Source organism: Chryseobacterium salipaludis (genome assembly GCF_022968825.1).
In the GTDB taxonomy this organism is placed as follows: Bacteria; Bacteroidota; Bacteroidia; order Flavobacteriales; family Weeksellaceae; genus Kaistella; species Kaistella salipaludis.
Genome location: NZ_JALHKS010000003.1, coordinates 345,860 through 461,202, shown reverse-complemented (window position 1 = coordinate 461,202; position 115,343 = coordinate 345,860). Strand labels below are relative to the sequence as shown.

Genomic DNA, 115,343 nt, shown 5'->3' with positions numbered 1-115,343 from the left:
ACAGCACATGAGTGAAGTAGGTGCCCTGCTAAAAACAGGAGGCGGACGCTCTGTTTCTTATCAGCTGAATTTGGAGTAATGGTTAATTAGCGGTACTCTCGCTGACCTGTATTAGCTCCGTGGAATGGTTCAGCAGTACAGGGGATAAATTATCCTGATGATGAATTGAATATCTGAAATGTCTGCCACAAATTTGTTTTAATAATATCTAAAACAAATTAAGATGGAAACAATTGCCAAGTCGAATATCGCATGCCTGCAAAACGGGGTCCTGACAGACCAGTTACAACAGGCGGGTCGTAACTGTTCAATCATTGCCGTTTACCGAATACCGGATGCTATACCAAATGGCGAACGCTTGCTTATTATTACCGAAAATCAGGCTGGTGCCGAGGCACTCCGCAGAACGAAATGGGTACGGCGGACCACTACCCGTATGCATATCGGTATTAGCAGTATCCATCGTATCGAAAGATATTTTGAAGTCGGAAATCCCCTTCGTGTATTGTTATTACCGTTCATGCTTTCTAATCTGGCAAAAAGAAGGTTTTACAGGGTGGTACGACAGAGTTGCAAACGCGGCCGTATTTAAAAAGAAGTTCGGTGACTATAAAGAATCGTTTTATCATGACCATGATATACTGCTGTCGGAGGCAAGCCGGTTTCATCGCCTGCATTCCCCGATAAGCACCTATCTCACCTACCTCTCCATTTTTGACCATGATCTGCGCTATCTGGAACAATTATATATGGGTGACTATTTTCCCGACGAGACATTGCATACGAGAATAAATAATTTGATCTCGTACATTCCGGAGATGCGAAGATTCTTTGTGCGGGAGAACGGAACACAGTTCTTTTTAATCAAAAAATTAGAGGCAGCCCTGAAAGCAGCGGAAAGTTGCGACGAAGTTTATATAAATATTGAACTGTATGCGTCTGTTAAAAAAGCAGAGGCGCAGCTGTACCAATGCATAAGCGCACGCTTTAAAGAACTGAAATCTATCATTCAAAGGTACGAGTCTGAATATCCTGCATTCCCCCTGGAAAAGGTTGACACGCCGGCAGATTTTTTCCTCCAACAGATTATTGAGGCCATTGTGCAGACAGCGTCACCGGAAGAAATATTTCTTTTTCATCAGACTCAGGCTGGTGCACCGAAAGCGGACAGCCGCATCACCCTCTATTATTTACTGGTCATAGGACAAGGCATAGGAAATGAGAAGATCCGGAGTATACAACAGGCTGTAGCTGCGCGCTCGAAGGATCAGGCCGGCGTGGTCATTTTGGCTCACCGCCGGATAACGGTGCAACAACGGCTCTATTCATATCAGCAGTTCCTGCAGCAAATCATGGTGCCGGAAAAGAGGGTATATGCCTCGTCCAGCCTTCATTCCGATATTCATTGGGAGCAGCCGTACAGGCCTTCTTACGGCGATTTTTGCATTTACTACCAAGCTGCAAGAAAACAGGTAGCCCAGTACTTTAACCTCCGGAAAAACTTACCTGAACAAAATACCGACGGTGTATTTCAGATCTTTGCGCAGGGATATCTCCGCACCCTCAGGCTTTTGATCTACACTTCCTGTTATTCTTACCTTCCCACCTGGACAGCGGCGTGGGATACCTGGAAATTATGTACCTATGCAAACCCTTCCCTGGAAAATATGGAGTACCTGTTTGCGAAGATCAGTCCAATGTATCACCGGCATATCGATTCGCATCTGAGGTATTCCGACAGGGTAGGTCACCTCAGTGCGGAGGATCTTGCTGCGATGGATGAGATTTTAACGCATCTGACCGAAAAGCTGGAAGTGATAATTCGAAAAGAGGGGTTGGCGTGAAGCTCGACAAAGCAGGCTTTTTGCATCAGCACCGGAATACGATGAGGTGGTGATCGTGGCGGGTACGGCAAGCGGGTTAACTTTGTTTTCGACTGTGTCAGAATTAGATCACACTGTAATTTGGTGTGGGAAAGCCGAACTGATTGGCTGCTGCAATTAGATGATTTAAACTTTGTTATACCGCACAACTCAATTCTAGCATGAGCCCATCACTTTTGTGAATTGCTTTGGCTTCGCCGAACGCCCTGGCTAATGCCATCGCTTGTTTCAAACTTTGGTATCTTTGGGATATCGCACAACTTGTGATTTCACGTCCGCAAGCCCCTTTTCGTTGTGAATTGCTTTGGCTTCGCCGAACGCCCTGCCTCATGCCACCGCTTGTTTCAAACTTTGGTATCTTTGAGATATCGCACAACAGTATGGATGTGGTTTCCTCCATGGCCGGGGTTGTGAATTGCTTTCAAACTTTGGTATCTTTGAGATATCGCACAACACCAGCGACCAACACGCCAACAAAACCATTGTTGTGAATTGCTTTGGCTTCGCCGAACGCCTTGGCTAATGCCACTGCTTGTTTCAAACTTTGGTATCTTTGAGATATCGCACAACCACTACATCGCGCACAAAATTATATTGTTGGTTGTGAATTGCTTTCAAACTTTGGTATCTTTGGGATATCGCACAACTCGTATGATGATCTACCATCCGGACAATTAGTTGTGAATTGCTTTCAAACTTTGGTATCTTTGGGATATCGCACAACCATGTTCCTGTATGATGACAGCGATTATAGGTTGTGAATTGCTTTCAAACTTTGGTATATCGCACAACCTGCTGATCCTCTTTAGCAGCTGCAGGAGCGTTGTGAATTGCTTACAAACTTTGGTATCTTTGGGATATCGCACAACTCTCTCGCTTCAGCAAATTGCGAACAAGCTGTTGTGAATTGCTTTCAAACTTTGGTATCTTTGGGATATCGCACAACAGCTGCTTCAGGTTATTCTTTAACCCAATTGTTGTGAATTGCTTTCAAACTTTGGTATCTTTGGGATATCGCACAACATAATTTACGGCCCTCGGTTTCCAGTTCTGGTTGTGAATTGCTTTCAAACTTTGGTGTCTTTGGGATATCGCACAACTGCAGTCGGTGACAGCAACGAGGGTCTTAGGTTGTGAATTGCTTTCAAACTTTGGTATCTTTGGGATATCGCACAACTTTTGTGTTCCTTCTTGTCCCGATGCATTTGTTGTGAATTGCTTTCAAACTTTGGTATCTTTGGGATATCGCACAACAGCATTCCCAGACGAGTGCAAGCAATATCTGTTGTGAATTGCTTTCAAACTTTGGTATCTTTGGGATATCGCACAACGACGGCTAATATTAACCCTAAAATCTTTACGTTGTGAATTGCTTTCAAACTTTGGTATCTTTGGGATATCGCACAACTTTTCCGGGTCATAGTAACCATCCGGATCGTTGTGAATTGCTTTCAAACTTTGGTATCTTTGGGATATCGCACAACCAGCGCGGCGACGCCCTCGCCCGTGGCGGCGTTGTGAATTGCTTTCAAACTTTGGTATCTTTGGGATATCGCACAACTAAGAATTTAACTACCAAACAGGATAATACGTTGTGAATTGCTTTCAAACTTTGGTATCTTTGGGATATCGCACAACTCGCAGATATGATGCCCGCCAGCCAGCGCGGTTGTGAATTGCTTTCAAACTTTGGTATCTTTGGGATATCGCACAACTGGCTTCGCGGGCATCCACCAGCATGAACAGTTGTGAATTGCTTTCAAACTTTGGTATCTTTGGGATATCGCACAACTACACCGGTACGAGGCCTTTGCCTTCCATGTTGTGAATTGCTTTCAAACTTTGGTATCTTTGGGATATCGCACAACAAAATTAAAAAATTTTAATTGGTTACTTCGGTTGTGAATTGCTTTCAAACTTTGGTATCTTTGGGATATCGCACAACATCTATACCGTGTGGGATGAAGGAGCCGAGGTTGTGAATTGCTTTCAAACTTTGGTATCTTTGGGATATCGCACAACCGGATGTGCTCGTGAACGGGGTGCATGTTCGTTGTGAATTGCTTTCAAACTTTGGTATCTTTGGGATATCGCACAACCTCACCATTCATCTGCAAGCACGTAGCATTGTTGTGAATTGCTTTCAAACTTTGGTATCTTTGGGATATCGCACAACGACACCGATTTAGTAACAGTATAAACAAAGGTTGTGAATTGCTTTCAAACTTTGGTATCTTTGGGATATCGCACAACGAGCGGTGTTGGATATAAATCTGGATTGTCGTTGTGAATTGCTTTCAAACTTTGGTATCTTTGGGATATCGCACAACTTCCTTGCCGGTTTTCACGCCGTTGTTGTAGTTGTGAATTGCTTTCAAACTTTGGTATCTTTGGGATATCGCACAACCTCAAAAAACAACCGTCTGAATTTCAGGCGGTTGTTTTCAATCATAGAATTAAAAAACTAAAACAATTCCAGTTGCTGATAGGTGGGTGGCGGCTCTTCTTTGGTTCTGGCATAAAAAAGCTCAATGTCACCAAACTGTTTATCAGTTACCGTCATAATCGCGACCTTTCCGTGTTTTGGCAACCATGATTTCACGCGCTGGGTATGTACCGCCGCATTTTCACGGCTGGGACAGTGCCGGATATAGATCGAAAACTGAAACAGTGCAAATCCGTCATCCTCCAAGCGCTTCCGGAACAGGCCGGCTGCCTTACGCATTGCCTTTGTCTCCGTCGGCAAATCATATAATACCATTACCCACATAATTCGGTAGGCATTAAACCGCTCGGCATTCATACAAATGAGGATAGGCCATTAGACGCTTTTCGCCGCTGTAACATTTATAAAGGGAAACAGCGGTTGTTTTCACTGCAATCATCAGTGGACGCTTTTTATTTTCTATCAACACATCATTAGTTGCGATTTGCAGCATATACGCTTTAAAATCGCGGCATAACTCCTCGGCCTCCGGATTTTTTTCGAGCCACTTCATTACCAGTAAATCAACAAACGGGCGGTACGGTTCCATCAGGTCATCTGCCAGGCAATACGCATTGTATTTATTTTTATGGAAGATGCCGAGTACCGGCAGCAGGCCGGTTTCTACAATGGCCCTTGCTACAATACTGCGGAGAACAGCGTAGCCGAAATTGAAAAACTGATTGGGTGAATCGCCAAATCGTTCCCGCAGAAAATCAAGGCTGATAAGGTATTTCCAGTAATGCTGCGCCGCGATACCTTCCATATTCGTCACATCGCCGCTGGTTACCTGCGACAAATAGTTTTCCATGGGCTCGTAGTAATTTCCGAGCGTGCGCAGGACGTCGCGCTGATTAGTGATTTTACTTTCAATTGTCTGTTTCCAAAGTTGTTTCTTAAGCGGTTCCGACGCCTGGAGCTGATCTTTCAAGCGGGCAGAATGCTCTGTATGTCCGTGCAGTGGCAGCATAATTCCATGTGGTAAATGATGCGCATCGCAACTGATCATTACCACATTGTGACCCATCATTTTTTGAATCAGCTGGTGCGAGAGTGTGATCTGGAAATGATCCAGCATCAGCAGGCCGAGATCTTCGATGGCAACTTTCCCTTTAATATCTTTCGTTATAGGATCAGTGATATACAGCTGTTCATCTTTCAGGCGAAGATGAGCAGGGTTTCCGATGTAGATGGAACGGGTGATCATGGATTAGATTTAAACTTAATTTTACCGTCAAGTGAAATTCCAAAATCATCTCCTTCAAAGAGAAAATTCCATTTATCCTTACCCATTTTTAAAAGTGGAGTCTCTCCTTCTATTTCAATGGTTGACGGAATTGCTTTATATTTATCCAATTCTTTCTTGACTTCATTTGTTTTTTCCAAACCTATTGTTTCAACAAGGCGTGATAATCTGTAACTATTTCCAATCGTATCAAATCTAAATTTACGATTCAAAAAGTCTTCCCTACGTTTTTTATTATCCTGAATATTGACATCCTCAATAATATCCGGCAAATTATACTCTTTTTCAAATTCTAGTAATTTTTCATCTTTGATGAATGCAATTGATTTTTTAACTTCATCTTTTGATTGTGCATTTAAATGATAATTCAGCCAAATACTTCCTTCGGAAAATTGACTTATTACAAATAATCTCTTTTGCTGGAAATCTATATTTAGTCTTTTTTCAAAATCACCATCTTCATTTAGCACTATTACTTTTTGACCGGTTTTGAGAAGTTGTTTTTTATCCCATTGATCAAACTCAGGATACTTTTCGGAAATAAAATTTTCAATAACAAAATTGCCATACTTCTTAAATTCTTTAGCAATTTCAAAAGATGAGATTGGAATCAATTCTCTTTTGATTGCACCATTATGAATTTTCTGCGCTAAAATAGAATAAGGAACAGAGCCTGCTTCAGAATAAAACTTATTTTTATAATCATACTTTGATCGATAATTTAATCTTTCTTTTACTTCTCTACCAGTGCTGGTTTTTATTCGTACGTGACGAATTATATTTCCTTGGAAGTCTTTTATTTCCGCATTGCTTTTCTGATCTTTAACCAATTGCTGTATGTTAGGATCAATTATGGATTCAATAAGTTTATCGGATTCTTTTACTTTCGAGATATTTTCTCTTTTAACAAAAATAAACTCATCCTTGCCCTGTTTATATTTCCAATCATCATTTTCTCTTTGCGGTTGGTTATCGGCATATCTTTCAACATCCCGTATCTTTCCCAGATAGGTTTGTGCATATAATGTACTTCTTATAGAATCGCCCTTTGCCTTTTTGATGATTTTATCTCCATTTTCATCATACACAAATTCGCCATTCTTATTTTTTACATATTGAATTACTCCTCTTTTTCTTACAACTTTACTGGTTTGCTGAAGAATTTTATCTTTCTGATAATTCACAATCAGCGTTGTAGATTCTATTTCATTTATCAAAGACTGAACATTGAAGTAAGGAGGAATCATTTTCTTTCTTATTTCATCAATTTTACGTTTGTCTTTGTTTTCTACTGCTGCATAATATTCCTTTAGAACTTTTTCCCTATAGCTACTGTTGGTAGGAATCATAGTTAGAACAGCTGCATCTATTGCGTGATGTGTATGCTTATTTCTGCTTTTTATTTCATCCTGCTCTTGAAAGCCAAATATTTTCCTAAAATCTGCCGTTACACTGCCTTTTTGTACAGCCACTTTTTTAAAGTAAAGCTTTAGATATTCTCTGGCGTATTTACTCACCATTTGGGTATCCACCAACTGTCTTCTTGCCCAGCTGTCCTTTATTTCTTCCGCTTCAAAACGACTTAGTTTATCGTTCCAATAGTCAAAATGTATTTTATAGTAATGCTTATCTTGAATTCTTTTATTTTTCGTGTTTTCATCTTCTGCTCCTTTTGCACGTCTTCGGGATTCATACTGAATTTTATAATAATCTCGCAGTTTTCTCCAACTGTCAAGCCTTGGTGAAATGCTCGTTCCGTTCGGAGTATCTTTAGAATAATTTTCACAATAAAAAGGAGTTTTTGCACCTTTAATATCTCGGTTATATTTTGAAAATGCTACTGTTTGGTTTGCCAATGTATTATCTGGTAAAATGCTTCTCGGAATAGTATGCTCAATATCAATTTCGTTTGAAAATAATTGTGAAATCGAAATCATTTTTCCAGTGTACATACACTGACCTTTTTGCTCAGTCCATAGTTCGTAACGTTTTACATCTTCTTTTTCCCGCAGGATATCTAGTCTGTTTTTGTTCAGAATTTTATTATTGCGTTCGTCTTCAGTCTCTTCAAAAATCTGCTCTGTCCACAGTTCAAACAAAGGAATATTATCTTCTATGTTAATTGATCGGTTCTCTTCTTGGTTATATTGTTCTAAAAATTTTCGGATTTTTTCACGATTATCTCTTCTTTCCTTTTGATATCTTTCTATGGCAGCTCGTACGTTATTGTCATTCAGTTCTCTTGCAAGTTCGACAGTTATTTCAGTTTCCTGGTCTATTTCACCTGTTATGATTAATTCATTCAAAAGTTTTCTCACAATACTCATTGACTTATTGAACATTGGATTTTTAATGCTATCAATAAACGGAATCGGTAGAATCTCGGTTTCTGTATTTTTATACTTTTGCAGATATTTCTCTCCAGTTTTGAAGTTTACTTCCAAGTTTTTGTTGTATAAATTTTCTCGGTTGGAATGATGATAAAGTTCTCCAATTAAGTCGATGTTCTTTTCTTTTAACAATAATTTAAAAATATCTGTAAGTGTATCCGTCTTTCTGTAAGCTCTCTTGTGGTCGAAGAAATATTCCTGATATTCTAAACCTACTTTTTGAATAATTTCATCTTTATTTTTAATCTGCTCCCAGTTTTTTTTCCCGAAATGACTAATACAAGCATTTTTAACTTCTTCAAAATCATCCTCATCAAGCGTGTAAGAAAAATCTTTAAATGCAAATACCTGTTCTTCACTACCATCTATCATGGCTCTTGTATGTCCTTTATGCTTGTCAATTAAATTATTTGATATAGAGCTAATTATTGTCTTCTCCTGATAAATCTTATTGCTTTCTTTCAGAATATCTACAATTATTTGTTTAGATGATTGCCAGTCAGTACCCATTAACTCCGGAATTTTCGCCAGTACCACAGCTTCATGGTATAAATATCCCTCTTTTAAAAAGGGAATGATTTTGCAGATAGCCTTCAGACTGACATCAGAATAGCCTTGTAAAAATTTTCTTTTTAATTCGACTAAAGGCGAGATAGAGATATCTTCACCTTTTCTTTTTCTGCTTACGTTTTCAATGCCTAATTTTTCTACAGCAAATTTCCCTAAATGTTGCTCATCAAAATCAAAGACAATATGCCAGATATCATATATTGAATATCCATTTTTCATTTTTGGTGCATTACCAATATGAAACTTTTCAATCTGCAAAAGTGCATTTTGAACGTCATTCCCAAATAAATCAACAAGACTTTTACATACAGGCATTCCAGCGACAGAAGTTTCATATTGATTGTTATTAGGATTAATCGGATAGTTGTATTTGTAAACTGAACCACTATGTTTATCCAAGAATTTTTTTATTTCCTGAAACTTAAAATTTCCATCTTTTTTCAAGAAAAAATCAGTAAATAATTTCGTTCTTAAATCTGAGCGTAAATTTTGTTTTTCATTATTCGCATCAAAATATTTAATTGTATTTATGAATTGCAATGCACGGAAAATTTCAAAAGCAGGATGTGAAACAGGACATCGCAGTTTTGAGGGTTCTAATGTACATTTTCCAATATTTCCTTTTTGGCTTCTTAAGGGTCTTTGCCAGATGATTGCTTTCCAAAGACTCTTCACGAAATCATCCGAGTATTCGCCTTTCTCATTCGTTCCAACAGAAAATCCTTGAGACTTGCAGATAACTTCTAATTCATTTTTATATTCCTCTCTATACGGATACTGATTTCTTGCACGTTCGCCTTTATCTAAAAACTCCGTTACTAATGCTTCTGCAATTGTTCTATTTGCATCTAAAGCATTTTGAAATCCACTTTCACCTCTTCTCTGAATTTGTTTTTCAGTTTCTTGATCGGTTTCTCCAATATCTTTATATCCTCTCCTCTGAACTAAATGATATAAAGCTCTTCCGAACTCGTGTTTACTCAAAGTTTCATCCAAAGCTTTTACCCTCAACTCGTATGGATTTTTATATTTTTCACCACCTTGATAAGTAAAATCGCAAGCAAGCCAATTTAAAAATTGTTCACTTTCAGGGAATTTTCTTCGCCTTCCTTTCTGATAACGACACCACTCACTCAGTTCAACTTCGTTCAAGGGGACATAATCATTCAACAGAGCTTTTAACAATTCCCATTTTCTGTATTTTCGAGCTCTAATCAAATTTCTTTTTGACCGAGCTTCTCTACGGTCTTTGGTAGGAGATGTATATCCACCAGATTGTCCTTTAGACATTCCAGTCTCAAAAGTCACAACTCCCTTTTTATTTTTATTAATAAACCATCCTAATGATGAACTTCCTATATCTAAGCCGATTTTTGCCATAAGTTATTTCTTCTATAAATATTTTTGTACATTTGTATTCGAAAGACAATTCACAACAAGGCTATAAGCCGTAGAAAAGTTTTCTAGGCAACTGCTTCGGTAGTTGCCATTTTTTTGGCATTAGTATACACCTTTGCCCGGATATTTTTTGACAGTGTAAATTTTTTTTCTAAACTAATGAATTTTTGTGAATTAAATAGAATTAATTGTACTCAGCTGATAAATGTTATATGTGCATCAACAAATATTTCTGAAAGCAATTCACAATAAGGATTATTCCGTTGTGAAAACATCTAGCGCCTCGCCTATCTGCGGGGCATTTTTATTTGCGTTTGAAATGATATTAAAATTACAGGCTCTTAAAGCAAAAGTATTATAGTAAAAGAGTGTAGGATCTTACATTGCTTTTCTTGGCATTCTGCATACACCCGCTGACGTTCGCAGTGCATCCTCCTGAGCTCCGAATTCCTAGTGCTGGTCAATTATTTATCGTCATTTACATTAATTTTAAATGTATTTTAGAATTTTCGGCCGTCTGCAATAGTGAAGTCATTTATTTTTAAATCCGTTCCTCGTTCGTCTGACTTCTTGCCTCTGACTTCTTACTTCGCATCCTCTCCCTACCAAAGCCCAGTCCTAAGCATGGATAGTGCATGGATAATGCATGGGTGGGCATAACGGTACATCCGCGCCATTTTCAGCCATTTTTTGCCTTTTCTGCCGGCTTAGCGCTATACTGTAAAAATTTGACAAGATGAGCGTCTATTATCGCCTAGTCGGCTGTTCGTCAGTCTATTATCCCCAGTCTATCTTCTTTTGTCTTTCTTCTTTTCTTTTTTTCTCCCCTCAAAAATTTATAATCTAAAATTATTACCGTCTATTCTCTCAAAGTCTATTGTCTTTCATCTTTTTTCTTTCCTCTTTTCTCTTTCCACTTTCCTCTTTGTTCCACATCTATAATTTATAATCTAAAATTACTGTTGTCTATTATCTTCCAGTCTATCATCTTTTGTCTTTTGTCTTTCCTCTTCTCCCTCCTTCCAATTTTCGCCTGGTTATCAATTTTTTAAAAATATCCTCCATTGATTATAAGAAAAGCAAAAATAAAAAGCGTATCTTTGCACCCAATTAGACGATCTTTTACATGAATTTATTTACGGAGACCAGCTTAAGCCCTGAAATTCTTCAGGCCGTTGGCGAACTGGGGTTCACAAGCCCCACTGAAATCCAAAAACAGACTATTCCTTTTATCTCTTCAGATATTCGCGATCTCATCGCACTTGCGCAAACAGGAACAGGCAAAACAGCAGCATTTTCGCTTCCGATTTTGGATATGATTGACGACGGGAGTCGCAAAATCCAATTATTGGTGCTGTGCCCAACCAGAGAACTGTGTTTGCAGATTACCAAAGACATTAAAAATTACTCGAAATACCTTCCGAACATTAAGACCACTGCCGTCTATGGTGGAAGCAGCATCAGTGACCAGATCCGGTCCCTGCGCGAAAAACCACAGATCATCGTCGGTACGCCCGGACGTGTGATCGACCTGATCAACCGCAAAGCGCTGGACTTTTCGGCCATTCACTGGCTCGTGCTCGACGAGGCGGATGAAATGCTGTCCATGGGTTTTAAAGATGACCTGGAAACCATCATCAGCGAAACACCGGAAACAAAGCAAACGCTGTTGTTCTCGGCGACGATGAACAAGGAAGTGGAGCGTATTTCCAGAAATTACCTTACGAATCCGCACCGTATTTCGGTCGGGTCGATTAACGAGGTGAAGAAAAACATTAAACACGAATACTATGTCGTGGGCTACCGCAATAAAAAAGAAGCGCTGAAGCGGCTGATTGATGCGAACCCGAACCAGTATTCCATTATTTTCTGCCGTACCCGGATGGAAACCCAGGATGTGGCCGATTTCCTGATGCAGAACGGCTATGCCGCTGATGCGCTTCACGGTGACCTTTCCCAGGCACAACGTGATACGGTAATGAAGAAGTTCCGCTTGAAAAACATCGATATCCTGGTGGCTACCGACGTAGCCGCGCGCGGACTCGATGTGAATTCACTGACGCACGTAATGCACTACTCACTGCCGGATGACCCGGAAGTTTTCGTGCACCGCAGCGGACGTACCGGCCGTGCCGGCAAAGACGGGATCTCCATGGCGCTCATCAAGCCGGAAGAAGCCCGCAAGCTGAAACAAATCAAAGCAGCTACCAAAATTGAAATCGTTGAGAAGAAAGTACCGACCGGTAATGAAATCATTAAGGCACAGGTAGGCGGCGTTTTTGATAAATTGCTAACGGAACACGAAGATCTTTTTGAATTTGATGACAGCCTCATCCCGGATCTGTCTGCATTTTCCAAAGAAGAACTGGTGCACCAGCTCCTGCAATTCCAGCTGCGCGATATGGCGATGTACTATAACAACAAACCCGATCTGGCCGATCAGAAACTGGGCGATGACCGCGGCGAAAGCCGTCGTGACCGTCGTGACCGTGAACGCGGCGGGAAGGACAAGCGCAGCCGTGGACGTGAAGACCGCGACTTTGAAGGCAAAGGCCGCAAAGCGCGTCGCAACAATGCCGATATGGTTCGTTTCTTCTTTAACCTCGGAAAACGCGATCATCTGAAAAAGATTGATATGCTGGATATCATCAACAAGTCAACGGGCAAATCCAAAAAACGTCCGGACATCGGAGAGATTGAAATCCTGGAAAAGTTCTCCTTCTTTGAAGTAGAGAAATCCTTTAAGGATGAAGTCCTGCGCGGGATGCAGACCCAGAAGTTTAAGGGCAAAGATATGCGCGCGGAAGTAGCTTCCTAAGCACACCAAAACTTTACATGAAAAACTGGCACTCATTGTGCTGGTTTTTTTTGTTTCCGGACAAAGTGGCTATGTTACGAAAAGTTAACATTAAAACGGGAAACGAACGCCTCTTTTTCGGAGATTTGCAGCAGTAAACATTAAACAGAATAAAATGGGAATCGGAAACATTTTTAAAGCCTTCCAGCCGAAAGACAAAGTATTTTTTGTGTTGTTCGAAAAAGTAGCGGAAACCCTGGTTTCCATGTCAAAGGAATTTCATGAAAGCCTGATGGACTTCGATATTAACGATGATACCATGCTCCAGCACATGAGCGATTACGAGCACAAAATGGACGATTTAACCCATGAAATCTTTGTGCAGCTGGGAGAAAACTTTATTACTCCATTTGACCGCGAAGATATCAGCCACCTGGCGAGCGGCCTGGATGATATTGCGGATTTCATGTATGCGTCTGCGAAATATATCTACCTCTACAAAGCACCATTGGATTCAGCATATACCGAATTTACGCTGCTGATTCACAAATCCTGTGTGGAGATTGAAACCGCGCTGAAAAACATGAAGGATTTCCAGAACCCGAAAGCCGTGAAGGAAAGTTGCATTAAAATTAACTCCTACGAAAACATCGCAGACGATGTCCTGAGTCAGGCAATAGTAAAACTGTTTGAATCTGAGGATGCCATTACCATTATCAAAGTGAAATCGGTGTTGGAATATCTGGAAAATGTAACCGACAAGGCAGAAGATGTCGCCAATACCATCGATGGCATTCTGGTAAAATACGCGTAAAACCTTTAAGAGAAAAAAATAAATGGATTTACCCGTTTTACTCGTCGTCATCATCGTCCTGGCGCTGATTTTCGACTATATCAATGGCTTCCACGATGCTGCCAACTCAATTGCCACCATCGTTTCCACTAAAGTGCTCACGCCATTTCAGGCCGTACTTTGGGCAGCCGTCTGGAACTTTGCCGCCTTCTTCCTCGCCGCCTATGTTATCGGTGAATTTAAGATCGGAAATACGATTGCGAAATCGGTCAATGTGGACTTTATTAACCTGGAAGTTATATTTTCCGGCCTGATTGCGGCGATTGCTTGGAACCTGCTCACCTGGTGGTTTGGCATTCCTTCGTCGTCATCACACACCCTGATTGGTGGATTTCTTGGCGCGGCACTGATGTATGCCCTCGTAAGTGACTATCACAATATTGCACTGGCAGAACCGGCGCTTTCCACTTGGGACAAGTTTTTGTTAGCGTGTAAACAACTCTTCACGCAGAACGTGGTCCGGATGGACAAAGTGTTGCCGATCTTCCTGTTTATTTTCCTGGCACCGGTGATCGGCGGAATTATATCAATTATCATTACACTGATTATTGTGTATCTATCCAAACGCACCAGTCCGCGCAAGGCAGATAATATTTTCAAAAAATTGCAGCTGGTTTCTTCTGCGCTGTTCAGTCTGGGCCACGGAACCAACGATGCCCAGAAGGTAATGGGGATTATCGGTGCAGCAGTCATTTATCACCACGTGGAAACCTTGCAGGACCCGGTATATCTGGCCTTGGACAGTACGCATCAGTTCAATTATTTCGTGGAGCATTATTTCTGGGTTCCGTTCACCTCCTTCCTGATGATTGCTTTGGGAACCATGAGCGGCGGCTGGAAAATTGTGAAGACCATGGGTACCCGGATCACGAAAGTAACGCCTTTGGAAGGGGTAAGTGCCGAGACGGCCGGTGCCATGACGCTCTTTATTTCCGAGCATTTCGGTATCCCGGTTTCCACCACGCATACCATTACCGGTTCTATTATCGGGGTTGGTTTAACCAAGCGTGTTTCGGCCGTACGGTGGGGAATCACCGTCAGCTTGTTGTGGGCCTGGATTCTCACCATTCCGATTTCTGCCTTCGTCGCAGGATGCACGTATCTGCTGGTGGTGTTTTTCCGCTGATTGCATGTAAAATAAACTAGATCCGCCTCGGTTTTTCCGGGGCGGATTTTTTTGTGCTGGTAATCCTGATGTTTTGTGGCATTGATCTCAGCGGAAGGTGTCGTCAGCAGCATACTATTTTTCAGGGCGGACATTTCGCGCTATCCGTTTTTACTCCTCGCTCGGTAGGCTCCGCTGCGCTGCGCCGCCTCGCTGCGGGGTAACCACTTCTATCGCGGCCGCAGGGGGATCCTATAGTCCGAGATCGCATAAGATGAAGGCTGTGGTTTTATGTAAAAAAAACCAAAAATACATCGGTGGTAATCGGCTACATACTCATATCAACCCTTTGGTTTTTTAATAATGCTCTGGTCTTTTTCTATAATAATACCAGCCCTTCGGGCTTTTAATTAAATCTTACCGTAATGAAATAAATCCAACATATTCATTTCATTCCCAAATTCCTAAGGGATGACTTGATTATAGAAAAATTAATTTAACACGATAATAATCCCGTAGGGATGACATGATTATAAAATACAATCACGTGCATGAAAATAATCCCGAAGGGCTGACATGATTATACAGAAAAATTCTGATTCCAAAAACCTTCCGATGCCCTAAAAATCGGCCCATGCTTGATTCACAACCGATTTAAATTGTATTTTTGCCTTATATGAAACAATCAATGCAGTTTTTAGAAGAATATCAGCAAATTATCGCCGAAGCGATCGAAAAATATACCTTCCGGGACAAGCCCGAGGAGCTGTATGAACCGATGAATTACATTATTTCGCATGGCGGCAAACGCCTCCGCCCCATGATGGTGCTGATGGCCTGCGATATGTTCGGCGGCAACCTCCAGAAAGCCCTGAAGCCTGCATTGGCAATTGAATTCTTTCATAACTTCACGCTGATCCACGACGATATTATGGATGAAGCGCCGCTGCGCCGCAACCAGCCCACCATTCATGAGTTGCACGGCGTGAGCGTCGGTATCCTCGCCGGCGATGCTATGATGTTTAAAGCTCTGAAATTCTTTGAAGGTTTGGAGCCAGATCTATACAAAGCATGTATGCGCGTATTTGTGCAAACCGGGCTCCTCCTGTGCGAGGGCCAGCAATACGATATCAACTTTGAAACCCAGGAAGAGGTGTCCTTCAATGAATATATTCGAATGATTACCTATAAGACCGGGGTGCTCACGGCTTCGTCATTTGAAATCGGCGCTTTGATCGCCGGTGCTGAATTTGCCGATGCGCGTGCCATCTTCAACTTCGGCAAACATGTGGGGATTGCTTTCCAGATTATGGATGATTACCTGGACGTGTTCGGAAACCAACAACATGTAGGAAAGAAGCACGCAGGTGATATCTATGAAAATAAAAAATCTGTTTTGTATCTTCTCGCTATGCAGCATGCTACCGACGAAGAGCGTAAAGAACTGAAATGGTGGTATTCCAAGAAAACGGACAATATTGATAAAGTCTACAGCGTAGAGAAAATTTTCCGCCGTTGCCGCGTAGATGAGAAAGCTCTGCAGCTCGTTCAGGAGCACAACGATCAGGCACAGCATTATCTGGATAAAATCAGCCTCAGCGAAGCGCGCAAGCGCCCGTTTGTGGAGCTGGCCAATTACCTGCTGCACCGCGAAAAATAAAGAAAACTGTTCATTTTAAAAGCCCAGACTATATGAAATTCCGCACCGATGTATCCATCCCTTCTTCTGAAACCAAACTGGAAATAACCGACCGTATTTTTTCCCTGGGGTCTTGTTTTGCGACGGAGATTTCAGCACTGTTACAACGCGGGCAACTGCAGACATTCAATAACCCTTTCGGAACCTTATTTAATCCGGTGGCGCTGAATACGGCTGTCAAAAGGATTCACGATGCAGAATTTTATGACGAAAGTGAACTGATTAAGTTTAATGATGAGATTATTTCGCTTGATCATCACACTTCATTCAACACGCGGTTTGCCCATCAGACACTGGACAGAATTAACCGGAATATCGAGGCAGCCAATACCTTCCTGAAGGAAACAAAATGGATTATCATTACCTATGGTACCAGCATGGTGTATGAGTTTTTGCCCAAACAGAAACTGGTTGCCAACTGTCATAAAATTCCGGCGAAGTATTTTAAAAAGAGACAATTAACGCATCTGGAAATTACAGATGCCATTTACGAAACCATTGTTAACCTGCGTGATATTGCTGCTGCAGACATTCAGATTTTGTTCACCGTGTCGCCGGTGCGTCATACCAAAGAGGGCATGGCGGAAAACAGCCTGAGTAAAGCAAAACTGATCACCGCCCTTCATGAAGTGCTTCCTACTTTTGAAAACTGCCACTATCTGCCTGCTTACGAAATTATGATGGATGACCTGCGGGATTATCGTTTTTATAAAGAAGACATGATCCATCCTTCTGCCCAGGCAGTGTTATACATCTGGGAAAAATTTGGCAGTGCCTGGTTCTCCGAAGCGACCATGGATTTTATTGAAGAAAATTTCAGAATTAACCGGTCTCTCATGCATAAGCCGGCAGACGAACAGGACCCAAAACATCAGGATTTTATCCAAAAGCTCGAACAGCGCATTGCCGCGCAGCAGTCCAAAGTGAAGCATAAAATCTTTAGCTAAACATCTATGATTGATACCCACACCCATTTATATTCTGACCAGTTTGACGAAGACCGCACTGAAATGATTCAGCGCGCGCTGGCCGCCGGTGTTACCCGGTTTTACCTGCCGGCGATCGATTCGCAGACCCATGAAAAAATGCTGGCTTTGCAAAAGGAATATCCGGAGCAGATGTTCCCAATGATGGGCCTGCATCCCTGCTCCGTGCAGCCCGGCACCTGGCAGGAAGAATTAGCCATTGTTCTGAATTATCTTGATGATCAGGTATTTTCTGCCATCGGTGAAATCGGAATCGATTTGCATTGGGACGCATCGACTTTGGATATCCAGACCAAAGCTTTTGAAACCCAGATCGACTGGGCAATTGCGCGCAATATGCCGATTGTCATCCACACCCGCGAAAGCTTTGATGAGGTATTTGAAGTTCTTGAAAGAAAGAAATGTCCGCAGTTGCGCGGTATTTTTCATTGTTTCTCCGGAAATCTGCAACAGGCACAGCAAGCGGTTGATCTCGGTTTTATGCTGGGTATTGGCGGCGTGGTTACTTTTAAAAACGGAAAGATCGATCAGTTTTTGGCGGAGATTCCACTGGAAAATATTGTGCTGGAAACCGACAGCCCGTATCTGGCGCCGGTACCGCATCGCGGGAAACGGAATGAAAGCAGCTATGTGCCGCTCATCGCCGGTAGGCTCGTGGATCTATATAAAAAAGACTTCCACGAAATCGATCGCATTACAACAGAAAATGCATTGAGGATGTTTAACCGTTCTTAAAATAAAAAACACAGGATTCGCTCCTGTGTTTTTCGTTTATTTCTTACGGCTGAAATTGCTCTTGTTCTTCGGCTTTTTATAACCGATACTTTCCTTGCTCTGTGGTTTTGGCCGCGGCGTAAACGGTTTGTTGTTACTGTCGCGCTTTTGCGGCACCAGATCGTCGGTATGGAAGGGATGCTCTTTTTCCACCGGAATCTTTTTGCCAATCAGTTTTTCGGTGTTTTTTAAATTAACCAGATCCAGTCCGTCCACGAAAGAAATCGATTTTCCTTCCGCGCCCGCCCGTCCGGTTCGTCCGATTCGGTGCACATACGTTTCCGATACATCAGAAAGCTCGTAATTGACCACGTATTTCAGTTCATCGATGTCGATTCCGCGTGCGGCAATATCGGTCGCTACCAAAACGCGTGTCTTGCCGGATTTAAAGTTATTTAAAGCATTCTGTCTTTGGTTCTGGGATTTATTGCCGTGAATCGCTTCGGCGGAGATTTTTTCTTTCTGCAGTTTTCTGGCGATTTTGTCGGCGCCGTGTTTGGTGCGGGAGAAAACGAGCACCGCATCAGAAATATCTTTTTTCAGGATATGCGTCAGCAGGTCCAGTTTGTTTTCCTTTTCAACGAAATATACTTTCTGCTGAATGGTATCTGCCGTGGCGGAAACCGGTGCCACTTCCACTTTCACCGGATGGGTCAGCATGGACTTTGCCAGATTGCTGATTTCCTCGGGAAACGTGGCGGAAAAGAATAGGGTCTGGCGCTTCGAAGGTAATAGTTTGATGATTCTTTTCACATCATGGACAAAGCCCATATCAAGCATACGGTCGGCTTCATCTAAAACGAAAATATCTAATGTTTTCAGTGAAATGAGTCCCTGCCCGATAAAGTCAAGCAAACGTCCCGGCGTCGCTACTAAAATATCTACCCCTTTTTTCAGTGCCTGTTCCTGCGCACCCTGCTTCACGCCACCGAAAATAACCAGCGTACGCAAAGGCAGATGTCGCCCGTATGCCTTGAAACTTTCCTCAATCTGAATGGCCAGTTCACGCGTGGGCGTCAGGATTAGGGCTTTGATATGTTTGCTCCTGCTGGTCTGTTTCGTGAGATTCTGAAGAATCGGAATGGCAAAAGCAGCTGTTTTTCCGGTTCCGGTTTGCGCGGTGCCCAGCAGATCTTTTCCTTCCAGGATATGCGGAATGGATTTTTGCTGTATAGGCGTAGGCTGTGTATATCCCTCTTCCTGTAATGCTTTGGCAATGGGATCAATAAGATGTAAATCGCTAAAATTCAAATGAAAATATTTTAAGTTAAGAAGCCTTTATTAAACTGTTATTAAAAAAACAAAGTGTTTTTTAATCCCGAAGCAGAAGTATTCTGAACGAAGCTTAAGCAAGGCGGTGCAAAGATAACTTAAAATAAATTAGGTTATCTATGGTGAAACAGCAGTCCAGCTTACTTCATTTCGGAATTGATTGAGCAGCTGGTATAAATTAATTAACTGCGGTGTGCCGCGCTGGCCATAATCTTCCGTTGCTGCTGTTTTTCCGTTTTGCACTGAAAGCCGCAATTTGGAAGTCGGTAAATCAGTAATGCCTTTATCACCATAAAACGATTTCAGGTTCTGCAGATTCAGGTTGGATATGGCAGCTTGCAGCTGTGCCTGCTGCGCTGGATTTAACCGGCCTTTAAATCTGCCGCTGCCTTTTTCTGGTTCCGATCGGGAACTGGTGTACCGGATGGCTTCGTAGATAATCGTGCCGTCAGCATCGATGTCCATTGAAAACATGGGGCAAAATCCGAAACAAGGACCGGCTTCGTAATGAAGAGAGGCTATTTTAGGCTGTTCATTGGCTGAGCTGCAACTAAATATTAACATGGCAAATATTGCGAAAAGTATGTTTTTCATAAAGTTGTTTTCTATGCGAAAGCAAAAATATATCCAAAAAAAATCCCGGATCACCGGGATTATTTTAACGTAATATTTTAACCATGCAGTTTTTTCCAGATGGCATCTTTCAGTTCCTGCAAGCCTTCCTGTGTTACCGCAGAGAAATACAGCGGCTGCCGGTTTTCCGGGAATTCCGCCGAGATTTCAGCCTTCAGTTCCTCATCGAGCAAGTCAGCTTTGGAAACAGAAATAATAAAATCTTTGTCCAGCAACTCGGGATTATATTCCTGCAATTCATTCTCCAAAACTTTAAACTCCTGAAAATGATCATCGGAATCGGCCGGAATTAAAAACAGCAGAATGGAATTTCTTTCAATATGTCTTAAAAACCGATGGCCTAAACCTTTCCCTTCGGCTGCCCCTTCGATAATCCCCGGAATGTCCGCCATTACAAATGATTTGTAATTACGGTAATTCACGATACCGAGATTCGGCGTCAGTGTGGTAAAAGCGTAATTGGCAATTTTTGGTTTTGCAGCAGAAACGGCGGCGAGTAAAGTGGATTTCCCGGCATTGGGAAAGCCCACCAGCCCGACATCTGCCAGTAATTTTAATTCAAAGGTTACGTAACCTTCTTCGCCGGGCAAACCGGGTTGGGCATAGCGCGGCGTTTGGTTCGTGGCCGATTTAAAATGCTCGTTGCCGAGGCCACCTTTACCACCGTGCATCAGGATGATTTCCTGCCCGTCTTCCATAATCTCACCGATGATTTCGCCTTCTTCATTTTTGGCAATGGTGCCCAGCGGCACTTCAATGTACACATCTGCGCCATACGCACCGGTCAGTTGGTTTTTTGCGCCGTTCTCACCGCGTTCCGCTTTAACGTGGCGGGTATAACGGAGCGGGAGCAGGGTCCACTCATGCGCATTCCCTTTCATAATTACATGGCCGCCGCGGCCGCCGTCACCACCATCGGGGCCGCCCTTGGGGATATACTTTTCCCGCCGCAGGTGTGCAGAACCGGCGCCGCCGTGACCGCTTTTGCAGTGGATTTTAACGTAATCTACAAAGTTTGACATTTTTCTGGTGTTTAATTATAAAAGTAAAAAGCCTGCGAAATGAGGCTTACGAAGTTTTCAGCGGGTTGGCTGTTTTGATTCTTTCAATCTCGTGGAAAAGTTTTTCAGCGATTTCCTGGATTTCTCCTACACCGTTTACTTCCACATATTTTCCCTGCTTTTTATAGAGTTCCGCTACTTCTGCAGTTTTCTTATAATATTCCGCAATGCGGTTCGCAATAATTTCCGGGTTGCGGTCATCGCTGCGGCCGCTGGTTTCGCCGCGCTTCAGCAGGCGTTCCACCAGGATGGCATCTTCTACTACTAAAGAAAGGCAAAGGTCAATATTGCTTTTAAGGACATCCGCTACAATTTCTTCCAGCGCCAGGGTCTGATTGGCCGTGCGCGGGAAACCATCGAAGATATACCCGGCCGCATTACACGGTTTGCGAAGTTCATCCACCAGCATATCGATCGTCACCTGATCCGGTACCAGTTCTCCCTTATCGATATACGATTTCGCCAGGATCCCAAGTGCGGTTCCGTTTTTAATGTTGAACCGGAACAGATCCCCGGTAGAGATTTGCTTCAGATTAAATTTCTCAATCAGATTTTGGGCTTGCGTGCCTTTTCCGCTGCCCGGAGGGCCGAAAAGAACGATGTTTATCATGTTGTTCAGCTTTAGTATTAGTGGTTGATCCGCCCTTCGGAAAGTTGGTACAGATCGGGCAGGTTGCGGCCCAGCTCATCGTAGTCCAGTCCGTATCCCAGCACAAACTTGTTTGGGATTTCCTTAGCTACGTAATCAATTTTAAATTCTTTTTTATACACCTCCGGCTTCAGCAGCAGGGTGGCCACACGCAGCGATTTCGGGCGCTGGGTATTTTTGAAATATTCAAATAAGCTTTCAATGGTGTTTCCGGTATCCACAATGTCTTCCATCAGGACGATATGGCGGCCTTCCACATCTTTGGTCAGATCCATTTTCTTGTACACGATTCCGGTACTGGTGGTACCGCTGTAACTGCTCATCTGGATGAAAGCAATTTCGCATTTTCCGGGGTAGTGTTTCAGGAAATCAGAGAAGAACATAATCACGCCGTTCAGCACGCCGATGAAAACCGGTGTTTCATCTTTGTAATCCTCATACACCCGTTCTGCAACTTCTTTGATGATCCGCTGGATCTCCTCATTTTTCAAATAAGGCACGAACTCTTTATCGTGAACTGTAACTGTTTGCATACGTTTTCGTAAACGGCAAATTTACGCAAATAATTCGAAAGAGCTTCCCGAAGCGGCAAAAGCAGGGTGAATATTCCGGCAGTTTTCCCGCGGTTTTTTTGTGCACGTTTATTATTAAAAGTATTTTTGTGGAAATCTAATAAAAAGTAAAATATGGCCACATACGTTGTCGTGGGTCTCCAGTATGGTGACGAAGGTAAAGGAAAGATTACCGATGTGCTCTCCGCAAAATCTGATTATGTTGTTCGCTTTCAGGGCGGCGATAATGCCGGTCACACGGTCTATGCGGGAGAAGAAAAATTTGTGCTTCACCTGCTTCCGTCCGGCGTGCTGCAGTGTCCCGGAAAATGCTTTATTGCCAATGGAGTGGTGGTGAATCCAAAATCCTTCCTGAAGGAAATTGCACAGATCGAAGAAAAAGGAATGCGCACGGATCACGTGTTCATCAGCCGCCGCGCGCATGTCATTATGCCGTACCACCTGCTGCTGGATCAGTACCGCGAGGAAGAAGAGGGCGGCACCCAGATCGGAACTACCAAAAAGGGAATTGGGCCGTGCTATGAAGATAAAATAGCGCGTATCGGCATCCGTATGGTTGACCTTTTAAACCCGGAGGTGCTTGCAGAAAAAATCCGCAAAAATCTTAAAATCAAAAATTCACTCTTCGAAAAATATTTTGATAAACCTGCACTGGACTTTGATGAGATTTATAATGAATTCATTGAAATCGGAAAGAAACTGCAGGATCGTATTGTGGATACTGAAGTTGAACTGAACCATGCGATTCACGACGGTAAAAATATTTTATTCGAGGGCGCTCAGGCTTTGATGCTCGATATCGATTTCGGAACGTATCCGTATGTCACTTCTTCATCGCCCTCTACAGGCGGTGTTTGTGCCGGCGCAGGTGTGCCGCCCACAAGCCTGCAAAATCTGATTGGTGTTGCCAAGGCATATACTACCAGAGTTGGAAACGGCCCTTTCCCCACGGAACTGCTGGATGAATTGGGCGAGCAAATGCGCGCTACAGGCCACGAGTACGGAGCAACTACCGGACGTCCCCGAAGAACCGGCTGGCTCGATTTAGTATCGCTGAAACATGCGACGATGATCAACGGGATCAACAACCTCGTTATTACCAAACTGGACGTGCTTTCCGGCATCCCGACCCTGAAGGTTGCCACCCAATACCGTACGGAAGATAATAAGGTGATTGATTATTTCACTTCTTCTACCACCAAACTATATGATTACGAGCCGATTTATCAAGAACTGCCGGGCTGGGAAGAAGACATCAGCCACGCACGGAGTTATGATGAATTGCCACAGAACGCCAAAAACTATATCGAGTTCATCGAAAAATATCTTGGTATTAATGTATATCTGGTATCTGTAGGCCCGGAACGTACACAGAATATTATCCGCAAAGAATTATTTTAACTAAATCACAGATTATACTGAATGATATTAACAAAGCTCTTCCGCACGGAGGGGCTTTTTTGATTTTAAAGTTGAAAATATTCTTTCTGTATGTAAAGAATGGTATTTATTTGTTTATAAATAAAAATATGGTGTATTAATTGTTTATAATTAAACAAAATAATTTAATTGTTTAATATAAAATAATACAGTATGAAAAATATCTTTAAGAATTCCGATTATCATTTAGATGAAATTGTTTTCGAGAACCGTAACCGTAGCTATGGCGCTTATAATCTGCGGGCCGAAAGCGACCGTGTGCTGACAAAAGCAATGTTCATGGGTATTGGCCTTTTCGCCTGTCTGGCTCTGTCGCCGGTGGTGATTAATGCTTTTAAAACTCCGGATGTTGTAGTACACACTACGCCAGAATTACCGCCTTATAATATTAGACCTATAGATGATTTACCTGATCCACCGGTTCAGCTCGCTAAACCTCAGCCTGCCACGCCGGTACAAACGTACGACTCCACAGTTCCTACGCCGACTGCCAATCCGGTACAGGAAAGAGATCCGGTAACCATTGACCGTAGTACGGCGGCACCGGGTTTTGAGAATGTTGCGGGCGATCCACCGGTGATTTCGGTAATACCACCAGTAATTGACGCTGTTCCCGGACCGGTTAGTACAGCGCCGGTTGCTCCTGCGCCGGTTGATAACACCCCGAAAACCGTTGTAGATGTTGCTGCAGATTTTAACGGAGGAATTAACGCGTTCCGGCAGAAATTTGTTAGTAATTTCGATTCTTCCGCCATGGACGGCAGCGGAGCCACACTGAAAACAGTCCTTACTTTCATTGTGGAGAAAGACGGTACTATTTCCGGCGTAAAAGCCACCGGACCGGATGCTGCCTTTAACCGCGAAGCCGAAAAAACAATCAGGATGATTAAAGGGAAATGGACGCCTGCCAAGCTGAATGGCGCACAGGTCCGCAGTTATTTTAAATTTCCGGTAACCATGCAGTTTGAATAATAATAGTAATAATTGGTTTTATATTTATCCACAAGACTCCTTGTTTTGTGGATAATTTTTTATTTTGATAAAACATTGTTTTTTAAGTCTTTACATCATCTTGATAAAAGCATCTTCTTCCCTGCGTCGTAAAAAATTGTATTTTTGAAACTTAAATGAAAAACTACATGGCTAAAATAATAGGCGTGGCAAACCAGAAGGGCGGCGTAGGCAAAACAACTACTGCCGTGAATCTGGCGGCAGCACTGGGTGTGCTGGAGAAAAAGATCCTGCTGATCGATGCGGATCCGCAGGCCAATGCTACCTCGGGGCTGGGGATTGATGAAGCGGCCTATTCCACGTATAATCTGCTGGAGCACAGCGTGGAAGCAGAAAAATGTATTCGCCGCACGGCATCTCCTAATGTGGATATCATACCTTCTCATATTGACTTAGTAGCTGCTGAGATCGAATTGGTAGACCGCGAAAATCGCGAGCATATGCTGAAGCTGGCGTTGGAGCCGGTTCGACCGCTGTATGATTATATTATTATCGACTGTGCACCGAGTTTGGGTTTAATTACCGTTAATGCTCTAACTGCCTCTGATTCGGTAATCATTCCGATTCAATGCGAGTACTTTGCACTGGAAGGATTGGGTAAGCTTTTGAATACCATTAAAAATGTCCAGAAGATTCACAATCAGGATCTCGATATTGAAGGTTTGCTGCTAACGATGTACGATTCCCGTCTTCGCCTGTCCAATCAGGTAGTGGAGGAGGTGCATCAGCATTTCCCGGAGATGGTCTTCGAAACCATTATCAGCCGCAATGTGCGCCTGAGCGAAGCACCAAGCTTTGGTGAAAGTATCCTGAATTATGATGCAGAGAGCAAAGGTGCCGTGCAGTACCTGCAACTAGCAGAAGAGGTATTGCTTAAAAACGAAAACCTGATCAGTACCTGAAATATAATATCGTAGGCAATCAGCCGTTGTTCAGGCTGAACGCAAAACCAAGGGAACATGAAAGATAAAAAAAGAGCGATGGGGCGTGGCCTCGGTGCGATCCTGAGCGCCGAGTCAAAAGCGTCTGTACATACCGCCAGTGATGAAGGAGCAGACCGGTTTGTGGGCAATATCGTAGAGGTTGCTCTGGAAGATATTGAACCCAACGCCGGGCAACCCCGAACCAATTTTGACGAAAAAGCGCTGGAAGATCTGGCGCAGTCTATCCGGAATCTGGGCATTATCCAGCCTATAACATTGCGGAAGGATGGTGATAAATTGATCATTATCTCCGGTGAGCGTCGTTACCGCGCGAGTAAGCTGGCGGGCCTGAAAAGCGTGCCGGCCTATATTCGCCTCGTGAACGATCAGGAATTACTGGAAATGGCTTTGGTGGAAAATATCCAGCGTGAAGATCTGGATGCCATCGAAGTTGCACTGACGTATCAGCGTCTGCTGGAAGAAATTGGCTTAACCCAGGAAAATCTGAGTTCACGCGTAGGGAAGGAGCGAAGTACCATTACCAACGCGCTTCGCTTACTGCGCTTGTCGCCTGAAATCCAGAACGCGATTCGGTCGGGAGAAATTTCTGCCGGTCACGGCCGTGCGCTGGTGAGCATTGAAGATCCGGCTCTGCAGCAGGAATTATTTCAGAAAATTGTAGCTGGCGGACTCAGTGTACGACAAGCCGAGAAAGAAGCCAACCTTTTGAAGAAACCGGCCAAGGTGGGTAAAAATAAAGCGGCACTTCCGAATGAATATAAAAAAGCCGAGAAAAACCTGGCTGACATCCTGGACCTGAAAGTTGAAATTAAAACTTCTGGCAACGGTAAAAAAGGAAAGCTGGTGCTGGATTTCAAAAACGAAGAACAGTTGCAGCATATTTTATCTTACTTCAACGGATGAAAATTTTAACCGCGGTTCTGTTATTTTTGTCAGCATATCTTGTGGCGCAGATCAGCCCCAAGGATACCATTCGTGTGGAAAATTATCCGACGGATTCGGTATCCACTGTCAAAGAAGCGGGCGACGTGCAGGTTCTGGCCGACATACAGGCCGCCAATGCACCGGCAAAAACCTTACAGTTTAATCCCACTAAAGCTGGTTTGTATTCAGCTGTCCTGCCCGGACTCGGTCAGTATTACAACCGTAAGTACTGGAAGATCCCAATTGTTTGGGGTGCGATCGGAACAGGCGTGGGTGTCACCATTTATAATCAGCGGCAATACGACCGCTACCGAAATGCTTTTCTGGCTGAGCTGAATGGCCAGGAGCATGAATTTTCTTCGGTGCCGGGCATCACAAAGCAGGCACTAGGCCGGGCGCAGGACCGGGTGAAAAGGCAACGGGATTATGCCATTGCGGTCACCGCGCTTATATATGTTTTAAATATTGTGGATGCTGTTGTGGATGCTCATTTATATGAAGGCCGCCAAGATCCGGATTTAGCCTTAAGTCCGGCGGTGATACAAGATGAACTTTCTGGAAAACAGGCGGTGGCAGTCGGCGTTCGGTACCGGTTTTAATTAATTTTAATAAAGAAAAAATGAAGATTGCACTGGTAGGCTATGGCAAGATGGGCAAAATTATAGATGATATTGCAACAGGCAAAGGTCATGAAATTGTAGCTCGCCTGCGCGAAACGCCAACCCCTGAATCCTTGAATGGTGCCGAAGTAGCCATTGAATTTTCACATCCGGAAGCGGCGTTTGAAAATATACAGGTTTGCCTGCAAAATCAGGTTCCTGTGGTCTGTGGTACTACCGGTTGGCTGCAGCATCGGGCGGAAGTCGAAAAGCTGGCAGCTGAATGCGGAACTGCTTTTTTATATGGAAGTAATTTTTCCCTCGGCGTGAATCTCTTTTTTGCGCTGAACGAAAAGCTGGCGGCGATGATGAAGCAGTTTGCACAGTATCAGGTGCAACTGGAAGAAATCCATCATACCGCCAAAAAAGATGCGCCCAGTGGCACGGCCATTACCTTAGCAGAGGGAATTATCAGTCAGGATCCTCGTTTTGAGGCCTGGAAGCTGGAGGAAACCAAAGAAAACGAACTCGGCATTTTTGCGCTGAGAGAAGAAGATGTGCCCGGTACCCATACGGTATCGTACCGCAGCGCGGAGGACGAAATTGAAATTAAACATACCGCCTACAGCCGCCAGGGTTTTGCAGCCGGCGCCGTGCTTGCCGCCGAATGGCTAAAAGGCCGCCGGGGCGTTTTCACTATGAAAGATGTATTGGGTGAGGCGTTTTCATAAGCTTATCTGTAACATCCAACCTTAATCGTAAACTAATAGCAGTAAAGATTGCTCTATGGAATATTTATTAACTTATTTGCTGTACGTCGCTGTTCTCTCGGTTCTGATGGGAATTTCCACCTGGAAGTTTTTTCGGGCGATGGGGTATCATCCGGCGCTGGCATTTGTTCCTTTTTATAATTACAGTATCATTCAGAAAGAGACAGGGCATCCGCGATGGTGGGTGGTTCTGGCCTATCTGCCAATTGTCGGCCCGATTATGATGTCCGTCTTCCACCTTTTCCTGATGCGCCACTTCGGTCGTCGTTCCCTGGCGGATCAGGTGCTTACTGTGGTACTGCCTTTTATCTACATGGCCTATGTCAACTACAGCAGTACGCCTGAAGTAGAAAAACCGGCTGCCTTCGACTTTGAGGATGAAGAAGAAACCGGCAAAAAAGATACATTTCTGGGTTCCGTAACATTCGCCGTGGTTTTCGCTACGGTGATTCACGTATTTTTCACACAGCCGTTTGGGATTCCGACAGGCTCCATGGAGCGAACACTCATGGTGGGTGACTTTCTGTTTGTTAATAAATGGAGTTATGGTTACCGTTTGCCGATGCGTCCGCTGGCCATTCCTTTTCTGCAGGGAACCATCATGGATACCGGTGAAAAAGGAAATCCCAAGGATGATCCAAAATCATACGCAGAGGGTGTAAAACTTCCGTATCAGCGTATATTTCAGTTTAAAAAACCACAGCGCAATGACATTGTGGTATTCAATTATCCACAGGATTCAGTACATATCGCAACGGATCGAAAAGATCCGTATGTAAAAAGATGTGTGGCCGTGGCCGGTGACGAGCTCGAAATGCGAGCCGGGCGTTTATTTGTAAACGGGAAGCCGGAGGTGGAATTGGGCGACCAGCAGAAACAGCATAAATACATCGTGACGACTGGCAGTCAGCTGGATATTCAGTCTTTATATAAAATATATGGATTTCTGCCTGTGCAGGAGATTCCGACTGATAACGGATTTATATATGACTTTCAGGGCTTAACGGATCAAACGGCTAAAGATATCGAACAGCTTCCGCAAGTGATTGAAATGAAGGAGCATATCTGGCCAAAAGATTCTGCCGCCGTGGCTTATAAAATCAACGCCGCACATGATGCATACACAAAAAATATAGACAGCTCGCAATCAATCTTCCCGATTAACAAAAAATGGAACCAGGACTGGTATGGTCCGTTGCGCGTCCCGAAAAAAGGAGATGTGGTTCCTCTAACGCAGGAAACTTTGCCGGAATATCAGTGGATTATTTCGGAGTACGAGCATCATCATCTGGAAAATAAAAACGGACAGATATTCATCGACGGGAAACCGGCAACGCAGTACACCATTGAACAGGATTATTACATGATGATCGGTGACAACCGCGATGCTTCTCTGGATGCACGTTTCTTCGGATTCGTGCCCGAAGAAAATATCGTAGGTTCCCCGATGTTCACCTGGTTAAGTGTGGAAGGGCTTTTCCCGGACCGCAGTTCCTCGTATCAGCCCGACGGTAAGAGGCTGAGATGGGACCGCATGTTCAAAGCAACCAACACCGGCGAAGCAGAGAAAACATCCTACTGGTGGATCGCCGCAATCGTGCTTATTTTATTCTTCGGCTGGGATTTCTTCGCGAAACTGTTCCGTAAAAAAGAAGAAGAGTAAAACTGTATTTTAAATTTAATTACCTCTGATGAGCAAACTTTTGCCTGTATTCTACCTGCCACCGGTTTCCTGGTTTGCCGAATTTCTAGCTGTCGGAGAAGTGGTCCTGGAGCAACATGAAAACTTCCCGAAGCAGACCTACCGTAATCGTGCAAATATTTACGGAGCCAACGGGAAACTGTCTTTGATCATTCCTATCAGCCATGGCGGAAACCGTGCCCTGAAAGATACGAAAGTATGCAACCGCGAAAATTGGCAAAGCCTGCACTGGAAATCTATAAAAACGGCGTATCAGACCTCAGCGTACTTTGAATATTATGAAGATAGACTGGCAGAGATCTATCACATTAAAACAGATCATTTGCTGGAATTTAACCTTCATGCTTTGGAAGTCATCCAACGGGTATTGCAAACAGAACAAACCTACCGGCTGACCACAAGTTATGAAGCTGCGCCGGAAGCTGAAGATTTCCGTGCTGCCTTCTCGCCAAAACAACCAACGGCCTATGATACGCCTGAATACTTTCAGTCCTTTTCTTCAAAGTATGGTTTCCTGCCGGATTTGTCTGTTTTGGATCTGATTTGTAACAAAGGGCCCGAAGCCCGTACTTATATTAAAAGTATTCTCAATCCATAAAATATACACATGAAAAAAATATTGATTGCCGCCTGTTTTATGACAGGTATGACCATCTTCGGACAAACGGAGACAGCTGCGCTTGATCCGATGAAAGATCAGGATCTGATGACCTGGTATCACAAGGACTTCTCCGCGACCAACGTGTACGGAGTGAATACGCAAAACGCGTATAAATATCTTGAGTCAAAAGGGTTAAGCCCAAAGCCGGTCATCGTTGGAGTGCTCGACAGTGGTGTTCAGGTGGATCATCCGGGGCTGGCACCCAATATGTGGCATAATCCAAACGAAGTTCCGGGCAACGGAAAAGATGATGACGGCAATGGCTATGTGGATGATATTTACGGCTGGAACTTCAGCGGTGGCAAAAACGGTGATATCGATGTGGATAACATGGAAGTAACGCGTATTGTTAAAAAATATCAGTCGGTTTTCGAAGGTCCCGATTCAGCAGCCAATAAAGCCAATCAGGCGAAAATGCCAAAGGAATTCGAGATGTACATGACCTCGAAGAAAATATTTACCGAGAAAAGCATCGCAGCCCGCCAGAGTTATGAAACGTATAAGCGTATTTATGACCTGATTCCGGTAATGGTTTCTTTGCTTAAGGACCATAATCTGACGCCGGGAAATGTCGCCCAGATTACACCAACAACTCAGGAAGAAACCATGGCGGTACAAATCCTGAAGCAGGCTGCGCTTGATCCGGGCATGGCCGGTAAAAAGCCTGCCGAAGTCCGCGAAAAGCTTGAAAAGGAATTCAAAGGTGCACTGGACTATTTCGAACCACAGGCTACCAAACAATATAACCTGGACTATGATCCGCGCGCCTCGATCGTGGGTGATAATTATGACGACTACACCGAAAAGTATTACGGAAATAACCATTACGAAGGGCCGGATGCACAGCATGGTACCCACGTGGCAGGAATTATTGCCGGCGTTCCAAACGGCAATGAAGTGCAGTATGGGGTAGGATATAAAACCGCTAAAATCATGACCGTACGTGCCGTGCCCGACGGTGATGAGCGCGACAAAGATGTGGCCAATGCCATTCGCTATGCGGTGGATAATGGTGCGAAAATCCTGAACATGAGCTTTGGTAAGCCAGTATCTCCGGGCAAAGAAGTCGTGTGGGATGCTTTTAAATATGCCGAATCCAAAGGTGTACTGCTGGTTAAAGCTGCCGGAAATGAGAATGAAGATATCTCTGAAAATATTTATTTCCCGACGAATTACAAGAATGTAACGGATGAGAAACCCTTTGTAAACAATATGATTGTAGTCGGTGCTTCAACAAACGATAATGAATTCCTGCGAGCCGGTTTCTCCAATTACAATGGTAAGCTTGTGGACGTGTTCGCTCCGGGAGAACAAATCTATTCAACGGTGCCGCACGATAAGTATGAATATCTTCAGGGGACATCAATGGCCTCACCGGTAGTCGCAGGAGCTGCTTCGATTCTTTTGGCTTATATGCCGAACCTAACGCCGGCGCAGATTATTGAGTCTTTGGTGAAAACCAGTAATAAGTCTACGGTTAATGCCATGCTTAAATCAAACACCAACAACCGTTTTGATCTTATTTCACAGGCCGGCGGTGTCATTGATGTGCGCAATGCAGCTGAATATGCCTATACGCATTTCTATAAACCAACGCCTACGAAAATAGCACCAGCCAAGAAGAAAAGAGCACGTGCTAAGGGCAGATAATTCTTAAATGAAATTAGCTAAAAATCCGGTTCGCCGGATTTTTTTTGGTCATGGCACGGTTTTTTGTACATCAATGCTATACTTAAATAAAATACTATGAAAAAGGTACTATTAACAGGAATATTGGGATCGGCAGTTTTAATGTCGTGTTCTACTGCTAAAACTGCCCAGTCCAACCGGGCAGATTTTCTGAAGATGAAAGGTGACTGGGAGATTACCAGCGTAAATTATGACCGCAATTACAAAGTTAAACCTTTCGACGAGGGAGCAGATGCACAATGTTTTGTTGGGAGTCACTGGAGGCTGATTCCGAACAACTGGTCCGGTTCGTATACGCTGACCGGCGGAGGTGCCTGTCCAAGTGTGGTACAGCCGATCAAGTTTGAGGTGGTAAACGGCAACGAATTCCGTTTCAAGAAAATGCTGGAAGGTTCCAAGGCTAAAGCAGTTACCGAAGGATATTCCCTTAATCTGGTGAGTCAGACCACAGATCAGTTTTCACTGGAGCAGAACGTGCCTGCCAACGGAGAAATGGTACGCATCGTTTATAATTTCGAAAGAACCTCGATGAGATAAGAATTTTTTAAATCAAATAATAAAATTAGAAGACAATGAAATTTTTTAATAAAACAAATATCGCAGCTCTGTTCATCTCCGGATCTCTGGTCATGACGAGTTGTGAATCCGTAAGAAACGCAAACAACCAGCAAAAAGGAACTGTAATCGGAACTGCAGCCGGTGCCGTGATCGGGGGAGTGCTCGGTAACAATATCGGTAAAGGTAAAAATGCTCCTGCGGGTGCCGTGCTTGGTGGAATTGTAGGAGGTGTGGCCGGTAACGTGATTGGCCGCAATATGGACAAGCAGGCGAAAGAAATCAAGGAAACACTGCCTGGTGCTGAAGTAGAGAGAGTAGGTGAAGGGATTAAAGTAACCATGAAAGAAAACATGGTGAATTTTGCCTTTGACTCTTCAGAGCTGAGTGCCGCGGCGAGAGCCAACCTTGATAAATTGGCACAGGTACTTAAAAACAATCCTGATACTAATATTAATATTTATGGGCACACGGACTCGAAAGGGAAGGCGAGCTACAATATGGGACTTTCTGAGAGACGAGCCAATGCGGTGAAATCTTATTTAATCTCCAAAGGTATTTCTTCCTATCGCATGTTTGCCATGGGTATGGGCCAGGATGATCCTATTGCCACCAACAGTACGGACGAGGGACGTGCGCAGAACCGCCGTGTGGAGTTTGCGATTACTGCAAACGAAAATATGATTAATGATGCTAAAACCGCACAGTAAATCATACCTATATCATAAAAAGGAATCCGCTTCGGCGGATTTTTTTGTTTAATATTCAGTATTTTTGCGGCTCACTTTTCTAAATGATAAAAAATTACCTTAAGCTGCTGCGGGTGGAACAATGGGTGAAGAATTTATTTGTCTTCGCGCCGTTATTCTTTTCCGGTAAAATTACGCACGGCGATCTTTTTTTGAAAAGCGTACTTGCTTTTATCGCTTTTTGTCTGGTGGCGAGCAGTATCTATATCATCAATGATTACTCCGATATTGAAGCGGATAAAAAACATCCTGAAAAGAAAAAGCGGCCGCTGGCAAGTGGGGTCATTTCCAAGTCTGCAGCGAAAGGCGTTTTCGGTGGCATCCTGATTATTTTGGTGGGAATGATTTTGGGCATGCAGTCGTATTTAGGAAATAACATCTGGAAATTCGCGGTCATCATCGGATTTTATTTTGTGATGAACCTTTTCTATACTTTCCGGCTGAAGCACGTGGCCATTGTCGACGTAAGCATTATTGCAATTGGATTTGTTTTAAGGGTCCTGGCAGGCGGATATGCAACCGGTGTTATTATTTCGCAGTGGGCCATTCTCCTCACTTTCGTCCTGGCTCTGGTACTTGCCTTAGGAAAAAGAAGAGGAGAACTGATCAATTCCCAGCTGGATGGCCCCACGCGCAAAGCCCTGGATGGGTATAACGTACAGTTCGCTGACATAGCCTTGTCAATCAGCTGTACACTGGCGATTGTCTGCTACGTCATGTTCACCCTGTCGCCGGAAGTGCAGCAGAATTATCATCCACGCGTTTTTTATACCGTGATATTCGTCGTATTTGCTTTTCTAAGGTATCTGCAACAGACGCTCGTTTACAATAAAACCGAGTCTCCTACAAAGGTGGTGTACCGCGACCGTTATATTCAGGTAACGCTGGTGCTTTGGCTCATTGCATTTTTACTCCAAATTTATTTTAAGAATGAAGCGGGATTTCAAGGTTAAGGTAAGCAATTGGGGGAATTACCCAATGGTGGAAAAGGAGGTTATAGCGGAAGACAATCTTATAAAGATTAAAGAATACGTTCGCACACGGCAGCAGATTATTGCAAGAGGGAACGGCCGGTGCTATGGCGATGCTTCTCTGGCAGAACATATTTTCTCTACCAGCCGGCTCAACAAGTTCATCAGTTTTGACCGGTTGAACGGCGTTATTGAGTGTGAATCCGGCGTACTGCTTTCCGATATATTGGCGGTGGTGGTTCCTCAGGGTTATTTTCTGGCCGTCACGCCGGGTACTAAATATATTACCGTGGGTGGCGCGATCGCCTCAGATGTGCATGGCAAGAACCATCATGCTGAGGGCAGTTTTTCTGATTACGTCCTGAGTTTTGAGTTAATCAACAGTGAAGTGGAGGTTCTGACTTGTTCCCGCGAAGAAAATGCCGATTTATTTTGGGCCACTGTCGGCGGAATGGGGCTAACCGGAATTATCCTCTCTGCAAAACTGCAGTTAAAGAATATTGAAACCTCATACATCCGGCAGGAAACTATTAAAGCTAAAAACCTGGACGAAATTTTCCAGCTATTTGATGAAAGCGAAAACTGGACCTACAATGTAGCCTGGATTGATTGCATGCAAAAAGGGGAGAATATCGGCCGCAGTCTCATGATGCGTGGCGAGCATGCCCTGCGTGCAGAATTGTTGCCTAAGCTGCAGAAGAATCCGCTGGCTTTAAAGAAAGATCACATTGCTACCTTGCCTTTTTATTTACCTGAATTTCTGCTCAACTCTTTTTCGATTCGTCTGGTTAACTGGTTCTACTACCGTAAACAGAGTTCTGACTTTAAGGCAAATATTGTTCATTACGAACCCTTCTTTTACCCGCTGGACGTTTTAGGTGAGTGGAATAAAATGTATGGTAAGAAAGGCTTTATACAATACCAAATGGTGCTCCCCAAAAATTCCGGGAAGCAAGGTATGCGTGAAATTCTGGAAACTATTGCCCATAGCGGCAACGGATCTTTTCTGGCCGTGCTGAAACTTTTTGGAAAGCAAAACCAACACGCATATAACTCTTTTCCGATGGAAGGGTACACGCTGGCCCTGGATTTTAAGGTGAATAAAAAACTGCCGGCTTTGGTTCAGGCGCTGGATGCAATCGTAGAGAAATATGGTGGGCGGATTTATCGCACAAAAGATTCCATGAGTAAATCTTCGCTGACTTCCTATTTAAAAAATGTGGAAAACACGCGATTTTCGTCGCTTCAATCTGAAAGAATTCAGCGTGGCCTCTAACAGCTTTTCTGCTTTAATTAATTTTAGAAAATTATGATTATACTCGGAAGCAATTCAGAAGTTGCGCAGGCATTCGTGGAGCGTGTGTTACAGAGCGGATTTCGGCCAAAAAATATTCACCTGTTTACTTCTGATACTGAAACCACTGAAAAATTTGCCCGTCATCTCGAGGTGAAATATATTCAGCAAAGCAGTATTCATCAGCTTGACCTTTTGCGACAAGTGGATTATAATCAACTTGAAACTATTTCAGGCGAATTGCTTTTTTGCGCTACAGGATATCTTGGGCAGGATACCGCTGAAGGACTTTACAATATTAAAAATACGGAACGTATCATCGATATCAACTATGCGAAATTAATTCCTGTTTTAACATTTTTCGCCGGGAAAATGGAAAGACAAAGACACGGAACCATGATCGTGCTTTCTTCAGTTGCCGGTGATCGCGGGCGGCAGAGTAACTTTATTTATGGCAGTGCGAAAGCAGGTCTGACTGCTTATCTGAGCGGCTTGCGTAATTATATGTCGGCCCGAAAGGTGCATGTACTCACCATCAAACCCGGGTTTATGGACACCAAAATGACCGCCGGCGTTCAGCTGCCAAAACCTTTAACCGCAACACCTGCACAGGCTGCTGATCATATATTTAAAGCCTATAAAGCCGGAAAAAACACAGCGTACGTCCTGCCGGTTTGGTTTTTTATTATGACGGCCATCCGAAACATTCCGGAGTTTATTTTTAGAAAAATGAAACTGTAAGATGAAGAAGTTATACTGTTTCGATTTTGATGGGACACTAACTTTTAAGGATACCATGTTCGGCTTCCTGAAGTTTTATGATAAAAAGCGGTTTTACTTTAATTTCCTCAGGCATGTGCCTTTATTTGTGTTACTAAAAGCAGGTTTGCTTCCCGCGTCAAACGTGAAGAGAAGTTTTATCGCCTCGTGTCTGAAAGGAGAGTCAGAAGAAAGCATTGCTCGGCAAGCACAGTTATACTGCGATCTTAATTTTAAAAAGCTGATGCGTCCCAACGCGTTGGAATTTATTCAGCAAATGGATCCACAAACCAGAGGTGTTATTGTTTCTGCCTCCCTTGACCTTTGGGTAGCTCCTTTTGCGAAACGGTTAAATCTGGGTTTGCTGGCAACGCAGGCAGAATATAAAAATGGATGTTTTACCGGGCATTTCGTGGGCGAAAACTGCAACGGTGATGAAAAGGTGAACCGGCTCAAAACCTATATTGATCGGAAAGACTTTGATAAAGTGATTGCTTTCGGTGATACAGCCGGCGACAAAGCAATGATGGAGTGGGCAGATGAGGCACACTTTAAATTTTTTCACTAAATTTAGCCTCCGTTAAATTTTAATCAACAAATCTCAGCAATGGAAAAAATATATTTGGATAATGCAGCAACTACGCCGCTGTCCGAAGAAGTCATCAGTGCTATGGTGGATGTACTGAAGAACAATTATGGCAATCCCTCATCGCTTCACAGCCTGGGGCAGGAAGCCAAAATTCTTATTGAAAATGTACGACGTCAGGTAGCAGATTATCTTCATGTAACGCCCGCTGAGATTATCTTTACTTCCTGCGGAACCGAGTCCAATAACATGATTATCAAATCATGCGTTAACCATTTGAATGTGGAGCGTATCATCACTTCACCAATGGAACATAAGTGCGTGGCCGAAACGGTACTGGATATGAAAAAACGCCGCGGGGTAGAGGTAGTGTATCTTCGTCCTGATAAGAAAGGTGACCTTGATTTAAATAAACTGGAAGAGCTGCTGCAGAATTCAGATAAGAAAACGCTTGTTACACTGATGCATGCGAACAACGAAATCGGTAATATGCTGGATATCAAAAAAACAGCGTTGATCTGCAGGGAGCACGGTGCATTGTTTCATTCGGATACGGTACAGTCTATGGCACATATGGAATTGGATTTCTCCGATATTCCGGTTGATTTTGCTTCTTGTAGCGCGCATAAATTCCATGGACCGAAAGGAAGCGGGTTTGCGTTTATCCGTAAATCATCCGGCCTGAAAGGAATTATTACGGGTGGTCCACAGGAAAGAAGCCTGCGTGCCGGAACTGAAAATGTGACCGGAATCGTAGGTCTTGGGAAAGCCTTGGAACTTTCTCTTGCTAATCTGGATGCATACCGCGATCACATTAAAGAAATTAAGCAATATGCAATCGATCAACTGCGTGCACATGTGGATGGCGTGAAATTCAACGGTCGCAGTGCTGAAATGGATGCCAGTCTCTATACGGTTTTGAATGTGCTGCTACCATTCCATGATCCGATGATCGGTTTAAAATTAGATATGGCAGGAATAGCCGTTTCGCAGGGAAGTGCCTGTTCGTCGGGTGCCGCAAAACCATCAATGGTCTTGATGATGGTAGTAGATGAAGATGAAATGTCGCGATCCACACCTTTGCGTGTTTCCTTCAGCCACATGACCAAAAAGAGCGACATCGACGCACTTGTCCAGGAGTTAGTCAAAATAAGCAAGACTGAAGTTATTGAAAAAACAGATGCTGCTCATTGATAAATGGAGCTGGCAGTTTGGTAAAATATTTGTAATTTAGTCTTCCTCTAAAACGCAAAACATAAAAATTATATAAAATGGCATTAGAAATTACAGATCAGTCGTTTAAGGAAACGGTTCTGAACTCAGATAAACCAGTACTTGTAGATTTTTGGGCAGTATGGTGCGGGCCTTGCCGCATGCTGGGACCGATTATCGAAGAAGTTGCTACAGATTTTGAAGGCAGAGCGGTAGTAGGAAAAGTAGATGTGGACAATAACCAGCAGGTTTCTGTGGACTACGGAATCAGAAACATTCCTACGGTTTTAATCTTTAAGAATGGCGAGGTAGTAGATAAAGTTGTAGGGGTGGCTTCCAAAGAAGTCATCAGCGAAAAACTTTCTGCACACCTGTAGAAAATAATCACCTTGATAATGAGAGCTTTCCTTTTGCGGAAAGCTTTTTTTTGTGAAAACATTTGGAAAGCTGCATAAAATCTGTATTTTTGCACTCACCAAAACACAGGAAGTGTTTGTTGGTAAAGCGCAGAAGCAGAAAAAGTTTATCAATACTTTATAATATAAAATTGATCCGGTAGTTCAGTTGGTTAGAATGCCGCCCTGTCACGGCGGAGGTCGCGGGTTCGAGTCCCGTCCGGATCGCTTAAAGTCCTTCAGATTTTTTCTGAAGGATTTTTTGTTTAAAATGTATTATCTTTAATATCAGAACTATACGCTTACTCTGAAGGTATATGCTATACTGAACTTAACGTCGGAAAACCATAATTATCGATAGGCTGCAACGACATTTAATCGAAAAAAATGCACTACGTCTATCTGCTATATTCTGCTTCGAAAAATGTTTATTATAAAGGCTATTCCACAGATGTCACAAACGGCTGCAATATCATTTGCAATCGAATACTAAATATACTTCCTCTGCTTTGGACTGGAACATTGTTTACAGCAAGTCTTTCACAGAAAAAGAAGCAGCACTGGTTGAAGAACGAAGGCTCAAGAAGCTAAACCGCCGCTCACTTGAAAAATTAATCAGCGAAAACAGAACGATAGAATAAACATCGCTTCAATCTATAAAATAATAAGATGTCGATAGGTGCACAAAGCACGAATGCCATGGTACCTTAATTGCTTGAATCCAGTGATTATTTTAAACCGGGTCGCATGGAACATCATTACTTTTCGGGAATTTTTGACAAAGCTGTAAAACTTCTTTATATAGCTGCTGCTATCATTTTTGCGTTATGGTTTGCGTATGAGGCGGTCGCTGTACTATTTCTTTTTTTTTTCGCTGTTGTACTTACTCTTGTGCTCAACGCACCCGTCATGTGGCTGGTGAAACGGAAGATACCGCGCACAGCGGCAGCGCTGCTAGTTTTTTTCGCGATGCTTCTTTTTCTTGGATTGATCGGGTATCTCGTTGTGCCCAAAGTGCTGGAGCAGGCAAGTGCAGTGGTAAATAATCTCCCGACGTATTACACAGATTTAAAAGGGCAGTTATCCCGCTTGCTTGCAGATTACCCCTCATTACAGGATAAACTCCTCAGCAGTTCAAACCTCCAGGAAAGTCTGCCGTCGATGATGCAGATCCTGCGAAACGTGGGAAAGTATTCTTTTTCCATCGTCGGTGCTATCTTTTTATTGGTGATGTTTTTTAGCATCGTTTTATACATGCTTATAAAACCAAAACCCTTGATAGAAATGTATCTACAGTTTTTTAAAAAAGAAAAACGCGGCAAAGCAGCACACGCCTTGGCCCGCGCTTCCACCATGATGGTAGGCTGGATGTGGTCCAATCTGGTGGTTGGCTCCATGGAAGCGGTGGCAGTATTTATATTTTTAAGCTATATGGGCGTTCCGGGCGTCTGGATCTGGGTAGGTTTGGCTTTATTCGCTGAAATGGTTCCGAAACTGGGCTTGTATATCATGGCAATTCCGCCTGTACTCATCTCCTTATCATTGGATCCGATGACAGCGCTGTGGGTATTGATATTTTATCTTGTTTTAAATGAAATAATGGGCGATTTGGTGATGCCGCGCGTGCGGGCTTCCACGATGGACCTGCATCCGGTGTCGAGCTTATTTGTAATGCTAGCAATGGCGAGTGTCTTCGGCTTATTGGGTGCTTTAATTGCAACGCCGCTTACTGCTTTTATCAAAGCCTATTATGAAGAATTCTTCCTGACGAAAGGTTCTGAAAAAGAATTACAGCAGGAGGTAGATGTTGTTTTAAACCGCAAAACTTAGATACCCTCATCTTAAGATGCAATTCTAATTTAAATTTTCATCTTTAATTTGCAGAAATAGAAAAATGTTCTATATTTGCACCAGCTAAAACGGCAGCACAGACGCTCACGAAGTTTATCAATACTTTATTATAAAAAATTGATCCGGTAGTTCAGCTGGTTAGAATGCCGCCCTGTCACGGCGGAGGTCGCGGGTTCGAGTCCCGTCCGGATCGCTTAATCCTTCAGATTTTTCTGGAGGATTTTTTGTTTTAAGAAAGGCTGGTTAGAATGCCGCCCTGTCATCTCGTCAAGGGTTTGACGAGACGGGTTTCGAGTTTCGACCAGATTGACTCGCTCGGCGTTTTTTATAGAATCTTCGCTGAGCGATCATTATTCTGATTTCTTGTATTTAAAATCCGATGGGTCTGAAATTGGTAATTTTAAAAAAGAAATCTTTTATTATCATGCATCTAAGCTTATAATACATTATCAAAAAAGAATTAACGCTGCCAAACTTTTTGATGAAGTGCTTTAATCTCGTTAAGCATTTCGCCAACGCCCGGACCGCGCACTATAATGTTTTTGATGATTTTCTCCACGGGTAGGAAGTAAACAGGTCCGTCTGGCTGTCCGGCTTCCCGCTGCCATTCCGTTGACTGCTGCGCAGAACTCAGATAAACTATCGTTCCGACCTGCGCCCAGCCATGCGCACCGGCGCACATCGGGCAATGCTCGCCCGTCGTATAAAGTGTAGCGGAAGCGCATTCTTCAGGTGTCAAATTTTCAGCAGCCCATAAAGCTAAATCAAACTCGGGATGTGCCAGCGCCGTTTTTTCATTAATCTTATTTCGCGCCTCTGCCCGTATTTTTCCATCAGCATCCACAAGTACAGAACCAAACGCATGATCACCTGCGTTTACAGCTTCTTCAGCCAGTTCCAGGCATCTTTTCAAGTAAGGAATGTCATGGGATTGAAGTGATTGAGCCATATCTTTTAGTAATACTTATTATTGATGCTTCAGCATATACTGAATGATGGCAAGCCTGCTATCGGAGCGCGGGTCAGCAGTATCAGTAACAACAGGATACGTTTTTACAATGTCCGGATTTTCAGGCGTGAGGAAAGCCATATTGGTTTCGCCACCGGTTAACAGGAAATCCGCCAGGCCGACATGATATACTTTTTTCGGATCGATGGTCGTACCCTTTATTTTCCAGACTTTTTCGGCAGGATTATAAACCACCTTTTCAGAGTACTGTAAAAAGCCGCCCGAGCCAGTGTTAAGACGGCCTTCTTCCAGCGTTCGAATGAGCAGACTGCCCTTCATATCTACTTCTACAATACTGCCGCCGTAAGGAAGCGTGCGAATAATATCATATTCCGTGATGGGCATCTGCAGAACATCGTCGACGCGGATAGAGCCGGAATTCAGCAGAATCACCTCTGCTTTCGGTGTCGCTTGCTCCATCGCTTTCACTACCAGCTTCGTCAGGTTCGTTTGACCGCTGCGGATCATTTCCTCGCGTCCGTCCAGCGGTTCACCCTGCTGCCTGATGATTCGCTTCGCCTGAAAGCCCAGTGAGGCGAAATTTTGCTCACCGATATCCATCCATTTTTTAACGACAACGGCTGTTTCCGGGTCTTCCGGGATTGATTCATCAATCATTCGCAGTTCCGGAACCACGGTTGTTTTTTTATTTTTAACATCAATCGTCAGGTAGTTTACATAGGCTGATCTCGCATTTGCGTGTGCTTTGGTGATGTAAATATCATTCACTTTTTCAAAACGCATATCATGCTCGTGACCGCCCAAAATCATCGCAAATCCCGGTACTTTTTTCGCCAGCGCCATATCTTCTTCAATGGCCAGGTGCGTTAGCGCCACTACTGCGTCACAGGAATCTTTGATTTGGTTATATAACACATCAGCTGCCTTAAATTCATCCGTATATTTCACATACGGAGCTTTATTGAAGGGAATCGTCAAGCCAATAATGCCAATTTTTGCTTTCGTACCGTCGGCGTCCTGCACGTCAATATAGTAGGTTTCGGGAAAGGGTACAGCACCGGACGAAGTGATTTTAACAAAAGGCGCGACACCGCTGTTTGTTTGGTGAAATGTGTTACTGGCAACCCAATCGAAGTTAGATTCATTAATCCGGTCCTGAAGTTCATTTTCTTTAATGTCGAATTCATGATTTCCGAAGACGGCCAGATCCAGCCCTGCTGCATTGAGTGATTCCACCATTTGTTTTCCGCGAATGCGCTGGCCTTCGTATTTCAGGCTGTTATAGACGGACGGACTTAAGAAGTCACCGGCCATCACCAAGAAAGTGTTCGGGTTTTTTGCAAGTTCCTGTTTCTTTAAAGTAGCCACCTGCGCAACACCGCCGACTTTCCCGTTCTGTAAAGGTGCGATTTCGTACACGTCATTAATCTGCACAAAAGTCACCGTTATTTTTCCATCATCCTGAACGGACGCAACCGAAGCTGTTTTACAGGAGGTTGCCAGTAAACCAATGATACAGGCAGAGGAAAGAAAGCGCAATTTCATCATGCTGAATTTTATTACCACAAGATATTAATTATTCACCGGCGGTACAAAAAAGTCACATCATTACGGTGAAAAATACTACTGGCTGAGCCATATTTTAAAAACCACCATAAATGACACATGATTGCGCAGTTAGTTGTAGCAAATACGAAGTAAACAAATGATAAGTTTATTTTTCCGTCATGATAAGGTCCTGTTTATACTAAAGCGACCACAACCTGCGCATAAACTGTAAGGCATTTTCAAAGGATAGATTTTCGGCGAGACGAGCCCCAATACGTGCTGCAAACTCCTCCGTTAGCTCCGGATATCGTGCCGCAGATTCATGTGCGGGAAAATAAAAGGGAATGCGCGACTTATCCGGATGGCTTTTGGTGTAGAAATAATCTGCGCCATAGCATACACTGTGTTCACCTCCTAAGTTTATTCCATGGGCAAGATGATCTGCCAGGGCTTCTTCGTGATCGGGATTGACAAAAGCGCGCACAAAGTTTAAACCGATCAGACCTTTACGGTGAATGATTTCCTGGGCGAGTTCATCCGGCAGGTTACGGGCATGCCCATACACTGAACGGTAATTGGAATGGCTGGCCAACATGGAAATATCCAGGTTTTGCTTCACGATATAATCCAGTATTCCGTAAGCGAGAGCGTCACTAGTGTGGGAAAAATCAACCGCAATGTTACGCCCGTGCAGATAATCCAGCAGAGCCATTCCGTCATTTTTCAGGCCGGCGGAGGAAAAGTTGCCGCCGCCGAAGCGGTTCTCGGCATGATGCGTAAAACCAATGTAGAGCGCAGGCCCAGCTAATTCCAGCAGCCGTTCAAAGTTTTCAAATCCTTGTTTCAAAGGGATATTTTCATCGCAGAAAGCGGAGCCGTTTTCAATGGCTGCAAGCATTCCTACATTAGAATTCTTTCCAAAACTTGCCACATCCTGGGGAGGGAAAGCATACCATTCGTTTTCTTCTTCCGCCAGCCGCCGAAAAATTTCTGCCTGTTGCAGACCGTAGGCGGCACTTTCGGGCTGGGTAGGCGCAAAAATCGCCATCACCTGGAGTTTTACATTTCCCTGCTGAAGATCGGGTAGGGCACAACCGATTTCTGTGGTGTCGTTGAAGGTGGTGTTTTCGCGCGTCAGATAACTGAGTAAATCACAGTGGAGGTCTATAATAGGTAAGCTCATCAGGTTTTTAGTAAGTTGGGTAAAGATAGGGAAAACAAAGGGTGACAGTTTGAGGAAATGTAGCTTTGACAAGCTGAGGCTTACCGTACTGCGCAATGATAGCGAGTTCTTTAACTAAATTAATTTAAGTTGTCATGATTATTAATTTATTTCTGGCGGCTATCTGTATTTTATAATTTACAATGCTGTGGAGTATTAACCCTGGATGTTTGTTATGGTAAGGTAGACCCGACCAAATCTCTCTTTCCTCTCCAGTATAGCCCCGATTGAACGACCTGTTCGAGCTCTGCCGCGCCGGCGGCAGCCGGCGAGGCAAGCGAGTAGTGAAAGCGGGACGGTTCTCCGGCAGGTGCGGAGCCGCCCTGCTCCTGAAAAGATTAATTCCGTAATTTTGAGGCATGAATCAAGATACCATTTGTGCGCTGGCTACTGCTAACGGGGTAGGTGCACTCGGCATTATTCGGCTGTCCGGGCCACAGGCTATAGCGATTGCAGCGCGGGTTTTTCAGGGGCGCGACCTTACGGCGCAGGCGTCGCACACGGTGCATTACGGCTTTCTGAAGGATGGCGACGAAACTGTGGACGAGGTGATGGTATCTGTTTTCAAAGGGCCAAAAACCTTTACGACTGAGGATGTTGCAGAAATTTCCTTTCACGGCTCACCGCATATTGCCCGACGCATTCTGGAAGTGCTGGTGAACCACGGCGCCCGCCTCGCGAAAGCAGGAGAATTCACCATGCGCGCGTTTATGAACGGCCGTATCGACCTGTCGCAGGCGGAATCGATTGCGGACCTGATTGCCTCGGAAAATGAAGCTTCGCGCAAGGTGGCGCTGAACCAGCTGAAGGGCGGGATTACGCAGGAGATTTCGGTGCTGCGGCATGATCTGCTGAATTTTACCTCGCTGATCGAACTGGAGCTTGATTTCGCGGAGGAAGATGTGGAGTTTGCAGACCGTAAGTCTTTGGTGCAACTGATTCACCGTTTGAAAGCCAAAATCCAGAGCCTGACCGAAAGTTTCCGCTATGGCAACGCGATTAAAAATGGCGTAGAAGTAGCCATTGTGGGCAAACCCAACGCGGGCAAGTCCACGCTGCTGAATGCACTGCTGAAGGAGGAACGCGCCATTGTATCTGATATTGCGGGCACAACGCGGGACACGATTGAGGAAGTGCTGCATATTGACGGCACGGCATTTCGGTTCATCGATACAGCGGGCATCCGGGAGACGAGGGACGTGATCGAAGAAATCGGGGTGAAGAAAGCGCGCGAGAAAATTGCCTCCGCCAAAATCGTTCTGTATTTGTTTGATGAAACGGACAGTATGGTGTCCGAAGTTATTGATTTTGTGCAGGAAATTTGGCGCCAGGATATGAAGATTATTTTGCTGCAGAATAAGATGGATCTGGCAACACACCAGGACTCGGCGTTTGCACAGCAGATTCAGTCGGCGCTGATGCCGGAAAAAGTGCAGACGTATCTGGGAATTTCGGCACGAAACCAAACCAATGTGGAACTGATCAAGCACGAACTTTCGGACTATGTGGAACAGCTGAAGGACCAGGAAAGCAATGTAGTGATCACCAACCAACGGCACTATGACGCATTGCGCAAATCATTGCAGTCCGTACAGCAGGTGGAGGACGCGGTAACCGCAGGTATTCACACGGAACTACTGGCGTACGAACTGCGTGCAGCCCTGGAGCATTTGGGTGAAATTTCCGGTGAGTTTACGAATGATGAGGTGCTGGGCAATATTTTTTCGAAGTTCTGTATTGGTAAATAAATGATATCATACCCGGGTCTTTCAATAGAGACGGCTTGTTCTCCACCAGAAAAACGGTGCATGGGCATGAAATGAAATGCAGTGAGAAAAATGTGACGTATCGCGGACCGGAAGCAGGCTCAAATAAGCAGCGGGATTAGCTATATATCGCGGATGAATTTGTCTTGAGATATCCGACGGTGCTACCGACGATATTTTGGATGTTTTCCGAAGTTTGCTGAATTTTGTAAGGGATTAAACGATGGCCGCAGTGGCTGAGGGTATGGATTCAGTATTTCCTAAAACAGCAAGACCAGGAGATTACTTTATGTTTCTGCCTTTAAAGTTACTGTCTTGTCCCTTTTTTTATCCAATATACAATTCTATTTGTATGACGGTCTGCGTGGTCAGTAATATCACAAGCAGTTGCTCCGCGGAGAAGCATCAAAGTGTACGGGTTTCGAGTATCTGATTACAGATGCTGCTGAAAATAGCTTGCCCAATCGCAGCGGCAAGGGCAGCGCGCAAGACAGCAGGCCTCCGCTATATAAAATTCAGTAACTTGGTACGCGACGACAGGCTCACAGACAAGCTGTTACAGTGAAACTTTCTCAGGTTTGCAGGTGTGATGACGGTAATGGTCCATACACTATAGTCGGCATATCCGTGCCTGGGACTGGGCTTTGACCCGCCTTTGGCCTGCATGATCCGGAGAGAAAAAAAGAAAAGATATGGCAAGACAGGAAGGCCCTGTATTTTTAGAAGGTACGCTGGGCGGCATTAATTTTTACATTTCAGCAGGCATGCCGCTGGCGCGCAGTGCAGGTGGCGGCTTTACGCGCAAAGCCATCAAAGAATCGCCGCGAATGGAAACTGTTCGGCAAAGCAACTGTGAATTTGCAGCCTGTTCGCTGGTGAACAAAGCTTTTAAACAGGCGCTGCAACCGTTCCTGCTGCCCAATAAAGACGGAACGCTGCACCGCCGCCTGATGCAGCTATTCCTGCGTATCAAAGATAAAGACCCGGCAGCAGAAAAGGGCAGCCGCACCGTGGCGGGCGGCCTTACTACCGCAGAAGGCCGGCAACTACTGCGTGAATTTAATTTCTTACCTGTATCCTCGCCCGTTGCTTACCAGTGTACGTTCAATCATGAAATGCGCTGTTTTTCTGTTGAGCGGACCAGTCTGCAAGTCCAGGACGCTGATGTTCACGCGGAAGTCCTGGCAGGAATGGTCCGCTTTGATTTCGAAACCTGTGTCTGGAACCGAATATTGGCTGAGCCTGCGCGGATTGCTGAAATGGAAGCAGGTTTCCTGACACCCGCATTGGCTCAGATTCCCGCCGGGGAAGGCCCGCTACTGGCGGTTGTACAGATTACCAGCATGCGCAGCACAGGCGATATCTGCGCGGCTCATCCCGTTTTCCTTGGTATCGCGGAGGTTCAGCGCGATTAATTTTTGCGAACGAAACCACAAAGCCCGCTGTAGCTCAATTCTGGCTAAACTTTTTGTAAGTTAAGCAATTATGATTCTTGCATCCTCCATTTCGCGAACCATATTTGATGTGCAGCAGCGCACGTTGTGTCTATAATACGGCAGGCGCAGCATACGCTTTGTTATCAGATTCCTAAAAAAAGGCGATATCTTTCTCTGCAGGTATTATTAACCACACCCGCATCGAGAGCGCTGGTTTCCGGTGTTGTGTCGCGGAATTTTGAAGCAGGCCCCGGGTGGTAATGGGGAGAAAGTGAGAGGCAAATATTATGAAAGACCATTTATTTTCAGCTTTCCCGATAAAAAACAATTCAAACGTTTGATTGATTTTTTCTGAAAATGTGGTATCTTTGCACCCTGAAAAAATCAAAAATATGATTTCCAAGGAAGAACATCTGATGTTGCATGCCGAAGCGCTGTTTGCTGAGAGGGGTTTCGACGGGACTTCGATTCGTGACATCTCCAATAAAGCCAAGGTCAATGTATCCATGATTTCCTATTATTTCGGATCCAAAGAAAAGCTCTTTGAAAAAATATTTGAAGTACGTATGAATGAAAGTCTTTCTTTCAGCAAAGATATTCTGGCAAACGAGACACTGAATGCGTGGGAAAAACTGCGCATTATAATCAGCCGTTATGTGCAGCGTGTACGTACTCTCAAAACTTTTTATCTGATTTTGCAGCGCGAGCAACTCCGCAATGCGAACACGCGGATCTCCACGATGATTTCCAAATCGAAGCAAGGTTTTCTCCGAATCTATGCGGAACTGCTGGAGTCCGGATACGAGAGTGGAATTTTCACGCGAAAGCCAAGACTGGAATTTCTGCACAGCACCGTATCGGGGACTGTTTTCACCGCTTTAAATCTTTTGCCTATGTATCAAAGTTATCTTGAGGCCGGCCCTGATTATGAAGAACAGTATTTCGCAGATCTCAACACCCATCTTAGTTCCATATTAAAACACCTGTTAGGGCATGAAGAAAATAAATAAAATAATGCTGGCAACCGCGCTGTTGCTTGGCACAGCTAATATGCCGGCACAGCAAACGCAGGCACTTAGTCTGGACGAGGCAGTGCATCTTGGTATTCTGCATTCCAAAAACCTGAAAATCGATGCGGCTCAGGTGCGGGAAGCAACGGCGCATTACCTCGAGGCCAAAAACAGGCAGCTCCCCAGCCTTACAGTATCAGGAAGTGCACTGGCGCTGGCCAATGCAGACGTCAACCTGATGATTGCGCCGCCGGCGCAACCCGGCGCTGCGACACCCAAAGCCAACTCTGCTTTTTTCGGAAATGTATCGGCATCGCTGCCGTTATTTTCCGGCGGCCGGATCAGATACGGAATTCAATCCGCCGAATATTTGGTGGAAGCGGCTCAACTCAGTGCGGAAAACAATCAGACCGCCATTGCGTACACCGTTGCACAAGCGTATAACAATCTGTTCAAGGCTCATCAGGCCATCAAGGTACTTACCGAAAACCTTTCGGCCTCAGAGAACAGAGATGCTTCTTTGGCGAAACTGGAGAACAACGGTATTATTGCGCGAAATGACCGGCTGAAAGCGAACCTGCAGACCTCTGAGATTGAACTGCAGCTGCTGGAAGCACAAAACAACTACCGCATCGCCAATATCAATATGGATCTGCTATTGGGTCTGCCGGAAGAAACGGAAATTTCGGTAGATGAGGGTTATCTTCTTGAGGGCTCTGATACACAAGAGGTTTCCTATTACCTGGCACAGGCGCTGCAGCACCGGAAGGACCTACGGGCGCTGGCGTATCAAATGAAGGCATCGGACCTGGGTATTGCTGCTGCCAAGGCGGAAAATCTGCCCAGCATCGCACTGACCGGCGGATATGTGGCGGCCGCGGTTCCCAAGATCCTGACGGTTGTTAACGCGGCTAACATCGGCGTCGGGCTTGAATATTCTATTGACCATTTGTGGAAAAAGAATGCGTCGCTGGAGCGGGCACAGGCACAGCAGGCACAGCTAAGCGCGCGCGATGAACTGCTGCAGGACCAGATTCGCTTAGAGGTACACCGGGAATACCAGAATGCCAGCTTCGCCAGAAGAAAAATCAGCGTGTATGAAAAGGCAGCTTCACAAGCGAACGAAAACTACCGTGTTACGAAAAGAAAATTTGATAATGGCCTGGCCACCATCACCGAATTGCTGGATGCCGATGCGGCACAGATCGCAGCCAATGTGAATGTGGTAAATGCCCGGGCAGATGCGGCGCTGGCCTACCAAAAGCTCCTGCAGACTTCAGGAACATTCATTTTAAAATAAGAATTTACAGTGAAAACTTCTCCCAAAACTCCACTAACCGAAACAGAAAAAACTATCATGCAAGATACCCCAACCCCTGTACAACCGGAGCAGTCTCCTGTTTATAAAAAGAAAAAGAAAAGCTACGTTTTTCCGATCATTCTCGCCGTCGTGCTGATCGGCGGCGGCCTGTTTGGGTACCGTACGTACGCATTTTCCCAAAGCCATGAGGTAACGGATGACGCACAGCTCGCGGCTGATATGAGCCCCGTCATCTCCAAAATATCCGGCTATGTTTCCGAGGTAAGAGTGCAGGATAATCAGTTCGTCAAAAAAGGCGATACACTGATTGTGCTGGACAACCGTGATCAAAAAATGGCGGTGGCTGCAGCAGAAGCCGCTTTAAGCACGGCCCGGAGCAACATTTCATCCGCCCGTGCTTCCACCAGTGCCACTTCCCAAAACATGAAGTCCAGCAACGCAGCGATCGCTACGGCCAATGCCCAGATTGAAGCGGCAAAAGTGAATGTCTGGAAAACCAGCCAGGATCTCAAGCGCTACAGCAATCTGGTGAAAGATCATACCATCACCGAGCAGCAATACGAAACAGCGCTGGCCGCCAAACAGTCTGCCGACCGTCAGCTGCAGGTACTGACCGATCAGCGCAACCAGGCGGCGCAGCAAACGGGGATTGTATCTTCGCAAACGGCTGCCAGTTCAGAGCAGATCGGCGTAGCATCGGCAATGGCCAAACAAAGAGAAGTCGAAGTAGAGAATGCAAAACTCAATCTGTCCTACACGGTGATCGTAGCACCGGAAGACGGCTACGTTTCCAAAGTTCCCACTCAGCAGGGCCAGTTTGTGCAGGCGGGTGCCCAGCTTTTCAGCCTGGTGCGCAACAATACCCTCTGGGTTATTGCGAATTTTAAGGAAACTCAGCTGTCTAAAATGGTGGAGGGTCAAAAGGTTCATATTGAAATCGATGCCTTTCCGGATCATGAATTCAGCGGTATCGTCAACTCCTTTTCGCCCGCTACCGGTTCCAGTTTTTCCATCCTGCCACCCGACAATGCCAGCGGCAATTTTGTGAAGGTGGTGCAGCGGCTTCCGGTACGGATCAATTTTACCGATATTGACCCGGCGGTTGCCAACCGTCTGCGCGCCGGTATGAACGCCAAAGTAACGGTTGATTTACAATAACGGGTAATTTCCCTCGGCAGGAGTGCGCAAAAAACAGCTTTTTCACCTGCCAGCCAAACTATCGAAGATACATGCAACAGGATTCATTAGTAGAATACGGTTCGCGCCGCATTATCATTACTATCACCGCTATTATGTGTGCCTTGCTGGAGATCGTGGATTCCACGATTGTCAACGTAGCGCTGAATGAAATGAAGGGTAACCTAGGCGCTACCCTGTCTGAAGTCGGGTGGGTTATCACCGCGTATGCCATCGGAAATGTTATCATCGTACCGATGACCAGCTGGCTGTCTCAGCAATTCGGGCGACGTAATTATTTCGCGGCTTCCATTGTCATATTTACTATTTTTTCTTTCCTGTGCGGTAACGCGACCAATATCTGGGAACTTGTCTTTTTCAGGTTGATGCAGGGTATCGGTGGCGGCGCTCTGCTGGTGACGTCGCAGACGATCATTACCGAATCCTATCCGCTGGAAAAACGAAGTATGGCCCAGGCAATCTACGGGTTGGGTGTGATTATCGGCCCAACGCTGGGCCCGCCGCTCGGAGGCTATATCGTAGATAACTACAGCTGGCCTTTTATATTTTATATTAATATACCGCTGGGAATTGCGGCCACGATTATGACACTGCAGTTTGTGCGCAGCCCCCGGTTTTCCGAAAAAAGAAAAGCCAGCGATATCGACTGGTGGGGCATTGTGCTGCTGGCAATTACGGTAGGCTCGCTGCAATATATTCTCGAGCGCGGCCATGAAGAGGACTGGTTTGACAGCCGCGTGATCGTTTTATTCACTTCGATGGCGGTGATTGGCTTTATACTGTTTCTGTGGCGGGAACTTACCTGCAAATACCCGATCGTAGAACTGCGTGTATTGAAAAACGGAAATCTGCGTATCGGGACTATTATGTCATTTGTTTTAGGTTTCGGCCTGTACGGATCCACCTTTATAGTACCGCTGTATACCCAGAGCATCCTGGGCTGGACGGCACTGCAATCGGGAGCCCTGATGATACCAGCCGCGGTAACGACCGCGGTAATGATGCCGCTGATCGGCCGGCTGCTGACCCGCGGCGTGAAACAGCAACTACTGGTTTCTCTCGGATTGCTTATTTTCTTCATTTACAGTTTCTGGGGTTACAAAATACTGGGGCCCAGTACGGGCAAGGACGATTTTTTCTGGATGCTGATCGTGCGGGGAGCCGGTTTGGGCTTATTATTTATCCCGATCACCTCGCTGGCACTGTCGACGCTGCGCGGTCAGGAGATCGGACAGGGAGCTGCTTTTACAGGCATGATGCGTCAGCTCGGGGGCTCGTTTGGCATTGCGGCGATCACGACGTTTATCGCAAATCAAACCGTAAAACACCGCGCGAATCTGGTTGAGCATCTGGATGCTAACAGCTTCGACGTGCAGCAGCGGCTGGCTGCCCTGAAAGCTGGATTGCTGCAGAAAGGCTACTCCGCTGATCAGGCGCTGCAGGGTGCTTATAAAATGCTGGATCTCAGTGTGCTGAAACAGGCATCGGTGCTTTCGTATATGGATGTCTTTTTATACCTGGGCGTGCTGTTCCTGATCTGTATCCCTTTTGTGCTTCTGGTGCGGGAATCGAAAGGCCGGGAGCCCATTGACGTAGGTGACGCGATGCATTAATCCTGATCGCGTTTGCAGCAGGAGATGCGGAATCAGTATCTTTACCAAGCCGCGGCAGCCCCAATTTCTGTAACAGCTGAAAGAATACCGTAAGGCAAAAAAAGCAGCAATATGACTCCAATCGATCTGAAGACGTGGAAACGCAAAGAACATTTCAATTTTTTTTCCGGCATGGCGAGTCCTTTTTTCGGAATCACAGCTGAAGTGGACTGCACAACGGCCCATGAAAAGGCTAAGCGTAACGGCGAATCTTTCTTTGCTCATTATTTACATAAATCGATGCTGGCCGTCAATTCTGTGGAGGAACTCAAATACCGAATCACCGGTGAAGAGGTCGTTGCTTTTGACAAAGTCCACGCCGGAGCTACGATCGGAAGGCCAGACGGCACTTTTGGGTTGATCTTCGTGCATTTTTCCCCGGATTTTGAGACGTTCAAACGGGAATTGGAAAGCGAAATTATGGCCGTCAAAAATTCAAACGGCCTGCGACTTAATAACGAAGATGCCAAGATTGATTTGGTCCGGTACTCCACGATACCCTGGACTTCCTTTACGGCGCTGTTGCATCCGAGCCGGCTGGACAAAAGCGAATCTGTCCCGAAAATCACATTTGGAAAGTTTACGGTGCGCGGTGACCGCAAGTTCCTGCCTGTGTCGGTTGAAGCCCATCACGGGCTGGCAGACGGCTTTCATTTAGCAAAGTACTTAACAACTTTTCAGCAGGAACTGGACCGTTAATGTCTCCTAACAACACGCAGTAAAGCCGGCAGGGCAGCTGTACAGGCAAAACGAATAGGGGCCAGACTTTGCAAACGTTGTTACAGACTGCATTTTTGGATCGTTTTTAGTCTGACAGGTACAAATTACATTTTATAGCCAGAAAAATCCCGTTCTCATCGCCTCTTAACCTTGAGCGTTTATCTGACACGGCATAAAGTCCGGTTGTCCGCCAATTACAAAAGTTGATGTGTGGAAAAATCTTTTTTTAAGATAATGAAAATTAAGAAGAACAGCGCAAATTAAATTATAGTGAGCAGCTCGTTCAGTTAAACGCAGATTTTCCCAAGTGTTACCGGCTGCCTTTTTGTATCTTTTTTTATCCTTCCTTTAAAGTTTGTTATTTTTTTTACCTTAAAAAAGCTGGAAATGAAATTATTTTTTGTTATCATCGTAGCTCTTGTCTTTTGTTCCTGCAGTTCAGCTGTTAAAGATGAAGGCACCGCTAAAGCTATCAATAGCGCTGATCCGGTTGATGCCGTACCAAAGTCCACAGCAGATACTGCTGCCAAGTGGGAACATCAAAATGTAATTTCACAGGAGCACATCCTGTCAGTAGATGTTGAGGATAGAAATATTTCAGTCAAGATCACTAATGTTTTCCCTGAAGAACTGTTTTATGGTGCTAAATTCATTTTTGAACGGTTCCAGAATGGCAAGTGGCAAAAAGTGGATTATGTCAGAAATTATGGAATTCCAAGCATAGAATATATTCTTAAACCTGGTGAAACACGAACGCACGCTTTTTCTTCTAAGGTTTTCAATAAACCACTTTCAGAAGGGAAGTATCGCGTCATAAAAGAATACAATTTCAATGACAAACCAGATAGGAAGGGGATCAGAGAGTTCAGGATTGAAAAGGACAACGCTGCCAGTGCAGAAAATAATCCAGCACCGCAAAACGCTCAGCCGGAAATAACCGGAAAAGACCTTTCCGAGGAAAATCTTCTGTCTGTTAAGGTGGAAAACCAATCAATAACGCTCACGCTTACCAACACACATGACCAGCCTATATATTACGACTCCTATCTCATATTTCAGAAATGGAACGGAAGCCAATGGGAAAAGATTGATTTCACTGATATCTACATTTTTGTAAGTATGGAGTATGTATTGCTTCCCGGAGCAGAAAGAACATATCCGTTTCCCCTGACCTCATTTGCGGATCAACCTGCCTGCGGAAGATACCGGGTGATTAAAGGATATTATTTTGCAGATAAAGTGAGAAGAGAGGCAGTTAAAGAATTCGATATACAGGCGGCCGGCACGCTGTGTTTAGTATTTCCTGCAATTGTTAAACGCGGGGATCTCATGGCGCAGAAACCCCTATTTTATTCAGTGATCAACTACGCGGAAGATCCCTACCTGACCGGAGATCGTTTCTTTTTAGAAAGAAGAAAAAAGGATGGCAAGTGGGAAAAAGTGAAGTTAGAGGGCGGCTTGGTACATGATATCGGTTATAAAATAAACCCGCAGACGGAAAGCAGCCGTATTAAAATGCATACCTATCTTTTGAGAAACCTTCCGAACGGCCATTATAGAATTTCCAAGTCCGCCGCTGAATATCCGGGCAAAAAAGAAATAACGCTACAGGCGGAATTTAAGGTAACTGAGTAAGTTGGCCTGTACGAAATGTTTAAAATTTAGATTTGCTTTAACCGCTGAAAACAATAGTGCTGCTATGCAATCTCTGTAATGCGGCACGATATAAAATCGTTTCGCGACTGTTGATGCGTACTCCGATTCCAAACGGTCTATCAGGAATGTAAAATATTGAGAATATAATCGAAAATGGGGCAACAATGTAAAGGGTCGGGACTGGTACGATTTGGAATGGTATATCAGAAAAGGTATATCATTGAATCTTGATTATTTTCTCGAAAGAGCTAAGGACATTGGCGACTGGCATAAAAACAGCACTTCAGAAGAGGAATTCAAAACATTACTGGCAAATCGGATTTTCAGTCTTAATTTTGATACTGCAAAAAAGATGTAGAAAGGTTTATACCGAACACCAAAGCGGTGGACATTTGGTCAGCAGTGTATTTTAGCGATTTGGTAAAACATTTGAAAATAAGATCTTAATGTATTTCTTTTGTACACCTCAGTGGCTGCAAAAACCTATAAATAAAGTATTTATTAGATTCAGTTCCCAATCATAATGATGAATTCCGGGCATTACTTTATCGGTATATGCCCAACTGGCGGGAATATCAGCGTGAACTCAATGCGCTTCCTGTGGCAGGAAATGAAATGATGGATTAGTAAATATTACACTTGTATCCCAAAAGGGGATTGTAACAACTAATCGCAAAATCTACGAACGCTTTTTCCAGAAAGTAACCAATTTTAAACTTTGCGGAGAAAAATCATTTTATTCTCCGCATATTTTGCGGAGAATAATAAGTATATTTGCCGCATCAATCATAAACAATATGGCGATTTACATTCACCAACTCAAAAACTGGACAGATTTCCAATGGAATGAGCAGGAATTTATTTCGCTGTTAGGTGAAGTCAGAAACCTGCAGGGAAAGCTCATGGGTAAAGTAGAGATGCTTGGTTTTGAATTAAAGGATGAAGCTAATTTAGAAACATTGATTCAGGATGTTGTTCAGTCTTCCGAAATAGAGGGAGAAATTTTGAACCCTGAACAAGTTCGTTCGTCCATCGCAACAAGATTAGGTTTAGAAGATTCAGGCTTGCAGCATTCCGACAGACATATTGACGGAGTTGTAGAAATGATGCTGGATGCTACGCAAAACAACGATAAGGTATTGAGTGATGAACGGTTATTCGGTTGGCACGCCTCATTATTCCCAGCAGGCAGAAGCGGAATGCACAAAATCGAGGTAGCTAAATGGAGTTCAGGCGATATGCAGGTTGTTTCGGGTGGAATGGGCAGAGAAACTGTGCATTATGAAGCACCAAAAGCAGAACTGTTAAAACAGGAAATGGAACAGTTCATAAATTGGTACAATACAGATTCAAATTTAGATCCTATATTAAAAGCTTCAATAGCCCACTTATGGTTTGTAACCATACACCCGTTTGATGACGGAAACGGTCGTATCGCCCGTGCTATTACTGATATGCAGCTTTCTAAAGCTGACGGAGTAAACCAGCGGTTTTACAGTATGTCGGCGCAAATCAAAAATGATAGAAAGTCCTATTACAGAATCTTAGAACATACACAAAAAGGCGATTTAGATATTACGGGATGGATCGTGTGGTTTCTTGAATGTTTGAAGAACGCAATTATTTCATCTGACACGATCATTGATAAGGTGGTGAAGAAACATCAGTTTTGGGTAAAAAATGCAGGTAAGATCAGTAATGAACGCCAGCAAAAAATGCTCAACAGATTCATGGATAACTTTGAGGGCAACTTGACTACTTCTAAGTGGGCAAAAATCACCAAATCATCACAGGATACTGCTTTGAGGGATATTACCGATCTAGTCAATAAAGGGATTTTGATCAAAGCAAAATCTGGAGGAAGAAGCACGCATTACGAATTGAAAACAGCATTGTAAAACAATCTATTTCTGCTTTTGAAAACGTATAAAGAAACGCTGTCTTTTCGCACCACGATTCTAAAAAGGTTTGGTCAAAACAATATTTTAAAGATTTAGTGCATCATCTAAAGTTAAGATAATATTGTACAGCTTTTGTACACCTGAATCTTTGTAATTCGCCGACAGCAAAGGGTTTTTTATTTTTTGTATCGGCAAATAATACCATCATTCTTTCTCGCCTTTCAGATAATTCAACGCATCTGCTCAAAAGTCCACTATCTACTGTTCAAAAAAAATTATACTTGAAAAAGTATAATTACCCTTAATGCTTTATCACTATACGCGAAAGGGTATTATACCATAGTGTTATTTCCTTTTAACGGCTCAATATTATATTCCCCACTGTTTGTGCAATCCCCTACGCAAGTCTAAAAAACGCTCACCCAATCACCGCGTATACAATTTGGCTTGGTTTTTACTGAGTTATCCGGGGAACTGAAATTGTAACCGAAAACAGGTCTCACATTAAAAAATTAACGATATGAAATCAACTGTTTTAACACTCACCTTTGCAGCGGCCCTGTTGGCTGCTTCCTGCTCGGAGAATAACAAACCCGATAGCAGCGGCTCGGCGGATTATGCCGAAACCTATGATGAGCTCATACAGAATAAAAGCGATTCCACCAGCTCGAACAGCACCTCGCCGATGGACGGCCCTTCGCTGGCGACCGATACCGCAAAAGCGGATTCTGCACAGAATAATAGGAAACCGAAGTAGGATTCACAGCCGAATTTGAATCAACTGGAAAAGGTTGCCGCGCCGGCAGCCTTTTGTATGTATATATGAAACCGGAAATATATTCTGGTGTAAAGCCCAAAGTTCCCGCTGCCTCTTTTTGAGGTTGAATTTTTGGGAGCAACCAGATTTTGTCACCGTAGTCAGGGAAGTCCTGTGTTCCGCTGTATCTTTTCAGTCGTCGTGCCTCCTCCTGAAAAGGATGCCGCTGCACCCAGGGCTAAAAGGGCAGGGACGTGGTATCCGGCCGGCCAAGGAGCACGCAGATGATAAGACGGTTCAGCTGAAAAACGACATGGTTGCAGCCGCAAGGTACCATAAACCGTTTTGTTTTCCTTGGTCATGCTCCCATAACCAAACGAAATTACCGCGCAGCTCGGGGCGACTGGACTGTTTATGCAGCATTGTTGACTTGCCTAAACCTGAACCACGGCCTGCGTTCATTATTTTGGTATGATTTTCAGAACTCTCCCTGCTGTGCCGGTACCGCGACAGGAACAAAACTGCCGGCTTATACAATACAATAACTCCCATGACCACTATGAAAATACTGCCCACTTTATTAACCGCTACCGTACTGCTCACGGCCTGCCAGCCCTCCCCGAAAGATCCGATTGAAAATAATTCCCAGCCAACGATTGTTGGCGCTGACCGGGACCGCCATGGCTGTATCGGTACGGCAGGGTATACGTGGAGCGAAGTGAAACAGGACTGCGTACAGCTGTTCAATATTGGTTTCCGGCTGAATACGGTTAACCGTGCGCCTGATGAAGAGGTCATCAGTGCTTTTGTGCTGATGAGTGAGGACATGTCTAAAGCAGAATTATTCCTGCCCGACACCGACGGCCCCTCTCTTATATTAAATAAATCAGTAGACGGCACCTTCCGCAATCACTCCTATGTTTACGATGCAAACACGTCCAACCTCTATTACGAGGGCAGATTATCGCATACGGGGAATGTCGAATAAAGGTTGTTTGCGCCCGGGATTGAGGAAAGTATAACAGCTCCAGCGTCAGCATAATCTGCAGCGAGGGCAGCGACTGTACTTTATGGACCGTTGTTTTATCTGGAACTTCGTTTCATACTCCCTCATCTGCAAAAGAGAAAAAAGTTTGCACCCAGGCTCGCCCTACTGCGCGGTTTCCAGGTTCTCGCCCCCCAAGAACCGCCCGGATGCCCCATGACATGCACTGCAAAATATTCCGCACGACCGTAGCTTGCAATACGAAATGTTTCGCTGATTCCTGGCAACAAGTACGAAAAAACCGTCCCGAAATACTTTCAGAACGGTTTTTAGATCTGTTATGTACAGTTACATCGTTTCAAAAGCAGCCACAGTCTTACCGGCTGCATCTTTCAACTGCAACATGTTCCCCTTTAGCTCATAGCGTTTTGCCTTCCTGAAAAGATTGCTAAATTCCTGCTCATTTACAGTAATATCCGGGCACGCCATCATCGTCATTCCCATATTGTCGTCGAAGGAAATAGAATTTTTCCCTGACAGACTGTAGCTCCCGAAGAAATTATTACAGCCGGCAAAGCCTGTTATCTTTCCGTTGCTTCTCAGCATGAACCCCTGTTCTTTCTCCTGGTTCGCAGCTGGGGTCACAGCAGTACCGTTCATTTCTTTGAGGCTCCAGAACGTATTCAGGACCGGGTTGCTATCCATCTCAACAAAAACAGCCAAAGGCGCTCTTCTGCCGACATTCAACATGAGTTTTCCGTTGTTTATCGTAAAATTATCTGCCGTTTTCAAAACGTCCAGCAGCTGATTCTCCACGTTCATATCGGCCGGCGCACACATCATCCGGGTGCTGGCCAACTGCGAAAATCTGACCTGTGTGTTATTGGTAACCGTAAAAGTACCATTCACGGTATTGCAACCGGTTTGGCCGGTTATCTTATTATTCCCAAAGTTCAGATACACCGGTTCACTGGTATTTACTTCCTGTCCGTCCAGAGAAACGAGTTCCCAGGTTTTCTGAATTGAATCAGAGCCGGTAGTTGGCGCCTGCGGTGCACAAGCTGCGAGGGTAGCTGCTGCAGCCAGGGTAAGAATTGATTTCATAGTATGTGATTTTATTTACAGACAAAATTTTGTCTTTATTAAACTTTTCATCAAAGACAACAGGCACTCTTGCAAAAGCCGGTCCGAAACGAAGCAGTTTTAATTTTTATGGAACATGTGCGGAACTGTGCTGATGCTACTGTGAATTTCCCGCAAGCGTGAAAAGCATGCACGAAGAAAATCTGTCAGGTACATCTCTTTGTTAATTTGGTTTTCTTTTTCGATCATACCAAACGTAGATCCCGAAAATCACCAGACTCAGCACAGAGCCATACAACAGTGTGGTCTTTAAGGTGTCCAGATTTCGGCCGGCAAAGGCAAGCAGCACAATTAACGGTGCGATTCCCAGTGCCGTGGCGCCGATAAATTTCCAGTAATTCATTTTCAGGATGCCGGCTACAAAGCTGATGGCATCATTCGAGAGAAAGGGATTAACGCGCGTAATGGCTACTGCCCAAAAGCCGTACTTTTCCAGGAAAGAGGTGATTTTGCCGGTACTCTTTTTACCCAATAAACGCTGCACGGACGATATGCCCAGGTATTTTCCCACCGCAAAACCCACTGACGACGCCAGCAGTACGGCCACAAAACTGATGAAGCTTCCCCAAACCGGCCCATAGGCAACTGTGGCTACCACCATCAGCAGGAGCGTCGGGATAATGAGCAGAAACATCTGCACGATCATCGCCACGATGAGCACTGCCGGGCCGAGCCAGCCGAAACCTTCCACCCACTGCTGCATGCGCGCTTCGTCTTCACTGGTGAGCACCTCCCAGGCTTCGTTGAAAAATTCCCGGACCGAAGGAAAGACAACATAACCCACCAGCAGCAGCGCCACTATAAGCAACGAAAGATAGAGGGGCCCTCTGCTTTTTTCGCTGGTCTGTTTTGTCTTCATTTATTAAAGCTTTCTGCGTAAATGTGGTTCGTTCGCTCGTACGGCTTCCTGTTGCGGACGTTTGCGAAAAAGCGCTTTTAACTTAATGTGCAGTTCCAATAATCTGTCGTAATCGCGAAACTGACGCGTATCCGCGCGCGCTTTTAAACCCATACTTTTTTACTCCTGCGTAGGTTCTTTCAGATATTTCGAGGCGAGCATCCCGGCCGCCAGTGAAAAGATGATCACACCCAGTGACAGCCATTCCGGAATGTCCACCTGATGAGAGAGAATCATTTTTATGCCGACGAAGGCCAGAATGACAACCAGGCTGTAGTTAATGTATCTGAACTTATCCAGCATCCCGACGACTAAAAAATACATCGAACGCAGTCCCATAATCGCCAGAATATTGGAGCTGAAAACGATGAAAGGATCGGCGGTAATGGCGAGGATGGCCGGAATGCTGTCAATAGCGAAAAAGACATCGGTGAGTTCAATAATAATGAGCGCCACGAAGAGGGGAGTCACATATTTAACCCCGTTTTTCCGGATAAAAAAGCGGTCGCCCTCCACCGTAGTAGTCACGGGATACAACCTGGAAATCCACCGGTAAATTTTAAAGTCTTTCGGGTCTTCCTGCTTATGCTGGCTGAACAGCAGTTTCAGTGCGGTAAGGATCAGGAACGCGCCAAACACATAGATCATCCAGCTGAATCTGGTGATAAGTGCGACCCCAAAAACAATCATGACTGCCCTGAAGACGATGGCACCCAGGACGCCGTAAAAAAGTACTTCATGCTGATACTTTTTCGGGATGGCAAAGGAAGAAAAGATCAGGGCGATGATGAAAATGTTATCAACGCTCAGCGACAGTTCGATTAAATATCCGGTAACGAACTTTAATACCGCATCGGTCGGCGTTAAGTCCGTTGGGTTATCGATCCAGCTGTGTTCAAAAGAGAGATAAATAATGCCTGAAAAGAGCAAAGCGCAGGTTACCCAGACGCTGGTCCAGATGGCAGCTTCTTTTGTTTTTATTTCGTGCGGCGTACGGTTAAAGACGCCCAGGTCTAAAATCAGCGCAAAGATAACAACAGCGATAAAGACGATCCAGACAATCATAGATTAAAATGTAAAGTGCAAACGGTCATTTAAAAATCGAACAAATCGCCTAAGAATCCTTTTTTCTTTTTGTAGTAGCGGTCTTTGTCAGCGTAGTATCTGTCCTGATCGGACGTGTACCTGCGCTCCGAAGAGAAAGGACTGCCAGCTTGCGGTGCAGCCGGTGCGGCCGAACGTTCAATAATCTTATCCAGTTCTCCGCGGTCCAGCCAGATGCCGCGGCACTGCGGACAGTAATCGATTTCAATTCCGTTGCGGTCGGTCATCGTCAGCGCAACCTGACAGGTAGGGCATTTCATAATAGGCAGTATTAAATGGTTTGATTTATTTTTTCTTTTTTAAAGAACAGCTTCAGGAAAACCGGCGCAGTGACCAGCAGGACAAGGCCCAGTAAAATATATTCCAGGTTCGCCTGTACCCAGGGGATATCGCCCAGAACATAACCCAGGGTAGTGATGCTGCTCACCCAAATGACGGCACCGACCACATTATAGTAAGCAAACTTTTTAAAGTCCATTTCCACCGTACCGGCAATGATGGGCGCAAAAGTGCGTACGATCGGCAGGAAACGGGCAATGGCAATCGCGAAACCGCCCTTCTTTTCATAAAAATCGTGTGCCGTGCGGATGTGTTTGCGTTTCAGGAACCAGGTGTCTTCAGTCCTGTTGACAATATGCTTAAATTTAAAACCGAACCAGTAGCCGAAAAAATTTCCGGCAATGGTGGAGACGGTAAAAAGAAACATCCAGAACAGCAGGTTGAAGAGCTGCGTTTCGAAGAGCTGTGTGCTTTCGCCGGCGGCGGCAAGCACCATACCCGAAACAAACAGAAGCGGGTCGCCCGGCAGGAAAAAACCAAAGATGATACCGGTTTCTATAAACAAAATGATCAGCACCAGGTACAGGCCGCCATGGCGCATTATCCAGTCAGGGTCGGTCAGGTATTGCAGGAATTCTAAAATAAAATCCATTACTCGCGCATTTCAGTTGCGTACAAAAGTAGAAAAACTATTTTAATTAATAGTAATACTATCATAAAAAATAATAATTGCTTTCCGTAGTTTTGCAGCAGGCGCTGAGCGTCGGAAGATTGACATGAAATACCAGTTTACCATACAAATGAATGAAGGGCTTTTCCTTCGTAATCCGGAAGACACAGAACTCGGCCGGAAAATACTAAAATACAGTGTGGAGTTGATCTACAGCCTGGGTTTTGAATCCTTTACCTTTAAGAAACTGGCCGAAGTGATCGGTTCCACCGAGGCGGGGATTTACCGTTATTTCGAAAACAAGCATAAATTACTAATTTATATAACAGCGTGGTATTTCGGGTGGATTTCGTACCAGATTCATTTTCAGACCAATAATATCCGGAATCCAAAAGTGAAGCTGCACAAAATCATCCATCTGCTGGCCGCGCCGATAGAGGATGATCAGCAGACGAGTTATATAGATGAAAGCCTGCTTCACCCGGTCATTGTGGCGGAAGGTTCGAAAGCGTACCTGACGAAGCAGGTGGCCGAGAACAACAAATCCGAGTTCTTTCAGCCGTATAAAGATTTATGCACCCTGATCGGCAGCGTGATCCTGGAGTACAATCCGAACTACAGATTCCCCAAATCTCTGGCGTCAACCATTGTGGAGATTGCGCATTTTCAGAACTTCTTTATGCACAATATTTCGTCGCTGACGGATTTCAGCAAGAGAAATCAGGAGTCTGAGATTGTAGAGTTTCTGGAGGATCTGGTGTTTGCGAGTTTGGGCTAGAGTGGTTGGGAAGGCGGGAGGCCTTAAGGAGCGGAGTAATTTTTGGACTGGCTGGTTTGAGGTGAGAACACTTCGCGCAGCTGGGACAATGTTGGTGTTGCAAGAAAGGAAATCTCGTCACCATCGCTGTTTTCGCATAGCGTGATCCGCCACCGGAATATCTTTTTGCTCTTCAACCTTTCTCTGCCAAATAACCTTTTCGGGTAAGGGAAGCTGTATTCTGCAGCAAAGAAAAAGCGCGGAAAACCCCTCTTACAGGCTATCAAACGCTACAAAAAAAAGCAGTCCTTCTGAAAAGCTGCTTTGTAGTTCTGAGTTCTAAAAACGACAACCCCATAGAATGTCAAAAAGCTCCCGTAGCTGTAGTTTACCCTGAGGCTCTCGAAGGGTTCAGCGGGCTTTTATTGTTGGCTTTTCAAGCCCAACGAAAGCTTAGTTATTAGGTGCAGTTTTTTATGAGCATTTGGTTAGGAAATTTACAAAACTCCAAAGTAGAAAAGATTGTAATAATTGCAGAAAAAACAAATAAAATTATCTTCCATTGTCTTGTTTTAGATTTGAATATTCTGTAATTAATTATAATCTGGATTGGCAAAAGGATTAAATTCAAAATTATGAGAACTGGACCACTACTCCAATTTGTATTCTGCTGGTCAATAATATAACTAGCGATAAATTCTGCGAATAGTATTACAGTAAAAAACAAACATACAAATTCAAATGTTTTGTTCATAAATTACTTTATTTTGAAATCATACAATTTGTAAAGGTTATAATTTCCATTGTGTTTTCTAAATACTTTGAATTCGCTTGAATTTTTTTCTTTTGAAATTGAGTCTCCAATTCTCAGAATGTCCCCTTTTGTATTTGTTGTTGTAATACAGTAGTTTTTGTCATAAAAGAATTGCAGAGATTTATTCTCAAAGTTTTTTTTCTTTACAATTTTAGAATTTATTTTATTTTCATAAAAATGATTATTATTCTCAAAAACATATTTGAAGCGATAAAAATAAAGGAAAGCAATTAATCCTAAAATCAGAGGTAAAATTCTGTAATATTTTTGGTTTGTTTCACTCAATTTTTTCTGTCAATTGTTTTAGGACGTTGTTTGGATAAAATTGCACATAACGGAAAGAGGCTTTGCGAGGTGCGGGCTACTGCAACCGGAAGTGGAGCGGAGGACGAAACGCTAGCATCAACCATTTTCATTTTTTTTAAATTTACAAAAAAAATGAAATGGTTTTTTGCGGTTACTGCTTACTAATTTTCTAAGATTTCCTTCAACCCCGCATCTTGCAAAACCCATGTTATACTATTTTTTTTATAATTTTTTAATAACTTTAAAACTATCAGAAGTAATTAATTTATCGTTATTCATTGTTGCAATGAAATAATATATTTCATTTTCAAATCCTGTCAATTCCAAATGCACAATATCTCCAATCTTAAATGTATTTCTTGGCTTGTTCTGAATTTCTTCAATTATGAAATCCATTTTGCAAGGATTTTCTTTATCTCTCACAACTTTCGAAGCAATAAAACTTCCGTCTTCTGCGGTTTCTTTGGTTTTGCTGTCTAATATAACGAAAGAAGTTTTTTTGAAACTAAAAGGTGAAATTGATTGCAATTCTATATTCTTAAATTCTGAGCATTTCTCTCTTAAGTTATTTTCGTCAAGAAACATTTTAACTTTTGGTTTTAAAATTAATTTTTCATCCAAATTAGGAAAATTGTTTTGAATTAATTTTCCGTTATATCCGGAAGTATCTATAAATTTCCAAGATTTTCCTTTGTCGCTTGAAATTCCAATCATTGTATATTCTCCAATTATTCTTCCTTTTGGACTGTTCATTAAAATCACTTGTGTAAATGTAGATTGCAGCTCATTATTTTTTGCAATGGCTTCATTGAAATTTTTAAAATAAATGTTAACAAATTTAAATCCATCATTTTCCATTTTTAGAATACTAGATTTAGTTTTGTCAATCATTTTTTCTTCATTTCCATACATTTGGATAACTTTAGGATATACAAATGTTGAAAATCCTTTGTAACTTTTATTCAGGAATAAAAATTTCATTTTCTCCAAGTCACTTTTCATAATTTCTTGAGAAGATTGTGCAAAAACAAAATTCGAAATGACAAATAAAAAAATATAAAAGCTTGATTTAATTGCTGTTTTCATAAAATGTTGTACAACGGTTGGGTATTTCTGTTAGCGGGAGTATTATACATATTTTTGTAAATATAACAAAATGAACAACTGGCGAAAGCCTTCATGATGTAAACTTCAACCCCACTAATAGAAATGCCGTGTCAGCTGTAGTTACAATGAGTTTAATTTTTCTTTGAACTTTTTTTGGTGCTCATCCGTGAGTAAATAGTAAAATTGAGTTATAAAAATATTTGTATAAAATTTTATCGCTTTTTCACTTTTCAATGAATGAGTAACTTCATTGTAAGAAATTGCATTATCACCAATAATAAACATTTGCTCTATTAAATTTGAAAAAATAAATTCTGGGATATCATCTCTAAATATTTTTTTATTTTGAAATGTTGTAAAAAGCCTCTCGAACTCAACTCTTCTTCGAGAGTGAATTTCTTTATACATGTTATTTATTTTAAGATTTTCTCTTAAAATGTCCGTAAAATTGATAAATAGAAACTTATATTCATAAATTAAACTGGTGGTTTGTTCTATGTAATTATATAATAGTTCTATTGAACTGGAATCTGAAATAGAGGTGGTTTCTAAAAGTTCATTCATCTTCATTGCAAAACTTTCGAAAAGAGCTTCTAAAATTTCATTAGAGTGGGGAAAGTGGTAATGTAAATTTCCAGGACTTATATCAATGTGTTTTGCAATATCTCTTGTCGTAGTACTACTGTACCCTTTTTCATTGTATAAATCTTTAGCTCCAGAAAGTATTTTATCCTTTGTTTTCACTTTTTTAAATTTCTTCAAATATACTAAAAAAATAAAATTAGGGCATTTGTTCTAATTTTGTAAATTTGCATAAAATTATTACAATGACAGGAAATAAGAAATTCGATTACGAAAAAGCAATTGAAAATGAAAAAAATGGTTCTGCTGAAGAATATAAATCGATTCAAGATTATGTAATGAAAGGCCTGCAAATACTTTTGGGGATTTTAATGGCGATTTTGCATGCTTAGAACTTACAAAGGAGTATCTGTTTGGTACATTTTGGGTTTGCTACTTTGGCTTGGAATTTATGTCCTAAGAAAGTATGGAATTATTATTCCGATAATTAATAATCATCTCACAGATTTGTATTCGGTACCAATGTTCTGTTACACAATTAATTTATTAATGGATGCTATTTTCAAGACGAAAAGAGTAACCGCATTGAAAGATATTTTGTTTTCGACATTTTATTTAACTATAATTTTTGAAGTTATATGTCCTAAAATATCAAACATTTATACGGCAGATATCTTGGATGCTTTATGTTACTTAATAGGTGGAATACTATATTACCTGGTCTTAAAAGGTTGGTTTGTCTGTAACTACAGATAACGGTTTGGGGCTTGGCGAAGGAGCGGATTAGAAAGCTTAAACTTTCAATTTAGCACAAACGTAAGCAAAACCATTTTTTCTATTTGCTAATTTACATTTTAAAAGCAAATAAAAATTGGCTTTTGCGGATTGAAAACACAAATGTTCAACTTGGCACTTAACCCGCTCTTTTGCGAAACCGATGTTAGGTGCTGCCCTTATTGCTTTCCCTTTAGATTTTCCGCTGCAAATCGTTCGCAATATTCTTTAATTTGCTGTCTGACTTGTCTGAACTGTTCGTTGATTTCTTCGTCTGTTCCTATTGCTTTTGCTGGGTCTGGAAAGTTGTGATGAAACTTCTTAGCTTTAGTCGGAAAAAACGGACAGCGTTCTTTGGCATTATCGCAAACTGTAATCACAAAATCAAAATCAATGTCGTAATATTCATCAATGTTGTTTGACGTATGATTTGAAATATCAATTCCGTCCTCTTTCATTGTAGCAATGGCTTTTGGGTTTACGCCGTGTGTTTCCACACCTGCACTGTAAATATCTGCATTTCCGTTCGCAAAATGTCGTAAATAACCTTCAGCTATCTGACTTCTGCAACTGTTACCTGTGCAAAGCACTAAAATTTTCTTTGTCATTGTTTATCATATTTTTGTTTTAAAAATAGACTTGCTCTCACCAATAAAATCAACACGGGAACTTCAACCAAAGGTCCGATTACACCCACAAACGCTTGAGGCGAATGAATACCAAATACCGCAATGGCGACGGCAATCGCCAATTCAAAGTTGTTGCCAGTAGCTGTAAATGCAATAGATGCGTTTTTGTCGTAAGGGATTTTTAGAGATTTAGCGATGAAAAAACTCACGAAAAACATCAGTACAAAATAAATGATTAATGGTATCGCTATTTTTATGACATCTAAAGGCAATTCCAATATTTTGTCGCCTTTTAAACTGAACATCAGTACAATGGTAAACAATAAAGCATACAATGTAATGGGCGATATTTTTGGAATAAACTTTCTATTGTACCATTCAATACCTTTCGATTTTACCAAATAATAACGGCTCACGAAACCAGCAAAAAAGGGAATGCCTAAATATATCAAAACGCTTTGTGTAACGTCTTTCATGGAAACGCTTACATTGAAATTGGCAATTCCTAATTTATTGGGCAATATGTTGATGAAAAGCCACACGAAAAAACTATACGTCAATATCTGAAAAATACTGTTTAGGGCGACTAATAATGCCGTGTATTCTCTGTTTGCTTTTGCCAAATCGCTCCACACAATAACCATAGCGATGCACCTTGCCAAACCGATTAAAATTAATCCCGACATATATTCGGGTTCGTTTCGTAAAAGCAGAACGGCTAAACCAAACATCAAAACGGTACCTATAACCCAATTCAATATTAAGGAAATGGCAATTACTTTTTTGTCTTTTAGAGCTTTAGGTAACAAGCTGTAATCGACTTTTGCTAAAGGCGGATACATCATTAATATCAATCCGATGGCTAATGGCACATTGGTTGTGCCAACAGAAAGGGAATTCGTAATGGTTGAGATATTTGGAAAAAAATCACCTAAACCAATGCCAAAAAGCATTGCAAGGAAAATCCAAAGCGTTAAATAACGGTCAAGAAATTTTAATTTTGGTTGCATAGTTTACTTTTAACAACATCCACCTCCTGGTGTGCAAGAAACATTTTGATTTACAGATAATTCGATTAAATTTTTCTTTACTTTTTCGGACGGAATTCCACAGGCATCTTCGGCTAAACAAGCAGTTATTTTGTTTTGCAAGATGAAATTTGTTCCGTCAAATGCCAAGCCGTATTTTCCTATGGTTTGCAAACTCTTTTTCAATTGTCCATTTTGTGATTGCGAATCTTCGATTTCACTTTGATATTCCACTTCAATTTCTGCATCTTCAATGCCTAATTTGTCTTCGGCGAGTTGAATGATGTTTAAAAGTTTAGTAGGTTTTAAACGATGTTCAAAATCATCGGCATTCCATAGCTGAAAATTTACTGTTTTTTCTGTACGAATTACTCCGCCACAATCAATAAAGTTTTTTGTAACCATTCCGACTTCGGTTACGTGAAAATGTTCCGGAACAAAAGTGCCGTTTTCAAGTTTAAAACTAAGGTTTTCTAAGGTGGGTAAAAGTGCTTTTACTTGTGATAATTTCATTTTTGTATGATTTTTATATTAGCAACAATTATTGTTTTTCAGGGTGAGTTTTGCCGAAATATTTGTGAAATATTTTTGCAGTACTTCAATCGTATTTTCGTCAATGCAATAGCAAATCGTATTACCTTCAATAGTTCCTTTAATCAGTTTCGCATTTTTAAGTTCTTTCAAATGCCTTGAAACAGTTGGCTGTGCCAGAGGAAGTACATCAACAATATCTCCGCAGATACACGTATCAACCGATAATAAATATTCTATGATAGCCACTCGGGCAGGATGTCCCAATGCTTTTATGATATGAGCAATGTTGTGTTGGCTCTCTGTAAAATCCGTGGGTTTTGTCGGTTCTATCTTCATTTATTTATTTCTATATTGCAATATTACGATTAAGATTTTAATAGTCAATTGTTTTTGATAATAAATTTTCAACTTTCCATAAAAGTTAAATGAGTTTGATTTTTTAAAGTATTGTCGATTTATGCACAAACGTTCGGAAGGGTTGCACATAACGTTTTGCGGCTTTGCGTTGTGGGGGATTTTTAGCACCAAAGTTCATACGAAGCAGAAATGTTTGTTTTAGCATAAATGCTTCTACGAAGCACGTCAGCCCCCATAACGCAAAACCGCTGTTAGCAGCTGGTGTTTTTTTCGTTGTCATACTTTTCTGTGTCTGCTGTTTTGATAATAGTTTTAGATAGCAATTCAATAAAATTGTCAAAGTCGTTACCGCTTTGAATAATGTCTTGCGGAATGATGCCTCTGTAATCTATCAAGTGTATTGATTGGTCTTGTTGTTTTTCTGCTTCTAAGTTGTCTTCAATTAGCGGTTTTATTGTGACTCCTATGTTCGTTACAAATTTTGTAAGTGGTAAAATTTCATCTGTTGAAAGTTTGTATCTGTCGTTTTCGCCTGTGTAGCGTGTAATGTCCACCGCACACAAAGCGTAACGCCTATTTTCTTCAACTGCTCGTTGTAATTGTAGTTTACTCATAGAAACGGAATTTTGTGAGTTCCACCTTGATTTTACTTCTATGAAATAAACGGGGTTTTCGTCAAGGAAAATAACGATGTCTTGACCGCCTTGTATATTGGTTGTTTCTGTTTCTTTGTCGCCAAATGAAATTCTGTCTTTTAATTCGTCCGATAACTTTTCTCTAATAAGACTTTCAATGTATGTTCCAATTTCTTGTTTATGGTGAAAATCTGCTTCCACTTCTTTTTGCTGTTGAAGCAAGATAGTTGCAGCATTTAGAATTGCTGAAAAGTTATCTTCTTGAACAAGTTGACCAAGTTTCTTTAATTCGGATTCCTTTAATGTTACAATAGAGAAAATTTCGTCTTTCGTGTTTTCATTAGTAACTACATCCAACATCAAATTGGCTTTTTTAAGGTCAAGTCTGGGAAATAGTTCAGCAAATTTTGGGTCTCGCAACGATGATATAATTTTCAAAATTTCATCTTTGAAAGGATGTTCGTTTATGTTGTTAATGTCTGTGCCAAAGAAACTTTCTTCAATTGCTGTAGTAAGATATTTACTTGTTACAAATCTGTCCTCAGCAACAAATTCATTAAATTCTATGTAAACTAACTCTTCTCTAATTTCGTCCTTTGCTACCTTGTTGTAAAGGTCTTTAATTTCAGGAATTATGTCAATATCTCTTTTTAGTTCATTATTGCTTTTTAGTTGATTTAACTGATTAGGATAAATTTTTGAAGTTGAATAAACTTCTTTCAGGCTGTCTTCATTACAGTTTGCGATTTCAAGCAACAATGCAATGTTTGATTTTATCCAATCCTCGTTATGGTGTTGAAGTAAATTGAAGAAAATTTGAACCAAAATTTTTCTTGCTGAACGAATGTCTAAATTTTCTTCTTGGTTTTCAAGGTTAGATAATTGAATCAAATTTTCTTCAAAAGAATAATACTTGCTAATGATTTTTACTAATGACGAAGGCTTGCTTTGTGAATTTACATTGTTGTTTAACTTACAATACTTCAATAGGTTTTCAAAGAAAATATCTTCAAGTTTTTGAGTTTTCTCAAATGATTGAACATTGTAATTTTCTGTATTTATTGTTTCAGGAAAATAAATGCAAGTTGAAGCCTGAGTTTCGTCTAATTTGGTTTTAACGCTGTTTGAAAAATCTTTTCTATTGAATTTTTCAAAATGGAAATTGAAACTAAAATCCTTATGAATTAGTCGTTCAATAGAGTTTGGAATTATAGATTTTCCAATGTCAATTAGATTTTCGGTTAAATTTTGAGGTGTAAGAAGCGATGAAAGTAAACAAAATTTACCGTCTAAATTTGGCAATAAAGTATGCTCCGAAAAGTAATTTATCTTTTCTTCTGCAATTAGATTTTTGTAGTAATTGATTAAGCAATCTTTGTCAAACTTAGATAAATGCTCTTTTGATATTTCCTCTACCAAATCTTGATGCCCAATAAATTCAGTATTCTCATTAGTCCATTCACTTGCAAACTTGCTCCACAAAACAACTTTGTCTTTTGTCGGAATGTTGCTGTAAAAAGTGGATACTAAAGTATAAATGTCATCAAAATATTCTGTGTTGGTTAAAAGTTCTTCGGCAAAGAAACAAACTTCATTAACAGGCTTAAACCCTTCAACCGTTTCAACGATTGGCAATAACTTATATTCTTCTATCCAAGTGTTTTGTAGGGTTTCAAAATACTCGTTCAACAAATTATTGTCTGTATTTCTTTTGAAATTTATTTGAGCATATAAAAGCGGATTTGAAACGCTTAATACGTTACTTTTTATAAAATCAAAAATTAATTGCGATGCCTTTTCTATTATTTTTTGGTTCGCCTCTTCTTGCTCTTTTACTTGGTCTTTGTTGCTTTTTAAGTGGATTCCGTCTCTTGGTTCAGTTGGCAAAAATTGATTGCAGTTGATAACGAAGTTTAAGCCAAAATCTTCTGAACCGATTAAAGGATAATATAAAAATAGTCGGGCAACTCTTTCAGAAAACTGAAACAATTCAAGGTCTTCGTTGATTGGAAGAATTACTTCAATTTGGTCGTCAGTTTCAATGATAGAATAAAGTATTTTGCTTATTCCGTTTTTTGAAACAGTTGTCTTGTATAATTCTATTCCTTTATCATTTTCGACTTTTTCTTTTGAAACTCTTTCAAACGAAGTTTCCGTATCGTTTAAAACGATTTTAACTTTTTTGAGTCTGTCATTAATCGTTAAAACAATTGGAATATAATCTTCTAAGTCTTTGCTTGATTCTGAAATATAGCTTCGTTCTTGGTCGGTTTCAGGTAAAAAAGTGAATGTTGTTTTTATTTCAGGGTTGGTAAGAATAGCACCTTCTTGTATAAGCTGATAAACATTTTCTTTTTGCGTTCTAATGTTTTCGCTTAACGCTTTCCATTCTTTCGGACTGCGGTCAATTAAAAAGTCTTTGATTTCAAAAAAGGTATTATTCGCTTCAAGAATTGAATTGATACGAAATTTACGTCCGAAGGTATGTGTTGTTAAAAAACCTGTTCCGTATTTTCCAACTTCTGGAATGTCGGATTCTTCTCCGTATTTTCCACTTACTTGCTTTATCAATGAAATAAATGACTTTGTCGTAAATGGTTTTCCGTTGTGAGTAAATGAAAAACCATTTCTGTAGTCTAAAACAACTTCACATTCCGTTGTCAGGTCGCAAGCATTTTGAACCAATTCCCAAACAGCACGATTTGACGAATAGTTGTTGAAATTCTCAAAACCTCTTATCATCTTGTCTGCGTGTTGCTTCAAGTCTGATAATTCAGATTCTGTCTTTGCAATGTTTAATATTTCGTCACGATTTATACTTTGTGTTTCGTTCATTTCTTGGTCTTAATTGTCTATTTGCGGTGTCGTCCTACACTTGCTGCTAACTCTCAAATATACGCAATAATCTATTTCACCACCGTAATAGTTGAATCTTATAACGTACACCAGAACAGGCATCTACAAATTTATAATCAATTGTAACTGTTTATAAGCATTGCGCATTCCGTATTGTCTTAAAATCTGATGGCCGGCACGAACATACTGAATGTGCACTTCTTATTACGTCTAGGATACGCTCTTCCAACTCTGCGAAATGCAAACACAGCAGTCGTTCGAATATTTTATTCGGATAAGAAACCAAATTCGATTATCTTATCATCCGCAGGAAGTCATTTGATGAGCATATTCATTTTCATATCGAAATAATCCACGAAGTTGGAAAGTGGACAGTTTTTATTATCGCTGCGCCACGCGAGTTTAAAGTACCGTAACTGTTATACGTTCCCGGTTCAACTTTTTCCGCCACTCTCTTTTTCAATTTCCTTTTTGGTGGCTTCTTTTACCTTCTGATTGCCAAACCGTTTCACGAATGTAAGGTTTACGCCGTACCAGTCCCATTTGCTGACATTGCGGAAGGTGCCGACGGGGGTGTACGTGACGAAATCGTTTCCGGGCCGGCGAAAAATATTGTTGAAGCGCAGGCCGGCTTCCATCTGGGTGGCCGGAAAGAGTTTGGTGGCACCGAAACTGTGAAAGAACTGCAGCTGGCTGCCCACAGAATTGCCCCAGTTCTGCGACTGTACGCCGAGCCAGCCGGTCAGGTTGAGGTTCTTATTGAAAAGGTTGGTATAGGAAAAGTTGGCGGAACCGTTGAAATTGGTGATGTGTTCCTTCATCCCCACAAAATCGTTGCGCTGCACAAAGTCGCTGTTGTCTGTGTAGGTAAGACCCAGATTCAGGTTGACATTCAGTTTGTTCTGCAGCCAGTTCTGGTTAGTATTGGCGTACAAAGAATAGTTGTTGACCCGCCCGTAATATGTCATAGGCATGGAGATGGTGCGGTCGCCCTCCACTACGTAAGCGGCCCAGTAATCCTGATCGGTTGTATTAAAATTAGCGGAAATAAAATACTTTTTATAAAGACCTAACTTAAGGCCGAAGCGGTCGTTCAAATTGGGCTGCAGGTCCATATTGCCGCGCTCGTAGGTGCCATTATCGGCCGGCATCAGGAAAGGATTGAATTCCGTGAACCACGGTCGCCAGATGGTATGTTTATACGTGGCGGTCAGGTTATAATTATCATTAAAGGAATATTTCACCAGCAAATCCGGCATCAGAGTACCGTAGGAATCCGTCCTTTCGATCGCGCCCACTTCCTGTTTCACTGTGAAACGGATATACTCGTAGCGCAAGCCAATCCGGGTTTCAAGTTTTTTGAAAAAAGTGCGGCTGTAATTGGTATAGAGGGAATTCAGGTTTTCCAGATAATGGAAGGAGTTGGTCCGGGAAAGGTCGGGGATCCAGGCGTCATGCTGCAAATTAAAATAGTCATACGGCATCACATTGTTGCGCCAGTTCATTTTGCCGCCGAACTCCAGCTGGCCACCGTCTGCACCCAGCGGCTGCGAATAATCAAGTTTCAGATAATATTCCCGGCTCTGATCATCAGCCACGGTTTTGATTCCTTCATAGGCTGCCGGCAGCCACAGGGTGGAATGGTACCGTGTATTGTCATTGGCGGAATAATTCACACCGCCATTAAGGTCAAAAATGCGGTTCTTCTCCTTATCGTAATACTTATAAAACAGATTAGTACCCAGGAAGTGATCCGTTCCGTCGGAATTGACTGTTTTGGTATAGGATTTCTGCAGGCTGTTATTCAGGAAATAATCGCCTGCGGCCTCGGAAAGCATGGTGCTCGCAGAACCGTAATATTGAAGCAGGAGGCCTAGATTGTTTTTTTCATCCAGTTCCAATTCAGAGGTGGAGGAGAGGGAAGGCGACTGCCAGTTGCTGTTGCTCTCGGAACTGATTTTAGTCAGCGACTGATCTGCATAGATCAGGTTTTCGTTATAGGATTTCTGTACGCTGTTGTTATTCCGGAAGCTGGCGCTCAGTGACTGCGTAAAGCGCTTCCGGTGGTAATTCAGGTTGAGCGAAGCGGCCTGCGAGTTTTTATAGCTTTGCGAATTATTCAGTGAGAGGCTGCCTTTCAGGCCTTCGTTTTCGTTCCTTTTCAGGACAATATTGATCACGGCACCGCTCGTTTCATATTTTGCCGACGGCGTTGTAATGACTTCTATTTTCAGTAGATTATCTGCTGCAATGGTTTTCAGGTACTCCTTGAGCTCTTTGCCGGTAAAGACTGATTTCCGGTCATTGATATAGACGGTGACGCTGTTGCCTTCCGCCTGCACATTATCATTATTATCAATGTTCACCAGGGGCGTCATGCGCAGGACATCCCAAGTGGTATTTCCGGTGAGGATGGCACTGTTGGCCACATTAAAAACGGTCCTGTCCGCTTTGCTCTCTATCGTGGGTTTTCGTGCTAGCACGATTACTTCTTCCAGGTTCCCGGTTTTCAGGGTATCGCTTTTTGCCTCCTGTGCGAACGTCAGTATGCCGTAAAGCAACGCTGCTGCCGTTATTTTTTTTCTCATAGGTGATGGTTGTTAGGTATTAGACAACGCAGCCGGGCGCAATGTTACACGGCGCCGGCTGATTTTTCCACAGAATGGTCAATATACTCACGTGGTCGACTTTAGATGCAGGCAACCCGTGGAAGGTGTTGGCAAGGATGGGCGACCAAAGGGGCGATAGAAATTTGTTCCGAAACTTCCGTTTAAAAAAGGGGGTGAACTTGTGGCGCAGGTGGGTGTGCACAAAAATACTTTTCTGCTGAGGCATGATCAAAAATGAATAGGGAATATGAAAGTTGCGGTCGGAAATAAAAACACAGCTCGCCGCGGCTTTTTCGGCTTGTGGCATTTTATTCTGCCCGGCGATACATGAAACTGAGATTCGCCCAAAAAACTTCATCGCCAGCCACCATATAATCAGGATCCGGAAAGGTATTTACACGGAAAACATCTTGGTGTACAGTAGCTCCCAATTTAGTCATTCGGCTAAAAGAAAAGCCTTGGTCGGGCAAGACTTTTAGTATGTAATAAAATGATTTCTTAAGTGTTAGTTGCTGTCGCTGGTCTGCAAAAATGGCGATCAGGTTCTCGTCCTGTTTCCTGAAGATGGAGTCACCGGAGATCCGTATGGAATATTTCAAAGAAAGCTTGTCCTGGCGTACTTCCATTTCATTAACCTCAGGATTGATGCTGATTGAAGCATAGGGAGGATCCGAATAACCATTCCAGACAGTTCCAATAAAGCTTTCGTCGGGATGCCGTACTGCTCCATTTTTACCTTGGTACAACACAATTTGATTTATTGTGTATTGATCCGCCGGTACGAAATTATATACCGTTGGATCCGGAGTTGTGATACTGCTGGCGTCCTCTTCGCGGGCAGTACAGGAAACAGTCATCAGTAAAAATAGGCACCAGGTATATCTCATTATTATTTTTTTTTATCGGTATTGTGCTGCGGTGTATTTTTGGTCTGAGGAATTATTCTTAAACAGAAACTTTCCTGCCACGCTGACATTTAGGTGTGGCAGACCTTCTGCACCAGGCAAAGGCAAAGTTTTGCAGGCGTGCTTCCGTTTTCCGCGCCGAGGCAAATATAAGCCAATCTGCGCTTTGATATCGCTACACCAGCGTGTAGTATATGTGTCGTAAATAAATGGCGGGCCTTATGCGTATAATTAGTCAGCCCGGTAAACGACAGTCAAATGTTCGGTCTGCTTCTACTCAAGTTTGATCAAGGTAGCGACGGGGTAAGACTGCGAAAACTGCAGCGTATCATTTTGCCCAACTTATTCTTTTTAATACATTTGGATTGCTTTCAGGCTAATCAAACTGTACCATGAATCAGGCAGATCTTTTTTTCTCCGACCGAAATACAATTCAGGAGGTGCCCGCTGATGCAGCATCACAACTGGGAAACTATCTTGCGATGGTCCAGGCTCTTGCACGGATGACCTATATGAGTATTTATGTGATCGATTACCAGAGAAAAGGCTTCGATTATGTCTCTGAAAATCCTCTGTTTTTATGCGGGCTCACAGCAGCTGAAGTTCAGGCGATGGGTTATGATTTTTATATCAGAAATGTGCAGCCCGACGATCTGGGATTATTGCTGAAAATCAATGAGGCCGGTTTTAAATTTTATGAAACCCTGGCCGTAGAGGAGCGAAAAAAATATTTGATCTCTTATGATTTTCATTTAATTAATGAGGACGGTAAGCCTGTGTTGATAAATCATCAGCTTACCCCTGTTTTTCTAAATGAAGAGGGCAAAATATGGAAAGCGCTTTGTGTGACTTCCCTGGCATCAACTGCGAGCGCGGGTAATGCAACCATCTCGAAACAGGGATCGGACGAGGTGTGGAAGTACGACCAGACGAATCATCTCTGGAGAAAAGAGAAAAAAGTAAAGCTTTCCAAAAGGCAGATTGAGATTTTGAGATTACACGCGTGCGGGCTGAATATTACGGAAATCGCGGAAAAATTATTTATCTCCATTGATACAGTTAAATTCCACCGCCGCAAATTATTTGAAAAGACAGGCATGTCAAACATAACAGAGGTACTCGCCTATGCTGCACATAATAAGCTTATTTAGCGCAGGATGCTGCAGGTCATCATCATGTGATTTGTATTTTTAGCAAATCGCGGATCTTACATCCGCTTTTGTGTTTACAGAAAGCGGTACTGAATTCGGCAGGCATTTTTTCAATCTTTATAAAAACCTGTTTTAAACCTAAAAATAAGCAGAGTAGCTCCGCCTTAAAATTTCCGCTGTCAAACGTGCGCTTGCAGCGAAAAAATGCGGGTTTGGCAATGCGATTAAATTACGTGTGGCCGGAAACAGCCAGTAAAAACAGAATTTTTCTTGAAGGCGCAGCAGTCTGGTGTTTGCAAGTTTGGGATAGGGTGGATGGGTCCTTGTGAAAGTTTTTTGATGGCTCACAGTTAGAAGGTTATTTAAAACAGGAGCAACTGTGCATGATATGGCTTGAAGTGAGAATACTTCGACTTTACTTTGAAAATAAGTAAATGCTGTAAATTTATTCGAGGGAAAGCAGAGGTGATTAATAAGGTTTAGTAGGCGCTATCAGAAAATCTATTAAGGCAATAGAGGATAAGATGAGTCAGATTACCCAATCCAATACGGAACTGCACCAACAGACTGCGCTGCTCAAATCAGTGCCTGGAATAGGTGAGCAAACAAGCCTTTATCTGATTATTGCCACCAAGGCATGTAAGGCGGTCCCAACCTGGAGAAAGTTTGCCTGCCATTCGGGTATTGCACCCTTTGAATACAGTTCCGGCTCAAGCATCAAAGGAAGGGCTAAAGTAAATCATCTGGCCGACAAAAAAATAGAATTTTTGTTGCACATGTGCGCTATGAGACAGAATGCGCAGCTGGAATAAGTTGCAAGTAACTTTATGATATTTGTCCTTTTGCCTTGATGCAAACGGACCAAAAGATGACTCAACGATTTTTATATTTTTATAGGAATCGTCGAATCTGCGATTTCAAGACTTGGATCTTTTTACTAAAAAACCAAAATTTCTTTAATAAATTGACTCCCGTTGGTCGTCGAACCACTTCGTTAGGTTTCCCCGAAATTGACTCTCTTCGTTCGTCGAACCACTTCCTTAGGTTTCGGGCGGAACTGAAGATTCGGCTTCGATGTAAGATTATTGCCGCCACTCGAACAGCGGGGATTTTTAACTTGTGTTTGTGGACGGTCGAACAACAGAAATTTTAATTTTTATTAACGTAAAAATCTCCTAAGTCCTTATAGCGACAATATATTAAATGTTTTACTGCCGCAAGCAGGGGATGAATATAAAAGAGTGGAAGGTCATGAGTATAGAACGCCCTATATTGATACGCATAAACTTGCAACTTAAATTTTAACGCTTTTTATTTGTTTTTTGTCAAAAAATGCACAGCACGGTATATTTTTGCACAGGAAGGAGGATATGTCAGGAGGCTGGAGCAGCTGATTAATCAGGCACGAAATGTGAAGACATCGTGTAGCTGGGGCACGAAATGAGACAGTTTATGCTGCAGCAGAAAATTGACAAATAATCAGCACAAAATTTAAATGAAAAATCCTGCTGTGCGGCAGGATTTATATTTAGTGTTTATAAATGTTTTCCTCAAACAGGCCTTCCACAGACCAGTATCTTTCGCCGGTGTCATAATTAAAGGTTAAGATTTTAGCGCCATCAGGAATTTCGTGTAGCTTTTTATGGATAGCGGCCAGTGAGGCACCGGTCGAGATTCCTGCCAGAATGCCCTCTTGTTCAGCGAGTTTCTTCGTAAATTCAAAAGCTTCAGCTCTGTCCACTTGTATGGTACCGTCCAGGATTTCAGTATTCAGGACTTTAGGAACAAATCCTGCGCCGATGCCCTGCAGCGGGTGCGGCCCGGGTTTTCCACCTGAAATAACCGGCGAGTCTGCGGGTTCCACCGCGAAGCTTTTAAGGTTGGGGAACTTTTGTTTCAGAATTTCGGAAACCCCGCTGATATGTCCGCCAGTGCCCACACCTGTTATCAGATAATCGAAGCCATCCGGAAAATCGTTCAGCACTTCCTGCGCTGTAGTTTGCCGATGACTTTCGAGGTTGGCCTCATTTTCAAACTGTTGCGGTATCCAGACGTTATCGAGTTCTTCTGCCATCTCAAGGGCTTTTTTCACCGCGCCGGATGTGCCGAGTTCGCGAGGCGTTAAGACAAATCGCGCTCCGTAAGCCGACATCAGTTTGCGGCGCTCGGCACTCATGCTTTCGGGCATTACGAGAATCAGTTGATACCCTTTCACCGCGCAGACCATGGCAAGGCCCACACCCGTATTACCCGACGTAGGCTCTACGATTAGTGTATCTTTTGTGATTTTGCCTTCCTTTTCTGCTTTTTCAATCATTGCCAAGGCGATGCGGTCTTTGATGCTTCCGCCCGGATTTTGGCGTTCGAGTTTCATCCAAACCTCCACTCGCCGGTCGAACATAGTATTAATTCTTATAGTTGGCGTATTGCCAATGGTTTCCAGTACAGTATTTAGTTTCATAGGTCTGTATTTATTTTAATTGTTATTATGTAAAGTTACTTTTTCGCTCATTCATTATTTGAAAATTCAAGGCAGTCTGTGGTGAACTGTCGTCATGGGTTTCAGATTAGATGACAAAATTGATTGGTTCAGCAGCCGGTATTTTATTCTTCACGGTCACCTGGCCTTTGTGAAAGACTACTGAACCTGCTGGCACACTATCGGTGATCCACACATTTCCGCCAATCACGCTGTCTTCTCCGATTACGGTTTTTCCACCGAGAATGGTGGCATTTGCATAAATTACCGCCCCGTCTTCTATGGTGGGATGCCGTTTGCTGTGCTGCAATTCTTTGGCCACAGATAGGGCACCGAGCGTAACGCCCTGGTACAGCCGCACACGATGGCCAATTACCGTAGTTTCACCGATAACGATGCCGGTTCCGTGATCGATGAAAAACGGCGATCCGATTTGCGCCCCCGGATGGATATCGATGCCGGTGCGGCTGTGCGCAAGCTCCGTCCAGATCCGTGGAATGAGCGGCACGCCTGCTTTTCGAGTTCGTGTGCGAAGCGATAGACCGCCGTGGCAAAAAAACCGGGATAAGAGAAAATAACTTCCTCCACACTTTTCGCCGCCGGGTCGTGCGCAAATATAAATTGAGCGTCTGCCTCAAGCGTATGATACACTTTCGGAAACTGCTTGAAGAAAAAATCAGTATCAGCAAACTCCTCAGATTTGTGAACGGAGCCCAAAATGTCGGTGAAAGCACTTTTAAAGTTTTCCAACCGTGCCTCTATTTCCGAAAGTTCGGTGCAGCGTTGCACTTCCAGAAAAAATATAAACCTAAAGAAACTTTCTATAAAGTCTTCGGTTTTTTTTCGGTCGATATCGGTTGTGCGCAGTTTATAACCGTCAGTGAGGTGTTGTGCGAAGTTCATTCCTTTGTAGATTTGGTGCAAAGGTATTCCATAATACGCATACATAGCTTTGATGGAAGGTAATTAATTGCGAACGCAGTCTGGTTCCGGCAATCCTCACCGAAATATGATTGAGAATCAAGTTTTTTTCAAAGGTGCAAAGGGAAATCCTTAGCACATCGAAATTTTAAGAATCCGGCGTAATGGATGGGCAAGAACGGAGTGATTGAGGTGATGTTGGCTGGTGAAATGCCGCGTGCTATCAATTGTTAATTTGTCAACCATCAGCATATTTAGTATGAGGTCATGTGGTATGTTTTTATCGAAGGTTCCTGCCAGTGGGGCAACAAGTACTGCTCCTGAGCGTATTTTCTACTCACCGTCAAATGACTTATTATTCTTTTCCCGAATCAGGTAAACACTTAATAGGATCAATAGTCCGCCGATCGCATACCAAACTGTGAATTTCTCTTTGTCAAGAATACCCCAAATTACGGCGACGACCGGCAATAGGAGTGAGATGGTGCTGACGAAAACTGCAGAGGTATCCTGTACCAGTTTGAAAAACAAAAACATTACTAAAGTGGTGCTGATAACCGTCAGAAAAACCAGATACCCCAGCGCTACAACGGTTTCATTGTGGCTGTAATCAATATCGGTGAAAAAGCCCGAAAAACCTAAGATTAAAAGGGAGGGCACCATCCAAATTGTGTAAATGCCGGTCGATATATCAGTCGATTTTATATGTGGCAGTTTTTTCTCAATAATGAGCGCCGCAACGGCATAAAGTGCCGAACCTATCACCAGCAGTATCGTATAATACAAATGACTTTCACCTGTTCCTGAGTTGGAAGAATACACTAAAATAATAGCTCCGATGAACCCAATGACTGCTCCGGCATATTGTATGGCCTTGTTTCTTATTCCAAAGAGCATGGCCCCTAAAATGAGTGTGAATATCGGGTCTAACGCATTGATGATGCCTGCTAAAGAACTGCTTACGCCTTGTTGCGCAATAGGAAATATAAAAACCACCAAAAAGTTGCCAAATAATCCTGATAGTGCAATCCAGAAAATATCTTTCCTTGACATTCGTTTTAAAGCAGGCCATCCAATAAACGACAAAAGCAGGCCGGACAGTCCCCCCCGGAAAGCCCCAATTTGATAAGGGTCAAAAACTGGAAGTATCTTTTTGATCAGGATAAAAGAAGAGCCCCAGATCAGGGCAATGAAAATGAGCAGAAAATATTTGTTATGAACGAATTGCTTCATACAGCGCCTTTTTTTTATTACTGCAAATTTACTGTTTTTGATTAGGATCTGATGACTAGGCCGCATTTAGACTCACCCTCGATAGTTTTTCAATGCTTTTGAAATACAGAACTCCGTAGATTACCCAAAAGCTCGCAGTAAGCCACCGTAGCTTCCGTTCAACAAGTTTTAGAAATGCATTATTTTTATCTGTAGCTGAGGGGATGATCAGTAAATCATCTCGCGTTCTGCGGACAAGAGCCAAGCTTAGTTATTAGCTGCAGTAATTGTTATTAGTCTAGTGTTGGAATTGCTAACTTACTCCGCATTTGAAGTTAAGGATAAATAACCTTAATCTTAGAAAATGACAAAGACCCGCAAGAAATACGACCGTGCGTTTAAAGAAAGAGCCGTTCAATTGAGCAAAGAAAGGAAGAACCTTTCCGAACTTGCCCGTGAGCTAGGGATAAAACCCGTACAGCTTTACAGATGGCGTAAAGAGCAAGAGGAATTTGGAGCTGGAAGCTTTCCCGGAAACGGTCATGTAAAGCAGACGCCTGAACAGGAGCGCATAAGAGCTCTTGAAAAGAAGCTTAAAGACGCAGAACTGGAACGGGATATCTTAAAAAAGGCCATCGGCATCTTTTCCAAGAGCGATCGATGATATACCGGTTCATCAAGAACCACGAGACGGTATTTCCGATTGAAAAGATGTGTAAGGTCCTGGGCATCGGCCTGAGAAGTTACTATGACTGGAAAAGCAGCGGTGTTTCTGATAGAAAACACAGGGCCATGCTGCTTCAGGAGAAGATAAAAGCTGTTTATTTTAATAAAAAGCAGCGGTACGGCAGTCCGAGAATAGCGATGGAACTGCAGGCCCAGGGAGATAAAATTTCCAGGGTCACAGTGGCCAAAACATGAAGCAGATGGGGTTGCGAAGCAAGCTGGGAAGGAAGTTCAGGACAACGACAGATTCACAGCATACGCATAAGATCATGGAAAACATATTGGACAGAGAATTTACGGTATCAGCGGTTTCAAAGGTCTGGGTGTCGGACATCACCTATATCCACACCAGAGAAGGCTTTTTATATTTAACGACCATTATCGACCTCTACGATCGCAAATGTATAGGCTGGAGCATCAGTAACGGAATGAGCGCAGAGGAAACCTCCCTGCCGGCCTGGAAGATGGCCATCAAGAATCGCGGCATCGCCCCAAAATTTTCCAGAATTACTTTGTAACTTACACAGTTCGTGGGATGCTACCAAATCAATCCGTAAGCGGGTAGACAAGGCAGACGAAGGGAGCTCTTTTACCAAACTGGTGTTGACATAAGGTATCCAATGACACTTACCTTATCTATCTGATTTCAACTTACTGTATATTTCCAAATCAGTATACCTGCCTGAGCTGAGTAATTCACCCTCTCTTTCAACTCCTTCCAAAACAAACCCTAATTTTTTCGGAATATTTTTGCTCGGTATGTTATCAACGGCGCACTTTATTTGAATCCTGTTGATTTTTAATTCATCAAAAGCAAAATCACAAATTTTTGTTACGCACATTGTCACGATCCCCTGTTTTTGATATGGTTCCGACAGCCAGTACCCAATTTCAGTCTTTTTATTTTGTTTATCTGTATCCTTAAACCCGAGTAATCCGACAAAGGCGCCGTTTTTTCTGATGGTAAACACGAATTCAAATGTATCTTCCGGCGCATTGACGATAGAGTTTACAAAGTTTTCCGTGTCTTTTAATTCCTTTGTAAAATCAACGAAAGGCAACCATTTTCCCAGGTACGCTCGTTGGCTGTCAATTGTATTAAAAATTTCAGCCGCATCCGACAATTTCAGTTGTCTCAGCGCTAACGTTGTATCTATTTTAATGTTCATCTTTATTGATTTTAATGGTTTACCGCTAATACTCCTCACTGTTCAGTTGTAAAGTTTTATTTTACCAATAAATCGCCTCACCGCTGTTTTTCGAAGCATTGTGGTTGGTTGCAAACTGGATGTAAGCTTATCTTCGGTACAAAATGAGGACTTTGGTGGAGCCGACGTCCTGTAGCGGAAAGTTTTCAAAGACAGAAATAAAAACCTGCACCAAAACGCTTAACAGAAGATGGCTTTTATTTTTTATCGTGGATTGATTTAAAAAGAAAGCCTGCACTGCTCCTAGTTTACGCAAAAAGTTCTTGCAAAGTTTTAGTCGCTATAAACATTTTTTCGCTGTCCGGTAGTTTAATAAAGTCATATTTTTTGTAAAAATTTTCGGCTTCCGCGTCGATAGGATCCACTACCACAGCAAAAGAGCCAATTTCCTCCGAAATTTCGTAACTTCTTTTCAGTGCATCTATCAAAAGCATTTTTCCAACTCCTTTTCCCTGATATTTTTTATCGATAGCCAATCTGCCAAGTAGGGTGGTGGGAATATAATTGTACGATTTTGGAAGTTTCTTCTGAATTTGTTCCGGAAAGCTACTCAAAAAGATACTGTTATTAGAAAGAGTATAATAACCCTGAATGGCCCCGGTTTCGCTTTCGCATAACACAAAGCAGGCCGAGAGTTTTCTTTTAAGATCCTGTCCTGCCTGTACTTTTAAATAGTTGTTTAATAGTTCTTTCCCACAATCAAAAAGGTTTCGATTGTGTTTTTTATTCAGCAGTTCAATCATTTTTTGGATTTTGAACCCCAGGCATTATAATCCTCTACGGCATTTTTTAATGTTGCGGAAGGTTTCTTTGGGTTTGTAACTGCATCAAAAAATATTTGACCATCTTTTTCAGAGGCTATAATCTGTTCTTTTTCCCGTATAATTTCTTTCGCTTTTTCCTGAACGGCCAGAATCACGAAGTCTGTCAAACTTCTGAAACCTCCTAAGTAAGCAGCTTTTTCAAAAAATTGTTTTTGTTCTTTCGGAAGTCTTGCATCAAATCTTGCCTGGTCTTTCATTGTTGTACTCATCGCTCAAAATGTTTTTGCAAAGGTACGTGAAATTTCCGTACCAAAGATTATTATGTACGTTAATGTTCCGTACCGGTAGATGTAATCGTACCGAAGTACTGACAGAGTCTAAGAAAAACAGTATTTGAAATATAAGAAATCCGATTAAATACCTTGCTAAGCGGTGAAGGTTTTCCTCGTTTTATGCCAACGAAAATATACCTAAAAGGTAAGAACACTTCGCACGGCAGCTATTTATGTAAAGCCACAGCGCTGGAACGGTTTCTCAGTCTTTATATCGGTGAACTTCTACTCCCGTACAGCTCACCAGTTACTTAGCTGCCTCCTCCAAAAGGTCTGCGACAGAAAACAACGGCTGTAAGGCCCGTCAATGTATGCATCTGCTTGGTAATTTTCACCTCAGTGATTAGATTAAGACAATAATCAGAAATAAAACCCTGTGAAATTTTCTTTAACCGTATGTAAAGAGGGTACACCCAAAAGCACAATGTCCGCATCCAAGCAACCATCTGTTAAAATTTATTCTTTCCTCTTAACCTTAGCAGCCGGCAGAGATAGCGGCAACGGCTCAGTAATGAAAGTTTTATCTTTTGCCGATGAAGCATTGTTTACCTTCGTCAGCTCAGACTTGTAACTGTTTTCTGGATCTTCACACAAAGTATAAAATATCGGTTTTTTTGCAACGTTGGTAAGTGTACCCGTACCCATTGAAACTGTTTGTTGTCTGTCATATTTGCGCAGGTATCTGTCGTCAGCGTAAGGATCGCTCTTAAAATACGCCGCATTGGCCGCAGCGTTTTTGTGGATATATTGGTTTTTGTTTTGGTTGTATTGGTACAATGTTTCGTCGGCAGCTCTAAAGGGTTTGTAATGTTTATTTGCAAAAACTGCCGGCGATTCTGCCGCACGCGCTATTTTTTCTTTCAGGTTGATCAGCTCCTTCCAGTTTTCATTATCACTGGAAATCTGTGCCCGTGTCAGTGCATCACCCTGACCGTAGCTCATGTACAATAATCGGGTGTGGCCGGATTTCTCATCGTCATTTAATACGGCTGTAACGTCCAGATAATCTGGCAGCGTTTTGTTATAATTGAAAATAAAATCATTGTACTGCGCTTTATTTTCGTAGCGATATTTGAACAGCATCGGATCTTCATCCTCAGCTAAAAAATCCCTATGATAAAAAGTAAAATGGTCCGCCAGCTCCGGGAAGTTTGCCACAAAGGGAGCGTCGAAACAGTTGGCATCTTCATTAAAGACCCGACGCAGCGGCTGCATGTCTAACTGAAGATACGTTTCATTGTCTTCAAACCCCGTAAATTCAGCCCGCATTTTGTTGCCCAGCTCTGGATTGTGGGTAGCGAACACCTCAAAAGTTGGCGGGCGATTAAGGTAAAAATGCAGCAGATCACCCTCAAAATAATAACGCCCGGGAATGGCAGTGGCGTACCCATAGAGCAGAAAGGTGCCGTCCTCAAATAAAGCAAGACCATCGTTACCGCCGTACAGTCCGGCATATTTCCGGTATTGCGCCCGGTGAACCATCGGATCGTCCGGGAGGATAAATTTAACCAAACCTGCGTGTGTTTCGTCAGACGTTTCCTTTTTTTGCAGTTTCCATTTCATGTGTGCACCGGTACGCTCCACCTCATACACTGCCTTCGCAAAGCTATTCATTTTACATTCGAGGGGCGACTGCGCGCGGTAGCTCGTCAGCGTGAGCGTTTTACCTTCTGCCGCATACAGTCCTTCTGTAAAGAGGCATTTTTGCTGTAACGTAAATTCCTTTCCGTATTTAAATTCAACATAGTCAACAGTTTTTTCCCGGTCTTGCTCCCCGTCCGTCAGTTTTCGCAGCACATAGTCGCCGGAAGCGTTTACGGATTCAATTTTCCAGAGTCCTTCCGGAACTAAGTCAGTCTGGGCCTGCGCGCGGATGGTAAAGAGCAGCAGCAAAAGGAAAGAGAGTGTACGCATGAGTTCTAAAATTTTTAGGTTAATGTAATATCCTTCACTGCAGACTAACTATTATTCTGTCTGAAGCGCGGCAGCACGGACGTTAGCAGGTCCTGTGACTTTTTATGTTCGTAACTAAATGCTCGTCAGTTATGAGTTGTAGTTTAAAACTATTTCTGAAGTTATGATGTACGTTATATGTTTTTGTATTGACCTTTCTGTAAAGTTTTTTATTATTCATTTAAAAAAAAACTTTGTGATTACACTCAAATGTACGTAATAATCTAATTCGACACCCCCCCCCCCCCATAATATTGATTGACAGAGTGTAGATTGCTGACGTCTGAAAGTAAGTAACCTTTTATCATGGCAGGCTGCCGCGCTTTTAATTTTGTCAGCCTCTAGCTTTCAACAAATGCACTGGGTGCGGACTGCAATCTGATGGTACGCACTTGCCGCGGTTCGGTAAGGCGGTACTCACTGTTTGAAATGTAGACAGGTCGCGCACCTACTTTTATTAATTATATCGGACTGTGATTATCCGGCATTTTGCGCAGAAGTGAGGATACCTGATTTATTGCACATTCATGAGATATCTCTCCTGAGGATTGAATGCTGTACTGATTCATTTATTATATTTACAAGCCTATAATAAAACCAATTGATGTTCAACGAAAATTCCCGCGTCAAAATTCCGGCTATTCTGCATCTCATGCGACTTGGCTATCAGTATATTCCAGCCGTGGCTCAAATAAGAATCGAAGACCATAATATTTTTAAAGATATTTTTGTAGAAAGTCTGCTGCGCATCAATCCGGATACGGACAGAGAGGAAATCGAAAGAATCTTAGACGAAATCAATCTTGAGTTGGATTATGAAGACTTGGGAAAGAAATTTTATGAAAGGCTGACCGCCACTTCCGGCATAAAACTGATCGACTTTCGGAATTTCGATAACAACAGTTTTCACGTTACCACCGAACTCACCTGCAAAAACGGGGACGAAGAGTTCAGACCCGATATCACCCTTCTGATAAATGGCATGCCGCTCGCCTTTATTGAAGTAAAGAAGCCGCACAACAAGGAAGGCGTGATTGCAGAGCGCAACCGCATCAATTCCCGCTTTAAGAATAAGTATTTCCGAAATTTTGCCAATATTACCCAACTGATGGTCTTCTCCAACAACATGGAGTACGAAGATGGCATAGTGGACCCGGTGTACGGTGCTTTTTACGCCACTTCTGCATACAGCGACCTGCATTTTAATTATTTCCGCGAAGATCCCGACTATCCGGTGCAGCAACGAATGCTGGATGTTAGCGAAGATCAGGAAATTTCCATTCTGAAAGACAATCACCTGATGGTGATCCGGCATAATCCGGAGTTTGCCACTAATAAAAATCCCAATTCTCCCACGCACAGAATGCTTACCTCGCTGTTTAGCCGGGAAAGACTGAAGTTTATTCTGCAATACGGCATTGCCTATGTGGAGACAGAAGATAATGGTAAGATTTATTGGCAGAAACATATTATGCGCTATCCGCAACTTTTTGCTACACAGGCGATCGCCTCAAAACTGGATGTGGGGCAGCGCAAGGGCATTATCTGGCATACCCAGGGGAGCGGCAAGACCGCGCTGGCCTACTTTAATGTAAAGCACCTGACCGATTACTTTCAGACGAAAGATACCATCCCGAAATTCTATTTCATAGTGGACCGGCTTGATCTTTTGGTCCAGGCCTCAACGGAATTCAGCAACCGTGGTCTGAAAGTTAAAACCGTGAACTCTAAACAGGAATTCATTAAAGATCTGAAGACGGTCGGAGCATTACATAATGACAGTGGCATTCCGGAGGTGAGTGTGGTGAACATACAGAAGTTCAGTGATGATGCGACGGTGATCGAGTATCCCGAGTATGACATCAATGTGCAGCGCATTTATTTTCTTGACGAAGCACACCGAAGTTATAATCCAAAAGGCAGCTATCTGGCAAGCCTGATCAATTCAGATAAACAAGCCATTATCATCGCCTTAACCGGAACACCTTTGCTGAAGGAAGTGGCCAAGGAATATGATTCTAAAATGCTGTTTGGGAATTACTTCCATAAATATTACTATAACATGTCCATTGCCGACGGCTATACGCTGCGGCTGATTCGTGAAGAAATTCGCGGTAATTTCAGAATGCACATGCAGGAAGTAATGGATCAGATCAAGGTTCTGCAGGGTGAGATCAAAAAGTCTGATCTGTATGCTCATCCCAAATTTGCCGAACCGCTGTTGGACTATATCGTTAAAGATTTGATTCAGTTCCGCCGTGATGAGGAGGACACTTCATTAGGCGGAATGGTGGTATGCGATTCCGCGGCGCAGGCCAAAGAACTCTTCCGGCAGTTTGAAGAAAAATACGGCACTCAGGAAACCGATGCCAGTGTGCTGATGGTAGCGGAAGCGCCTGCGAGGTATGGCAGACACGAGGAACCCCAACTTACGGCGGCACTCATCCTGCATGATGAAAATGATAAACTGACGCGGAAAGAACTGATTACCGCTTATAAAAAGGCAAAGGTCGACTTGCTCTTTGTGTATAATATGCTGCTCACCGGTTTCGATTCCAGCCGGTTGAAAAAGCTGTATCTGGCCAGAGTCATTCAGGATCATAATCTGTTGCAGACCTTAACCCGTGTCAACAGGCCTTACAAAAAATACAAATACGGCTATGTGGTCGATTTTGCGGATATTTCCAGGGAGTTCGACAAGACCAACAAAATGTATTTTGACGAACTGCAGGAGCAGTTGGGCGATGAAATGGAAATGTATTCCTACCTCTTCAAATCTGAAGCAGAAATTAAAAAGGATCTGGAAGAAATCCGGGAAACCCTTTTTCATTATGATACACAGAACAAAGAAATTTTTTCACAGCAGATTGAGCAGATTACCAACAAAGGAGAGCTGATGAAACTCATCAAGGCCCTGCGTCTGGCGAGGGAACTCAAAAATATTATTGCCGTAAACGGTTACGAAACACTGAACGGTGAGGGCGATTTTGAAATCTGGAACCGCTTGCTTACCGAGGCGCAGAACCGCCTCGACAATCTGAATTTTGTGGAAAGCATCGGCAACGAGGAAACTTCGCGCAATCTTCTGAATGCGGCGTTAGAAGATATTGTTTTCCAGTTTATTAAAGTTTCGGAAAACGAATTGGTACTCGCCGACGACTTTAAAAATATCCTGCGCAAAACCCGCGAATCCCTGCAGCTCAATATTGACCAGCATGATCCGCAGTTTATTACTTTAAGGGAGGAACTCGAGCGAATTTTCAAAAAGAAAAATCTCAGCGATGTTACGCAGGCTGATATGGTGGAGAACATGCATCTGCTGGAAAAGATTTATGACCGCGCCAAAGAACTCAACCGCAAGAATGCACTGATCCGGGCTAAGTATGAAAACGATGAAAAATATGCCCGCATACATAAAAGACTGAGCGAAAAACCCTTGCTCAACGCAAAGGAAATGCAGCTGCACCGCGCGCTGATGCAGGTGAAATCACAGGTGGACCAAAAGCTGGAAGGCCAGGAAGATATTCTGAAAAACGAAGCCTTCTTTAAAAAATACCTGATGCAGGTGGTCATCAGCGAGTTTAAGAAAAAAGAAAATATTTCACTCGATTACGCTACTACCGAAAACATCAATCATTTGATTTTGAACGAATACATTCAACTATACCAATCCAGATAACCATGACGCAGGACATCAGCTTCATGACCAAGACCAAAGCACTCATAGACAATCTGAAAAGTGTGTGTGCCAATTATGGTTTGGGAAATGACGGCAACGAATTTAAAATTATTACCCAGGTTTTCCTTTATAAATTCCTGAACGACAAGTTTCGGTATGAAGTAAAAAAAGAAAAGCCGGAACTTGCAGATGATAAAAAGTTTACCGACAAACTGAAAAATATGGACGAGGATGAGTACGCCTTTTTATTGGGCAGTCTGGATCCTAATGTTCCGCGGCTGCAGCCGTACCATCTTATTTCGCATCTGTTCACTAAGCAGAACGACGACGATTTTGCCAAGCTATTCGACGATACGCTGCGCCAGATCAGTATTGAGAATGCCGAAGTCTTTTCGGTGAAATCCTTTTCCGGAGCCAAGGATACCCTCTTCGATGAGCTTACGCAGTTTATCTCCGATTCCTCGCAGCGGGATGCATTTGCCAAAGCACTCATCAATAAACTGTTCGAATTCAGTTTCGAGGAAATGTTTAAGGAGAAATACGACTTCTTCGCCACTATTTTCGAATACCTGATTAAAGATTACAATACCGATTCCGGTGGTAAATACGCCGAATATTACACGCCGCATGCCGTAGCCCGGATTATGGCCAATATTATGGTACCCGAACCCGTGAAAGGCGTGAAAGTGTACGATCCGAGTGCGGGCTCGGGAACTTTACTCATGAGCCTGGCGCACAAGATTGGCGAGGAAAACTGTATGATTTATTCCGAAGATATCTCCCAGAAGTCGAGCAATATGCTCCGCCTGAACCTGGTGCTGAACGGACTTACGCATTCCATCCCGAACATTATCAAGACCAACACCATTGCGCATCCGTTTTATCTGGATACGAAGTTTGATTATATTGTGAGCAATCCGCCGTTCAAGCTGGATTTCTCCGATTTCCACAAGGAGCTGGACAAAGACGCCTTCAAGAAACGCTTCTTTGCCGGCATCCCGAATGTTCCGAAGGCCAAGAAGGAATCCATGGCCATCTACCTGCTGTTCATTCAGCACATTATGTACAACCTCAGCGATACCGGCAAGGCGGCTATTGTAGTGCCCACCGGTTTCATTACCGCGCAAAGCGGCATTGAAAAAAAAATCCGTGAGCGCCTGATTACCAACGGCTGGCTACGCGGCGTGGTAAGCATGCCGAGCAATATTTTTGCGAGTACCGGCACCAATGTCTCCGTGGTTTTTCTGGACAAGGAGGCCGACAGCGAACATATTATTTTAATGGATGCCTCCAAACTGGGCGAAACCATCAAGGAAGGCAAAAACCAGCGCACCGTGCTGACCCGTGATGAGGAAGCGCGGATTGTGGAAACCTTCAACAGCAAAACTGCAGTGGAAGATCTGTCGGTGGTGGTTTCCAAAGAAGAAATTGCAGCAAAGAATTATTCCTTTTCGGCCGGGCAGTATTTTGAGGTAAAAATTGAGTATGTGGATATTACACCCGAAGAATTTGCAGAAAAGATGAGTGGATTTGAAAGCCGCTTGGCAGATTTGTTTGAGCAGGGGAATAGTTTGGATAATGAAATTCAGAAACAATTACAGGGATTGAGGTATGAATAATTGGATTCAAATATCGATCGGAGAATTCATTGATTTTAATCCTGCAGAGACGATTAAGAAAGGTGTAGTTGCCCGAAAAATTTCAATGGACAAACTGGGAACGTTTCAGCGGAAAATTGTAGGCTCTGAGTATGCAGTATACAGTGCTGGACCTAAGTTTAGAAACGACGATACAGTGGTAGCTAAAATTACTCCATGCTTAGAAAACGGAAAGACTGCTTTAGTTGATGTTCTCAATGAAGATGAAGTGGCATTTGGTTCTTCGGAGTTTATCGTTTTACGCGAGAATGATTATTCAGATGCTAAGTTTATCTATTATCTAGCGCGAAGTCCTATTTTTAGAGACAGAGCAATAAGTTGTATGGAAGGAACTTCAGGACGGAAACGTGTAAATGAAGGTGCATTAAAACGGCAAGAAATTCTTGTTCCGAAATCAAAATTTGATCAAAAAAAAATTGCCGCGGTTCTTTCTGCTTTAGATGACAAAATAGAACTCAACAATCAAATCAATGCGGAGTTGGAAGCGTTGGCCAAAACGCTGTATGATTATTGGTTTGTGCAGTTTGATTTTCCCGATGAAAGCGGGAAACCTTACAAATCTTCCGGCAGAAAAATGGTGTATCATGAGGTGCTGAAAAGGGAGATTCCTGAGGGGTGGGAGGTGAAGAATATTTTTGATGTAGCAAAAGTGCAATACGGTTTCCCATTTAGTACGCAGTTTTTTAATGCTGATGAATGTGGCGTACCAGTTATAAGAATTAGAGATATTCTGGAGAATTCAATATCTAATTATTCCTCAGAAAATAATGTTGATGAAAAATATTTAATTAGTAAAGGTGATCTACTTATTGGAATGGATGGAAATTTCCATATCAATTATTGGTCAAAAAATGGTTGTTATTTAAATCAGCGGGTTGTAATGATTAAGGAAAAAAATATTCCCAATATGTTAGTTAGGTATCAGATTGAACCATATATAAAACTGAGGGAGAAATCTGTTTCCAGAACAACGGTAGGCCATCTTAGCGACAAGGATCTAAAAAGATTGAATATTCTAGTTCCTACTAAAACAGTTGCGGAGAAATCGAAGAAGTTATTTGATCGCTTCCTGCAGAAAATTGTAACTAATCAAAACCAAAACCAAGAACTCGCGCAATTACGGGATTGGTTGTTGCCGATGTTGATGAATGGGCAGGTAACGGTAGGTGAGGTGGAGGAAAAGGGTATGGTGGCGGAGGAGAGAACAAAATACAAAAGTCAATAAAATATAAATGGATCAAAAACTTAGTTTTTTAACAAAAGAGTTAGTTGATAACGCAGTTCTTGAAATAAATAAAAATGGTATACCGAAGAGTCGGGAGGGAAGTACATATGCAATACTTATAAACAATAAAGAGTACCCTTTTAAACTGCTGGTAACAGAAGCAGCTAAACTTGCCGGAGTCAGGTTATCCTCAAATGATTTTGGTAGTTCCGATTCCAATCGTTATGATTTTGAATAAATATCAGGCTATCAAGTAATTATGAAAGTAAATAACAAGTCTGAATTTGTAAGATTTAAAAATCTTTTAGAGTATTTTGTAGCTCATTTAGAATATATTTCAAACCAAAATTCAATGGGAAGGGGTTATGAAAGGTATATAAAGCCGTTGGTTGATAATGGAAACTTCAAGACGAGCGGACAAGGGTGGAATGGGGCAGCAATTCAGCAGCAAGTTCAATCGTGGGACACGTATCCAGATGGAAAAATTTGTATTAATATTCAAAGTAATTATGGTTCATATGCGTCTGTAAAATGCTATTTAAACTGGCAGGATACCGGAATTAATATTCTAGCATCGTGGAACAACGGTGAAATCGTAGGATTATATCAGGATGAATTCATCTATTGGGAGAAACCAACGCGACGAACAAATACCGGCAAGGTTTATACAATCGAAATGTTAAAATTGTTCGAGGGAGAAATAATTACAGAGCACCTAAAGGACTTTTTTCACTCTTTTATTAGTAAATATGAAGTGCTGAAGAAAAATGAAATAATCAAGGAGCAGATGAAGACTGTCAATAAATTTAAAGAAGTACTGGAGCATAAAAAACAAATTATTCTGCAAGGTCCTCCCGGCACCGGAAAAACCCGCCAGGCTAAACTAATAGCAAAAGAAATGTTACGCTTGGAAAGTGTAGATGATTTAGCCGATAATACGCAGTTTAAACTTGTGCAGTTACATCCCAGTTATACCTATGAAGATTTTGTACGTGGGATCGTTTCAAAACCCAATCCTGAGGGCGACGGAATTGTTTATGAAGCCGAGAACAAAACACTGGCTGCCTTTGCTGAAGCTGCTCTCGCAAACTATAAGAATGCGACACAAAAAAGTCCTATTTCACCGGTATCAGATGTTTTTGAAGCCTTTATAGAATATGTAAAGGACGAAATGGCGTTGGATGTCAACCATAAATACCCAATCACTGATGCGGTTTACCTTTTTGCGGCAGATGAAACCAGGTTTAAGTACAAAGGCGATAACTGGGTAGCTCATCAGAAAGGGCTGAATATGAAGTTTTCAGAATTGAAACAAATCATTGAAGCTGACATTAGGGAACGGCAGGAGATTAAAAAAATGACTGCACTGGAAGAACTTACCCGGCAACATGCAACTTACTTTTTAAAAGTTGCCGAGCGATTTTACGAGTTCAAAGCCAATTATAAAGTAGCAGACAACAAGTCTGAGAGTACACAATTAAAAAATTACGTGTTGATTATCGACGAGATCAACCGCGCCAATCTTTCCTCGGTTTTAGGAGAACTAATTTACGCTTTGGAATACCGCAATGAACCTGTAGAAAGCATGTATGAAGTTGACGGTTCAGCACAGCTTGTTTTACCACCTAACCTCTACATCATCGGCACTATGAATACCGCCGATCGAAGTGTAGGTCATATAGATTATGCGATTAGGAGAAGATTTGCTTTTGTGGACGTCTTGCCGGAAGAATTAGAAGATAATGAGGAAATATACTTCAACAAAAATGATTTCCAGCTGGTAGCAAGTCTTTTTACGGATCAGAATATAAGTCCCGAATTTGAAATAAACGCTGTGCAGATTGGCCACAGTTATTTCATTGTAAAAAAATCAGAGGCACAAAATGAAGAAGAGCGGGATAAACTTTTTGATCTTAAAATGCAGTATGAAGTACTACCCATTTTGGAAGAATATGTGCAGGATGGAATTTTACTGGGAAAAGTAGGAGAGCAGCCCATTCTGGACTATATCCGGTCACTTAAGAAACAGGTATGAAAATTCTGCTTTCAGAACATAAAATCCAAACCATTATCAGGGGAGATCATGCCGGTGCAGAAAATGATTTAGCGTTTGCTGATGACCTTTTCGCAAAACTGGATGCAAATAAAATCAAAGCCTTTAAATCCGAGCATGGCCGAAACATTTATCCTTTTCATCTCAGCTTAAAAGAGCATACTTGCGAGTTGAGAGCGGATTATTATGTAGGTGTTGACTGGTTAATTGAAGGTGAAAAATTTGTTCAGGTAGAGCCTAAACTGAACACCTCGGCCATTTCTTCTTTCGTCAAAAAAACTGAAACAGATGAATTTGATCATCAGAAAACGCGCGAAGATGACAACCCGTACGACGAACCTGCCTCAGAGGAAGCTATGGCTGAGGTAGATTATCTCCGCATGTTGCTTGAATTGGCCGGAAATCCCTATACGGTTCCCTTCATTCCTGCTGTACTGACGATTGATTGGGAAGCAGAGCCCATTATCCTTGAGCAGCGCGACGACCGGTTGACTCCTTTTTTGATCGTCCAGTTTTTACAGTTGTTGAAGTCTATTGTTAGAAAAGGACTGAAAAAATCCTACTACACCGTAGATCAAAACCTGGCTAATCGTGTTAAAGGTAAAATCCTAGTAGGGCAGAACATCAAGCAAAATGTTCTCAGAAACAGGATGACCAGGACTGTTTGTAGATATCAGGAATTTGGCTCAGACACGTTAGAAAATCGCTTTTTAAAGAAGGTGTTAACTTTCGCAACACATTATGTGCGAAATGACAAGGTGTTTTTTAAACGGAACAGTGGGAATAAAACGCATTCTACATTCGAGGAGGAATTGCTGCACATCATTAATTACTGTCGTCCCGCTTTCGAGCACGTGTCTGATGACGTCAGAGAAACAGATTTAAAAAATATAAAATATAACCCGTTCTTTCAGGAATACAAGGAAGCGATTCAACTTGGCAGCCATATTTTAAAAAAGTATTCTTATAACATATCGAATACCGCTGAGCTCAAAGTTAAAACGCCGCCCTTCTGGATCGATATGCCCCTGCTTTTTGAATTGTTTGTCTATCATAAACTTTTAAAAGCAAATCCATCCGCTCAGAACAAAATCATCTATCAGTTTGGCACCTATGGCAACTACCTGGATCTTCTGGTGAAAGACGGAGCAAACTCGATGATCATCGATGCAAAATATAAACTTCATTACCAGCACAGCCACATTCATCACGACATCCGGCAGGTTTCGGGTTATGCAAGGTTAAGGAAAGTTCGGCAGGAAGTAGGACTGGATTTACACGATGACCGGAACATAGCTTGTTTGATTATTTATCCCACCATGTCAGATAATTTTGAAATTCTGAACCTTGACAGCATGTACAGATTAATAAATGATAATAAAGATGATTCTCCCTTTGCAATCAAAGCCTACCATCAAGTTTATAAAATGGGAGTTGCACTACCGGTTATTTAATTAACCAATAACCATTAATTTTCTTTCGATATGCCGATAAACCCTCTTTTTGCTTTCACCCGCTTTTATAAAGGCCCCGACACAGAACCCGATACTAATGAAAACAATGAACGCCTCATTTGGGACTACGAACGAATGTGGGTCCAGCGCGATGAGATGCGTGATGAAAGTAGCGCCATGGTACGGGAGTATATTGATGATGTTCTTCCGCTGTGGAGCGAAGAAGATGGAATCCCGTTTTCGCTGAAAGCGCTGCTATATAATCGTTATTCGCACTGGTTGGGCGGTTACGGTTTGGAATCTGATGTGGCAGGCTTTAAGCATTTTATCAAGCGGGATTACCTGCGCCTTGATTTTTTAGAAGAGTGACTTCCATGCAAAAAGAACAACGCTTGCAAAGCCCGACGGGCTGAAATTATTTTAACTTTTCCGTGAGCAATCATTGAACCCGGTTAGGTTATATTTTATATGTTGATTCGGGATTTCTACGAGATGTTTTAAAATCGCAACTGCGCGAGCGAAGCGAGCGCTAAACAGTATTGAAAGATAAATTATTTTGAGTAATGGCTGTTATGTAAACGATTCATCATAAATTCAGCGGCATTGTATATTGCTTTTTGTGAAATCTTCCGTAACATAACACCGTCAAACCTTCAAGGTTTTTTAAACCTTGAAGGTTTCAATAAATCAACATTCACAAAAAAAATCCATCAAAATCCCCAACCCACCCAAAGCCCACCCAAAGCCCAATCCTAAGCATGGATAGTGCATGGGTAATGCATGGAAGGGCATACCGGTATATTCATGCCGATTTTGCCGGTTTTTGCCGGGTCCTACTGCTTTATAGGGTCGCTGATATATGTGTTAAATGTACTACTCTTCAGCTTCATCCTCGTTTGACGTGCCATCTGAATAAGTGCAAATTTTCTTTTCGTATTTCGGCCGAAGGTTTCGATGCCATTTGGATTATTCAAAATAGGAACTTTAAATACGGTACGCTGCTGTAAAATTACAGTTGCATACGGTGCAGTTTTCAGAATTCTCAACTGAATTACGTAATGCTCACAAGAAATACGCTGTCTTTGCTTTTGCGCAAGATTTCATACTCGCTGCTTAATTTATCTTTAAACAGTTCAGTTGGCACTTCACACAAACCATTTCGTTCAATACGTCCGGTGGACAACCTGATTTTATTTCTGGCAATAAATGCATACACATCAGTTATGGAAATAAAACAGTCATATCTGCATTCCCAGCTGCTGTAACTCTTAAATTTTTCTGTTTCATCGAAAATGATCGCGGTAAAATTCCAGGGAGAAGAATTTTTATTTTCGCGTTGTAACAGATATTCTTTATTTACTTCCGCCAATCCGATTAACCGAGCACCCGCAATCTGCCAGGAAGTGCTCTTAAGGTAATCGTCATACACGATCGTATTCTCTTTATAAGTCTCCGAACTTTCCTTTGTGCAACTGTTGATAAAAATCAGGACTGCCATGCCAGCGCACCACAGAGTTTTTAAAATTAGATTTGTCCAGTTTTTCATTTTTGTAATGATTCGGCGTGAAACTTTTACTTAAACATTTCCTTTTTCACATCCGACTTCTTTTTACTCACCAGTGCCAGCCGTCCCTCTTTAAAATCAAACACTTGTTCTTCAGACCAGCTCCAGCCTTGCTCTTCGCGCAAATTCACGCCGCTCGCTTTATACGAAACGATAATCCGTTTGCCCTCTACCTTCATATAGATCTCATCAAAGCTTTCCTGGACGGTCGCGGTAATAGGAACTGTAGGGCAGTTCTCCAGCTCTTTCAAAATATTGTTATCTTCCCGAAACCAATGCCGTAGAAATTCCAGATGCTTCGTGGAACATTGAGAACCGAGACCAACCGCTGAAATGATTTTGCATTTTAAATTCTCTGTGCTGTCGCCGTCCCAGTCGCAATCGTTTCCAATAAAAGTCGCAACATAACCGAGCGCCGCTTTTTCCGGATCAGTGATGTTTTTTAAGTAATCTTGGTTAAGCTCCAGGTCATGATACGCGCTTTCCTTATTCCGCCACAAAACTTTAGTATTATGATTTTTTAACTGAAGCGGCTGAACAACTTTTGCAGAAACAACAAATGGAACAAAGTCCAGAAATTCAGGATCTCCGGCCGGGCGCAAACTATCCATCTTCCACCGAACGCGCAAACGGTCGCCACGCACGAAGGTCGGCTGCTCTTCATTATAAATGAGCGAGACTGAATCTTTGCCCTTTTTAAAGAGCATATAAGAGTCATCATAATCATCTGAAAAACTGATGTATTCGAGGTCATCCGTATATATTGTGCCCAGCTGCAGTTTTTCGCCGGGGCGAATGTTGCTTTGTAACGTATCGATCGCAGGTGTCGCCGGTATTTTTGCGAGCAGACTTTTACTGGCTGTTTCATATTGACAGGAAGGAAGAAGTGGGACACAAACGGCGAAGGCAAAGAAGGTATAAAAAAATATTTTCATTCAAATATGATGTATAAAATAATAACCTGTAAAGTACCGTTTTTTAAGATCATAATCATGACTTAATACAAGTAGTTTTAAGTAAAGATTAAAACCTGTTTTTGCCTGATTTTTTCTACTTACGTTTCAGAAAAATCATAAGCGTTCAGCCTGATACATTTCTACACATTTTCAGGTGATGCAGTAAACAATCTTCCCCTAACAAAAATTACATGTGCAGTTTCCTTTCAATCGTAAGTAACGCAAAAGCAAAAAGAAAGCCAGTGGCAGGCACTGACTTTCGGCATTTACTGAGATGATTTTTAGTTGTCATCGGGCAGGAAACTGTACTCTTTGGCGTAATACAACATCTGCTCGGCAAAGGTTTTCGGATACTTCAGGACATAATCCGTTGCTTTGCCATCGGCACCCATCACCGGGGTGATATACGGATTGACGAAACCGCGGTAGGGCGCTTCATCGTATTTCGAGTTACGCTCCAGCACTTCCCGGTGAATCGCCTGGTCTACTTTTACGCCGTAATTTTCCACTAGGTTTTTGGCCGCATTATAATCACCTTCGGATTTGATCCGCTGGGTTTCGCGCAGTAACTGGCCAAACAGCTCGTGCAGTTTTGCGTAATCATTAATGTTATAATACGTTTTTTCGTTGCGAACCACTTTCTCGATGACGTTGTCTTTTTTGCCTTTCTCGAACACCCACGCACTAACCCACTGGCGGTTGCGCATGTGCGACTCCTCGATATCGGCGCCCGGTTCCAGGCGGACGAGCTGCATCATCAGGCCATTGCGGATGTAGTTATCGTACGCCGCCATGCCAACCTCTTTCCAGTTGTCAACCAGGCCCAGTTCCTGCAGTTTCGGATCGTATAAATAGTACAGGCCTACCAGGTCGGCACGGCCTTCCTCCATGGTGGAGGCGTAGCTCTTCAAAGTTTCCTTTGGTGTTCCCACACCCGGATTGATCTGGCCGGAAGCGTGGCCCACCACTTCGTGCAGCGCTGTGTGCAGTTTGCCGGCGAGCTCGCCGTACTTTTGTGCCAGTCGCAGTTCCTCCTCATCGTGCACGAATTCTTTCAGCCGGCCGGAACCGCCTGCTTTGTTATAGGCCTCGATGATGTTTCCCAGTGAGATGGATTTTGAGCCGTGTTCTGCGCGGATCCAGTCGGCATTCGGCAGGTTGACGCCAATCGGCGTGCTTGGTGAAGAATCTCCTGACTCGGAAGCCACGATCACCGTCTTATAGCTCACGCCCACCACGTTTTTCTTCTTGTGTTGCGGCATCAGCGGCGAGTTGTCTTCAAACCACTGCGCTTCTCGGGACAGCACTTCCATCTTTTTAGACATATCGAAATCCTTAATCTGCACCACGCTTTCATAAGAACCTTTGTGTCCCAGCGGATCGCTGTACACCTCGATAAAGCCGTTGTTATAATCAATGTTTCCTTCGGTGGCTTCCACCCAGGCGATATTATAATCGTCCCAGGTTTTTAGGTCGCCGGTGCGGTAATATTTGATGAGCAGATCGAGTGCGTTCGCTTGTTTTTGATTTTCAGTGACCGTTTTGGCCTTTTCCAGCCAGTAGATCATTTTATCGAGGGCAGCGCCATACATGCCGCCGCTGCGCCAGACCATTTCTTTCAGCTTGCCGTTTTCTTTCACCAGTTTGGAATTCAGGCCTGTGGAAAGCGGCCTGTTCGGGTCAGGGCTTTTCATGTTGGCGTAAAATTGTTCTGCCTCCGCAGCGGTAACACCTTCCCCGTAGAAGTTAACTGCCGAACCGCGCAGTAAACCTTTGTTCAGATCTAAGTTTACTTTCTTGGCATCTTTGTCATTAAATAATATAGCGACTACCGAAGCCTCCAGTTTGGTGTTTGTTTGTTTTAGAAGCTGCTCGAAATACGATTGCGTGAAAGCTGGCCGGATCTTGTCATTGGAATAGTGATGATGGATTCCGTTGGAAAACCAGATGCGTTTCAGGTAGGTTTCAAAATTCTTCCAGTCAGCACTGTTGCGGTCTCCTTTGTAATTTTCGTACACATGTTCCAGCGCCCGGCGGATCTTCAGGTTGTTCTTATAATTCTGATCCCAGCTGATATCGCGTCCGGCATATCCCGCTTGGCTCAGGTAATACACATATTCCTTTTCCTTTAATGTAAGATTGTCCCAGCCGGGCACATCGTACCGCAGGACTTCGACATCGGCAAAACGGTCGATGCTGTTTTGTTCATTCGGACGGGTCTGCTCCTGATTGTTTCCTGATGCTGCTGTATTTTGTTGAGCTGTGCAGGAAAACAGCAAAGCTGCCGCCAGCGCTAACAAGGTTATTTTGGTTTGTTTCATAACTGAGATTTATACAAAGATATTTATTTCCGGATTGTAAGGCCTCACCTCCCTTGACGGACATCGCGTTAACAGAAGTTATTTTCTATGATTATTTTGATCGGGCGTTAAGACAAACCGCCACGGCATGTTCTTCCAGATTTCGCCGGCGTAATCCACGCCGATTCGCGGTGTAGCTGTGACCGTTCCGGCCAGGGAACTGTCTTCCAGCCACAGTCTTTCTGAAGTGCTGAGATCTTCGCCGTAAAAACTTTTATCCAATTCGAGCAGTTTTCCGAGACGTCCCGGACCACTGACGGTAGTAAGCCCACGAATCAGCACGGCTTCGGGCGCACCCTCTGTACCGGTGACCATATTCAGCAGCCAATACATGCCGTAGATAAGATACACATAAACATAACCTCCATCGCCGAACATAATCTCCGTGCGTGGCGTCCGGCCCTTGCTGGCGTGGCTCGCGAGGTCATCGGTTCCAAAATAGGCTTCTGTCTCGGTGATTTGTCCGCGCAGTTCGCGGCCATCCTCAAAACGGCGTACCAATGTTTTACCAAGGAGCTGCTGTGCGATTAAAACCGCATTGCTTTGCTGAAAGAAGGGGAGAAGTAAACGTTTTGACATACCCTGAGGATCCAAAATATGTACCGCCGGACCTCAGCGAAGGATTACCTTGACACAAGCAGCATAAGTCAGGACATCACTTTGTATTCCGGATCCTCCAGTACATTCACATCAATAACGCTGTCGGCGTTTTTCAGAAGACGCCGGCAGTCGGGGCTGAGGTGTTTCAGGTGGACTTTCTTGCCTGCTGCCTCATATCTGGCGGTGAGTTTATGAAGCGCCTCAATCGCCGACATATCCGCTACGCGGCTTTCGCGGAAATCAATGACCACCTCTGCCGGATCGCCCGCCACATCAAACTTTTCCATAAAAGGACTTACCGAACCAAAAAACAAAGGGCCATACATTTCATAATGTTTGATGCCGCGTGCGTCCGTAAACTTACGCGCGCGGATTCTTTTGGCGCTTTCCCAGGCAAAAACCAGTGCGGAAATAACGACGCCAATCAGAACTGCCAACGCGAGATTATGCAGCAGGATCGTGATTGCCGCCACTAGAACTCCCACAAAGATATCGTGTTTCGGCATCTTGTTAATGATGCGAAGGCTCGCCCACTGGAAAGTGCCAATGGCGACCATCATCATGACACCCACCAGTGCAGCCATGGGAATTTGTTCAATTACCGGGCTCGCGACCAGAATTACAAAAAGGATGGTGAGCGCTCCGATGAGGGCAGACAGCCGTGCCCGCGCCCCGGCATTGATGTTGACTAAGGTTTGGGCCACCATCGCGCAGCCTCCCATACCGGCGAACACACCGTTCACCATATTGGCCACCCCCTGAGCTGCCGCCTCGCGGTTGGCATTTCCGCGCGAGCCTGTCATCTCATCCACCATATTCAGAGTCAGCAGGCTTTCAATCAAACCAACGCCGGCCATGACGAGTGCATAAGGGAAGATAATGGTAAGCGTTTCCCACGTGGCGGGTACCACTGGAAGATGAAAGGAAGGAAAACTGCCGCTGACGGAAGCAATATCCACCACTTTTTTGGTCGGAATGTCCAGGAAAAAGACCAGGGCGAACACCACTGCAATCGCGACAAGTGAGGCCGGTACAGCTTTCGTTATTTTTGGAACGAACCAAACCAGGCCAATGGTCAGCAAGGTCAGCCCGCCCATGATATATAGGGCAGCACCTTCCAGCCAGCCGTCGGTACCGCTGGCTTTAAACTGAGCGAGCTGCGCCATAAAGATGATGACGGCCAGCCCGTTCAGAAACCCATACATGACCGGTTGTGGAATCAGGCGTACAAATTTTCCCAGCTTAAAGACGCCTACGGCCAGCTGCAGTGTTCCCGCAAGCAACACGGCGGCAAAAAGATATTCCACGCCATGTGTTGCGGCCAACGCAATCAGGACTACGACGGTCGCGCCGGCACCACCGGAAACCATACCCGGGCGGCCACCCAGAACCGCGGTGACCAGGCCCATCAGAAAGGCAGCGTACAGTCCCGTGAGCGGCGACAGTCCGGCCAGGATGGCAAAAGACAGCGACTCGGGAATCATCGTCATCGCCACGGTGAGGCCGGCAAGGATTTCCTTTTGGTAATTTATTTTCTGATTAAAGTTGAAGAGGCGGGTAACGGCATGCATGTGTTAATGAGGGCAGCGAGGGGCTGCATTAAATTTTGTGCAAAAAAACGACATTTAATTGAAAACCCTGCGCCGCTGTTATTGTTCTGAAAAGAAATTCCTTCTCCTGCAGCGTTAATGCCTGTATTAACCAGAAACAGTTATGCTGCCTTTTAAATACAGGACGGCCTTTCCGCTGATCTCCACGCGGTCGCCGAGGTTTTTGCATTTAAGAAATCCGCCGCGCCGGGAAACTTGTTTCGCGGTAACTTCATCTTTCTGCAACCGTTCAGACCAGTACGGAATCAGCGTGGTATGCGCCGAGCCGGTCACGGGATCTTCGTCCACGCCCACACGCGGCCCAAAAAAGCGCGATACAAAATCTACCTCGCTACCGGGTGCCGTGCAGATAATTCCCCGCGCCGGAATTTTCGAGATGTGCGCAATATCCGGTGTGAAGTTTCTGACCTGTTCTTCATTATCAAAAACCAGCAGATAATCTGCCGCGCCCTGGTATGCTTCGGCTGGCATGGTGCCGACACATTTTGCCAGAATTTCGGTCAGCGAAAGCGGCGACAAAGTATCGGCCGGAAAATTTAAAGCTAAAAATCCGTCGGGATGCTGCTGCACGGTCAGGCGTCCGCTTCGGGGCGAATGAAATTCTATAATGTTTCCGCTGTGTCCTTCAAGATGAAAGAGGACAAAAGCAGCCGAAAGCGTCGCGTGGCCACAGAGGTCAACTTCGGTTGTCGGTGTGAACCATCTGAGTTCGTAATTGTGATCCTTTTTAACAAAAAAAGCGGTTTCCGCCAGGTTGTTTTCCGCGGCGATTTGCTGCATGAGTTCCGCGGGAAGCCATTCAGTGAGCGGACAAACGGCGGCCGGATTGCCTTTAAAAACAGTATCGGTAAAGGCGTCAATCTGATAAAGTGTCAGTTCCATTGTCATGGTATTTAGGTAAGGGTTTCATTACTCCCTGTTTTAATAAACATTTCATTTTTTTCTTCAGCCACAATATCGAGGAAGCGGTCGTAATGTTTCAGCACATCAGAGATCAGCTCGTTTTTGGTGAAATACTGAATGTCATAACTGTCGCGGCTGTCACCGAAATACGCACGCGGATAAAAGGCTCCTTTTTCCTTTGCGGCCGGCAGGTTGGCTTCCTCCACGATATAGCCTGAAACTGTTTTGGCAGATGTTTCCACACCATAAACAAAATTATTGATGACGTCATACTTTATTTCCAGTTCCAGCCTCATCGGATTTTCACTTTCATTAATTTTAGAAGTGATTCCGTTCTGTTTCAGTTCTTCCTGTAATTCCTGAAACGCTTCGCGAACGGTCGTATTGATAAAATTCCGGACATACGACTTGTCTTTGGTCATCACGATCCGCTGCAGTCTTTGCTTCCATAACCGGCCGGACCAGGGAATCGTGGTCGTATTAAAGCTGCGCTCGTAATAGGCGCGGTCAATAAACAGGGCTTTGGTCAGGCTGATAATAAAGAGAATCATTATGACCGAAAAAGGTAAGGCCGTTATTAAGGTCATGCTCTGCAAGGCTTTCAGTCCTCCGGCGTTGAGGAGCAACAAGGACAGCCCTGCCAGCAGTACGCCCCAAAGAACGGGCTGCCATTTCGGCGACTTCTCCGCATTTTGAGTGGCAATGCTGTTCATCACAAAAATACCGGAATCGGCAGAAGTCACGAAAAAGACAATGACAATAATAATTGTGAGGAAACTCGCGATGGTGGAAAAAGGCAGGTATTCCAGGAAGCGGAACATCAGGGCATCGGGATCGCCTGCGAGGGCACTCAATGCACCCTGGCCGATGTTTAAATCAAACCAGATAGCACTGTTGCCAAAAACGGTCATCCAGATAAAATTAAACAGGGAAGGAAGTAGCAATACGGCCACAACAAATTCGCGGATGGTACGCCCTTTCGAAATCTTGGCTATAAACAAGCCCACATACGGCGACCAGGAAATCCACCACGCCCAGTATAAAATGGTCCAGTCATAAAACCAGGGCAATACTTCCTGATTGTACACGTGGGTATTGAACGTCAGATTAAAAAAGTTATTAATATAGTTGCCGAGGCCTTCCGTAAAACTTCCGATCAGAAAAGTGGTGGGACCTAAAAATAAAACAAAAAGCAGGAGACAGACCACCAGAAAAACATTGGTATTACTCAGGATTTTAATTCCTTTATCAACACCTGTGAGCGCAGAAGTGATGGACAGTGAAACCAGCACGCCCACGATTAAAACCTGGTACATGAAACTGGTATCCGGTACCACATCCAGAATGTGCAGTCCTGAATTAATCTGAACCACGCCGAAGCCCAGTGTGGTGGTGATCCCGAAAAAGGTACTGCACAGCGCAAAAACATCAATCACATTTCCCCAGGGACCGCCGGATTTATTTTTAAGCAAAGGATAAAAACAACTCCGGAGTGAAAGTGGCATTTTCAGGCGGTAGGCGAAATAGGAAAGTGTCAGCCCAACCAGCCCGTAGATCGCCCAGGCGTGAATTCCCCAGTGGAAAAAGGTGTAGAGCTGCGCGTTTTTAGCTTTATTTACGTAGTGCGTTGCACCAAAAACTTCAGAGGTATAATGCTGCATGGGTTCCGCCACACCAAAATACATCAATCCGATTCCCATTCCCGCGGAAAAAAGCATGGCGATCCAGGAAAAAAAGGAATGCTCGGGGCGGCTGTCATTATCCCCCAGCCTAATGTTACCAAAATTACTGAAGAGCAGATACACCAGGAAGATAACAAAGGCGGTGACTGCCCAGACGTATACCCAATTAAAATTAACGAAAATGAAGTTTTTAATAAGGTTCAGTGCATTTTCCGTTGTGTCCGGATACAAAACCGAGATCACGGAGACCAGTAAAATAAAGATGAGGCTGGGCAGAAAAATGCCTTTTGTTAAAGTTGTTTTGAACATGGAAATGTATTTCTGACGGATTTGGAAACTCCAAGGTACAAAAATGCGCCAACACTGTTTCGCTTCTGAAAGTGAAGAAAGACAGGAAATACAACGCGATCTTGAAAATCGAAAGACCACAGTACGTTTGCTTATGTTCTCCTTAATTATAAAAGTTAAAACCGCTTTGCACAGTTCTTGCTGAAATTCAGGTCCAACATCAACACAAAATAATAAAACAATGAGCGAGTACAGTAAGAAAGCCGAAGAAGTAGCAGAAAAGCAGCGGAAGATCCAAGATTTTATTGGTAAAAAAGATAAAGAAGCTGCCGCACAGAAAGAAAAGGACGATCAGCAAAAAGCTGCACAGGCCGGGGAGCGCAAAGAACCGGAACCGCCGTTTCCGGGACAAAAGCTGGAAAAGCCCGGCCTGGAAGCCGATATGGACTTGCAGCCGAAATACAAGGCGCCGGATTACAAAGGTTCGGGCAAGCTCGACGGCAAAGTGGCCATCATTACCGGTGGCGACTCGGGCATTGGACGCGCCGTGGCGGTCCTGTTTGCCAGAGAAGGCGCAGATGTGGCGATCGTGTACCTGACCGAACATGAAGACGCAAAACAAACCCAAAAGGATGTGGAAGCAGAAGGCCGTCGTGCCATCATTATATCCGGTGACGTTTCCGATTCCGGTTTTTGTAAGGCTGCAGTGGAGCAGACCATACAAGAGTTGGGTAAAGTAAATATTCTGGTAAACAACGCCGCCTTTCAGGCGCATGCCGAAGATATGTCATGGATCACTGATGACCAGTTTGACATGACGATGAAAACCAATCTGTACGGATATTTCTATATGGCGCGTGCAGTACTGCCGCATCTGCAGGAAGGCGATACGATAATCAACACCAGTTCGGTCAACGGATTATTCGGGAATGATAAGATGATTGATTACTCGCTGACGAAAGGCGGAATCAATGCTTTTACCCAATCTCTGGCGAAAAATCTGGTAGAAAAAGGAATTCGTGTGAATGCCGTAGCGCCCGGCCCGGTCTGGACCCCATTGAATCCCGCGGACCAGAAAAAAGAAGATGTGGAAAAATTCGGCTCCACCAATCCCATGAAACGCGCCGCGCAGCCGGAAGAACTTTCGCCGTCGTACGTGTTTCTGGCGGCACCTTCCTGTTCGTCTTATATAACCGGACAGATTATCGGCGTGCTGGGTGGTGTGTCCAATTAGTCACTAGCTTAGTATAAATAAACGCGCTTCAGAAATCAGTTCTGAAGCGCGTTTTTTATAGGTATCAACTCCGAAAAGTTCTTACCACGGGAGGGAAATACTTTCAGGATTGATGAATTCCGCCGTATAGGGTTTTTGCAGATAACTCAGCACAGGACGAGGGTAACGGAAAATTTCTTCGCGGGTAATCCCATAAACGGACCAGTAATTCGCCAGCAACTGGGCAAACATATCCTCATCCCAGAAACCGAATAGCGGCCGGTTCTCGTTCGGGACCACAGGCAATGCTTCGATAAATAGTCCGCGCTGGGTCTCGGTGATTTCATACTGGGGATGGTACTGCAAAATATAATCGGCATAATGGAAACGTGCAAACAATTCTTCAAACTGAATAGGGTGGAGGGTGTGCCCTTTAATTTGCTCAACCACTTCGCTTTCACGCTCCGCCAGCACACCATTATCCTGCAGGCAGGCGATAAATCCAAAACCGTTCACACCAAACTGAAACAAGAGATTGACTGTGTCATCGCGGTAACTTACAATATCATCCGAATATTTAAGCGGAAACAAAACAATACTCCAGGGTTTGCGCGCGCTAAATTCGATGGGTTCCACAATTGATTGCAACATTAAATGGAAGTTGCCGAATCTTTCCTTCAGCATATCGGAGAGCTCGAAGCTTTCCCCCATCTTCCGCAACCGCTGCGTTTCATATTGCATTTCATAATACAGCATACCATAGACAATGCGGCCGGCCCACAAAAACAGCAAACGATCTTCCAGCGCAGCCATTCCTTCATAACCATTTTCGTAGGCTGAACGAAAGGTTTGTTCCAAATCATCAAAAGCTTTTTTGACGCGTGGCGAACACGGAAGCTGTAAATCTTTGTAACGATAGACTTTGGTTTTATCCATCATTTCAATCCGGTCATCTGCAAATTTGAAATGCGCCAGCAGCCACTCCGGAAATACCGACATTTTTTCGGTCGTCAGATCACCGGTCAAAAAGCAAAACTGCTCTTCGAAAATCATGTCATCAAAAGGATTAAAAAGGGATACTGCCATAACAGATGCGTTTTTTTACGGTGCAAAGATAATGAGAATCGACGGTTATAGTAAGATGTCAAAATTTTCAGACGTACCGATGATTCTTTGTGGAAATATTACGATTTTGGCGATCTCAGACGCCAAGACCGCTGTTAGAGCTCAAAGCTCTAACAGCGGTAGATCAACGCACCGCTACCCAAGCAGCAAAACCTTCACTCATGGCGGAGTGAAGGTTGGATATTTTTAGAATAAATCTGAAAAAGATTCACGACAAATGTTTGCGTACAAAGTGACGCGCAGACCGTTATTTGATCAGTTTGATATCGACGGCTACGAGGCCTTTCGGTGATTTTTCGATTTCAAAAGAAACGCGGTTGCCTTTTTTGAGCTCCTCTGAGGTACTGGTATTGTGGAAGAAGACATTTTCCTTCATTTTTTCTTCCGTAATAAAACCGTAGCCTTTATCGCTCAGGAACGTGACAATTCCTTTTTTGATCGTTTCTTCCGGTTCAATAGGCGCTGCGCCAAGCTGGATATCGCTCAGTTCAATTTCTTCCTCTTCGCTGCGGTCCGGAGGTGTGGAAGTGAGTTGTCCGTTGGCATCCACATACATAATCATGTCATCCAGCCCTTTGCCTTTGTCGTTGTTTTCTTTACGCTCTTCTCTGCGCAAAGCTTTCTCTTTTTGCTTTTCGAGTTTTTTCTTAAGTTTTTCCTTCTTTGAAAAAGAATCTGCCATAAATTTTTGGTTGTATTTTAAATGATGTCAGAAGGTACGAAATATTTTAATGTGAAACAAGATCTATTTATCAGAATTAATTAAACAGCCAGATTTTAATTTTTTTAAGTCATCAGAAAAGCAAATTAGAATGGTGCTTAGTAAGGTCACTGCTGGCTTTTTGGTCAGGTTAGCAGACACCGCAGAATAGGAAAAAGATAATTTGTAGTAAAACTACTACATGCTTCTCCTTTTATGTTTTCTACCTTTAACGCAGTACGTTATTAATCAGACACTTCTGTTTTTTTACGATAATGCAAAAGTAATTTGAAACAATATGTAAACCCGAGCATTATGGCAACTTATCCAACAAAAGACGGTGAAACCTTTGATAATAGGTCAGAAAAGAATGATTTGCACATGGATGACAACCTGCAGACCAGGCATCATCTGCCGAATCCGGCGGATCAGCTCAGTCAAAGTAATGAAATTCCGGAGGAAGAAATTTCGCATTTCCCTGAACAGCCGGGCTTGGAAAATTCTGATGATGTTGCAGAGTCAGCAGACCCGACTGGAGAAAGTAAGGCTTCTGGTGATAAGCCTGATAATAACCAGCCGGAAAGCTGTGCTGCCACCGATACATCAGGCGCAGCGGTATCTTCAACTAATCAGGAAGACCAACCTGCAGCCTCTGCCAGTCCGCATGATGGGAAACATTTTGTGGTGCAACGCGGAAAATGCCAGTGTGATCAGGGGATGGCGTTTCCCTCTTTTAAGGTCAGTAGCCATCAAAAACATTATTGGAATGATGGGGACGGACAGGCGGATTACCTTGCCGTTACGGAAGAAGATCTTCAATTTAACCCGTCAGCGCAGCCTTTTGGTTCGCAATGTAAGTTACAGCCATCGGGCAGCAGCTACCTCCCGTGCAGTTATGCCCCAGCAGGCAAATGGCAGAAAACATATGACAAGGTGAAAGTCATGGGAAAAAGTTGTGTTACCGAAATTTCGGAACTGCAATGTGCCGTGGGCGGAAAAATTACCATTATGAAACACGGGCAGCAGAGCGAACTGGGAAAAAGCAGTTTGACGAAAGCGAATCCCAATGAACAGAGGATTTATAATCCTTTGGTAGATATTGAAGAACTGAGCGAGGAACTGTTTGGCACTGAAGGCGAAGCCTGGTAATTAAAATTAATGAGATGGCTAAAAAAGGAGTTTCAAAAATTTCAGGGAATACCGCACCGGTTATTGGTGAAAAAACAACCTATCAGGTTTCTGAATGGTATGCGGGCACCACAGCCCGGCAGCGAAATAGTTCACTGGTTACCTGGGAATTATTTAAAAAGCGACGGAACGGTACCTTCACTACCACGCATATCAGAAAGAAAGGCGTTAATCATTTTACTTTCGGCCAGGTGGCAGCAGGTGAGACCTATCGGCTTGAAGCATATCTTTTCCATCCGGAAGGGCGCGGTTTAGTCATCACGCCCAAACCGGCGGCCATTCCTAAAATTAATAAGGTAGAACTTTTGTATGTCGATAATTCCAAAGGCACGGTATTCAGTTTTTTCGAAAAACTTCGTGCGCAGGCCACCTGTGTGAATATGCTCGGCAAAGAACTGGTGTTTACGCTCTGGGAAGATGACAAAACCGGTCCCGGACATCATGCCGGTAATCAGCCGATTGAGTCAAAAAAAGCAAAAGTAAATAAGAACGGAATTGCTGTGGCGGAATTTGCGCTGACCGCTGCGCTGATGCGTCAGGCCGCAAAAGGTGAAGTGGACTCGCAGCTGGAGTTTTATGTCACAGTGGAATATTATGCACATAAAAAACATGCAACCAATAATGTTCATGTTGCTAATCCATATTATACGGTGCCAGCCACTAGTCCAGCACCGACGGCGCCAAAACCGGAGCAAAATCTTCCGGCTCCGGCTGCATCTGCTCCTGCAACACCCGCGAAGGAAAAAGAAGAAAATAAAAACAATACTGGCCAAAGGCAGCCAGCAGATTCCCAGCAGGCGAGCGGAACGGCTACCGTAGACCAGCCACCGACGAATCCCATTCCGGACGGCAAAAGTGATGCTGTTGTAAAGGATACTAAAATTGAAGGAATTATCGACGCTTATTTTGCAAAGAAGGATTTTACAAAATTAACCGGTCAGGAAGCCGGAAATTATACCTACACCTTCGGTGGTAAAAAGGCTGCTAATAATACTTCTAACACTGTAAACAAAGAAAAGGTGGCCAATGCTATTCTAAGTGTCGGAAAGGTAAACGATAAATTAAAAACTGAAAAGAAATATACGACCAAGGAGGCGATTGCATCAGCGCTGACCGCAACTGAATACGGTACGGATACGACCAGCCATAAAACAGTCACCTTTAAAACTTTTGCGTTAGGTGAAGAGTTTAAAAAAATCGGAAGCGCTCCGTTGGAAGAGAAGGTTTACCTGGTGGTGTCCACTTACCTTTTGCAGGAGAAAAACGCGACCATTACCGTGAAAGAAAAAGATGGTATTATCCAGGGTTCTGCAGGAGCTGCGCTCCCTATTTCCCAGATAAGCGAAGCTAAAATGAATTCAACGGAGGCGTTGACGGAAGTTGACCGCACGGAAAAAACAACTTTTACCGGAGCTCTTGCGAAGGTAGAAACAGGAAAAGACGCCGAAGGTAAACCGATCAGTTCTGAAATGCTGGCCATTCCGGTGCAGTTGCGCCCGAAAAGCGATGACGATCTGGCAAAATGGAAAGAGAAACTCAACAAGGGCCGGCTAGACGGAACCTATACCTACACTTTTAAAAACAGCTACGGCGTTGTTGATGGCAACAAAGCAGAGCTTGCAGCCGCCATTGTAAAGAATGCCACCAACGGAAGCCATGGCAACCCAAAACTGGAGTCAGGCAAGACAGCGCACGCAGACGACGTGAAAAAAGCACTGGAAACGAAAACCTACGCCAGCGGTGCCACCGTTACTTTTCCGGTTTACAGAAAAGAAACAGAAATGCTGTGGCTGGAGGTGAGTGCAACCGGCAGTAAGGAGCACAAGAAGGAGTTTCTGAAAGGGGAGGGAGCGTATTTTGAGATAGGCAATAGATGTTCTTGTAACAGGAATCTAACCGAAAGCGAACTTAAAGAAATCTTAAAATATTTGCGAGCGTCAGAAAATTTAGAGATCAGCGACATATGGAAGCCAAAAAATGCTGGTGGTGCCAGCCCAAGTGATTCTTCACTATCATCCATGTTAGCAAAACTTAACGACGTGATGAATAAATATGAGATCAATTCCTGCATAAGGAAAGTTTATTTTATTGCTGAATGTTATCATGAAACCGACAGGTTTTATTCCACGCAAGAGTATGACAGTGCGCATACGCCAAAATATGACCCATATCGAGGAAGAGGGATTATTCAGATAACGCATAAAGAAGCTTACGAAAGGTATTCTGACTATAAAGGTGATGACACTATCGTTTCGAATTATGCTCAAATGGCAACTAATCTAGAATACGCGTTTGATAGTGCAGGTTGGTACTGGAAGCAAGGAAAAAAGTTGAATAAAGGATCCTCGTGGGCTCCATCAAGTGATGCGAAACAACGATATAATTTGAATCCACGTTCATATCCCAAAATTAACTATGAAAGTGCATTTGGCGGATACGGAAGTGTTAATTTAAATTTAGTAGCTGATAATGATGATATAGATGTAATATCCTATCTAATTAATGGCGGAGATAATGGTCTTGCAGAACGGAAAAAATATTTAACAGAACTAAAAAAAATAGATATTTTTAAATGTGGAAAAAATCAGATTTTAAAAACAGGTGACTGGCACCATCCATTGAGTAAAATGGAATTAAGAGGCTGGTATAATAGTGGGTTTCACCCAAGTTCTAGTGATCACGGAGATGCTCCAGTGCGAATTGCTGGAAAGCATGACGGACTAGATCTTTATGCACCGGCAGGAACACAAGTTTACGCGTGCGTAAAGGGAAAAGTACATGAAATATATGAATCTGATACATACGGAAAAACAATTAATATAAAAGGTACTTACAAAGGACAAAGCTACTATTTCTTTTATGCGCACTTATCTGAAATAAGTATAAATGCAGGTGATTCTGTTGAGTTAGGTGCACCCATAGGAAAAACTGGACAAACCGGAAACGCTGAAGGTCAAGCTGCGAAGATGAATCATTTACATTTTGAGGTAAGGACTACGGGCGAGAGAACAGGAGGAAAAGTGGACCCGCTCACAACCATTCAGGAATTAGGAGCCGACGTCGACAGAAACCCTAATAAAGAAACACAAACAGGAATTTAACATGAAAGCAAAAATTATAGGTACATTACTAATATGTATCGTAGCCATCTCTTGTAATGGACAAAACTCTGATAATAAAGTGGTTAAGAAAGAGGCACCAAGTACACAAAATGCCGAATTTTTTCAAGGTAAAAAATATTATGCAGAAGACGAACTTATTGACTATGTATTTGTTAGATCTGAAGAAACAGAGATAGATAGTATTTCTGTTACATTATATAAAAACAGAATGTCCAAAAATCTTGTGGCAACATTAAATAAACTTATTGCTAATGATGATATGAAGCAATATGAAATAATTGATGTCGTGGATATTCATTCAATTAAAGATAACATTAAGATAAATAATGTTCCAAGAGGACAAAAAACGATACTGGTTTTATCTAATAATGGAATTATTTTAAAAGAATGGTCTTTCAGACCATCTAAAAACACGAGCGGGAGTTTTGGTAACGATTATGATATCGGTGACTACATCGATAATGATAATTATTTTATAAAAACATTTGATGTTAATAAAGACGGAATACACGACAAGATCATAAGCAGTTCCAGATACAAGGGAGATGAATTATTAATCTTTTTGGGAGATAAAAACAACAATTTTAATTTTGCGTTAAAGAGT

Annotated in this window: 98 protein-coding genes, 2 tRNA genes, 2 pseudogenes and 1 CRISPR repeat array (2 of these 103 running past the window's edge); of the genes and pseudogenes, 59 read left to right on the top strand and 43 right to left on the bottom strand. The window is 43.2% G+C overall.

What is annotated here, in order from left to right; all coding sequences use genetic code 11:
* Both MVI27_RS07635 and MVI27_RS07630 read left to right on the top strand, forming a co-directional pair.
* Window positions 1-79, top strand: partial view of a DeoR family transcriptional regulator gene (locus MVI27_RS07635; protein ID WP_246960307.1) — the end only. 98 nt of this gene lie to the left of the window's left edge; 79 of the gene's 177 nt are visible here — the last part of the coding sequence; the start codon falls outside the window, past its left edge; the stop codon is at window positions 77-79.
* A 400-nt stretch (window positions 80-479) separates the two neighbouring features.
* Window positions 480-1,844 (top strand): hypothetical protein, encoded by a 1,365-nt coding sequence (locus tag MVI27_RS07630; protein WP_246960305.1) that lies wholly within the window; start codon window positions 480-482, stop codon window positions 1,842-1,844.
* A gap of 639 nt (window positions 1,845-2,483) precedes the next feature.
* Window positions 2,484-4,290: a CRISPR direct-repeat array (repeat unit 47 nt; unit sequence GTTGTGAATTGCTTTCAAACTTTGGTATCTTTGGGATATCGCACAAC).
* A gap of 57 nt (window positions 4,291-4,347) precedes the next feature.
* Here MVI27_RS07630 and cas2 read toward each other — a convergent pair.
* From cas2 to cas9, 3 genes are read right to left on the bottom strand one after another with little or no spacing between them, the layout of a single operon-like run.
* Window positions 4,348-4,686 (bottom strand): CRISPR-associated endonuclease Cas2, encoded by a 339-nt coding sequence (gene cas2, locus MVI27_RS07625; RefSeq protein ID WP_246960302.1) that lies wholly within the window; start codon window positions 4,684-4,686, stop codon window positions 4,348-4,350.
* Entirely contained in the window at window positions 4,667-5,575 is a 909-nt protein-coding gene (gene cas1 / locus MVI27_RS07620) for a type II CRISPR-associated endonuclease Cas1 (protein WP_246960299.1), read from the bottom strand. Before cas1 ends, cas2 begins: the two co-directional genes overlap by 20 nt.
* Window positions 5,572-9,954, bottom strand: coding sequence for a type II CRISPR RNA-guided endonuclease Cas9 (gene cas9, locus MVI27_RS07615; RefSeq protein WP_246960296.1), 4,383 nt, complete (start codon window positions 9,952-9,954; stop codon window positions 5,572-5,574). The genes cas1 and cas9 overlap by 4 nt, the downstream gene beginning before the upstream one ends.
* A gap of 1,144 nt (window positions 9,955-11,098) precedes the next feature.
* On the opposite strand from cas9, the gene MVI27_RS07610 reads away from it, so the two are divergent.
* The 6 genes from MVI27_RS07610 (at window position 11,099) to MVI27_RS07585 (ending at window position 18,147) form a co-directional block, all read left to right on the top strand.
* Window positions 11,099-12,790 (top strand): DEAD/DEAH box helicase, encoded by a 1,692-nt coding sequence (locus MVI27_RS07610; protein WP_246960293.1) that lies wholly within the window; start codon window positions 11,099-11,101, stop codon window positions 12,788-12,790.
* 154 nt (window positions 12,791-12,944) lie between these two features.
* A complete protein-coding gene (locus tag MVI27_RS07605; RefSeq protein WP_246960291.1) occupies window positions 12,945-13,583 on the top strand; it encodes a DUF47 domain-containing protein in 639 nt (212 codons plus the stop codon).
* A 22-nt stretch (window positions 13,584-13,605) separates the two neighbouring features.
* On the top strand, window positions 13,606-14,748 hold the full coding sequence (locus MVI27_RS07600) for an inorganic phosphate transporter (protein WP_246960289.1): 1,143 nt from the start codon (window positions 13,606-13,608) through the stop codon (window positions 14,746-14,748).
* A 667-nt stretch (window positions 14,749-15,415) separates the two neighbouring features.
* On the top strand, window positions 15,416-16,387 hold the full coding sequence (locus MVI27_RS07595) for a polyprenyl synthetase family protein (RefSeq protein WP_246960391.1): 972 nt from the start codon (window positions 15,416-15,418) through the stop codon (window positions 16,385-16,387).
* A 32-nt stretch (window positions 16,388-16,419) separates the two neighbouring features.
* Window positions 16,420-17,373 carry a GSCFA domain-containing protein gene (locus MVI27_RS07590; RefSeq protein ID WP_246960286.1) on the top strand — a complete coding sequence of 318 codons (954 nt, stop codon included), beginning with the start codon at window positions 16,420-16,422 and terminating at the stop codon, window positions 17,371-17,373.
* Window positions 17,374-17,379: 6 nt separating this feature from the next.
* The gene (locus MVI27_RS07585) at window positions 17,380-18,147 is read left to right on the top strand and encodes a TatD family hydrolase (RefSeq protein ID WP_246960284.1); all 768 of its coding nucleotides are present in this window, start codon (window positions 17,380-17,382) and stop codon (window positions 18,145-18,147) included.
* Window positions 18,148-18,183: 36 nt separating this feature from the next.
* On the opposite strand, the gene MVI27_RS07580 is transcribed toward MVI27_RS07585, so the two are convergent.
* The 5 genes from MVI27_RS07580 to hpt form a co-directional block, all read right to left on the bottom strand.
* Window positions 18,184-19,437 (bottom strand): DEAD/DEAH box helicase, encoded by a 1,254-nt coding sequence (locus MVI27_RS07580; RefSeq protein WP_246960281.1) that lies wholly within the window; start codon window positions 19,435-19,437, stop codon window positions 18,184-18,186.
* Between the two features lie 138 nt (window positions 19,438-19,575).
* Complete coding sequence (locus tag MVI27_RS07575) at window positions 19,576-20,052, bottom strand: DUF6438 domain-containing protein (RefSeq protein WP_246960278.1); 477 nt, start codon at window positions 20,050-20,052, stop codon at window positions 19,576-19,578.
* A gap of 77 nt (window positions 20,053-20,129) precedes the next feature.
* Window positions 20,130-21,113: a GTPase ObgE gene (gene obgE / locus MVI27_RS07570; RefSeq protein WP_246960275.1), complete on the bottom strand. Its 984-nt coding sequence runs from the start codon at window positions 21,111-21,113 to the stop codon at window positions 20,130-20,132.
* A 46-nt stretch (window positions 21,114-21,159) separates the two neighbouring features.
* Window positions 21,160-21,762, bottom strand: a complete 603-nt coding sequence (locus tag MVI27_RS07565) for an adenylate kinase (protein WP_246960273.1) — start codon at window positions 21,760-21,762, stop codon at window positions 21,160-21,162.
* Window positions 21,763-21,779: 17 nt separating this feature from the next.
* Complete coding sequence (gene hpt, locus MVI27_RS07560; protein ID WP_246960270.1) at window positions 21,780-22,334, bottom strand: hypoxanthine phosphoribosyltransferase; 555 nt, start codon at window positions 22,332-22,334, stop codon at window positions 21,780-21,782.
* A 153-nt stretch (window positions 22,335-22,487) separates the two neighbouring features.
* Between hpt and MVI27_RS07555 the strand changes: the two genes are divergently transcribed.
* From MVI27_RS07555 to MVI27_RS07460, 20 genes are all read left to right on the top strand, one after another.
* Window positions 22,488-23,774 carry an adenylosuccinate synthase gene (locus tag MVI27_RS07555; RefSeq protein WP_246960267.1) on the top strand — a complete coding sequence of 429 codons (1,287 nt, stop codon included), beginning with the start codon at window positions 22,488-22,490 and terminating at the stop codon, window positions 23,772-23,774.
* Window positions 23,775-23,966: 192 nt separating this feature from the next.
* Window positions 23,967-24,785 (top strand): energy transducer TonB, encoded by an 819-nt coding sequence (locus MVI27_RS07550; protein WP_246960264.1) that lies wholly within the window; start codon window positions 23,967-23,969, stop codon window positions 24,783-24,785.
* Window positions 24,786-24,952: 167 nt separating this feature from the next.
* The gene (locus tag MVI27_RS07545; RefSeq protein ID WP_246960261.1) at window positions 24,953-25,726 is read left to right on the top strand and encodes a ParA family protein; all 774 of its coding nucleotides are present in this window, start codon (window positions 24,953-24,955) and stop codon (window positions 25,724-25,726) included.
* A gap of 57 nt (window positions 25,727-25,783) precedes the next feature.
* Window positions 25,784-26,671: a ParB/RepB/Spo0J family partition protein gene (locus MVI27_RS07540; RefSeq protein ID WP_246960258.1), complete on the top strand. Its 888-nt coding sequence runs from the start codon at window positions 25,784-25,786 to the stop codon at window positions 26,669-26,671.
* Window positions 26,668-27,291 carry a DUF5683 domain-containing protein gene (locus tag MVI27_RS07535; protein ID WP_246960255.1) on the top strand — a complete coding sequence of 208 codons (624 nt, stop codon included), beginning with the start codon at window positions 26,668-26,670 and terminating at the stop codon, window positions 27,289-27,291. The genes MVI27_RS07540 and MVI27_RS07535 overlap by 4 nt, the downstream gene beginning before the upstream one ends.
* Before the next feature lie 20 nt (window positions 27,292-27,311).
* Window positions 27,312-28,022: a 4-hydroxy-tetrahydrodipicolinate reductase gene (dapB, locus tag MVI27_RS07530; RefSeq protein WP_246960252.1), complete on the top strand. Its 711-nt coding sequence runs from the start codon at window positions 27,312-27,314 to the stop codon at window positions 28,020-28,022.
* Window positions 28,023-28,077: 55 nt separating this feature from the next.
* Window positions 28,078-29,724, top strand: coding sequence for a signal peptidase I (gene lepB / locus MVI27_RS07525; RefSeq protein WP_246960249.1), 1,647 nt, complete (start codon window positions 28,078-28,080; stop codon window positions 29,722-29,724).
* Window positions 29,725-29,752: 28 nt separating this feature from the next.
* A complete protein-coding gene (locus tag MVI27_RS07520; RefSeq protein ID WP_246960246.1) occupies window positions 29,753-30,361 on the top strand; it encodes a WbqC family protein in 609 nt (202 codons plus the stop codon).
* 9 nt (window positions 30,362-30,370) lie between these two features.
* Entirely contained in the window at window positions 30,371-32,074 is a 1,704-nt protein-coding gene (locus tag MVI27_RS07515) for a S8 family serine peptidase (RefSeq protein ID WP_246960243.1), read from the top strand.
* A gap of 96 nt (window positions 32,075-32,170) precedes the next feature.
* On the top strand, window positions 32,171-32,650 hold the full coding sequence (locus MVI27_RS07510) for a lipocalin family protein (RefSeq protein ID WP_246960242.1): 480 nt from the start codon (window positions 32,171-32,173) through the stop codon (window positions 32,648-32,650).
* A 35-nt stretch (window positions 32,651-32,685) separates the two neighbouring features.
* A complete protein-coding gene (locus tag MVI27_RS07505) occupies window positions 32,686-33,378 on the top strand; it encodes a YiaD family glycine zipper/OmpA-like lipoprotein (RefSeq protein WP_246960240.1) in 693 nt (230 codons plus the stop codon).
* Window positions 33,379-33,464: 86 nt separating this feature from the next.
* Window positions 33,465-34,370, top strand: coding sequence for a decaprenyl-phosphate phosphoribosyltransferase (locus MVI27_RS07500; RefSeq protein WP_246960388.1), 906 nt, complete (start codon window positions 33,465-33,467; stop codon window positions 34,368-34,370).
* Window positions 34,348-35,664 carry an FAD-binding oxidoreductase gene (locus tag MVI27_RS07495; RefSeq protein WP_246960237.1) on the top strand — a complete coding sequence of 439 codons (1,317 nt, stop codon included), beginning with the start codon at window positions 34,348-34,350 and terminating at the stop codon, window positions 35,662-35,664. The genes MVI27_RS07500 and MVI27_RS07495 overlap by 23 nt, the downstream gene beginning before the upstream one ends.
* Before the next feature lie 33 nt (window positions 35,665-35,697).
* A complete protein-coding gene (locus tag MVI27_RS07490) occupies window positions 35,698-36,423 on the top strand; it encodes an SDR family NAD(P)-dependent oxidoreductase (protein WP_246960235.1) in 726 nt (241 codons plus the stop codon).
* Window position 36,424: 1 nt separating this feature from the next.
* A complete protein-coding gene (locus tag MVI27_RS07485; protein WP_246960232.1) occupies window positions 36,425-37,009 on the top strand; it encodes an HAD-IB family hydrolase in 585 nt (194 codons plus the stop codon).
* Window positions 37,010-37,048: 39 nt separating this feature from the next.
* A complete protein-coding gene (locus MVI27_RS07480) occupies window positions 37,049-38,221 on the top strand; it encodes a cysteine desulfurase family protein (protein ID WP_246960229.1) in 1,173 nt (390 codons plus the stop codon).
* A gap of 77 nt (window positions 38,222-38,298) precedes the next feature.
* A complete protein-coding gene (gene trxA, locus MVI27_RS07475; RefSeq protein WP_246960226.1) occupies window positions 38,299-38,616 on the top strand; it encodes a thioredoxin in 318 nt (105 codons plus the stop codon).
* Between the two features lie 172 nt (window positions 38,617-38,788).
* A tRNA-Asp gene (locus MVI27_RS07470) sits at window positions 38,789-38,862 on the top strand.
* Window positions 38,863-39,381: 519 nt separating this feature from the next.
* Complete coding sequence (locus MVI27_RS07465) at window positions 39,382-40,464, top strand: AI-2E family transporter (RefSeq protein WP_246960223.1); 1,083 nt, start codon at window positions 39,382-39,384, stop codon at window positions 40,462-40,464.
* Between the two features lie 140 nt (window positions 40,465-40,604).
* A tRNA-Asp gene (locus tag MVI27_RS07460) sits at window positions 40,605-40,678 on the top strand.
* A 267-nt stretch (window positions 40,679-40,945) separates the two neighbouring features.
* Here the strand turns inward: MVI27_RS07460 and MVI27_RS07455 are convergent.
* The 3 genes from MVI27_RS07455 to MVI27_RS07445 form a co-directional block, all read right to left on the bottom strand.
* Window positions 40,946-41,434 (bottom strand): nucleoside deaminase, encoded by a 489-nt coding sequence (locus tag MVI27_RS07455; protein ID WP_246960220.1) that lies wholly within the window; start codon window positions 41,432-41,434, stop codon window positions 40,946-40,948.
* A gap of 18 nt (window positions 41,435-41,452) precedes the next feature.
* Entirely contained in the window at window positions 41,453-43,003 is a 1,551-nt protein-coding gene (locus MVI27_RS07450) for a bifunctional metallophosphatase/5'-nucleotidase (RefSeq protein ID WP_246960217.1), read from the bottom strand.
* Window positions 43,004-43,202: 199 nt separating this feature from the next.
* The gene (locus MVI27_RS07445) at window positions 43,203-44,186 is read right to left on the bottom strand and encodes a dipeptidase (protein ID WP_246960214.1); all 984 of its coding nucleotides are present in this window, start codon (window positions 44,184-44,186) and stop codon (window positions 43,203-43,205) included.
* A 398-nt stretch (window positions 44,187-44,584) separates the two neighbouring features.
* On the opposite strand from MVI27_RS07445, the gene mnmE reads away from it, so the two are divergent.
* The 13 genes and pseudogenes from mnmE to MVI27_RS07390 all read left to right on the top strand — a co-directional run bounded on the left by mnmE (window position 44,585) and on the right by MVI27_RS07390 (window position 58,629).
* On the top strand, window positions 44,585-45,973 hold the full coding sequence (gene mnmE, locus MVI27_RS07440) for a tRNA uridine-5-carboxymethylaminomethyl(34) synthesis GTPase MnmE (protein ID WP_246960211.1): 1,389 nt from the start codon (window positions 44,585-44,587) through the stop codon (window positions 45,971-45,973).
* A gap of 710 nt (window positions 45,974-46,683) precedes the next feature.
* Window positions 46,684-47,406, top strand: coding sequence for a hypothetical protein (locus MVI27_RS07435; RefSeq protein WP_246960209.1), 723 nt, complete (start codon window positions 46,684-46,686; stop codon window positions 47,404-47,406).
* A gap of 413 nt (window positions 47,407-47,819) precedes the next feature.
* Window positions 47,820-48,437: a TetR/AcrR family transcriptional regulator gene (locus MVI27_RS07430; RefSeq protein ID WP_246960206.1), complete on the top strand. Its 618-nt coding sequence runs from the start codon at window positions 47,820-47,822 to the stop codon at window positions 48,435-48,437.
* Window positions 48,421-49,737 (top strand): TolC family protein, encoded by a 1,317-nt coding sequence (locus tag MVI27_RS07425; RefSeq protein WP_246960203.1) that lies wholly within the window; start codon window positions 48,421-48,423, stop codon window positions 49,735-49,737. The genes MVI27_RS07430 and MVI27_RS07425 overlap by 17 nt, the downstream gene beginning before the upstream one ends.
* Before the next feature lie 57 nt (window positions 49,738-49,794).
* Entirely contained in the window at window positions 49,795-50,916 is a 1,122-nt protein-coding gene (locus tag MVI27_RS07420) for an HlyD family secretion protein (RefSeq protein WP_246960200.1), read from the top strand.
* 71 nt (window positions 50,917-50,987) lie between these two features.
* Window positions 50,988-52,568: a DHA2 family efflux MFS transporter permease subunit gene (locus MVI27_RS07415; RefSeq protein WP_246960198.1), complete on the top strand. Its 1,581-nt coding sequence runs from the start codon at window positions 50,988-50,990 to the stop codon at window positions 52,566-52,568.
* A gap of 111 nt (window positions 52,569-52,679) precedes the next feature.
* The gene (locus MVI27_RS07410; RefSeq protein WP_246960196.1) at window positions 52,680-53,306 is read left to right on the top strand and encodes a chloramphenicol acetyltransferase; all 627 of its coding nucleotides are present in this window, start codon (window positions 52,680-52,682) and stop codon (window positions 53,304-53,306) included.
* A gap of 408 nt (window positions 53,307-53,714) precedes the next feature.
* On the top strand, window positions 53,715-54,962 hold the full coding sequence (locus MVI27_RS07405) for an immunoglobulin-like domain-containing protein (RefSeq protein ID WP_246960195.1): 1,248 nt from the start codon (window positions 53,715-53,717) through the stop codon (window positions 54,960-54,962).
* 184 nt (window positions 54,963-55,146) lie between these two features.
* Window positions 55,147-55,341: pseudogene (locus MVI27_RS11950) on the top strand (hypothetical protein); the annotation flags it as partial.
* Between the two features lie 131 nt (window positions 55,342-55,472).
* The gene (locus MVI27_RS11945; RefSeq protein WP_416346217.1) at window positions 55,473-55,610 is read left to right on the top strand and encodes a YgjP-like metallopeptidase domain-containing protein; all 138 of its coding nucleotides are present in this window, start codon (window positions 55,473-55,475) and stop codon (window positions 55,608-55,610) included.
* Window positions 55,611-55,780: 170 nt separating this feature from the next.
* Window positions 55,781-56,881 (top strand): Fic family protein, encoded by a 1,101-nt coding sequence (locus tag MVI27_RS07400; RefSeq protein WP_246960193.1) that lies wholly within the window; start codon window positions 55,781-55,783, stop codon window positions 56,879-56,881.
* 523 nt (window positions 56,882-57,404) lie between these two features.
* Complete coding sequence (locus tag MVI27_RS07395; RefSeq protein ID WP_246960191.1) at window positions 57,405-57,641, top strand: hypothetical protein; 237 nt, start codon at window positions 57,405-57,407, stop codon at window positions 57,639-57,641.
* Window positions 57,642-58,200: 559 nt separating this feature from the next.
* Window positions 58,201-58,629 (top strand): hypothetical protein, encoded by a 429-nt coding sequence (locus MVI27_RS07390; protein ID WP_246960189.1) that lies wholly within the window; start codon window positions 58,201-58,203, stop codon window positions 58,627-58,629.
* A 345-nt stretch (window positions 58,630-58,974) separates the two neighbouring features.
* Here MVI27_RS07390 and MVI27_RS07385 read toward each other — a convergent pair whose 3' ends face one another.
* The 5 genes from MVI27_RS07385 to MVI27_RS07365 form a co-directional block, all read right to left on the bottom strand.
* Entirely contained in the window at window positions 58,975-59,730 is a 756-nt protein-coding gene (locus MVI27_RS07385; RefSeq protein WP_246960187.1) for an META domain-containing protein, read from the bottom strand.
* A gap of 202 nt (window positions 59,731-59,932) precedes the next feature.
* Complete coding sequence (locus MVI27_RS07380; protein ID WP_246960184.1) at window positions 59,933-60,628, bottom strand: TVP38/TMEM64 family protein; 696 nt, start codon at window positions 60,626-60,628, stop codon at window positions 59,933-59,935.
* A 159-nt stretch (window positions 60,629-60,787) separates the two neighbouring features.
* Window positions 60,788-61,732, bottom strand: coding sequence for a TerC family protein (locus MVI27_RS07375; RefSeq protein WP_246960182.1), 945 nt, complete (start codon window positions 61,730-61,732; stop codon window positions 60,788-60,790).
* A 29-nt stretch (window positions 61,733-61,761) separates the two neighbouring features.
* Window positions 61,762-62,031, bottom strand: a complete 270-nt coding sequence (locus MVI27_RS07370) for a TFIIB-type zinc ribbon-containing protein (protein WP_246960180.1) — start codon at window positions 62,029-62,031, stop codon at window positions 61,762-61,764.
* Between the two features lie 11 nt (window positions 62,032-62,042).
* Entirely contained in the window at window positions 62,043-62,702 is a 660-nt protein-coding gene (locus tag MVI27_RS07365; RefSeq protein ID WP_246960178.1) for a DedA family protein, read from the bottom strand.
* 124 nt (window positions 62,703-62,826) lie between these two features.
* Between MVI27_RS07365 and MVI27_RS07360 the strand changes: the two genes are divergently transcribed.
* Window positions 62,827-63,498, top strand: coding sequence for a TetR/AcrR family transcriptional regulator (locus MVI27_RS07360; RefSeq protein ID WP_246960176.1), 672 nt, complete (start codon window positions 62,827-62,829; stop codon window positions 63,496-63,498).
* A 736-nt stretch (window positions 63,499-64,234) separates the two neighbouring features.
* On the opposite strand, the gene MVI27_RS07355 is transcribed toward MVI27_RS07360, so the two are convergent.
* From MVI27_RS07355 to MVI27_RS07345, 3 genes are all read right to left on the bottom strand, one after another.
* Complete coding sequence (locus MVI27_RS07355; RefSeq protein ID WP_246960174.1) at window positions 64,235-64,576, bottom strand: hypothetical protein; 342 nt, start codon at window positions 64,574-64,576, stop codon at window positions 64,235-64,237.
* A 243-nt stretch (window positions 64,577-64,819) separates the two neighbouring features.
* Complete coding sequence (locus MVI27_RS07350) at window positions 64,820-65,683, bottom strand: hypothetical protein (protein WP_246960172.1); 864 nt, start codon at window positions 65,681-65,683, stop codon at window positions 64,820-64,822.
* 141 nt (window positions 65,684-65,824) lie between these two features.
* Window positions 65,825-66,448: a TetR/AcrR family transcriptional regulator gene (locus tag MVI27_RS07345; RefSeq protein ID WP_246960170.1), complete on the bottom strand. Its 624-nt coding sequence runs from the start codon at window positions 66,446-66,448 to the stop codon at window positions 65,825-65,827.
* 83 nt (window positions 66,449-66,531) lie between these two features.
* On the opposite strand from MVI27_RS07345, the gene MVI27_RS07340 reads away from it, so the two are divergent.
* Window positions 66,532-66,678: a hypothetical protein gene (locus tag MVI27_RS07340; protein WP_246960168.1), complete on the top strand. Its 147-nt coding sequence runs from the start codon at window positions 66,532-66,534 to the stop codon at window positions 66,676-66,678.
* A gap of 561 nt (window positions 66,679-67,239) precedes the next feature.
* On the opposite strand, the gene MVI27_RS07335 is transcribed toward MVI27_RS07340, so the two are convergent.
* The 8 genes from MVI27_RS07335 to MVI27_RS07300 all read right to left on the bottom strand — a co-directional run bounded on the left by MVI27_RS07335 (window position 67,240) and on the right by MVI27_RS07300 (window position 76,595).
* Window positions 67,240-67,668, bottom strand: a complete 429-nt coding sequence (locus tag MVI27_RS07335) for an arsenate reductase ArsC (RefSeq protein ID WP_246960166.1) — start codon at window positions 67,666-67,668, stop codon at window positions 67,240-67,242.
* Window positions 67,665-68,699, bottom strand: a complete 1,035-nt coding sequence (gene arsB / locus MVI27_RS07330) for an ACR3 family arsenite efflux transporter (protein WP_246960165.1) — start codon at window positions 68,697-68,699, stop codon at window positions 67,665-67,667. The genes MVI27_RS07335 and arsB overlap by 4 nt, the downstream gene beginning before the upstream one ends.
* Before the next feature lie 9 nt (window positions 68,700-68,708).
* Entirely contained in the window at window positions 68,709-69,230 is a 522-nt protein-coding gene (locus tag MVI27_RS07325; RefSeq protein WP_246960164.1) for a DUF6428 family protein, read from the bottom strand.
* Between the two features lie 18 nt (window positions 69,231-69,248).
* Entirely contained in the window at window positions 69,249-69,581 is a 333-nt protein-coding gene (locus MVI27_RS07320) for an ArsR/SmtB family transcription factor (RefSeq protein ID WP_416346218.1), read from the bottom strand.
* A gap of 278 nt (window positions 69,582-69,859) precedes the next feature.
* Complete coding sequence (locus MVI27_RS07315) at window positions 69,860-73,078, bottom strand: sacsin N-terminal ATP-binding-like domain-containing protein (protein WP_246960162.1); 3,219 nt, start codon at window positions 73,076-73,078, stop codon at window positions 69,860-69,862.
* 455 nt (window positions 73,079-73,533) lie between these two features.
* Window positions 73,534-75,687, bottom strand: coding sequence for an outer membrane beta-barrel family protein (locus MVI27_RS07310; RefSeq protein WP_246960161.1), 2,154 nt, complete (start codon window positions 75,685-75,687; stop codon window positions 73,534-73,536).
* A gap of 19 nt (window positions 75,688-75,706) precedes the next feature.
* Complete coding sequence (locus MVI27_RS07305) at window positions 75,707-76,015, bottom strand: hypothetical protein (RefSeq protein WP_246960160.1); 309 nt, start codon at window positions 76,013-76,015, stop codon at window positions 75,707-75,709.
* 1 nt (window position 76,016) lies between these two features.
* Complete coding sequence (locus MVI27_RS07300) at window positions 76,017-76,595, bottom strand: hypothetical protein (protein ID WP_246960159.1); 579 nt, start codon at window positions 76,593-76,595, stop codon at window positions 76,017-76,019.
* 410 nt (window positions 76,596-77,005) lie between these two features.
* On the opposite strand from MVI27_RS07300, the gene MVI27_RS07295 reads away from it, so the two are divergent.
* The gene (locus MVI27_RS07295; RefSeq protein WP_246960157.1) at window positions 77,006-77,764 is read left to right on the top strand and encodes a response regulator transcription factor; all 759 of its coding nucleotides are present in this window, start codon (window positions 77,006-77,008) and stop codon (window positions 77,762-77,764) included.
* Window positions 77,765-78,288: 524 nt separating this feature from the next.
* The gene (locus MVI27_RS07290; RefSeq protein WP_246960156.1) at window positions 78,289-78,576 is read left to right on the top strand and encodes a transposase; all 288 of its coding nucleotides are present in this window, start codon (window positions 78,289-78,291) and stop codon (window positions 78,574-78,576) included.
* Between the two features lie 716 nt (window positions 78,577-79,292).
* On the opposite strand, the gene cysK is transcribed toward MVI27_RS07290, so the two are convergent.
* The 3 genes and pseudogenes from cysK to MVI27_RS07275 all read right to left on the bottom strand — a co-directional run bounded on the left by cysK (window position 79,293) and on the right by MVI27_RS07275 (window position 82,397).
* Window positions 79,293-80,225 carry a cysteine synthase A gene (gene cysK, locus MVI27_RS07285; RefSeq protein WP_246960155.1) on the bottom strand — a complete coding sequence of 311 codons (933 nt, stop codon included), beginning with the start codon at window positions 80,223-80,225 and terminating at the stop codon, window positions 79,293-79,295.
* A gap of 106 nt (window positions 80,226-80,331) precedes the next feature.
* A pseudogene (gene epsC / locus MVI27_RS07280) lies at window positions 80,332-81,146 on the bottom strand (serine O-acetyltransferase EpsC).
* Window positions 81,147-81,497: 351 nt separating this feature from the next.
* The gene (locus tag MVI27_RS07275; RefSeq protein ID WP_246960154.1) at window positions 81,498-82,397 is read right to left on the bottom strand and encodes a DMT family transporter; all 900 of its coding nucleotides are present in this window, start codon (window positions 82,395-82,397) and stop codon (window positions 81,498-81,500) included.
* Between the two features lie 343 nt (window positions 82,398-82,740).
* Between MVI27_RS07275 and MVI27_RS07270 the strand changes: the two genes are divergently transcribed.
* From MVI27_RS07270 to MVI27_RS07260, 3 genes are all read left to right on the top strand, one after another.
* Window positions 82,741-83,040, top strand: coding sequence for a transposase (locus tag MVI27_RS07270; RefSeq protein ID WP_246960153.1), 300 nt, complete (start codon window positions 82,741-82,743; stop codon window positions 83,038-83,040).
* A gap of 47 nt (window positions 83,041-83,087) precedes the next feature.
* On the top strand, window positions 83,088-83,297 hold the full coding sequence (locus MVI27_RS07265; RefSeq protein WP_246960152.1) for an IS3 family transposase: 210 nt from the start codon (window positions 83,088-83,090) through the stop codon (window positions 83,295-83,297).
* Between the two features lie 74 nt (window positions 83,298-83,371).
* A complete protein-coding gene (locus MVI27_RS07260) occupies window positions 83,372-83,620 on the top strand; it encodes a DDE-type integrase/transposase/recombinase (protein ID WP_246960151.1) in 249 nt (82 codons plus the stop codon).
* Window positions 83,621-83,734: 114 nt separating this feature from the next.
* Here the strand turns inward: MVI27_RS07260 and MVI27_RS07255 are convergent, their stop codons facing one another.
* The 4 genes from MVI27_RS07255 to MVI27_RS07240 all read right to left on the bottom strand — a co-directional run bounded on the left by MVI27_RS07255 (window position 83,735) and on the right by MVI27_RS07240 (window position 87,320).
* On the bottom strand, window positions 83,735-84,271 hold the full coding sequence (locus tag MVI27_RS07255; RefSeq protein WP_246960150.1) for a GNAT family N-acetyltransferase: 537 nt from the start codon (window positions 84,269-84,271) through the stop codon (window positions 83,735-83,737).
* 287 nt (window positions 84,272-84,558) lie between these two features.
* Entirely contained in the window at window positions 84,559-85,053 is a 495-nt protein-coding gene (locus MVI27_RS07250; protein WP_246960149.1) for a GNAT family N-acetyltransferase, read from the bottom strand.
* The gene (locus tag MVI27_RS07245; RefSeq protein WP_246960148.1) at window positions 85,050-85,331 is read right to left on the bottom strand and encodes a type II toxin-antitoxin system TacA family antitoxin; all 282 of its coding nucleotides are present in this window, start codon (window positions 85,329-85,331) and stop codon (window positions 85,050-85,052) included. Before MVI27_RS07245 ends, MVI27_RS07250 begins: the two co-directional genes overlap by 4 nt.
* A 531-nt stretch (window positions 85,332-85,862) precedes the next feature.
* Window positions 85,863-87,320 (bottom strand): hypothetical protein, encoded by a 1,458-nt coding sequence (locus MVI27_RS07240; RefSeq protein ID WP_246960147.1) that lies wholly within the window; start codon window positions 87,318-87,320, stop codon window positions 85,863-85,865.
* A 643-nt stretch (window positions 87,321-87,963) separates the two neighbouring features.
* On the opposite strand from MVI27_RS07240, the gene MVI27_RS07235 reads away from it, so the two are divergent.
* Genes MVI27_RS07235 through MVI27_RS07205 form a run of 7 tightly spaced genes read left to right on the top strand, consistent with a single transcriptional unit; the run spans window position 87,964 to window position 97,797 of the window.
* Window positions 87,964-91,038 (top strand): type I restriction endonuclease subunit R, encoded by a 3,075-nt coding sequence (locus tag MVI27_RS07235; protein WP_246960146.1) that lies wholly within the window; start codon window positions 87,964-87,966, stop codon window positions 91,036-91,038.
* Between the two features lie 2 nt (window positions 91,039-91,040).
* Window positions 91,041-92,657, top strand: coding sequence for an HsdM family class I SAM-dependent methyltransferase (locus MVI27_RS07230; protein ID WP_246960145.1), 1,617 nt, complete (start codon window positions 91,041-91,043; stop codon window positions 92,655-92,657).
* The gene (locus MVI27_RS07225; RefSeq protein WP_246960143.1) at window positions 92,650-93,921 is read left to right on the top strand and encodes a restriction endonuclease subunit S; all 1,272 of its coding nucleotides are present in this window, start codon (window positions 92,650-92,652) and stop codon (window positions 93,919-93,921) included. Before MVI27_RS07230 ends, MVI27_RS07225 begins: the two co-directional genes overlap by 8 nt.
* Before the next feature lie 7 nt (window positions 93,922-93,928).
* Window positions 93,929-94,159 (top strand): hypothetical protein, encoded by a 231-nt coding sequence (locus tag MVI27_RS07220; RefSeq protein ID WP_246960141.1) that lies wholly within the window; start codon window positions 93,929-93,931, stop codon window positions 94,157-94,159.
* A 21-nt stretch (window positions 94,160-94,180) separates the two neighbouring features.
* The gene (locus MVI27_RS07215) at window positions 94,181-95,956 is read left to right on the top strand and encodes an AAA family ATPase (protein WP_246960139.1); all 1,776 of its coding nucleotides are present in this window, start codon (window positions 94,181-94,183) and stop codon (window positions 95,954-95,956) included.
* Window positions 95,953-97,428 carry an McrC family protein gene (locus MVI27_RS07210; protein ID WP_246960138.1) on the top strand — a complete coding sequence of 492 codons (1,476 nt, stop codon included), beginning with the start codon at window positions 95,953-95,955 and terminating at the stop codon, window positions 97,426-97,428. The genes MVI27_RS07215 and MVI27_RS07210 overlap by 4 nt, the downstream gene beginning before the upstream one ends.
* A gap of 30 nt (window positions 97,429-97,458) precedes the next feature.
* Window positions 97,459-97,797 carry a hypothetical protein gene (locus MVI27_RS07205; protein WP_246960137.1) on the top strand — a complete coding sequence of 113 codons (339 nt, stop codon included), beginning with the start codon at window positions 97,459-97,461 and terminating at the stop codon, window positions 97,795-97,797.
* A gap of 682 nt (window positions 97,798-98,479) precedes the next feature.
* Here MVI27_RS07205 and MVI27_RS07200 read toward each other — a convergent pair.
* The 7 genes from MVI27_RS07200 to MVI27_RS07170 form a co-directional block, all read right to left on the bottom strand.
* Window positions 98,480-98,926: a hypothetical protein gene (locus MVI27_RS07200; RefSeq protein ID WP_246960136.1), complete on the bottom strand. Its 447-nt coding sequence runs from the start codon at window positions 98,924-98,926 to the stop codon at window positions 98,480-98,482.
* A gap of 74 nt (window positions 98,927-99,000) precedes the next feature.
* Window positions 99,001-99,927, bottom strand: coding sequence for a hypothetical protein (locus MVI27_RS07195; protein WP_246960135.1), 927 nt, complete (start codon window positions 99,925-99,927; stop codon window positions 99,001-99,003).
* 302 nt (window positions 99,928-100,229) lie between these two features.
* A complete protein-coding gene (locus tag MVI27_RS07190) occupies window positions 100,230-102,269 on the bottom strand; it encodes a dipeptidyl peptidase 3 (RefSeq protein ID WP_246960134.1) in 2,040 nt (679 codons plus the stop codon).
* Between the two features lie 78 nt (window positions 102,270-102,347).
* Window positions 102,348-102,887, bottom strand: a complete 540-nt coding sequence (locus MVI27_RS07185) for a DNA-3-methyladenine glycosylase (protein ID WP_246960133.1) — start codon at window positions 102,885-102,887, stop codon at window positions 102,348-102,350.
* Window positions 102,888-102,955: 68 nt separating this feature from the next.
* Window positions 102,956-104,479 carry a SulP family inorganic anion transporter gene (locus MVI27_RS07180; RefSeq protein WP_246960132.1) on the bottom strand — a complete coding sequence of 508 codons (1,524 nt, stop codon included), beginning with the start codon at window positions 104,477-104,479 and terminating at the stop codon, window positions 102,956-102,958.
* Between the two features lie 126 nt (window positions 104,480-104,605).
* Entirely contained in the window at window positions 104,606-105,400 is a 795-nt protein-coding gene (locus MVI27_RS07175; RefSeq protein ID WP_246960131.1) for a PhzF family phenazine biosynthesis protein, read from the bottom strand.
* A gap of 11 nt (window positions 105,401-105,411) precedes the next feature.
* Window positions 105,412-107,412, bottom strand: coding sequence for a BCCT family transporter (locus tag MVI27_RS07170; protein ID WP_246960130.1), 2,001 nt, complete (start codon window positions 107,410-107,412; stop codon window positions 105,412-105,414).
* 220 nt (window positions 107,413-107,632) lie between these two features.
* On the opposite strand from MVI27_RS07170, the gene MVI27_RS07165 reads away from it, so the two are divergent.
* Window positions 107,633-108,625 (top strand): SDR family oxidoreductase, encoded by a 993-nt coding sequence (locus tag MVI27_RS07165; protein WP_246960129.1) that lies wholly within the window; start codon window positions 107,633-107,635, stop codon window positions 108,623-108,625.
* A gap of 81 nt (window positions 108,626-108,706) precedes the next feature.
* Here the strand turns inward: MVI27_RS07165 and MVI27_RS07160 are convergent, their stop codons facing one another.
* Both MVI27_RS07160 and MVI27_RS07155 read right to left on the bottom strand, forming a co-directional pair.
* Complete coding sequence (locus tag MVI27_RS07160) at window positions 108,707-109,690, bottom strand: hypothetical protein (protein WP_246960128.1); 984 nt, start codon at window positions 109,688-109,690, stop codon at window positions 108,707-108,709.
* A gap of 286 nt (window positions 109,691-109,976) precedes the next feature.
* Window positions 109,977-110,411: a cold shock domain-containing protein gene (locus MVI27_RS07155; protein ID WP_246960127.1), complete on the bottom strand. Its 435-nt coding sequence runs from the start codon at window positions 110,409-110,411 to the stop codon at window positions 109,977-109,979.
* A 333-nt stretch (window positions 110,412-110,744) separates the two neighbouring features.
* Here MVI27_RS07155 and MVI27_RS07150 point away from each other — a divergent pair, with 333 nt between their 5' ends.
* The 3 genes from MVI27_RS07150 to MVI27_RS07140 form a co-directional block, all read left to right on the top strand.
* On the top strand, window positions 110,745-111,578 hold the full coding sequence (locus MVI27_RS07150; protein ID WP_246960126.1) for a DUF4280 domain-containing protein: 834 nt from the start codon (window positions 110,745-110,747) through the stop codon (window positions 111,576-111,578).
* 230 nt (window positions 111,579-111,808) lie between these two features.
* Window positions 111,809-114,718 carry a peptidoglycan DD-metalloendopeptidase family protein gene (locus MVI27_RS11910; RefSeq protein WP_246960125.1) on the top strand — a complete coding sequence of 970 codons (2,910 nt, stop codon included), beginning with the start codon at window positions 111,809-111,811 and terminating at the stop codon, window positions 114,716-114,718.
* Between the two features lies 1 nt (window position 114,719).
* A protein-coding gene (locus tag MVI27_RS07140) for a hypothetical protein (RefSeq protein WP_246960124.1) crosses the window boundary here: on the top strand, window positions 114,720-115,343 show its 5' portion. 306 nt of this gene lie beyond the right edge of the window; only the first 624 of its 930 coding nucleotides appear in the window; its start codon is at window positions 114,720-114,722; its stop codon lies off the right edge, out of view.

Bases quoted from the DNA above. Each gene is read 5' to 3' on its own strand.
- cas2 (WP_246960302.1), bottom strand. From the start codon at position 4,686: ATGAATGCCGAGCGGTTTAATGCCTACCGAATTATGTGGGTAATGGTA.
- cas1 (WP_246960299.1), bottom strand. From the start codon at position 5,575: ATGATCACCCGTTCCATCTACATCGGAAACCCTGCTCATCTTCGCCTG.
- cas9 (WP_246960296.1), bottom strand. From the start codon at position 9,954: ATGGCAAAAATCGGCTTAGATATAGGAAGTTCATCATTAGGATGGTTT.
- MVI27_RS07610 (WP_246960293.1), top strand. From the start codon at position 11,099: ATGAATTTATTTACGGAGACCAGCTTAAGCCCTGAAATTCTTCAGGCC.
- MVI27_RS07605 (WP_246960291.1), top strand. From the start codon at position 12,945: ATGGGAATCGGAAACATTTTTAAAGCCTTCCAGCCGAAAGACAAAGTA.
- MVI27_RS07600 (WP_246960289.1), top strand. From the start codon at position 13,606: ATGGATTTACCCGTTTTACTCGTCGTCATCATCGTCCTGGCGCTGATT.
- MVI27_RS07595 (WP_246960391.1), top strand. From the start codon at position 15,416: ATGCAGTTTTTAGAAGAATATCAGCAAATTATCGCCGAAGCGATCGAA.
- MVI27_RS07590 (WP_246960286.1), top strand. From the start codon at position 16,420: ATGAAATTCCGCACCGATGTATCCATCCCTTCTTCTGAAACCAAACTG.
- MVI27_RS07585 (WP_246960284.1), top strand. From the start codon at position 17,380: ATGATTGATACCCACACCCATTTATATTCTGACCAGTTTGACGAAGAC.
- MVI27_RS07575 (WP_246960278.1), bottom strand. From the start codon at position 20,052: ATGAAAAACATACTTTTCGCAATATTTGCCATGTTAATATTTAGTTGC.
- obgE (WP_246960275.1), bottom strand. From the start codon at position 21,113: ATGTCAAACTTTGTAGATTACGTTAAAATCCACTGCAAAAGCGGTCAC.
- MVI27_RS07565 (WP_246960273.1), bottom strand. From the start codon at position 21,762: ATGATAAACATCGTTCTTTTCGGCCCTCCGGGCAGCGGAAAAGGCACG.
- hpt (WP_246960270.1), bottom strand. From the start codon at position 22,334: ATGCAAACAGTTACAGTTCACGATAAAGAGTTCGTGCCTTATTTGAAA.
- MVI27_RS07555 (WP_246960267.1), top strand. From the start codon at position 22,488: ATGGCCACATACGTTGTCGTGGGTCTCCAGTATGGTGACGAAGGTAAA.
- MVI27_RS07550 (WP_246960264.1), top strand. From the start codon at position 23,967: ATGAAAAATATCTTTAAGAATTCCGATTATCATTTAGATGAAATTGTT.
- MVI27_RS07545 (WP_246960261.1), top strand. From the start codon at position 24,953: ATGGCTAAAATAATAGGCGTGGCAAACCAGAAGGGCGGCGTAGGCAAA.
- MVI27_RS07540 (WP_246960258.1), top strand. From the start codon at position 25,784: ATGAAAGATAAAAAAAGAGCGATGGGGCGTGGCCTCGGTGCGATCCTG.
- MVI27_RS07535 (WP_246960255.1), top strand. From the start codon at position 26,668: ATGAAAATTTTAACCGCGGTTCTGTTATTTTTGTCAGCATATCTTGTG.
- dapB (WP_246960252.1), top strand. From the start codon at position 27,312: ATGAAGATTGCACTGGTAGGCTATGGCAAGATGGGCAAAATTATAGAT.
- lepB (WP_246960249.1), top strand. From the start codon at position 28,078: ATGGAATATTTATTAACTTATTTGCTGTACGTCGCTGTTCTCTCGGTT.
- MVI27_RS07520 (WP_246960246.1), top strand. From the start codon at position 29,753: ATGAGCAAACTTTTGCCTGTATTCTACCTGCCACCGGTTTCCTGGTTT.
- MVI27_RS07515 (WP_246960243.1), top strand. From the start codon at position 30,371: ATGAAAAAAATATTGATTGCCGCCTGTTTTATGACAGGTATGACCATC.
- MVI27_RS07510 (WP_246960242.1), top strand. From the start codon at position 32,171: ATGAAAAAGGTACTATTAACAGGAATATTGGGATCGGCAGTTTTAATG.
- MVI27_RS07505 (WP_246960240.1), top strand. From the start codon at position 32,686: ATGAAATTTTTTAATAAAACAAATATCGCAGCTCTGTTCATCTCCGGA.
- MVI27_RS07495 (WP_246960237.1), top strand. From the start codon at position 34,348: ATGAAGCGGGATTTCAAGGTTAAGGTAAGCAATTGGGGGAATTACCCA.
- MVI27_RS07490 (WP_246960235.1), top strand. From the start codon at position 35,698: ATGATTATACTCGGAAGCAATTCAGAAGTTGCGCAGGCATTCGTGGAG.
- MVI27_RS07485 (WP_246960232.1), top strand. From the start codon at position 36,425: ATGAAGAAGTTATACTGTTTCGATTTTGATGGGACACTAACTTTTAAG.
- MVI27_RS07480 (WP_246960229.1), top strand. From the start codon at position 37,049: ATGGAAAAAATATATTTGGATAATGCAGCAACTACGCCGCTGTCCGAA.
- trxA (WP_246960226.1), top strand. From the start codon at position 38,299: ATGGCATTAGAAATTACAGATCAGTCGTTTAAGGAAACGGTTCTGAAC.
- MVI27_RS07465 (WP_246960223.1), top strand. From the start codon at position 39,382: ATGGAACATCATTACTTTTCGGGAATTTTTGACAAAGCTGTAAAACTT.
- MVI27_RS07455 (WP_246960220.1), bottom strand. From the start codon at position 41,434: ATGGCTCAATCACTTCAATCCCATGACATTCCTTACTTGAAAAGATGC.
- MVI27_RS07450 (WP_246960217.1), bottom strand. From the start codon at position 43,003: ATGATGAAATTGCGCTTTCTTTCCTCTGCCTGTATCATTGGTTTACTG.
- MVI27_RS07445 (WP_246960214.1), bottom strand. From the start codon at position 44,186: ATGAGCTTACCTATTATAGACCTCCACTGTGATTTACTCAGTTATCTG.
- mnmE (WP_246960211.1), top strand. From the start codon at position 44,585: ATGAATCAAGATACCATTTGTGCGCTGGCTACTGCTAACGGGGTAGGT.
- MVI27_RS07435 (WP_246960209.1), top strand. From the start codon at position 46,684: ATGGCAAGACAGGAAGGCCCTGTATTTTTAGAAGGTACGCTGGGCGGC.
- MVI27_RS07430 (WP_246960206.1), top strand. From the start codon at position 47,820: ATGATTTCCAAGGAAGAACATCTGATGTTGCATGCCGAAGCGCTGTTT.
- MVI27_RS07425 (WP_246960203.1), top strand. From the start codon at position 48,421: ATGAAGAAAATAAATAAAATAATGCTGGCAACCGCGCTGTTGCTTGGC.
- MVI27_RS07420 (WP_246960200.1), top strand. From the start codon at position 49,795: ATGCAAGATACCCCAACCCCTGTACAACCGGAGCAGTCTCCTGTTTAT.
- MVI27_RS07415 (WP_246960198.1), top strand. From the start codon at position 50,988: ATGCAACAGGATTCATTAGTAGAATACGGTTCGCGCCGCATTATCATT.
- MVI27_RS07410 (WP_246960196.1), top strand. From the start codon at position 52,680: ATGACTCCAATCGATCTGAAGACGTGGAAACGCAAAGAACATTTCAAT.
- MVI27_RS07405 (WP_246960195.1), top strand. From the start codon at position 53,715: ATGAAATTATTTTTTGTTATCATCGTAGCTCTTGTCTTTTGTTCCTGC.
- MVI27_RS07400 (WP_246960193.1), top strand. From the start codon at position 55,781: ATGGCGATTTACATTCACCAACTCAAAAACTGGACAGATTTCCAATGG.
- MVI27_RS07395 (WP_246960191.1), top strand. From the start codon at position 57,405: ATGAAATCAACTGTTTTAACACTCACCTTTGCAGCGGCCCTGTTGGCT.
- MVI27_RS07390 (WP_246960189.1), top strand. From the start codon at position 58,201: ATGAAAATACTGCCCACTTTATTAACCGCTACCGTACTGCTCACGGCC.
- MVI27_RS07385 (WP_246960187.1), bottom strand. From the start codon at position 59,730: ATGAAATCAATTCTTACCCTGGCTGCAGCAGCTACCCTCGCAGCTTGT.
- MVI27_RS07380 (WP_246960184.1), bottom strand. From the start codon at position 60,628: ATGAAGACAAAACAGACCAGCGAAAAAAGCAGAGGGCCCCTCTATCTT.
- MVI27_RS07375 (WP_246960182.1), bottom strand. From the start codon at position 61,732: ATGATTGTCTGGATCGTCTTTATCGCTGTTGTTATCTTTGCGCTGATT.
- MVI27_RS07370 (WP_246960180.1), bottom strand. From the start codon at position 62,031: ATGAAATGCCCTACCTGTCAGGTTGCGCTGACGATGACCGACCGCAAC.
- MVI27_RS07365 (WP_246960178.1), bottom strand. From the start codon at position 62,702: ATGGATTTTATTTTAGAATTCCTGCAATACCTGACCGACCCTGACTGG.
- MVI27_RS07360 (WP_246960176.1), top strand. From the start codon at position 62,827: ATGAAATACCAGTTTACCATACAAATGAATGAAGGGCTTTTCCTTCGT.
- MVI27_RS07350 (WP_246960172.1), bottom strand. From the start codon at position 65,683: ATGAAAACAGCAATTAAATCAAGCTTTTATATTTTTTTATTTGTCATT.
- MVI27_RS07340 (WP_246960168.1), top strand. From the start codon at position 66,532: ATGACAGGAAATAAGAAATTCGATTACGAAAAAGCAATTGAAAATGAA.
- MVI27_RS07335 (WP_246960166.1), bottom strand. From the start codon at position 67,668: ATGACAAAGAAAATTTTAGTGCTTTGCACAGGTAACAGTTGCAGAAGT.
- arsB (WP_246960165.1), bottom strand. From the start codon at position 68,699: ATGCAACCAAAATTAAAATTTCTTGACCGTTATTTAACGCTTTGGATT.
- MVI27_RS07325 (WP_246960164.1), bottom strand. From the start codon at position 69,230: ATGAAATTATCACAAGTAAAAGCACTTTTACCCACCTTAGAAAACCTT.
- MVI27_RS07315 (WP_246960162.1), bottom strand. From the start codon at position 73,078: ATGAACGAAACACAAAGTATAAATCGTGACGAAATATTAAACATTGCA.
- MVI27_RS07310 (WP_246960161.1), bottom strand. From the start codon at position 75,687: ATGAGAAAAAAAATAACGGCAGCAGCGTTGCTTTACGGCATACTGACG.
- MVI27_RS07305 (WP_246960160.1), bottom strand. From the start codon at position 76,015: ATGCCACAAGCCGAAAAAGCCGCGGCGAGCTGTGTTTTTATTTCCGAC.
- MVI27_RS07300 (WP_246960159.1), bottom strand. From the start codon at position 76,595: ATGAGATATACCTGGTGCCTATTTTTACTGATGACTGTTTCCTGTACT.
- MVI27_RS07295 (WP_246960157.1), top strand. From the start codon at position 77,006: ATGAATCAGGCAGATCTTTTTTTCTCCGACCGAAATACAATTCAGGAG.
- MVI27_RS07290 (WP_246960156.1), top strand. From the start codon at position 78,289: ATGAGTCAGATTACCCAATCCAATACGGAACTGCACCAACAGACTGCG.
- cysK (WP_246960155.1), bottom strand. From the start codon at position 80,225: ATGAAACTAAATACTGTACTGGAAACCATTGGCAATACGCCAACTATA.
- MVI27_RS07275 (WP_246960154.1), bottom strand. From the start codon at position 82,397: ATGAAGCAATTCGTTCATAACAAATATTTTCTGCTCATTTTCATTGCC.
- MVI27_RS07270 (WP_246960153.1), top strand. From the start codon at position 82,741: ATGACAAAGACCCGCAAGAAATACGACCGTGCGTTTAAAGAAAGAGCC.
- MVI27_RS07265 (WP_246960152.1), top strand. From the start codon at position 83,088: ATGTGTAAGGTCCTGGGCATCGGCCTGAGAAGTTACTATGACTGGAAA.
- MVI27_RS07260 (WP_246960151.1), top strand. From the start codon at position 83,372: ATGGAAAACATATTGGACAGAGAATTTACGGTATCAGCGGTTTCAAAG.
- MVI27_RS07255 (WP_246960150.1), bottom strand. From the start codon at position 84,271: ATGAACATTAAAATAGATACAACGTTAGCGCTGAGACAACTGAAATTG.
- MVI27_RS07250 (WP_246960149.1), bottom strand. From the start codon at position 85,053: ATGATTGAACTGCTGAATAAAAAACACAATCGAAACCTTTTTGATTGT.
- MVI27_RS07245 (WP_246960148.1), bottom strand. From the start codon at position 85,331: ATGAAAGACCAGGCAAGATTTGATGCAAGACTTCCGAAAGAACAAAAA.
- MVI27_RS07240 (WP_246960147.1), bottom strand. From the start codon at position 87,320: ATGCGTACACTCTCTTTCCTTTTGCTGCTGCTCTTTACCATCCGCGCG.
- MVI27_RS07235 (WP_246960146.1), top strand. From the start codon at position 87,964: ATGTTCAACGAAAATTCCCGCGTCAAAATTCCGGCTATTCTGCATCTC.
- MVI27_RS07230 (WP_246960145.1), top strand. From the start codon at position 91,041: ATGACGCAGGACATCAGCTTCATGACCAAGACCAAAGCACTCATAGAC.
- MVI27_RS07225 (WP_246960143.1), top strand. From the start codon at position 92,650: ATGAATAATTGGATTCAAATATCGATCGGAGAATTCATTGATTTTAAT.
- MVI27_RS07220 (WP_246960141.1), top strand. From the start codon at position 93,929: ATGGATCAAAAACTTAGTTTTTTAACAAAAGAGTTAGTTGATAACGCA.
- MVI27_RS07215 (WP_246960139.1), top strand. From the start codon at position 94,181: ATGAAAGTAAATAACAAGTCTGAATTTGTAAGATTTAAAAATCTTTTA.
- MVI27_RS07210 (WP_246960138.1), top strand. From the start codon at position 95,953: ATGAAAATTCTGCTTTCAGAACATAAAATCCAAACCATTATCAGGGGA.
- MVI27_RS07205 (WP_246960137.1), top strand. From the start codon at position 97,459: ATGCCGATAAACCCTCTTTTTGCTTTCACCCGCTTTTATAAAGGCCCC.
- MVI27_RS07200 (WP_246960136.1), bottom strand. From the start codon at position 98,926: ATGGCAGTCCTGATTTTTATCAACAGTTGCACAAAGGAAAGTTCGGAG.
- MVI27_RS07195 (WP_246960135.1), bottom strand. From the start codon at position 99,927: ATGAAAATATTTTTTTATACCTTCTTTGCCTTCGCCGTTTGTGTCCCA.
- MVI27_RS07190 (WP_246960134.1), bottom strand. From the start codon at position 102,269: ATGAAACAAACCAAAATAACCTTGTTAGCGCTGGCGGCAGCTTTGCTG.
- MVI27_RS07185 (WP_246960133.1), bottom strand. From the start codon at position 102,887: ATGTCAAAACGTTTACTTCTCCCCTTCTTTCAGCAAAGCAATGCGGTT.
- MVI27_RS07180 (WP_246960132.1), bottom strand. From the start codon at position 104,479: ATGCATGCCGTTACCCGCCTCTTCAACTTTAATCAGAAAATAAATTAC.
- MVI27_RS07175 (WP_246960131.1), bottom strand. From the start codon at position 105,400: ATGGAACTGACACTTTATCAGATTGACGCCTTTACCGATACTGTTTTT.
- MVI27_RS07170 (WP_246960130.1), bottom strand. From the start codon at position 107,412: ATGTTCAAAACAACTTTAACAAAAGGCATTTTTCTGCCCAGCCTCATC.
- MVI27_RS07165 (WP_246960129.1), top strand. From the start codon at position 107,633: ATGAGCGAGTACAGTAAGAAAGCCGAAGAAGTAGCAGAAAAGCAGCGG.
- MVI27_RS07160 (WP_246960128.1), bottom strand. From the start codon at position 109,690: ATGGCAGTATCCCTTTTTAATCCTTTTGATGACATGATTTTCGAAGAG.
- MVI27_RS07155 (WP_246960127.1), bottom strand. From the start codon at position 110,411: ATGGCAGATTCTTTTTCAAAGAAGGAAAAACTTAAGAAAAAACTCGAA.
- MVI27_RS07150 (WP_246960126.1), top strand. From the start codon at position 110,745: ATGGCAACTTATCCAACAAAAGACGGTGAAACCTTTGATAATAGGTCA.